The organism is Superficieibacter electus (genome assembly GCF_002915575.1).
Lineage (GTDB): Bacteria > Pseudomonadota > Gammaproteobacteria > Enterobacterales > Enterobacteriaceae > Superficieibacter > Superficieibacter electus.
Window position 1 is genome coordinate 1 of record NZ_PQGD01000020.1, and the last position, 98854, is coordinate 98854.

99 protein-coding genes, 1 tRNA gene and 2 pseudogenes are annotated in these 98854 nt (G+C 52.2%); 61 read left to right on the plus strand and 41 right to left on the minus strand.

All coding sequences use genetic code 11. The features are described from left to right. Positions 1-23 precede the first annotated feature (23 nt). From CHU32_RS21060 to CHU32_RS21080, 5 genes and pseudogenes are all read left to right on the plus strand, one after another. Complete coding sequence (locus CHU32_RS21060) at positions 24-551, plus strand: DUF550 domain-containing protein (RefSeq protein ID WP_245880253.1); 528 nt, start codon at positions 24-26, stop codon at positions 549-551. Between the two features lie 94 nt (positions 552-645). After that, positions 646-900, plus strand: a complete 255-nt coding sequence (locus CHU32_RS21065; protein ID WP_103677859.1) for a hypothetical protein — start codon at positions 646-648, stop codon at positions 898-900. After that, positions 893-1228 (plus strand): annotated as a pseudogene (locus CHU32_RS21070) (hypothetical protein); the annotation flags it as partial. The gene CHU32_RS21065 and the pseudogene CHU32_RS21070, both read left to right, overlap by 8 nt. Positions 1229-1353: 125 nt before the next feature. Next, positions 1354-2026 (plus strand): annotated as a pseudogene (locus CHU32_RS21075) (terminase small subunit). Next, positions 2023-3504: a terminase gene (locus tag CHU32_RS21080; protein WP_103677861.1), complete on the plus strand. Its 1482-nt coding sequence runs from the start codon at positions 2023-2025 to the stop codon at positions 3502-3504. The pseudogene CHU32_RS21075 and the gene CHU32_RS21080 overlap by 4 nt, the downstream one beginning before the upstream one ends. Positions 3505-3547: 43 nt before the next feature. On the opposite strand, the gene CHU32_RS21085 is transcribed toward CHU32_RS21080, so the two are convergent. Further along, positions 3548-3745, minus strand: a complete 198-nt coding sequence (locus CHU32_RS21085) for a hypothetical protein (RefSeq protein WP_103677862.1) — start codon at positions 3743-3745, stop codon at positions 3548-3550. Between the two features lie 938 nt (positions 3746-4683). Between CHU32_RS21085 and CHU32_RS21090 the strand changes: the two genes are divergently transcribed. From CHU32_RS21090 to CHU32_RS21160, 15 genes are read left to right on the plus strand one after another with little or no spacing between them, the layout of a single operon-like run. Then, positions 4684-4890: a hypothetical protein gene (locus CHU32_RS21090; RefSeq protein WP_103677863.1), complete on the plus strand. Its 207-nt coding sequence runs from the start codon at positions 4684-4686 to the stop codon at positions 4888-4890. Between the two features lie 14 nt (positions 4891-4904). After that, entirely contained in the window at positions 4905-6575 is a 1671-nt protein-coding gene (locus tag CHU32_RS21095; protein WP_103677864.1) for a portal protein, read from the plus strand. After that, positions 6572-6889, plus strand: coding sequence for a Bbp19 family protein (locus tag CHU32_RS21100; RefSeq protein ID WP_103677865.1), 318 nt, complete (start codon positions 6572-6574; stop codon positions 6887-6889). Before CHU32_RS21095 ends, CHU32_RS21100 begins: the two co-directional genes overlap by 4 nt. Continuing rightward, a complete protein-coding gene (locus tag CHU32_RS21105) occupies positions 6882-7448 on the plus strand; it encodes a hypothetical protein (RefSeq protein ID WP_103677866.1) in 567 nt (188 codons plus the stop codon). The genes CHU32_RS21100 and CHU32_RS21105 overlap by 8 nt, the downstream gene beginning before the upstream one ends. A 53-nt stretch (positions 7449-7501) precedes the next feature. Next, positions 7502-8212, plus strand: coding sequence for a peptidase (locus tag CHU32_RS21110; protein WP_425444905.1), 711 nt, complete (start codon positions 7502-7504; stop codon positions 8210-8212). A gap of 14 nt (positions 8213-8226) precedes the next feature. Next, on the plus strand, positions 8227-9213 hold the full coding sequence (locus tag CHU32_RS21115) for a major capsid protein (RefSeq protein WP_103677868.1): 987 nt from the start codon (positions 8227-8229) through the stop codon (positions 9211-9213). A 50-nt stretch (positions 9214-9263) separates the two neighbouring features. Further along, positions 9264-9707 (plus strand): Bbp16 family capsid cement protein, encoded by a 444-nt coding sequence (locus CHU32_RS21120; RefSeq protein WP_103677869.1) that lies wholly within the window; start codon positions 9264-9266, stop codon positions 9705-9707. Between the two features lie 9 nt (positions 9708-9716). Beyond that, positions 9717-10097 (plus strand): hypothetical protein, encoded by a 381-nt coding sequence (locus CHU32_RS21125; protein WP_103677870.1) that lies wholly within the window; start codon positions 9717-9719, stop codon positions 10095-10097. A 51-nt stretch (positions 10098-10148) separates the two neighbouring features. Beyond that, positions 10149-10475 carry a capsid staple protein gene (gene gp10, locus CHU32_RS21130; protein WP_103677871.1) on the plus strand — a complete coding sequence of 109 codons (327 nt, stop codon included), beginning with the start codon at positions 10149-10151 and terminating at the stop codon, positions 10473-10475. Next, positions 10475-11080, plus strand: a complete 606-nt coding sequence (locus CHU32_RS21135) for a phage connector family protein (RefSeq protein WP_103677872.1) — start codon at positions 10475-10477, stop codon at positions 11078-11080. Before gp10 ends, CHU32_RS21135 begins: the two co-directional genes overlap by 1 nt. Continuing rightward, on the plus strand, positions 11080-13557 hold the full coding sequence (locus tag CHU32_RS21140) for a phage tail protein (RefSeq protein WP_103677873.1): 2478 nt from the start codon (positions 11080-11082) through the stop codon (positions 13555-13557). The genes CHU32_RS21135 and CHU32_RS21140 overlap by 1 nt, the downstream gene beginning before the upstream one ends. Then, positions 13557-14021 carry a hypothetical protein gene (locus CHU32_RS21145; RefSeq protein WP_103677874.1) on the plus strand — a complete coding sequence of 155 codons (465 nt, stop codon included), beginning with the start codon at positions 13557-13559 and terminating at the stop codon, positions 14019-14021. Before CHU32_RS21140 ends, CHU32_RS21145 begins: the two co-directional genes overlap by 1 nt. Continuing rightward, entirely contained in the window at positions 14021-14560 is a 540-nt protein-coding gene (locus CHU32_RS21150) for a virion core protein, T7 gp14 family (protein WP_103677875.1), read from the plus strand. The genes CHU32_RS21145 and CHU32_RS21150 overlap by 1 nt, the downstream gene beginning before the upstream one ends. An 11-nt stretch (positions 14561-14571) precedes the next feature. After that, the gene (locus CHU32_RS21155) at positions 14572-17265 is read left to right on the plus strand and encodes a lytic transglycosylase domain-containing protein (protein WP_103677876.1); all 2694 of its coding nucleotides are present in this window, start codon (positions 14572-14574) and stop codon (positions 17263-17265) included. Further along, positions 17265-20144, plus strand: a complete 2880-nt coding sequence (locus CHU32_RS21160) for a hypothetical protein (RefSeq protein WP_103677877.1) — start codon at positions 17265-17267, stop codon at positions 20142-20144. The genes CHU32_RS21155 and CHU32_RS21160 overlap by 1 nt, the downstream gene beginning before the upstream one ends. On the opposite strand, the gene CHU32_RS28090 is transcribed toward CHU32_RS21160, so the two are convergent. From CHU32_RS28090 to CHU32_RS21185, 7 genes are all read right to left on the minus strand, one after another. Beyond that, positions 20116-20634, minus strand: a complete 519-nt coding sequence (locus CHU32_RS28090) for a hypothetical protein (protein WP_133159278.1) — start codon at positions 20632-20634, stop codon at positions 20116-20118. The two genes, CHU32_RS21160 and CHU32_RS28090, sit on opposite strands and share 29 nt — an antisense overlap. Before the next feature lie 42 nt (positions 20635-20676). Continuing rightward, positions 20677-21399: a hypothetical protein gene (locus CHU32_RS28305; RefSeq protein WP_176691694.1), complete on the minus strand. Its 723-nt coding sequence runs from the start codon at positions 21397-21399 to the stop codon at positions 20677-20679. A 117-nt stretch (positions 21400-21516) separates the two neighbouring features. After that, entirely contained in the window at positions 21517-21714 is a 198-nt protein-coding gene (locus tag CHU32_RS21170) for a type II toxin-antitoxin system HicA family toxin (protein WP_103677878.1), read from the minus strand. Between the two features lie 3 nt (positions 21715-21717). Continuing rightward, positions 21718-21975, minus strand: a complete 258-nt coding sequence (locus tag CHU32_RS21175; protein ID WP_103677879.1) for a DUF1902 domain-containing protein — start codon at positions 21973-21975, stop codon at positions 21718-21720. Between the two features lie 92 nt (positions 21976-22067). Next, complete coding sequence (locus CHU32_RS21180; RefSeq protein WP_103677880.1) at positions 22068-22763, minus strand: BRO-N domain-containing protein; 696 nt, start codon at positions 22761-22763, stop codon at positions 22068-22070. 22 nt (positions 22764-22785) lie between these two features. Beyond that, positions 22786-22923 carry a hypothetical protein gene (locus CHU32_RS28640; RefSeq protein ID WP_245880250.1) on the minus strand — a complete coding sequence of 46 codons (138 nt, stop codon included), beginning with the start codon at positions 22921-22923 and terminating at the stop codon, positions 22786-22788. Between the two features lie 157 nt (positions 22924-23080). Next, complete coding sequence (locus CHU32_RS21185) at positions 23081-23341, minus strand: hypothetical protein (RefSeq protein ID WP_103677881.1); 261 nt, start codon at positions 23339-23341, stop codon at positions 23081-23083. A 195-nt stretch (positions 23342-23536) separates the two neighbouring features. Between CHU32_RS21185 and CHU32_RS28645 the strand changes: the two genes are divergently transcribed. The 5 genes from CHU32_RS28645 to CHU32_RS21210 all read left to right on the plus strand — a co-directional run bounded on the left by CHU32_RS28645 (position 23537) and on the right by CHU32_RS21210 (position 27769). Beyond that, the gene (locus CHU32_RS28645) at positions 23537-25939 is read left to right on the plus strand and encodes a phage tail protein (RefSeq protein WP_245880251.1); all 2403 of its coding nucleotides are present in this window, start codon (positions 23537-23539) and stop codon (positions 25937-25939) included. Between the two features lie 124 nt (positions 25940-26063). Then, entirely contained in the window at positions 26064-26468 is a 405-nt protein-coding gene (locus CHU32_RS21195) for a putative holin (RefSeq protein WP_103677948.1), read from the plus strand. Then, a complete protein-coding gene (locus CHU32_RS21200) occupies positions 26455-26736 on the plus strand; it encodes a phage holin family protein (RefSeq protein WP_103677882.1) in 282 nt (93 codons plus the stop codon). The genes CHU32_RS21195 and CHU32_RS21200 overlap by 14 nt, the downstream gene beginning before the upstream one ends. Next, positions 26736-27290, plus strand: coding sequence for a lysozyme (locus tag CHU32_RS21205; RefSeq protein WP_245880254.1), 555 nt, complete (start codon positions 26736-26738; stop codon positions 27288-27290). The genes CHU32_RS21200 and CHU32_RS21205 overlap by 1 nt, the downstream gene beginning before the upstream one ends. Beyond that, positions 27287-27769, plus strand: coding sequence for a DUF2514 domain-containing protein (locus CHU32_RS21210; protein WP_103677884.1), 483 nt, complete (start codon positions 27287-27289; stop codon positions 27767-27769). Before CHU32_RS21205 ends, CHU32_RS21210 begins: the two co-directional genes overlap by 4 nt. A 181-nt stretch (positions 27770-27950) precedes the next feature. On the opposite strand, the gene CHU32_RS21215 is transcribed toward CHU32_RS21210, so the two are convergent. Beyond that, a complete protein-coding gene (locus tag CHU32_RS21215; protein WP_103677885.1) occupies positions 27951-28142 on the minus strand; it encodes a YfgG family protein in 192 nt (63 codons plus the stop codon). Positions 28143-28493: 351 nt separating this feature from the next. Here CHU32_RS21215 and CHU32_RS21220 point away from each other — a divergent pair, with 351 nt between their 5' ends. Then, the gene (locus CHU32_RS21220) at positions 28494-30779 is read left to right on the plus strand and encodes a sensor domain-containing phosphodiesterase (protein ID WP_103677886.1); all 2286 of its coding nucleotides are present in this window, start codon (positions 28494-28496) and stop codon (positions 30777-30779) included. Here the strand turns inward: CHU32_RS21220 and ppx are convergent. The 4 genes from ppx to purM all read right to left on the minus strand — a co-directional run bounded on the left by ppx (position 30740) and on the right by purM (position 36339). Next, the gene (gene ppx, locus CHU32_RS21225) at positions 30740-32281 is read right to left on the minus strand and encodes an exopolyphosphatase (RefSeq protein ID WP_103677887.1); all 1542 of its coding nucleotides are present in this window, start codon (positions 32279-32281) and stop codon (positions 30740-30742) included. The two genes, CHU32_RS21220 and ppx, sit on opposite strands and share 40 nt — an antisense overlap. Positions 32282-32285: 4 nt before the next feature. Continuing rightward, positions 32286-34352, minus strand: a complete 2067-nt coding sequence (gene ppk1 / locus CHU32_RS21230) for a polyphosphate kinase 1 (RefSeq protein WP_103677888.1) — start codon at positions 34350-34352, stop codon at positions 32286-32288. A 308-nt stretch (positions 34353-34660) separates the two neighbouring features. After that, the gene (gene purN / locus CHU32_RS21235) at positions 34661-35302 is read right to left on the minus strand and encodes a phosphoribosylglycinamide formyltransferase (protein ID WP_103677889.1); all 642 of its coding nucleotides are present in this window, start codon (positions 35300-35302) and stop codon (positions 34661-34663) included. Then, positions 35302-36339, minus strand: coding sequence for a phosphoribosylformylglycinamidine cyclo-ligase (gene purM, locus CHU32_RS21240; protein ID WP_103677890.1), 1038 nt, complete (start codon positions 36337-36339; stop codon positions 35302-35304). The genes purN and purM overlap by 1 nt, the downstream gene beginning before the upstream one ends. 264 nt (positions 36340-36603) lie before the next feature. On the opposite strand from purM, the gene bglK reads away from it, so the two are divergent. Together bglK and CHU32_RS21255 are read left to right on the plus strand one after the other, a co-directional pair. Beyond that, complete coding sequence (gene bglK, locus CHU32_RS21250; RefSeq protein ID WP_103677892.1) at positions 36604-37497, plus strand: beta-glucoside kinase BglK; 894 nt, start codon at positions 36604-36606, stop codon at positions 37495-37497. 10 nt (positions 37498-37507) lie between these two features. After that, positions 37508-38938 (plus strand): 6-phospho-beta-glucosidase, encoded by a 1431-nt coding sequence (locus tag CHU32_RS21255; protein ID WP_103677893.1) that lies wholly within the window; start codon positions 37508-37510, stop codon positions 38936-38938. 33 nt (positions 38939-38971) lie between these two features. Here the strand turns inward: CHU32_RS21255 and CHU32_RS21260 are convergent, their stop codons facing one another. Then, complete coding sequence (locus CHU32_RS21260; RefSeq protein WP_103677894.1) at positions 38972-39745, minus strand: hypothetical protein; 774 nt, start codon at positions 39743-39745, stop codon at positions 38972-38974. Positions 39746-39914: 169 nt separating this feature from the next. On the opposite strand from CHU32_RS21260, the gene upp reads away from it, so the two are divergent. The 3 genes from upp to CHU32_RS21275 all read left to right on the plus strand — a co-directional run bounded on the left by upp (position 39915) and on the right by CHU32_RS21275 (position 42707). Next, complete coding sequence (upp, locus tag CHU32_RS21265) at positions 39915-40541, plus strand: uracil phosphoribosyltransferase (protein WP_103750926.1); 627 nt, start codon at positions 39915-39917, stop codon at positions 40539-40541. 83 nt (positions 40542-40624) lie between these two features. Beyond that, on the plus strand, positions 40625-41905 hold the full coding sequence (uraA, locus tag CHU32_RS21270; protein WP_103677896.1) for a uracil permease: 1281 nt from the start codon (positions 40625-40627) through the stop codon (positions 41903-41905). 100 nt (positions 41906-42005) lie between these two features. Further along, positions 42006-42707 carry a DnaA inactivator Hda gene (locus CHU32_RS21275; RefSeq protein WP_103677897.1) on the plus strand — a complete coding sequence of 234 codons (702 nt, stop codon included), beginning with the start codon at positions 42006-42008 and terminating at the stop codon, positions 42705-42707. Between the two features lie 15 nt (positions 42708-42722). Here the strand turns inward: CHU32_RS21275 and CHU32_RS21280 are convergent, their stop codons facing one another. The 3 genes from CHU32_RS21280 to bepA form a co-directional block, all read right to left on the minus strand. Continuing rightward, complete coding sequence (locus tag CHU32_RS21280) at positions 42723-42920, minus strand: hypothetical protein (protein WP_133159279.1); 198 nt, start codon at positions 42918-42920, stop codon at positions 42723-42725. Positions 42921-43054: 134 nt separating this feature from the next. Further along, a complete protein-coding gene (gene arsC, locus CHU32_RS21285; protein ID WP_103677899.1) occupies positions 43055-43414 on the minus strand; it encodes an arsenate reductase (glutaredoxin) in 360 nt (119 codons plus the stop codon). Between the two features lie 9 nt (positions 43415-43423). Continuing rightward, positions 43424-44887 carry a beta-barrel assembly-enhancing protease gene (bepA, locus tag CHU32_RS21290; RefSeq protein WP_103677900.1) on the minus strand — a complete coding sequence of 488 codons (1464 nt, stop codon included), beginning with the start codon at positions 44885-44887 and terminating at the stop codon, positions 43424-43426. Positions 44888-45104: 217 nt separating this feature from the next. Between bepA and CHU32_RS21295 the strand changes: the two genes are divergently transcribed. Next, positions 45105-46166 (plus strand): AI-2E family transporter, encoded by a 1062-nt coding sequence (locus CHU32_RS21295; protein WP_103677901.1) that lies wholly within the window; start codon positions 45105-45107, stop codon positions 46164-46166. A 41-nt stretch (positions 46167-46207) separates the two neighbouring features. Here the strand turns inward: CHU32_RS21295 and bcp are convergent, their stop codons facing one another. Then, complete coding sequence (gene bcp / locus CHU32_RS21300) at positions 46208-46678, minus strand: thioredoxin-dependent thiol peroxidase (protein ID WP_103677902.1); 471 nt, start codon at positions 46676-46678, stop codon at positions 46208-46210. 2 nt (positions 46679-46680) lie between these two features. Continuing rightward, positions 46681-47250 carry a glycine cleavage system transcriptional repressor gene (locus tag CHU32_RS21305; protein ID WP_218113784.1) on the minus strand — a complete coding sequence of 190 codons (570 nt, stop codon included), beginning with the start codon at positions 47248-47250 and terminating at the stop codon, positions 46681-46683. Positions 47251-47395: 145 nt separating this feature from the next. Here CHU32_RS21305 and dapA point away from each other — a divergent pair, with 145 nt between their 5' ends. From dapA to ypfH, 6 genes are all read left to right on the plus strand, one after another. Beyond that, on the plus strand, positions 47396-48274 hold the full coding sequence (gene dapA / locus CHU32_RS21310; protein ID WP_103677903.1) for a 4-hydroxy-tetrahydrodipicolinate synthase: 879 nt from the start codon (positions 47396-47398) through the stop codon (positions 48272-48274). Between the two features lie 16 nt (positions 48275-48290). Beyond that, on the plus strand, positions 48291-49325 hold the full coding sequence (bamC, locus tag CHU32_RS21315) for an outer membrane protein assembly factor BamC (RefSeq protein WP_103677904.1): 1035 nt from the start codon (positions 48291-48293) through the stop codon (positions 49323-49325). A gap of 108 nt (positions 49326-49433) precedes the next feature. Then, positions 49434-50147 (plus strand): phosphoribosylaminoimidazolesuccinocarboxamide synthase, encoded by a 714-nt coding sequence (purC, locus tag CHU32_RS21320; protein ID WP_103677905.1) that lies wholly within the window; start codon positions 49434-49436, stop codon positions 50145-50147. A 131-nt stretch (positions 50148-50278) separates the two neighbouring features. Next, on the plus strand, positions 50279-51145 hold the full coding sequence (gene ypfJ, locus CHU32_RS21325) for a KPN_02809 family neutral zinc metallopeptidase (protein ID WP_103677906.1): 867 nt from the start codon (positions 50279-50281) through the stop codon (positions 51143-51145). 5 nt (positions 51146-51150) lie between these two features. Continuing rightward, entirely contained in the window at positions 51151-53163 is a 2013-nt protein-coding gene (locus CHU32_RS21330) for a tRNA(Met) cytidine acetyltransferase TmcA (RefSeq protein ID WP_425444904.1), read from the plus strand. A gap of 76 nt (positions 53164-53239) precedes the next feature. Continuing rightward, complete coding sequence (gene ypfH / locus CHU32_RS21335; protein ID WP_103677908.1) at positions 53240-53938, plus strand: esterase; 699 nt, start codon at positions 53240-53242, stop codon at positions 53936-53938. A gap of 42 nt (positions 53939-53980) precedes the next feature. On the opposite strand, the gene CHU32_RS21340 is transcribed toward ypfH, so the two are convergent. The 3 genes from CHU32_RS21340 to CHU32_RS21350 are packed head-to-tail and all read right to left on the minus strand — an operon-like array spanning position 53981 to position 55685. Next, positions 53981-54169 carry a YpfN family protein gene (locus CHU32_RS21340; RefSeq protein WP_103677909.1) on the minus strand — a complete coding sequence of 63 codons (189 nt, stop codon included), beginning with the start codon at positions 54167-54169 and terminating at the stop codon, positions 53981-53983. 28 nt (positions 54170-54197) lie between these two features. After that, complete coding sequence (dapE, locus tag CHU32_RS21345; protein ID WP_103677910.1) at positions 54198-55325, minus strand: succinyl-diaminopimelate desuccinylase; 1128 nt, start codon at positions 55323-55325, stop codon at positions 54198-54200. A 3-nt stretch (positions 55326-55328) separates the two neighbouring features. Continuing rightward, a complete protein-coding gene (locus tag CHU32_RS21350; protein WP_103677911.1) occupies positions 55329-55685 on the minus strand; it encodes an ArsC family reductase in 357 nt (118 codons plus the stop codon). Between the two features lie 618 nt (positions 55686-56303). Here CHU32_RS21350 and ypfM point away from each other — a divergent pair. Beyond that, on the plus strand, positions 56304-56363 hold the full coding sequence (gene ypfM, locus CHU32_RS21355) for a protein YpfM (RefSeq protein WP_015572204.1): 60 nt from the start codon (positions 56304-56306) through the stop codon (positions 56361-56363). A gap of 75 nt (positions 56364-56438) precedes the next feature. Here the strand turns inward: ypfM and acrD are convergent, their stop codons facing one another. Then, positions 56439-59552: a multidrug efflux RND transporter permease AcrD gene (gene acrD / locus CHU32_RS21360; RefSeq protein ID WP_103677912.1), complete on the minus strand. Its 3114-nt coding sequence runs from the start codon at positions 59550-59552 to the stop codon at positions 56439-56441. A 339-nt stretch (positions 59553-59891) separates the two neighbouring features. On the opposite strand from acrD, the gene aegA reads away from it, so the two are divergent. From aegA to CHU32_RS21375, 3 genes are all read left to right on the plus strand, one after another. Next, entirely contained in the window at positions 59892-61862 is a 1971-nt protein-coding gene (gene aegA / locus CHU32_RS21365; protein ID WP_103677913.1) for a formate-dependent uric acid utilization protein AegA, read from the plus strand. 57 nt (positions 61863-61919) lie between these two features. Continuing rightward, positions 61920-62498, plus strand: a complete 579-nt coding sequence (gene nudK, locus CHU32_RS21370) for a GDP-mannose pyrophosphatase NudK (RefSeq protein ID WP_103677914.1) — start codon at positions 61920-61922, stop codon at positions 62496-62498. A 119-nt stretch (positions 62499-62617) separates the two neighbouring features. After that, on the plus strand, positions 62618-63661 hold the full coding sequence (locus tag CHU32_RS21375; RefSeq protein WP_103677915.1) for a DUF1176 domain-containing protein: 1044 nt from the start codon (positions 62618-62620) through the stop codon (positions 63659-63661). Here CHU32_RS21375 and tkt read toward each other — a convergent pair. Both tkt and tal read right to left on the minus strand, forming a co-directional pair. After that, the gene (gene tkt / locus CHU32_RS21380) at positions 63651-65645 is read right to left on the minus strand and encodes a transketolase (protein ID WP_103677916.1); all 1995 of its coding nucleotides are present in this window, start codon (positions 65643-65645) and stop codon (positions 63651-63653) included. The two genes, CHU32_RS21375 and tkt, sit on opposite strands and share 11 nt — an antisense overlap. Before the next feature lie 21 nt (positions 65646-65666). Next, the gene (tal, locus tag CHU32_RS21385; RefSeq protein ID WP_103677917.1) at positions 65667-66617 is read right to left on the minus strand and encodes a transaldolase; all 951 of its coding nucleotides are present in this window, start codon (positions 66615-66617) and stop codon (positions 65667-65669) included. Between the two features lie 315 nt (positions 66618-66932). Here tal and maeB point away from each other — a divergent pair, with 315 nt between their 5' ends. Further along, positions 66933-69212 carry an NADP-dependent oxaloacetate-decarboxylating malate dehydrogenase gene (maeB, locus tag CHU32_RS21390; RefSeq protein WP_103677918.1) on the plus strand — a complete coding sequence of 760 codons (2280 nt, stop codon included), beginning with the start codon at positions 66933-66935 and terminating at the stop codon, positions 69210-69212. Positions 69213-69247: 35 nt separating this feature from the next. On the opposite strand, the gene CHU32_RS21395 is transcribed toward maeB, so the two are convergent. Both CHU32_RS21395 and CHU32_RS28965 read right to left on the minus strand, forming a co-directional pair. Next, the gene (locus CHU32_RS21395; protein ID WP_103677919.1) at positions 69248-69562 is read right to left on the minus strand and encodes a helix-turn-helix domain-containing protein; all 315 of its coding nucleotides are present in this window, start codon (positions 69560-69562) and stop codon (positions 69248-69250) included. Positions 69563-69661: 99 nt separating this feature from the next. Continuing rightward, positions 69662-69907, minus strand: a complete 246-nt coding sequence (locus CHU32_RS28965) for an AraC family ligand binding domain-containing protein (RefSeq protein ID WP_103677920.1) — start codon at positions 69905-69907, stop codon at positions 69662-69664. 14 nt (positions 69908-69921) lie between these two features. Between CHU32_RS28965 and CHU32_RS28315 the strand changes: the two genes are divergently transcribed. Next, positions 69922-70074: a hypothetical protein gene (locus CHU32_RS28315; RefSeq protein ID WP_176691695.1), complete on the plus strand. Its 153-nt coding sequence runs from the start codon at positions 69922-69924 to the stop codon at positions 70072-70074. 45 nt (positions 70075-70119) lie between these two features. On the opposite strand, the gene CHU32_RS21405 is transcribed toward CHU32_RS28315, so the two are convergent. The 3 genes from CHU32_RS21405 to amiA are packed head-to-tail and all read right to left on the minus strand — an operon-like array spanning position 70120 to position 73200. Continuing rightward, a complete protein-coding gene (locus CHU32_RS21405; protein ID WP_103677921.1) occupies positions 70120-71391 on the minus strand; it encodes a DUF1963 domain-containing protein in 1272 nt (423 codons plus the stop codon). Between the two features lie 40 nt (positions 71392-71431). Next, positions 71432-72331 (minus strand): oxygen-dependent coproporphyrinogen oxidase, encoded by a 900-nt coding sequence (gene hemF / locus CHU32_RS21410; RefSeq protein ID WP_103677922.1) that lies wholly within the window; start codon positions 72329-72331, stop codon positions 71432-71434. Then, a complete protein-coding gene (amiA, locus tag CHU32_RS21415; RefSeq protein ID WP_103677923.1) occupies positions 72331-73200 on the minus strand; it encodes an N-acetylmuramoyl-L-alanine amidase AmiA in 870 nt (289 codons plus the stop codon). Before amiA ends, hemF begins: the two co-directional genes overlap by 1 nt. 211 nt (positions 73201-73411) lie before the next feature. On the opposite strand from amiA, the gene CHU32_RS21420 reads away from it, so the two are divergent. Together CHU32_RS21420 and CHU32_RS21425 are read left to right on the plus strand one after the other, a co-directional pair. Further along, complete coding sequence (locus CHU32_RS21420) at positions 73412-73837, plus strand: GNAT family acetyltransferase (protein ID WP_103677924.1); 426 nt, start codon at positions 73412-73414, stop codon at positions 73835-73837. A 103-nt stretch (positions 73838-73940) separates the two neighbouring features. Then, positions 73941-74303 (plus strand): DUF2919 family protein, encoded by a 363-nt coding sequence (locus CHU32_RS21425; RefSeq protein ID WP_425444906.1) that lies wholly within the window; start codon positions 73941-73943, stop codon positions 74301-74303. A 47-nt stretch (positions 74304-74350) separates the two neighbouring features. Here the strand turns inward: CHU32_RS21425 and CHU32_RS21430 are convergent, their stop codons facing one another. After that, the gene (locus CHU32_RS21430; protein WP_103677926.1) at positions 74351-75346 is read right to left on the minus strand and encodes an alpha/beta hydrolase family protein; all 996 of its coding nucleotides are present in this window, start codon (positions 75344-75346) and stop codon (positions 74351-74353) included. A gap of 147 nt (positions 75347-75493) precedes the next feature. Between CHU32_RS21430 and CHU32_RS21435 the strand changes: the two genes are divergently transcribed. The 10 genes from CHU32_RS21435 to cysM all read left to right on the plus strand — a co-directional run bounded on the left by CHU32_RS21435 (position 75494) and on the right by cysM (position 85600). Continuing rightward, the gene (locus CHU32_RS21435; RefSeq protein WP_103677927.1) at positions 75494-75931 is read left to right on the plus strand and encodes a DUF2919 domain-containing protein; all 438 of its coding nucleotides are present in this window, start codon (positions 75494-75496) and stop codon (positions 75929-75931) included. Positions 75932-75993: 62 nt separating this feature from the next. Continuing rightward, positions 75994-76569, plus strand: coding sequence for an RpoE-regulated lipoprotein (locus CHU32_RS21440; RefSeq protein WP_103677928.1), 576 nt, complete (start codon positions 75994-75996; stop codon positions 76567-76569). 87 nt (positions 76570-76656) lie between these two features. Beyond that, complete coding sequence (locus CHU32_RS21445) at positions 76657-77556, plus strand: Dyp-type peroxidase (protein WP_103677929.1); 900 nt, start codon at positions 76657-76659, stop codon at positions 77554-77556. A gap of 327 nt (positions 77557-77883) precedes the next feature. After that, positions 77884-79305: a PTS N-acetylmuramic acid transporter subunit IIBC gene (murP, locus tag CHU32_RS21450; protein WP_103750927.1), complete on the plus strand. Its 1422-nt coding sequence runs from the start codon at positions 77884-77886 to the stop codon at positions 79303-79305. Positions 79306-79315: 10 nt separating this feature from the next. Next, complete coding sequence (pbp4b, locus tag CHU32_RS21455) at positions 79316-80617, plus strand: penicillin binding protein PBP4B (RefSeq protein WP_176691696.1); 1302 nt, start codon at positions 79316-79318, stop codon at positions 80615-80617. A gap of 152 nt (positions 80618-80769) precedes the next feature. Beyond that, positions 80770-81786 (plus strand): sulfate ABC transporter substrate-binding protein, encoded by a 1017-nt coding sequence (locus CHU32_RS21460; protein ID WP_103677932.1) that lies wholly within the window; start codon positions 80770-80772, stop codon positions 81784-81786. Further along, positions 81786-82619: a sulfate/thiosulfate ABC transporter permease CysT gene (cysT, locus tag CHU32_RS21465; protein WP_103677933.1), complete on the plus strand. Its 834-nt coding sequence runs from the start codon at positions 81786-81788 to the stop codon at positions 82617-82619. Before CHU32_RS21460 ends, cysT begins: the two co-directional genes overlap by 1 nt. Then, on the plus strand, positions 82619-83494 hold the full coding sequence (cysW, locus tag CHU32_RS21470) for a sulfate/thiosulfate ABC transporter permease CysW (protein WP_103677934.1): 876 nt from the start codon (positions 82619-82621) through the stop codon (positions 83492-83494). The genes cysT and cysW overlap by 1 nt, the downstream gene beginning before the upstream one ends. Next, positions 83484-84578 carry a sulfate/thiosulfate ABC transporter ATP-binding protein CysA gene (gene cysA, locus CHU32_RS21475; RefSeq protein ID WP_103677935.1) on the plus strand — a complete coding sequence of 365 codons (1095 nt, stop codon included), beginning with the start codon at positions 83484-83486 and terminating at the stop codon, positions 84576-84578. Before cysW ends, cysA begins: the two co-directional genes overlap by 11 nt. Positions 84579-84688: 110 nt before the next feature. After that, the gene (cysM, locus tag CHU32_RS21480) at positions 84689-85600 is read left to right on the plus strand and encodes a cysteine synthase CysM (protein WP_103677950.1); all 912 of its coding nucleotides are present in this window, start codon (positions 84689-84691) and stop codon (positions 85598-85600) included. On the opposite strand, the gene CHU32_RS21485 is transcribed toward cysM, so the two are convergent. Beyond that, positions 85597-86004, minus strand: coding sequence for a YybH family protein (locus tag CHU32_RS21485; RefSeq protein ID WP_103677936.1), 408 nt, complete (start codon positions 86002-86004; stop codon positions 85597-85599). The two genes, cysM and CHU32_RS21485, sit on opposite strands and share 4 nt — an antisense overlap. Positions 86005-86116: 112 nt before the next feature. After that, positions 86117-86491 (minus strand): YfeK family protein, encoded by a 375-nt coding sequence (locus tag CHU32_RS21490; RefSeq protein WP_176691697.1) that lies wholly within the window; start codon positions 86489-86491, stop codon positions 86117-86119. A 212-nt stretch (positions 86492-86703) separates the two neighbouring features. Between CHU32_RS21490 and pdxK the strand changes: the two genes are divergently transcribed. After that, positions 86704-87570 (plus strand): pyridoxine/pyridoxal/pyridoxamine kinase, encoded by an 867-nt coding sequence (pdxK, locus tag CHU32_RS21495; protein ID WP_103677937.1) that lies wholly within the window; start codon positions 86704-86706, stop codon positions 87568-87570. 41 nt (positions 87571-87611) lie between these two features. On the opposite strand, the gene crr is transcribed toward pdxK, so the two are convergent. The 5 genes from crr to cysZ form a co-directional block, all read right to left on the minus strand. Continuing rightward, entirely contained in the window at positions 87612-88121 is a 510-nt protein-coding gene (gene crr / locus CHU32_RS21500) for a PTS glucose transporter subunit IIA (RefSeq protein WP_103677938.1), read from the minus strand. 40 nt (positions 88122-88161) lie between these two features. After that, positions 88162-89889 (minus strand): phosphoenolpyruvate-protein phosphotransferase PtsI, encoded by a 1728-nt coding sequence (ptsI, locus tag CHU32_RS21505; RefSeq protein WP_103677939.1) that lies wholly within the window; start codon positions 89887-89889, stop codon positions 88162-88164. Positions 89890-89933: 44 nt separating this feature from the next. Further along, on the minus strand, positions 89934-90191 hold the full coding sequence (gene ptsH, locus CHU32_RS21510; RefSeq protein WP_002913505.1) for a phosphocarrier protein Hpr: 258 nt from the start codon (positions 90189-90191) through the stop codon (positions 89934-89936). Positions 90192-90575: 384 nt separating this feature from the next. After that, positions 90576-91547, minus strand: coding sequence for a cysteine synthase A (gene cysK / locus CHU32_RS21515; protein WP_103677940.1), 972 nt, complete (start codon positions 91545-91547; stop codon positions 90576-90578). A 152-nt stretch (positions 91548-91699) separates the two neighbouring features. Next, positions 91700-92461 carry a sulfate transporter CysZ gene (gene cysZ / locus CHU32_RS21520; protein WP_103677941.1) on the minus strand — a complete coding sequence of 254 codons (762 nt, stop codon included), beginning with the start codon at positions 92459-92461 and terminating at the stop codon, positions 91700-91702. A 230-nt stretch (positions 92462-92691) separates the two neighbouring features. Here cysZ and zipA point away from each other — a divergent pair, with 230 nt between their 5' ends. From zipA to CHU32_RS21535, 3 genes are all read left to right on the plus strand, one after another. Beyond that, positions 92692-93699 (plus strand): cell division protein ZipA, encoded by a 1008-nt coding sequence (zipA, locus tag CHU32_RS21525; protein ID WP_103677942.1) that lies wholly within the window; start codon positions 92692-92694, stop codon positions 93697-93699. Between the two features lie 68 nt (positions 93700-93767). Continuing rightward, complete coding sequence (gene ligA / locus CHU32_RS21530; protein ID WP_103677943.1) at positions 93768-95786, plus strand: NAD-dependent DNA ligase LigA; 2019 nt, start codon at positions 93768-93770, stop codon at positions 95784-95786. Then, entirely contained in the window at positions 95787-96005 is a 219-nt protein-coding gene (locus tag CHU32_RS21535) for a DUF3820 family protein (protein WP_103677944.1), read from the plus strand. It begins immediately after the preceding gene. Here the strand turns inward: CHU32_RS21535 and CHU32_RS21540 are convergent. Continuing rightward, entirely contained in the window at positions 96002-97000 is a 999-nt protein-coding gene (locus tag CHU32_RS21540) for a bile acid:sodium symporter family protein (RefSeq protein ID WP_103677945.1), read from the minus strand. The two genes, CHU32_RS21535 and CHU32_RS21540, sit on opposite strands and share 4 nt — an antisense overlap. An 89-nt stretch (positions 97001-97089) precedes the next feature. On the opposite strand from CHU32_RS21540, the gene CHU32_RS21545 reads away from it, so the two are divergent. Then, complete coding sequence (locus CHU32_RS21545; protein ID WP_103677946.1) at positions 97090-98016, plus strand: LysR family transcriptional regulator; 927 nt, start codon at positions 97090-97092, stop codon at positions 98014-98016. Here the strand turns inward: CHU32_RS21545 and CHU32_RS21550 are convergent. Further along, a complete protein-coding gene (locus tag CHU32_RS21550; protein WP_103677947.1) occupies positions 98007-98318 on the minus strand; it encodes a FlxA-like family protein in 312 nt (103 codons plus the stop codon). The two genes, CHU32_RS21545 and CHU32_RS21550, sit on opposite strands and share 10 nt — an antisense overlap. Positions 98319-98700: 382 nt before the next feature. Next, a tRNA-Lys gene (locus CHU32_RS21555) sits at positions 98701-98776 on the minus strand. Positions 98777-98854 lie beyond the last annotated feature (78 nt).

Consider the following 98854-nt stretch of genomic DNA (forward strand, 5'->3'; position numbering starts at 1 on the left):
TTACCGCAGACGGAATTATCGATATGCACGAATGCGGATATGTTGAGGGCTGGAACTCCTTCCGCGCCGCCATGCTCGAACCTGTAAGCAATCGTGATGAGTTGCGCGAACAGGTTCGCCGTGAGCACGCTGAATGGTCTGATAAGACGTTCGGCAAAGTCGGACCGGTTGGACCCCTTAAACATTTATCAAAAGAAGCGCTGGAAGCCGCTGCTAACCCAGAAGATCCGCTTGAGTGGGCTGATATGCAGTTCCTGCTTTGGGACGCACAACGCCGCATGGGAATTTCTGACGACTTCATCACCAGGGCAATGATTGAAAAGCTGGCGATAAACAAAACGCGCCAGTGGCCAGAGTCGAAAGATGGTGAGCCGCGCATGCATGTCAAGGAGGCTGGCAACTCTCCGGCAATACCGGATGGTTGGGTGATGCTGCCTGCTGAGCCAACTCAGGCAATGATGAATGCGTGGCTTTCCGAGGTTGCTAACTGGCGCGGACATGCTGCCGGTTACAGGGCAATGATTGCAGCAGCGCCGGAGGTGAAATCATGACATGGCCTTTAGCAATTCTGGGATGCGTTGTTTTTGTTTCAGGCTGTGCGCTGATTGCCTGGATGGTCTGGCTTGATTACAGGGGGAGCAAGTGATGTCCAGCATAACTTTCGTCGTTGAGTTCGAAGACGGTCAGGAGCCGAAGCTAGACGCAAACATGATGTTCATGGGTGGTAAGGTCGTCTCCATTGCTTTCCGTAATGCTTTGTCGGAGAACGCAGATCACTTTGTCTCTTTCCGGAGTGGAAGTCTTTTTGCTAATGGCCGCTGCCTTGTTTGTGGAAATAAGCATTCACCAGGTATTCCTTGCCCCTTCTATGCTGTCAAATCGGGGGTGATTCGTGGCTAAATCCCCCGCAGAACGTAAAGCAGCACAGCGCGCCCGGCAGCGCGCCACTGGCGATAGAAAGCTGGAAGTGGTACTCGACGAGCAGGAAATGGATATGCTGGCGCGGAACTGCGCCGCCCGGCGACCAGGCCGTGATCCCTACGAGATGTCAGAGTACATAGCGATGCTTATCCGCCAGGATGATGCGCGGGTGCTAGGACGTATCACATCGATCAGCAAACGCCAGTGCGGTAAGTGCGGCGACGCGCTGCCGGTGAACGCCTGCCCGTGCGCCGGTGATTCAGAGTGCTGGGCAACGATGGGCTGGCATGAGCTTAAGCTGAACATCGGCGATAAGTTTGAGGTGGCGCTGAAGAGAGCCAGCGAGAATAACCGAGAAACTCTTCGCGCGCTGGCGGATAAGTAAATGTGACAGGTCACGGTGATTGTAATGACTGATGAATTTGATGGTTTCTGAATGCGGCCGCCGACTATGGCGGCTTTGTTTTGCGTGTTAGTATTACCATAACGGTAATTAATTACTCAGGCGGTAACAATGCCAGCGATCCCGAAAACCCACAAACGCAAATCAACGCAATATAAGCCTCTTACGGCAATTCAGGAGGCGTATTGCCAGGAGTACATTAAGTCGCCGGAAGACCAGCGCGGGTCGGCAATACGCGCCGGTTACTCAGAAAAAACAGCCTCAAAGTTCGCCAGCCAGAATATGCGAGATGAGCGTGTACAGAAACGGATTGCGGAGCTGATGGAAGAGCGCAATAAGCGCACACGCGTCAGTGCGGACTATGTTCTTCTCCGGCTGGTGGAGATCGACCAGATGGACGTGATCGACATACTCAACGACGACGGCGGCCTGAAGCCGATAAGCCAGTGGCCGAAGATATGGCGCACCACGCTAAGCGGTCTGGATATCTCGACGACGATCACCAACTTCGATGAGACAACGCTCGAGAACATGCTCAAGAAAATTAAATGGCCGGACAAGGTTAAGAACCTCGAACTGATCGGTAAGCACGTAGACGTCAACGCGTTTAAAGAGCGCATCGAGGTATCAGGCACAGTGACTATCGCCGATAAGATGGCTAAGGCACGCCAGCGTGTCAAAGAGCGGGGCGGTGATAAATGACCGAAGCCGCCATCCTGTCACCCGAAGAGCAGCTCGTCGAGGATATTGCCGGGTTTACTTACGATCCGCTGGGATACGCACATTACGCTTTTCCGTGGGGTGAAGAGGGCGGCGAACTGGCTCATGCCAGCGGGCCGAGACAGTGGCAGGCTGAGGCATTCCAGGAGATAGGCGAGCATCTACAGAACCCTGCTACCAGATATCAGCCTCTGATGCTGGCGCGCGCCTCCGGTCACGGGATCGGTAAGTCGGCGTTCATATCGATGCTGATTAAGTGGGGGATGGATACCTGCGAGGACTGCAAGGTGGTGGTGACCGCCAACACTGAAAACCAGCTGCGGACGAAGACGTGGCCGGAAATCATCAAATGGTCGAATCTGGCTATTACGAAAGACTGGTTCAGCACCACCGCAACCGCGATGTACAGCAATGATCCGGGCCATGACAAGCGCTGGCGCGCTGATGCTATCCCGTGGTCAGAACACAACACAGAGGCGTTCGCCGGGCTGCACAACGAGCGTAAGCGCATCATCGTTATCTTCGACGAAGCGTCGAATATCGCCGATCTGGTGTGGGAGGTGGCAGAGGGGGCGCTGACCGACGAAGACACCGAGATCGTCTGGGTGGCGTTCGGGAACCCGACGCGTAACACCGGGCGTTTCCGTGAGTGCTTCCGTAAATACCGGCACCGCTGGAAGTGCAAACAGATTGACTCGCGCACCGTCGAGGGCACGAACAAAGAGCAGTTGCAGAAATGGGTTGAGGACTACGGCGAAGACAGCGACTTTGTGAAGGTCCGCGTGCGCGGCATCTTCCCTGATGCGTCTGAAAACCAGTTCATCCCGTCCGGCCTGACCGGTCCGGCGGTGGGCAGGGTGATCACCGAAGCACAGGTGGCGCACGCGGCCACGGTGATTGGCGTCGACCCGTCGCACCAGGGCAAAGACCCGGCGGTTATTTACCTGCGTAAAGGGCTGCACTGCCGCAAACTGGGAGAGTACCCGCGCACTACCGACGATGTATGGTTTGCAAAGGTGATCGCCGACTTCGAAGACCTGCACCAGGCTGACGCGGTATTCATCGACTACGGCTACGGCACGGGACTTAAATCCGTTGGCGATAACTGGGGCCGGGCGTGGACGCTGATACAGTTTGGCGGTGGCACGTCAGACCCTGAAATGGCGAACAAGCGCGGCGAGATGTACAAATCAGCACGCGATGCTCTGAAGCTGGGAGCGCAGCTCGACAGCCAGGACTTAGCCGACGAACTCAGCGCGCCTGAATACAAAGTCAGGCTGAAGGACAGCCGCAAGATTTTGCAGGACAAGGAAGAGGTGAAGGAATTACTGGGCAGGTCGCCGAACAACGCAGACGCCTACGTGCTGACCTATGCTTTCCCGGTGGTGAAACGCCAGCGCATCCCTGGGCAGCGGGAGCAGCAGGGAAAGGCCATTACAGAATATGACCCCTATGCATGAAAAAGCCCGCGCGTCAGCGGGCTGATTGTGACATGTCACGCAATCAATAAGTGATTTTATCAAACGCAGCGTTGATCGCTTCGGCGCTGCGCTCCGCGTCGGCTTTCTCAACGAATAATTGTTTTCCAAGCACTTCAGCCAGGCAATTCAACTTCGTTTGGTAGAGGTTGTCGCGGCGCATTTCTTCATTAGGGTTTGGCTTATGAGAATTTGCTAAGCAACCTGCTAAGTTTTGGCTCATGATTTTCACCTTTAAAAAAATGCCCGGCGAACCGGGCAAACTGGAAGCAATAACGGAGGGTGCCTTCCTTGGCGGGATGTCACGGGTTTACAACAGAAAGCCATCGCAATGACGTTCTGGTGTAAAAAGGGCGGTGACAGTAAGGATTCAAATAACCTGCCACCGCCAAGACTACACACAGCTTATCGGTACTTCGGGTATCACGGTCCTAAGGCGTGATTCGTTTGTGGTGGCTGGTGCTGAACTCCAGCTCAGTGGCGCGGTGTTTCAATATCGTAACCGCCCGTTCCATCCGCGTTCGATCAGTCCCTATGCTCGCTTAGAACGTTTCGCCTGCTTATCTTTTCTCAACCGTTTGACGGTCAGCCCCGCCATTCACCACAACGGAAAGAGCACTGCGTCGCCAAACGGTTAGAGGCCAGTCGCCGCCAATCTCAATGCTCTTACCTGTTGTGTCCCCGTCTGCTCCCGGGGTGCCACACCGTATCGCCGCGATGGTGAATCGCTCAGGGCGTCATGTTTAGCCTGGCTTGCACATTCCGGCTACCCACTGATCAATGCACTTCAAGGGAAAATCAGTGGACCGCTACGGCGCATGTGCCATACACCGTTTGTTGTGGTGGCCGGCGCTGATCTCCGGCTTTGATGGTATTTGCCGCCATACTTTCAGGCGCGTCCCAAGTCTCCAATTCCCATCCGACCTGCCATTAAGGCTGCGCATCAGCCTGCGCATTCACCACAACACGAAGCGCACTCCACCGGTTTGGATTTAACGGCAACACCACAAGTGATGTTCAGGAATGCGCTTCGGGTTATGTACTTCGTCCATAAAAGTTACCTTAAAGGTAATAATTAATGCAATTACTGTCAATATACTACGTAAAATAATCCGTATATGGTTAAATTGGTAATAATTTAATCCATCCGGAGTTAATGCTATGTGTGTCGGAAGTAGTCCATCAGTGCCAGCCGCGCCGGAAATCCAGGCTGCGCCGCAGGAGCAGGACCAGGCAGTAGTTGATGCCCGTGATGAAGAGACCCGCCGCCGCCGCGCTGCTAATGGCCGTGCGTCTACGTTGCTGACCGGCGCACAGGGCGACACCTCCGCAGCTAACACCAGCGGTAAAACGCTGCTCGGACAGTAACGGGAGCGCGGGATATGGCTGAGACACTGAAGGAACGACTGAACAAGCAATACGCTCAGCTCGGAAATGATCGCTCATCTTTCGAGAGCCACTGGCGCGACCTGAGTGATTTCATCAATCCGCGTGGCTCACGCTTTCTCGTCTCTGATGTCAACCGCAACGAACGCCGCAACAATAAAATCGTCGACCCAACCGGCAGCCTGGCAGCCCGCACCTTGTCCAGCGGCATGATGTCCGGCATCACTTCCCCGGCGCGTCCGTGGTTCAGGCTGGCAACGCCAGATCCGGACATGATGGACTACGGCCCGGTTAAGCTTTGGCTCGAAGTCGTGCAGCGCCGCATGAACGAAGTATTCAACAAGTCGAACCTCTACCAGTCTTTGCCGCTGCTCTACAGCAGTCTGGGGATTTACAGCACCGGGGCCATGGCTGTCCTCGAAGATGACGATGACGTGCTGCGCACAATGATGTTCCCTATCGGCAGTTACCACCTGGCTAACTCTGAGCGTGGCAGCGTTGACACCTGTTTCCGCAAATTTTCTATGACGGTTCGCCAGCTCGTTCAGAAGTTCGGCACGAACAGCGTCAGCACCAGCGTTAAATCGATGTGGGAAGGTGGAAACTACGAGCAGTGGATCGAAGTAATCCATTCTGTTTACCCGAACATGAACCGCGAGACGGGCAGCCTGCTGTCGAAAGATAAGCCGTGGAAATCGGTCTACTACGAAGTTGGCGGCGACAGTGACAAGGTGCTGCGCGAGTCTGGTTTCGATGAGTTCCCGATCATGGCTCCACGCTGGGAAGTTAACGGGGAGGACGTGTATGGATCGTCATGTCCGGGAATGCTGGCGCTCGGCCAGGTTAAAGCCCTCCAGCTTGAGCAGAAACGCAAAAGCCAGTTGATCGACAAAGCCACTAACCCGCCGATGGTCGCGCCAACCTCACTCAAGACGCAGCGTGTATCCCTTCTCCCTGGTGATGTGACCTACCTGGACACAGTGACCGGGCAGGACGGTTTCAAACCTGCATACCTGGTTAATCCCAATACCTCCGATCTGCTGGCTGATATCCAGGACACGCGACAGATCATCAACTCATCTTTCTTTGTCGACCTGTTCATGATGTTGCAGAGCATCAATACACGTTCAATGCCGGTTGAGGCAGTGATCGAGATGAAGGAAGAGAAGCTGCTTATGCTTGGCCCCGTGCTGGAGCGCCTGAACGATGAATGCCTTAATCCGCTCATCGATCGCGCTTTCAGCATCATGGTGCGCAAGAACATGCTCCCGCCGCCGCCGGACGTTATGCAGGGTATGCCGCTGCGCATCGAATACATCTCTGTGATGGCACAGGCGCAGAAGTCTATTGGCCTTTCCAGTCTGTCCACAACCGTTGGCTTCATTGGCAACCTTGCCGCAGTTAAACCTGAAGCACTCGACAAGCTCAATGTGGACCAGGCGATTGATGCATTTGCGGAAATGTCCGGCGTATCTCCGACGGTCATCGTTCCGCAGGACCAGGTTAATGACATTCGCCAGCAGCGTGCTCAACAGCAGCAACGCCAGCAGGCAATGGAAATGGGTATGGCTGCCGCCGATGGTGCGAAAACCCTCAGCCAGGCACAGACATCAGATCCTAGCGTTCTTACTGCTATGGCTAACGCAGCAGGGGGCGCGCAGCAATGACGGACATTTGGGAAGAAGAGAAGCTTACAGCCCAGCAGGAACGAGCAATTCAGGAGCGCGAAGAACGTGATGCTGAAGATATTCGTTACGTAATGGCTACTGAGCGTGGCCGCCGCGTCGTCTGGAACTTGCTTGAGCAAGGCAAGGTATTTGCTTCCACGTTTGCTGTTGAACCTCACGTCACATCGTTTAACGAAGGTCAGCGCAATGTGTCGCTGGCCCTTTTCAGCAGAGTGATGGCGGTATGCCCTGAGCTTTACCTGAAGATGGCAGAAGAGCAACGCCAGCAGAATAAGGAGGTTTCCGGTGATTGAGGCTATTCGCTATTTCCATGCATCCAGCCTGATGGAACTTGAGCAGGCGATGGTCCAGCAGATCGCTGATGGCTGGCAGCCATTCGGTGCGATGGTCGTGGATTCATCCCTGGGTGGGTGGGACTTCTATCAGCCGATGATCAAGGGTAGCGCCACAACGCTGCCGTCAAATATGGCTCCTGTAACTGACAGTCTGGGCTATCCGCTTTACGGGTCAGATGGCACTACGGATCAGGCGGTTTCCGTCTCTGCCGTGGTGCAGGCAGGTAAAGCAGATCGCTTTAAGTTACCAGCATCTGCTGCTGTCGTTAAGAACGGCGACACTGTTCAGGTACGTAACAGCGCCGGGGCTAATGGCAAGGGGTCAACCTCAGTCGTCACTGCCGGTAGCGTAGTGACCGGGATTAACCTGGCAGCCACCATCGCTCCGGTAGCAAACGGCACCGTTCTGGCGTCACTTCCTGTAACTAACAACGCGATCCTCGCAATTGGCACGGCAAACCGTCAGGTCACTGTCAATGTGGCTAATGGCGTGATCACCGGCCTGACAATCGTTTAAGGGTAAAAGACATGGGCAACGAACTGTTTAAGAAAATTTTTGGCGTAGTCCTGATGGATGAGGCTACTGACGCTGGCGCTGGTGGTTCATCTGGTGGTGGTGCCGAAGGCGATACTGCAACCGGCGCAGAGCAGGCAGCAGGTGCTGAAGGCGATAAACCTGAAAAAACTGTGGACGATAAGCAGCCTGGCACTCAGGACGACCCGCAGAAAAAGCAGGGTGAAAACGCTGATGAAGCTGATAAGCCGGAAGACAAAAAGCAGGGAGACGGCGAAAAGCCAAAGGAAGAGAAGGATAAAAAACCTGAAGGCGCTCCGGAAAAATATGAGTTTAAGGCCACTGAAGGCGTTGAACTGGATACGGAAGCCCTGAAGGATTTCGAGCCGCTGGCGCGCGAGTTGAACCTCAACCAGGAACAGGCGCAGAAGCTGGTTGATATGTACGGCACTAAGTTGCTTCCGATGGTGCAGAAACAGCAGGCCGAAGCATGGCAGAAGCAAACCGAAGGCTGGGCGGAATCAGTCAAAGCTGACAAAGAGATCGGCGGCGACAAACTCAATTCTAACCTGAGCGCAGCGCAACGCGCTCTGGAACAGTTCGGCACTCCTGAGCTGAAAGAATACCTGAACGGCACCGGACTGGGTAATCACCCTGAACTGGTTAAGACGTTCATCAGGATCGGCAAAGCCATGTCAGAAGACAACATGGTGACCGGTAAAGAAAGCGGTCAGCGTAGCGCTGCCGAAGTGCTTTATGGCAAATAAGAGAGGACACAAATATGGCTGTTAAAGGCTTAACTGCGCTGACGCTGGCAGACTGGGGTAAGCGCGTAGACCCGAACGGCAAGATCGATAAAATCATCGAGCTGCTCGGCCAGACTAACCCGATTCTGGAGGATATGCCGTTTGTAGAAGGCAACCTGCCGACCGGGCACCGTACCACCATCCGCACTGGTCTGCCGGAAGGCACCTGGCGCTTGCTGAACTACGGCGTGAAACAGGGTAAATCCACCACGGCGCAGATCACCGATACCGTCGGTATGCTGGAAGCCTATGCCGAAGTGGACAAGTCGCTGGCCGATCTGAACGGTAACACTGCTGAGTTCCGTCTTTCGGAAGATCGCGCCTTCATCGAAGGTATGAATCAGCAGATGGCGCAGACGCTGTTTTACGGCGATACCAGCGTTAACCCTGAGCGCTTCATGGGTCTGGCACCGCGCTATTCCAGCAAGTCCGCTGGTAATGCTCAGAACATCATCGACGCAGGCGGTACCGGTACCGATAACACATCTATCTGGCTGATTGTGTGGGGCGAGAATACCGTTCACGGTATCTTCCCGAAAGACCAGAAAGCCGGTCTTCAGCATGACGATCTGGGAGAGCATACGCTCTACGACCAGAACGGCGGCCAATATCAGGGCTATCGCTCCCACTACAAGTGGGATAACGGCCTGACCGTTCGTGACTGGCGCTATGTTGTCCGTGTGGCAAACATCGATGTCAGCGATCTGTCCAGCCCGACCGCCGCTGCAAACATCGTCCGTCTGATGATTCAGGCACTGCATCGCATCCCGAACCGTGGCATGGGCAAAGCTGTGTTCTATATGAACCGCTCTGTTGCTCAGGCTCTCGACCTTCAGTCTCTCGACAAAGCGTCTCTGGCGTTGACCGTTAAAGAGACAGAAGGCGAGTGGTGGACTGCATTCCGTGGTATTCCGATCCGCGAAACCGATGCGATTCTGGAAACTGAATCCCGCGTTGTGTAACGCCTGTCATTAACTGATGGGCCTGCTGGCCCATACATGGAGAAAAAGAGATGATCCTCGACAAATTGTTGATGTTCTCTGAAGGTCAGGCGGTTACGGCTTCTGCACCTTCGACTGATGTGGTCGACCTCGGCCCGATTGACGGCACCCGCCGTGATATCGGCGTGGGTTATCCGCTGGAATGGTTCGTTAACGCGACTACTGCTGCCGCTGCTGCTGGCGCTGCTACGGTGAATATTCAGTTCCAGACCAGCTCTGATAATTCCACCTGGCGCACGCTTGCCAGCAGTGGTGATCTGGCTCTGGCTGACCTTACCGCCGGTAAGCGTGTTGTTGCACAGAAAGTTCCGCAGGGTGTTCTGCGTTATCTGCGTGTGAACTATTCCGTGGGTACCGGGCCGCTGACCGCCGGCGCTTTCACTTCAGGCATCAACCTGGATGTAGACGGTAACAACACGTCCTACTATCCGATCCGTTCACGTATCACTGGTTAAGAGGCGAATATGTCTGAAGAAAAAGCGAAGTACCGCGTTACGCGCCTCTCTTTCATCGTCAATCAACTGGTACATGAAGGTGAAGAGGTTGAGTACGACGGCGAGCCGGGCAGCGCTCTGGAGCCTCTGAACGATGCGGCTAAGTCCGCGAAGAAGAAGGCCGAGAAAAAGCACGGTAAGACCGAAGAGGTTAAGCCTCCTCAGGTGAGCGTTGTTTCTGACAGCAACCCTGACGACGGCGAGCCGGGCAGCGGTGACGGTGCGGTGAGCGAAGACCTCGCATCTTTACGCCAGCAGTATGAAGAACTCTTCGACAAGAAGCCGGGCAATAAGTCGGCTGAAACAATGAAGAGCGAAATCGCTGCGAAGCGGAAAGAATTAGGGGTTTAAGCCTCTTGAGTTAAACAGGGGGCTTCGGCCCCCTTCTTGCAGGAGTGGATTATGGAACTGGTAAATCTAAAAATCGGCACCGACACATTTCAGGATGAGAACGGCGAAACCAAAACCCGTGATGATTATCCGTGGGGGTTGTGCATTGAGCTGAACAACGAGACGCTGACCAAACTGAAGGCGACGCCGCAGCCAGCAGGGACTGAAGTAATGATCACTGCTAAGGCAATTATTCGCTCTACGTCAACCCGTGACACTGAAGAAGGCATGCAGCATAACGCCAGCCTTCAGATCACTGACATGGCTATTTCTCCGGCCACTCCGCAGGCTCCGGAGCGCAGCACCGCTGAAGTGATGTATGGTTCCGGGGGTGAGTGATGGCTTCCGTTATCGAGATCTGCAACCGTGCTCTGGGGAATCTCGGAAACAACCGGAGCATTAACAGCCTGGAAGAAGCCAGCAAAGAAGCCGGTCAGTGCTCACTGTATTACGAATCAATGCGTGATGCGGTGCTGGCAGACTTCGACTGGAACTTTGCCACCAAGCGTGTAGCACTGGCTGACACCAACAATCCGCCGCCTGACTGGCAATATGCTTACACCTACCCAACAGACTGCCTGCGCATTATTGAGATCCCCACTGCCGGGATCCCTAACCCTGCCTCGCGTATGCGTGTTGAGTATTTTGTTGGCGCTGACTTTGACGGCACCGGAAAGCTGATCTACACGAATGAGGCGCAGGCCTGGCTGAAGTACGTAGCGCGGATCACCGACGTCAACATGTTTGATTCTATTTTTCAGGAAGCGCTGACGTGGAAACTGGCTGCGTCGATCAACATGTCACTGACCGGCAATGCAGATCTCGGAAATAACGCTCTCAGTATGTACAAACAAATCATTCTTAACGCTGGTTCACACAGCATGAATGAGTCGCAGGAGCCGGTAGCACCTGAAAGCGAATTCACTGTTGCGAGGTTATGCTGATGGCATTTAGCTGGATACAACCGAGCTTTGCTGGTGGTGAGATCGGGCCTTCTCTGTATGGTCGCATCGACATGGCTAAGTATCAGGTGGCGCTGCGCAAGTGCGATAACTTCATTGTCCGGCAATATGGTGGCGTGGAAAACCGTCCGGGCACGCGGTTTGTTGCCGCGGCAAAATACCCTGACCGCAAATGCCGCCTGATCCCCTTCCAGTTCTCTACGGTACAGACATATGCGCTTGAGTTCGGTCACAACTACATGCGCGTCATTAAAGATGGTGCGCTGGTGCTGACCAGCAGCAACGCCATTTATGAACTGGCAATGCCATACGCTGAAGACGATCTCTTCCGTATCAAATTCACGCAAAGCGCTGACGTTCTGACGCTTGTTCATCCGAACTATCCGCCTAAAGAGTTGCGCCGGTACGCGCATGACAACTGGCAGATCGTTGATGTTGAGACGAATAACGGACCGTTTGAAGATATCAACGTTACCGAGACGAGCACTGTTTACGCCAGCGCGCCCACCGGCATCATCACGCTGACTGCGAGTCAGGAAATTTTCGGATCTGAACAGGTCGGCAAGTTATTCTACCTTGAGCAACCAGCGGTTGATTCTGTCCCCGTCTGGGAGACTAGCAAAGAAACAGTGATTAACGATATCCGGCGGGCGGAAAGCAACTACTACCGGGCCAACACTGCCGGGAAGACCGGGACGCTGCGTCCGTCACATACCGAAGGCATGGCCTGGGACGGATGGGGCGGCACTGGAGATGATGATACAGGCATACAGTGGGAATACCTGCACAGTGGCTTCGGCATTGTCCGTATCACCGCCGTCGCCAGTGATGGAAAAAGCGCAACGGCTACGGTTATTTCTCGCATCCCTGAAAACGTTGTGGGCAGCACAAAGGCGAGCTATAAGTGGGCGCGGTTTGCCTGGAACAGTGTTAACGGTTATCCCGGCACTGTCGTTTATTATCAGCAACGCCTTTATTTCGCTGCGTCTACTGCTTATCCGCAGACGATCTGGGCAAGCCGCACCGGCGATTACAAGGACTTCGGGAAGAATAACCCGATTCAGGACGATGATCGCATTATCTACACCTACGCCGGGCGTCAGGTTAACGAGATCCGCCACCTGATCGACGTTGGATCTCTGGTTGTTCTGACGTCTGGTGGTGAATTTGTTGTGACCGGAGACCAGAATAAGGTTCTGACTCCCAGCGCTTTCTCTCTCAGTTCGCAGGGATCCAATGGTTGCAGCAATATTCCGCCAATAGCCGTGGCAAACATTGCTTTATTCGTCCAGGAGAAGGGCAGCGTCGTGCGGGATCTGGCTTATTCCTTTGACGTCGACGGTTACCAGGGCAATGACCTTACCATCCTGGCTAACCACCTTTTCCAGAAACGCAGCATTGTGGACTGGTGTTTCTCCATTGTCCCTTATTCCTGCGCGTTCTGTGTTCGTGATGACGGCAAGCTGCTGGCGCTCACATATCTGCGTGATCAACAGGTGTTTGCATGGTCCCCGCAATCCGGCCCGGGCAAATACGAAAGCACATGCAGTATCAGCGAAGCGAATGAGGACGCCGTGTACTTCATCGTCAACCGCACTATAAACGGCCAGGTTGTGCGTTACATTGAGCGCCTTTCAAGCCGCCTGTTTACTGATGATATCGACGCTTTTTTTGTCGACAGCGGCCTGAGTTATGACGGACGTAACAGCGGAAGCCGGACGGCGACCATCAGCGGCGGCAGCGGAGACTGGAGTTATCAGCAGGATTATACCCTGACGATCAGCGGAACGGCATATTTCGGCTCCGGCGACGTCGGCGCACAAATTCAGTTTCCGTATTCAGAATACGATTCCGATGCCGGTGAAGTGGTAGATAAGCAACTGCGCTGCGACATCATTTCTGTGATCGGTAGTAATGCCGTGACCATCTCCGCTAACCGAAATATCCCCGCCGCGCTACGCAATACGGCAACAACCAACTGGCTTATGGCTCGCCGCACGTTTGCCGGGCTGAACCATCTTGAAGGCCAGACGGTTAACATTCTCTCTGACGCCAGCGTTGAGCCGCAGAAGGTTGTATCTGGTGGCGCTGTCACGCTGGAGAAGCCGGGCGGCGTTGTGCATATCGGGCTTCCCATTGATGCGCAGTTTGAAACGCTGGACGTCAATATTAATGGTCAGGAAACGTTGCTCGATAAGAAGCAGCTTATCAACACTGTCACGCTGGTGGTGAATGCCAGTCGCGGTATATGGGCCTCCACTCCTGGCGGGAAGTGGTACGAGTATCCGCAGCGCGAATTTGAGTTTTACGACGATCCTGTTGATGACGCAACCGGTAAGGTTGAAATCAAGCTCGACAGTAACTGGGATAAAAATGGCCGCGTCAAAATAAAACAGACTGACCCGCTGCCGCTTTCTGTGCTGGCGGTTATTCCTCGTCTGACGGTGGGAGGTTTCTGATGATTAACGCTCAGATAGTGCCTGCCACCGCCTCGCATATTGAAGAAATTCTGCCCCGCGTCCGCGCTGCTGATGCTGAAGAGTTTGCAGCCACAAACGGATGGAGTGTCAGGCGTGTACTCGAAACCGGGTTGCGTACGTCAACTTTCTGCTGCGCCGGACTGGTAAACGGTCGCGTGGTAACTGTGTTCGGAGTGGCACCAGGTTCAATGATTGGCGGCTACGGGATCCCCTGGCTGGTGGGCACCGATGAGCTGGAAAAATATCAGCGCACTTTCCTGCGCCGCTGCGGGAAAGTGGTCAATGCAATGCTGACCGTTTACCCGTATCTTGAAAATTATGTTGATGCGCGAAACCACGTTGCTAAATCCTGGCTTCACTGGCTCGGGTTCAACATCGAGGATGCCGCGCCATATGGTGTTAACGGGCTGCCGTTCCATCGCTTTCATATGAGGAAAAAATAATGTGTGGACCAGTCGCGGTTGGTGCTGCCGTACTTGTTTCCGCTGCTATGCAGGCGTACAGCCAGCGACAGCAGGGTAAATATCAGTCGGCTGTTGCAAATCAGAATGCTGATATCGCTGAGGCTCAGGCTGAAGACTCTGTGAACAGGGGTAATATTGCCGCGGCAGAACGCCGCCGCCAGACTAACCAGGCTCTTGGCACACAAAACGCCACAATGGGTGCGCTTGGAACAGATCTTTCAACCGGCAACGCCTTAGATATCTTCGGTGACACGGCTCAGTTTGGGCAACTCGATGCGCTGACCACCGTTAATAATGCGCAGCGTGAGGCTTACGGCTACCAGGTTCAAAGCGTTAACTCAATTGCTGAGGGGCGGGCGGCAAGAAGCGCGGCAAATTCCGCAGCGACACAAACACTTCTGACCGCTCCAATCAAGGCATATGGCGCATACCAGATGGCTGGCGGTACGTGGAGTCCATTCACGCAAAGCAATGCAGCACCGATCAGCTCAGCCGTTGGCACTAAAACAGGTCGATAAGGAGATAAATCATGCCAGTAGTACCAACAACAACCGGGCGTCAAGTTGAAAGCCGAGGGGTGCAGACTGGAGGATTCTCCACGGTTGATTCCCCTCAGGCTGGGCAGGTTCTCTCTGACGTAACAGGTCAATATGCAGGTGCTTTCGCAGAGGCCAAAAAGAGAGCTAATGTGGCACTTTCTCAACAGGCTGGCTTACAACTAAGCCAGTTTGAAGAGGATATGAAAACGGATCTTTTCAGTCTTAAAGGTCAGAACGCCATCGGAAAGGGACAGGAGTTTACTCAAAAATACGATGAGAAAATACAGGAGCTTTCCAGTAACCTGCCAGATGACGCTTCAAAACAGATGTTTATGCAGCAGGCCCAGCAGCAGCGAATCAGCTTCAATGGGATAGCCGGGAGATATGAGCTTGGCGAAGTGAATGCATTTGAGGATGATCAGCTAAATGCTACCAGGCAACTTCAGTTACAAAAGGAAGGCGAGGCGTGGAATAACCCTCAGGAAGCAAACCTTGCAAGGAATACTCGCATGGTTGCGCTTGCTCGTTTTGGCGCGGCCCGAGGGTGGTCTCAGGAACGTATCTTGTCTGAAATTGAAAAAGATAACGCGTCCGCTACTGAAACCAGAGCTAAAAATTATGCAGTTGCAAATCCCCTTGGCTGGATGAATGGTGATTTCTCTGTCATTGATAGTAACGGAGACCTGGACTTACGAGCCGTGGGCATGGTGGAGTCAGGCGGGAAGCACCGTAATTCCGACGGTAGTCTGGTAACTTCCCCCGCCGGGGCACAGGGACAATTTCAGTTAATGCCAGACACGGGAAAAGAGCTTGCTGCAAAGCGAGGCGTTCAATATAACCCAGACGATCCAGAGCAACACGCTCAACTGGCGCGTGATTACGCTGGGCAATTAAGTAAAAAATATCAATCTGAACCGCTGGCAGGTGCCGCATACAACTGGGGAATGGGAAACGTCGATAAACTGATAGCCAAAGTGGGTGATCCACGTAAAGGCGAAATATCGATGGAAGATTTTGTTAAAAATCTACCCGCCGAAACTCGCGGATGGCTCTCCCGTTACAACAAAAATAAAACAGGGATGGACCCACTTACTATCTATCAGGTTGATAATCTGGCAAACGCTCAGATTGAAAAACAGAGAAAGCTTGTTCTGCAATCTCTTGAGCCTGTTTTAAGCAACACTATGGCTCAACTCAATAACGGAGAGGTGCCGGATACGATCCCTTCTATTCCATCCATCATGTTTGGATATGGTGACCAGGGACGTAAAATGGTTTCCCAGCTTGATATCGCAATGGACAATGCAAAAACATTTCAGGCTATTCAGTATCTGCCACCTGAACAGCAAAAAGCTGAGCTTGAAAGAGTTAAGCCTACCGCTAACGATCCTAATTATGCTTTAAAAATCGATGCCTTCGGTAAGTTAAAAACTTTGGTTTCTAACTCAAATACTGTTATTCAGGAACAGCGTGATTCAAGGCGTTTCAATGAAGCATTAGCGATAGGGGAAAAGCTTGATCCCAGCAATGAAGCTATGCAGAAGGCTGCTGATAACACAGAATCAGCGATTAATTTCAGGGTGAACGACCAAAACACGCACGATGATATCGTGCAGCAGGTTCGACAGACCGGCATTATTCCATCACAGGTTACTTCTCAGCTTAATGCCATTTCCCGGGCCAGCAGCCCTGACGTTGTCCTTCAGGGCGCGCGCTTATTTAATGCTCTCTACGCGACTGATTCCGCATCTGTTGGTGATCTCCCAAAAGATATGCAGGGTTTTTATCTGACCGTTAAGCAGCTCAGCGATGCCGGTATGGCTCCCGAGGCCGCAGTTAATCAGGCGCAAAACTTAACATATAACCAGACTGATGCCTTAAAAGCGCAACTCGCTTCTACTCAAAGCACGAAGGAGTACAAAAAAGAAAGAGCAAGCGCTATGGACTCTGCCCGGGGGAACATGGCGCAGTGGTTCAGAATTGATCCTGAAGCTGATGATACCTCTACAGATGCTGCTATGTTCAGAAACGACTACCAGTCTCTTTACGATATAAATTATCGCACATCAGGCGGAAATTCTGAGGCGGCCAAGAAAATGACCAACCAGCAGATCGCGCGCACATGGAGCATTAGTACTGTGAACGGCAATGCCAGGTTTATGAAATATGCACCAGAAGCTCTTTATAATTATGGGCCTTCTGACTGGCAGGTAGAACAATGGAAAGCTGAAAAAGAGCAATTAATGTATGGAGACCGGAAAGAAAATATTTCCGTCAGCCCGACGCAGATCGGCATAACCTCAGGTAATGCGCCAGTTATTGAAACAAATACTCCAGAGTCTCGCGTCGGAGGTGATCTGGAAATAACGCCTGATGCTTTGACACCAAGAAACGGTGACTACGCAATCATGATCCGCACGAAAGATAAGGATGGGATTGAGACAGTTCAGCCTTATTTTGACAAACATTATCGCCAGGTGCGCTGGAAACCGTCTCTGGAAGACTGGAAACCTTACCAGGATTCCCAGAAAGAGCGTGAGCAAAGAGAGCAGGAAGAGGTCATTAGAGGGCAGGAGAAGCGCGGTTTCATCGATAAACATCGCGCCCTTGATGAGCAGTACCAAAAATTCCACGGCGACCGTGTTAATCGCTTCAAAAACTATTTTTCATGGGATGACGAATAATGCCTATCTATCCACAGCCTGAAACATCTCCTTCCGTTATGGATAACGCATTACCAGCGCCTGCTGGTTTCGATGTTCCATTGCCTGACGGCGTTAATCCGGAACCTGCTCAGCCTGAGCCATCAGTATGGGATGCAGCTTTTCGTCAAAACAACTTGCTGGCTGGCATGTTCAGACCAACCAAACAGTTTGAACCTGCTGATGGTTATAATCCCTACTCCGACAAGAACGAGATCCAGGGATATGAACAATGGGCGACCTCGTTTGCGGATGCCAGATCCCCGGAAGAAACCGCCTGGATAAAGCAGCAGATTGATGATGAGAATGAAGATCGAAAGGTTTTGTCAGAGGCTGGTGGCGAAGGCGTGCTCGCGAGTATAGCTGCTGGGGTTGTTGATCCCGTTACAGTTGCCTCAATGTTTATTCCTGGTGCTCAGGGAGGACTGCTGGCTCGGGTTGGTTCCCAAATGGCAATAGGTGCCGCAGGTACAGCAATCAGTGAAGTGGCATTAAATAGTCAACAATTTACCAGAACTGCTGGCGAAAGCGCTGCGCATATTACCGCCGGCGCGTTATTCAGCGGTGTTTTTGCAACCGCTGGATCAATGATCTCATCTGGGATAAGGGACGCTGCAACACGAGAGTTGGGTGACGCACTGGAAAATTCTGGCATTAATGCAGCTCTTAATCGGGGTATGGACAGTCTTCCTGACGGTGGTAGTGTCGGCGCAATGCGAATCAGACAGGCAACTTTAGACGATCTTACTCTGGATGGTGGGAAAGCTGCTGATACCGCTTTAAAGGCTGGCGGATATATGACACCTATATCCCGTGTAATTTCCTCTCCTTCCCGCAGTGCCCGGATCACCGGGCTTGAGTTGGCAGAAAACAATTTTGCGTTACGTGGAAATAAGCGGGGTTTTGAAACACCGGTTGCGGCAGAAACCCGGGTTCTTGGCTGGCGTCGTGAAGAGGCGGCGGTTGTCGTTACCAATAAACAGGCGTATGCAAAATATAAAGCGGACGGAGGGGATCTAAATTATACCCGCTTCCGTGAGGAAGTAGGCGATGCCATGCGCAATGGTGATGTTCACGGTAATGCCTCTATTCAGGATGCTGCGCGCGCATTGCGTCAGGTGGTTGACAGGGTGAAAGTTGCACAGCAGGACCTCGGCCTGCTTCCTCCAGATGCTGAACTAAAAGCGCTGGGTCAGACCAGTTATTTTCCTCGTGTCTACAGGGTGGGGAAGATAGTCGAGGAGCGTGATAAGTTTCGTGACATTCTGGTTAACTGGTGGTCAAGAGGGGCGCAGGCTATGTCACGCGATGATGCTGAGATAGCTGCCGATGCCACGATAAATAAAATTGTTGGTGCGAAAATACCTCAGGATTTCGAAAACATTTTCACTGTAAAGGTGCCAGGCAGTTCACGGCAGCGTACTTTAAACCTTCCTGATAACCTGATGAGAGATTATCTGGAAAGTGATGCCAACTATGTATTGCAGCGGCATATCAGGGAGGCTTCACCAGACATTGAATTAACCAAGACATTTGGCAATCGCAATCTAGAATCGCAGCTTAAAGCGATTCATGACGAGTATGACGAGCTTATGCGCGCCCGTCCCCAGGAACAGGCAAAACTGGCAAAAGCCCGTGAGAATGATATTCGAGACATAACCGCTATGCGTGATCGCCTGGTAGGGACATATAAAATGCCTGACGATCCATCATCATTTTTTGTTCGCGCCGGCAGGGCGATGAGAAATGTGAACTTTGTTTCAAAACTTGGTGGCATGACTGTTTCCGCTATCCCGGATCTGGCCCGAGGCGTAATGGTTAACGGTTTCAAAAACACCATGCGTGGTTATGGATCTCTTATTTCAAGATCTCCGGCGTTCACAGCCAGTAAAAGTGAAATGAAAAAAATGGGGATAATGGTAGAGGCAGTGCTTAATTCCCGGTCCAGGTTGATGGCTGACCTAGTCGATAGCTCTACACGCACAAATGCAGCAGAAGCAGGTCTCGATCGCGTAACCGATGTCTTTGGTAAGCTCACAATGATGGGGCAGTTTAACGATATCAACAAAGCTATTAATGGCATGGTTACTGCCGACAGTATCCTTTCTGGTGCGGCATCTGCATCAAGGATTGCTAAACTGGGCATCAGCCCTGCGACGGCCACGCGAATAAACGCTCAGTTCCGCAAATATGGTGAAGTTCTTGACGGCTGGCACATCGGCAATTTTGATAAATGGGATGATGATTATGCTTCCGGGGTGTTTCAGTCGGCAGTCATGAAAGACACCAATAACATCATTATCACGCCCGGGGTCGGAGACACTCCTTTATGGGCCAGCTCACCTATTGGTCGTACCGTATTCCAGTTCCGTTCGTTCACAACGGCGTCATATAACAGAGCAACAATCGGCGGCCTGTCAGAAGGCTCGGCCCAGTTTTATTACGGTACAGCATTTCAAATCGCTCTTGGTGCGCTTACCTATGCATTAAAACAGGCGTCAAATGGCAGGGAAGTGGACTGGTCACCACAAAAATTAGCGCTTGAGGGTATCGACAGATCGGGTATTCTTGGTCCACTTATGGAATACAACAACATGGCGGAAAAGGCTACTGGTGGCGCGTTTGGCCTTGGTTCGGTTTTTGGCACTAGCACTCAGTCACGTTACGCCAGCAGAGGTTTCATCGGCTCTGTTATAGGTCCAACATTCGGTCTGATGGACACCGTTACTGATGTGACGGCAGGCGTGTTAAATGGCGATGCTGGCGACCGGGTTCTGCATAATGTCAGGACCATCTTACCCGGAAACAACCTATTCTGGATCGCACCGATACTCAACCAGGTTGATCCGGGTATGCGTTGACATGAGAGCATGATTCTGGTGACACTCCGATGCTGAAAAGTAGGGACTGCTTTTCAGCATCATAATAACTAATCATAATTGTTTTCTCCTCCATTCTGGCTTGGCGGAAAATCCCCTCAATTGAGCTTGGAAGCACGAATTCACGCTTATCAGGAGCGCAATATACTTTCTCCAGTCGGTTCTTTGTCAGTTCAGGTATTTCAGGAGAGGACGTATTATTGTAAAAATGATCGTGCGTAATGAACGAGCTTTCTGTGTAAACAGTAATGGTCTTCCCGTCATCTTTACCATAGAAGGCGTGATAACTTGATCGATTAACATCATCAAATCCCGCCATTGGAACAATATAATTTAAGAAAAAATCAGCCGCGATACCAGATAGCTCTAATGGAGTGCGTTCTGTAACAACTGACTTGGCATAAATAATAGTTGGCTGGAAAAGTATGCCAGCCAGTAAACATAAATTTATAAAATTGAATTTCTTACGCATATCAATAGACTCTCTCAAGCTTTTATTCTGAATCGCCCCGATCTATCTTCTCGCTTTATGCCCGTCCCAGCATGTCTTGCACCAGGCCATCAATCCATCGGCGTTCTGCTTGTTAGGGTAGAAACTGGTGCGCTTTCTTCTGACGTTACACATAGGGCACCATTTCATGTGCCTGGTGTTTCTCGGCCCATCAAGACAGCTCGCACACCATATGGTCAGACCATCAGCATTTTTCGACGATTTCCGAAATTTATCATATGGAAGATTTATTCGACATCTTGTGCATTGCTTCAGCCCTTCAATAACTTTAACTTCTGCTGGTGCTGGTGCTGGTGCTGGTACTGGTGCTGGTGCTGGTGCTGGTGCTGGTACTGGTACTGTCTTGAGTTTGATAACCTCATCACCCGGAAATTTACCATGGTAGGCAGGTCTTTGTGATACACCATTCGGTAGCCTGGCTGAAAATGGTTTGGGTTGAGGAGGGTTAATTTCTTTTGTGGTGGTTATATTTTTATTATGTGAGGGTTCGATCACCGGGTGGTCATACTTTGATGGTGAAGATACGTCTGGTGCATTTCCTGACGGATGATACTTAGTCGTTGCGCTATCAACTACTTGCACTCGCTCAATGCTTATTTCTCCGTCTTCAGTCTTTATTGTCCTGTGCTGTCTGACAACAGTGCGATCAGAAGTCTTGGTCCGGTTCTGATTAATGATAAAAAGAATCACGGCCACTACACCAACGACGATCCAGAAAACTTGCATATAAGACCTGCAAAATGTTACCTAAAAGGTAATGTTAACCAGGATAGCATTGCATATCTATAGTGACATGTCACAACGTTAACTTCGCCCACAAAAAAGCCCGCTATGCGGGCTTATTCAGAAGTATTTTGGTAGTCCTGCCAGCTTCAGTATTCCGTTAGCCGTATGGCTCGATACTACAGTGTACGGAACGCTAAACTTTTTCCTTGTGATAGGGCTGGACCATATCTCATGGCTTCCCTTTCCCTGCCTTTCAAACTGGCATCCGGCTGCTAAAAGCAATTCCGTTAGTTTTGGATATAGTCCGGTTCCCATTTATCAGAGCGCGATCCTGTCCTGATAGGATTGCTCCTGAGTGAAGGAAAGGCGGATGCGCGCCGGATTACCAATAAAGCCGTTCATCTCGAACAGATCCGGAGCGATTTCCCAAACACGCTCAGTAAGCTCTTCATACGTTTCAGCTTCAGTCACAAGCCCGAGATCATCGCACTGGGCAACCCAGACGTTCTCTTCCTGATCATGACATACTTCCACATTGAATGGATTAGCAAATTTTAACACTGAAGGTTTAAACATAAACACCTCCTGTTTACCTTTAGGGTAATTTTGGACGCAGTTGACGACACCGTCAATGATTATTTTGTGCGCGCTTCCCTGCGCATTTTCCCTCAGAAGTCTGACGCGTTACTGCTGATGTACTGGGCGTGACTGCGGATATTGCTCAGGCATTTGCTGACGCCGGTGATGTAGTTAACCATCGTTGTGAACTCGGCGGCCGCGCCGTCCACGTCGTGCCCGTCCTCTCCAAGCTGGCGTAACAGGTCCATCAACATAGAACTTTCCGCCAGGCCGTTGACGCCTTCAGGCGAATGAATGAACTCACGGTATCCCGGCTTGAGCGGGTAGCTGTATTGGTTCTTACCTTCGGACTTCATCGCTTCGAGTATCGCGGGCATGAAGCTGGCGACAACCTTCTGGGCTTTATCCGCCGGTGATAACTCTTCACGAACGTAGCGCCCGGTCCGGCGGATCTGCGGCAACACCTCGCCGGTTACCCATTTGCGGAAACGGTAGGGGATGGTGCCGGGTGTCACCGCGTCGCGACAGCGGAGGATCAGAGTGTAGAGGCCGGACTCGTTAATGACGTTTACAGTCTGGCTTCCACCAGGGGTGTAAGTTGAACTTACACCCTTCTCATCATCATCAAGCGCTTTAAGTGACATTCGGGAATTAGTAAGGCCAAGCGCTTTGCAAATGTCAGAAGCTGCGAACCATGGGTTACCGTCGATTTGGAACATACGTACTTTGATAGCAGATTCAAAGTTAAATACTGCATCTGGGGTTGGTTTTCTCTGAGCAGTCATAGTGATCACCTTTGTAGTCTGGTTAATCACCACCGCAGGTCTCAATCTGGCAGGTGGTGAACTGAACAGGGTTGAGACTACCGGCTACAAAGGACCCGGCCAGCCTTTCGGCTGCCCTGCCCAGCCCACCATAATTCTGGTATAGCTGTGCGTTACGCATAAAAAAACCGCCTGCGCGGTGTGTGCGCCTCTGTAGTATCGGGGTCTCAATCCCGGCATCGGATTTTGCCGATGCATGATTACTATGGCACAAGATTTAAGCGTTGTAAATTTACCTATTAGGTAATAATTTCATATTTATCAGGTAATTTCAATTCTTATTTGGTTTGTTCGTTCAGCTTCTGGGCGCAATAATCCAGGTGCGTTTGCAAATCTCGCATCGACATTTGCGAACTCGTCACGTAATTGACCAGCGCAACCAGCTCAGCCATCGGCCCATCCACATTAAAACCGTCCTTATCGAGTTCCCTTAGCAGCGTCATGAGGTGGGATTCCTCTACCAGGGATCTGACGCCTCCTGGCGTGTGAATGGTGTCATAGAAATTATCTTTCATCGGGTAATGGTACTGCTGCGGCATCTACTCTCTCCATAAACAACTGTATGCATATACATATATCAAAGGTTAGGTCTTACTTCCAGTGACAATTAAAATTACCTGTAAGGTAATAATTTGGTTAATGCATCACCATTTAATTCATATATGGTTTGGTGGGTAATAGAATGACAGATGTGTAAGCGCGCCGGGCGCATCAGCCATCTGGAGAAAATCAAAATGACGGTCTCTACCGAAATCGACCATAACGAATACACGGGTAACGGGGCGACAACATCCTTCCCGTACACCTTCCGCATCATGAAAAATTCTGATCTGGTCGTTCAGGTAGTCGACCTTAATGAAAATATTACTCAGCTACTGCTCGACACTGACTACAGCGTTACCGGGGCAAAAGGATATTCCGGCGGCAGCGTGGTGCTCAACTCTCCCCTGGCGAATGGTTGGCAGATTTCGATCAACCGTTCACTCCCGGTGACGCAGGACACAGATCTGCGCAACCAGGGTAAGTTCTTTGCTGAAGTTCATGAAGATGCCTTCGACAAGCTGACGATGCTTATCCAGCAGTGCTTTAGTCGTCTGAGACTGTCGTTAAGACGCCCTTCTTTTGTGGCAAATTATTATGATGCGCTGGGATACTACATAAGAAACCTTCGTGACCCGTCACGCGCACAGGATGCGGCCACAAAGAACTATGTTGATGTGCTTGCTCAAAATAACCTCAACCGTAGCCTGCGAGTTCCTGAAGGTTATGTGGCACCTCTTCCTTCAGTAGAGCAGCGTAAAAATAAAATTCTTGCGATGGATAGTTCAGGTAACCCTCTCATGGTTCTTCCTGAAAGTGGGAGTGCTGCAGACGTTTTAATAGAACTGGCAAAGCCTACAGGAGCATCATATATTGGTGTCCAGCCTAAGGGTTATCTATCAGAAATGCAGTATTACGTAACCCCTGAGCAATTTTCTGACTTAACCTCTCCGGGGATATATGTTGATGAAGACACTGACTTTACGATTGCAATTCAAGCCGCAGTGAATTACGCAGCAGAACACCCTGGATTTATAGTTAAAGGAACTGATAAAAGATATGGTTGCGGTGCAATCATTGTAACTGTTGGATGTAAAGCAATCGAGGGCCTAAAGTTAAAATGTTTGATACCTGGAACAGACACTGTCATAAGGTCTTTTGTTGACACTGGGCATGATGGATTAAGAATATCTCAGTGTGATATTGATATAAATCAAAACGCCACAAAAGGAATTGTTGTGTCTGGCGTAATAAATTCAACATTAGAAAGCAATAAAGTATACAATTTCTCCGCTGGTGGAGAGCGGTATGGAATAAGAATTGGTACGTTAAGTTTGAATTCTGTTAACTATAACAACAAAATAATAAATAACGTTGTTACAATGCCTGTAGATCCAGATGAAGGTATCGGAAGTATTACTTTAACTGGCATAGGATTGATTGCGGTAAGTAGTGGTACATATGGTGGTATTGATAGTGGCGGGGTACCTATTTACCCATCAGTGATTACACTTCGTGACACATTAGTATACGGTAATATTGTCAATGGGGGAACACACGGCCTACAGGGAGGGGGTATTTTTAGGGCTAACATTACACATAACATATTCAGTAATCAATCCCACAGGAATATAAATATTTCTTCAAATTGCCAGAGAGTTCAAGTAGTTAATAACTATTTACTTGAGGGGGGATCATCAGGCATCAACATAGCTTGGGGGTGTCGTTGGATCGATATTATTGGTAACTATATTCAATCTAATAGCTCATCGCTAAAATCAACTGATGATACTGCAATCCAGTGTTACAAGGGGGTTACTGGTGTAAACATATCCAATAATCAAGTATTGGGTGATTGGAAATATTCTGTATATCTCGTCGCAAACGTTTCATTTGTAAATGTGACTGGTAATATACTTAGTGCTGGTTCTGTGGCTAGTATTTGTGTTGAGTCGGATTGGGCGGGTTCTCCAAAGCCATCTGGCGCAATCTATAGCAGGGGTTACGATCCTTCCATTGTTCCTGTTTCAGGTGCTACTAATGAAATTAGCATATCTGGGAACGTACATTCAGGCCCAGGTTGCGCATATGCTTTGGGAGGATTCAACAACAAAGTTCTAACAGGAATTATTATAAGCGATGAGATTGTTGGTAATGCCACTTCACGCCCCCACATTCTTTATGTTTTTGACACCAATCTTCTTATAGAAGAAGTTAACTTCAAAGACATCAAAGCCAGGGGGGCATCAGCTAATCAGTATTTCAGCACTAATAACAGAGCTCCCTTCACTGTAATTAGTAATGTAACAATATTGGATGACGCATCTAATAACGAAATATCTATTACAACTTCCACGCCTTCAGCATGGATTGGACCTAACATAATAATTAATGCTCCTATCTCTGTAACAAATTTTTTAGGGGGGAAGAATGGGCAAAAGCTTAGGGTGAGAATGATTGTAGGGGCTGGAATAACATATAACTCTTCGCTTATAAGGCTAAAAGGAAATGTAAGCGTAACCAGCAATGATGCTAATTCTATTTTATATTTGGAAAGAATTGCAGGCATCTGGTTTGAAACTTCAAGAAATTTTTAGAGGCATAACTTAAAGGTAACCCTGTTAAGAAAATTCTCACATAGTATTATCCATATATGGTTTATTGTGTATGATGAACTTACCAACAAAGGGGGTTCATCATGCAGAAAAAACGGTGGCTACTATGTCCGCGTCACTAACAGTATCAAGTATAAATCAGGGGCTTAGCGCGAGCGCGCTTGCTGCATGGGTAATGGGCGTCCCCATAGAGGCAGTATTAGGTGCACTCGCTGGTGCGGTAATATTTGTTACCTTCGCGCTTGAATATCCGATACGCCGTCGCCTTCTTCTTTCCGTGTTAAGCTTCTTCTGCGGCATCCTTTTTTACAAACCCATCTCTTCTATCCTGGTTGGCCTGGCCTCCATGATCCCCGGTGTTTCTTCTTCTGGCTTTGAGCGTGGCATTGTCGATTCCTCGGCGGCGTTCGTGTCTGCAATCGTCGCTGTCGGGGTGGGGTCATGGTTACACCGGGGATCGAACAATCCAGGAAAACTAATCCCGTGGGGCAAAGACAATGACAAGTCATGAGATTTTGCTCATAGCAAAATGCATCATCTGCGGCGCTATCGCGCTGCGGGTGCTTCTCTTCCGGCGCGAAGGGTCACGCCACCGCTGGTGGGGTGGGTGGCTGGCATACCTGCTTATCGTTGTGGCGGCCAGCATTCCGTTGCGTGTGTTCTATGGCTATTACGTTTCAACCGACTGGGGCGATCTGATACTGAATGCCGTCATGCTGGCGGCGGTTCTGAAGACGCGCGGTAACGTGGTGCAAATTTTTAAGATATCGAGGTCATGATGAAGATTTCCGCAAACGGCCTGGCCGTGATGAAGTATTTCGAAACCTGCGAGCTGAATGCATACCCTGATCCCGGCAGCGACCTCGGCAAAGCCTGCACCGCCAGAAAGCTGGCAATGCGAGATTACCGCCTGGTTCCTGACTGGCAGAAGCTCAGCGGTTCACCCTGGACTATCGGGTGGGGTCATACCGGGCGCGAAGTTAAACCGGGTCTGGTGTGGACGCAAAAGCAGGCGGATGACGGCCTGCTGGCAGACCTGAAACGCTTCGAAGATGGCGTGTCTTCTCTGGTCAGCGTCGAACTTAAGCAGGGTCAGTTTGACGCACTGGTCAGCTTTGCCTACAACGTCGGCTTGACCGCGCTGAAGAACTCCACGTTGCTGGAGATGGTCAACAACAAACGATTTGATCTGGCGCTGTCGCAATTTGCGCGCTGGAACAAATCAGGTGGTCGGGTGATGAAAGGTCTTGTCCGCCGCCGGGCCGCCGAAAGCTGGTTATGGCGTGATGCATCAGGTAAGGAAGCCATAGCCAAGGGGATCGCAGCAGCATGATCGCCGCAATCCTGAGGGCATGGTGGAAACCTATTATCGGTGCCGCTGCTGCCGTTGTTGTCGTGGTCTGCATCATCGTTGCCTGGAATGTCCACGGCTCCAGGCAATACGATGCTGGTTACGCAATGGCGCAGGCTGACCAGAAAGCGGCAGAGGATAAAGCGAAAGCACAGCGTGAGCAGGAGAAAGCACTCAATGAAATTGAAGCTCAGCAGAGGATTGACCAGGCGCGCAATGATGCTCTTGATGCCGCTGATCGTGCTGGCCGGTTGCAGCAGCAAATCGTTGCCATACGAAAGCAGCTCGGGCAGTATAACGCCACTGTCGGCGCTGGGCCGTCAGCCGCAGACACCGGAGTTTTGCTTGCCGACGTGCTCGCGCAATCTCTCGAACGAAACCGACAGCTGGCAGAGTACGCTGACCGGGCAGCCGAAGCCGGACGAGTCTGTGAAAGACAGTACGATTCGCTGATGCGATGACATGGTATTTTTCATGTTACAGTCTGGCGTTGACGGTATATAAAACGGTACGGCAACTTTGGATAGCCAGTTTTAATATTTAAAATCAATCAATTACGATGGTTGCAAACAATTGAGTGGGAATAACGGTTTATAAATGCATTAGGGCGACCACTGGTCGCCTTTTTTGTCTCTTAAAGGGCTAACGTTGACCAGGCGTTTCTACGATCAGGCTGGACTGTTGAGTCTGTTTTTTATCTTGATGATGATGCCATGCACCAATGGAGGAGTAGACTAAGCGTCCGAAAAGAAAGAAGAAACTGATAAGCAGTACGATACGGGTCATGCGACTGTTAAATCGATGTCGGTTTCGCATACTGGTAACCTGACTCACAAAAGGTCCTTTAAGGCATACCCACAGATTGGGGCGATGTGCACATTAAGACACAGTGTAGCGCAAGGGTCAATTGAATGTGATGTAAAATTCTGTCAGTTGATTCATTATGAATTGTTATAGAACATAATTAATGTATTTCCGTTATAAATTAATAAATGCTACCAGCGCTGAGTAAACGTAATAATTAGTTAATGAGGGCGCTATAATTGACTTATATCAATTATTACCTGGCGTTAATAATTAGAATCCATAGGTTGTATTATGACTGATAACCTTTTGCAGCTTGCTGCCGGGTGGGATACCTGTTTAAAAATGCCCGCGGGATGCCGGGTTTTCTGCTGAGCATTTATGAAACTAAGTAAAGCCTACATTAAATACAGAGACAGATGGTGGGGACTACCGCTTTTTTTACCTTCCTTACTGCTTCCCGTGTTAAGTAATGCCAATACTTTCGCCCATATCAGTACGGGAACGGTGGTACTTTTTTTTCTGCCATTAGCGCTAATGATCAGTCTTATGCTCTTTTTTGGCTGGGCAGCATTGCCGGGTATGATTCTTTCCATGTTCGTGTATAAATTTGAGCAGGAAGATCTGGCAAAAAATGCGCTGGTTGCGTTCCATTTTATCGTTCCCGTTGTGCTGAGCTGGGGAGGGTATCGGGCCTTTACCTCTAATCGACGCAATGTCTCTCATGGTAATGCTAAGCTGATGTTTCATCGGATCTTCTGGCAGGCATTTTGTCCGGCAACGCTTTTTCTGGCCCTCTATCAAATTGTCGCTTTTTTTGACATTTATCACTTACGGCAAAATTTTAATGGTGCCGGGATTTTTACTATCAATATTGTCATTAATTACCAGGCATTGTTGGTAGGGAATCTTATTGGCGTGCCACTGTGTTATTATATTATTCGTATAATAAGGCATCCGCTATATATCCGCGCTTATTTTTCTCAGTTGCGTTTACAGTTTGACCCAAAAGTTAAGAAAAAAGAAGTGGCAATTTGGATGCTGATATTTAGTAGTTTAATGATAATGCTCTGCATGCCTCTTAACCAAAATAGTTCAATATTCAGCACGAATTATACTCTATCATTACTATTGCCCGTTATGTTATGGGGGGCGATACGTTATGGTTACCGCTTTATGTCGATGGTGTGGACGCCAGTGCTGATTATCTCTATCCACTATTTTCACGGATATATCCCTTTATTTATGGGATATGAAACACAACTGGCAATTACGTCGTCAAGCTATCTGGTGTATTCATTTATTATTGTTTTTATTTCTATTCTGGCAATGCAGCAACGACTGATTACCCGCCGGGCGCGAATGCTGGCGTTTCTTGATCCCGTGGTCCATCTACCGAATTTACGTGCGCTAAACCGTTCATTACATCATTTTCCCTGGTCGGTGCTCTGTTTTATCCGTATTCCTGAGCTGGAAATGTTAGGGCGAAATTATGGCGTGATGCTCCGCATCCAGTATAAACAGCAGCTGGCAAGCTGGATTAACTCACAGCTACAGGCGGATGAAGGCGTTTATCAGTTATCAGGCCACGATTTGATATTTCGCCTGAATACGGAGGCGTATCAACAACGTATCGAAGATATCGATTGCCATATCAAAAAGTTTCGTTTTGTCTGGGACGGGATGCCGCTACAACCGCAGGTGGGCATGAGCTATTGCTATGTCCGTGCACCGGTCACGCATATTTACTTGTTACTGGGAGAATTAAGCACTATTGCCGATCTTTCTCTGGCGACAAATCATCCTGAAAATTTGCAAAAACGGGTTGCTCTGTATCTCCAGCAGGATCTCAAAGACAAGGTTGCGTTAATGAATCGTCTACAGCAGGCGCTGGAACATGATCAATTTAGTTTAATGGCGCAGCAGATCTCTGGCATTCGCGGTGATACTTATCATGAAATCTTGCTCAGGTTAATTGGTGCAAACGGGGAACTGATTAATCCTGTCGATTTTTTGCCCGTTGCACAGGAATTTGGTTTATCGTCACGTATTGATTTATGGGTGCTCGAAAATACATTGCGCTTTATGGCGGAACAACGTGAAATCTTGCCTGCGTGCCGTTTTTCGATAAACCTGTCACCTTCATCCGTGTGCCGTGCACATTTTCATCTGGAAGTGCAGTATCTTCTGAACCAGTATCAGGTTGAAGCATGGCAGCTTATTTTTGAAGTGACAGAAAGTGATAGCCTGGCAAACGTTGAGCAGGCTAATGAGACGCTGGCAAAACTACAAAAAATGGGATGTTTAATTGCCATTGATGATTTCGGTACCGGCTATGCAAGTTATGCGCGCTTAAAAAGCGTGAATGCGGACATTCTTAAAATCGACGGGAGTTTTATCCGCAGTATTGTTTCAAATAGCCTGGATTATCAAATCGTCGCGTCCATATGCCATTTGGCGCGGATGAAAAAAATGCAGGTAGTTGCGGAATATGTGGAGAGCGAAGAAATACGTAGCGCCGCTATCTCGCTGGGTATTGATCATCTGCAAGGTTTTTTAATTGGCGAGCCACAACCGCTGGATACTCTGGTGACAGTAAGGCACCAGAACGGTGCCTTACTGCTCCCTCAGGCCGCAACGTCCGGCGAAGCCTCTTCTTCAATCTGAAGATGCCAGCCGGTGACGGCTTCCCAGTACTGCTGCTCTTTTTCCAGATCCAGCAGTACCAGCGCATTCTGACTAAACCAGCCGTGCGGAAAACGTAACGTCCAGTGATTATCGTCAGTTTCAAGCGTCAGAGTCGGTGGGGTGGTGGTGGCCTGGCGCTGGTTGTTCAGCAGCACGCCCAGACGTAAAAGCTGGATAAGCGGCAAGAACTGCTTTTTCTTAAACAGGGTAAAGCGGGGCAGGTCATCAAGCTTAATGGCCTTACGATGATAGCGTACCAGAGTCGCCATCAGCGTTTGCTGCTCCTGGTTGAAACCTGGTAAGTCGCTGTTTTGCAGGATATAAGCAGAATGACGATGCAGCCCGCTATGGTTGATATTTAACCCAACCTCATGCAGCATAGCGGCCCATTCGAGCAACGCCTCCAGCTGTGGATGCGCCAGTTTTGGCTGCTGGGTCTGCCATTGGGCATACATCTGCATCGTGGTGTCCAGTACGCGTCTGGCCTGATCCCTGTCGATGTTGTACTGATTAGCAAGGCTTTTTGCGGTGCGACTACGTACATCCTGATGGCGGAAACGTCCTTCCATTTCATACAGCACGCCTTCACGCAGTGCACCATCGGAAAGGCGGAGTTCACGGATAGCCAGCGCGTCAAAAACCCCGCACAAAATTGCCAGCCCCGGTACAAATACCGCCTTGCGCTCCTCAGACAGTCCCGGCAGGCTGAGGGCCTCAAAACTCCGGTACTGCAACAGTTCCGCTACCAGTTTGTCGAGTCGTTCAGGCGTAATAAAGCCGTCCTTCTCTCCCATCTCCAGCAACACTTCGTGGGCAGCTTTGATCGTCCCGGAAGCCCCCAGCGCAACGTTCCAGCCCTGAATACGAAATTGCCAGGTTAAGGTTTCCAGCTTCTGGGCGGCCGCCATTCGGGCACGCTGAAAGTGTTCTTTACTGATGACCCCACCGGGGAAATAAAGCTGCGCGAAGCTGACACAGCCCATACGACGGCTTTCCACCAGTTTTGGCTCAAAATCCTCACCAATCACCAACTCGGTTGAACCACCGCCGATGTCGACCACCAGCTTGCGACCTTTTTCCGGCTGGGTATGTTCCACGCCCATAAAAATCAGTCGTGCTTCTTCATTCCCGGAAATGATTTCAATCGGATAAGGAATGACCTTTTCCGCACGTTTAAGAAAGTCAGTGGCGTTCAATGCCTGGCGCAGGGTGTGCGTCCCGACGATACATACACTGGAGGGTGAAAAACCTTGCAGACGTTCGGCAAACAGCGACAGGCAGCTTAAGCCTCGTTCCATTGCCTCTTCACTGAGCATATTATCTTCGCCGAGCCCATCAGCCAGATGGACTCGCTGTTTCAGGCGACCAATAATTTGCATTGCGCCATCAACCACACGGGCGATGACCATATGGAAACTGTTTGAACCGAGATCGACCGCCGCAAACTCTTGCGGTCGTGGTGACGTGTCATGTATTGGCATAGCGTTAGTCAGGTTGCTCAAGTGATTTGATGTAGTCGTAAATCGCCAGTTGCGATTGTACTTTACGGCGGTTACCGCGCGGTACATAGCGATTGCTCAGTTCTTTATCGATGTAACGGGCTTTTACTGTATCGCTAAACAGGATGTCAATAATATCCAGCACCCGTTGTTTAAGCCGTGGGTCGAGCAGCGGCGTCGCGACCTCAATGCGGTAGTCGATATTGCGTGTCATCCAGTCCGCAGAGGAAAGATAGACCTGCTTATCGCCACCGTTTTCGAAAATATAGATTCGGTCATGTTCAAGATAGCGATCGACAATACTGATAACGCGGATGTTGTCACTTATGCCCTCCAGATGCGGGATAAGCGAACACATACCGCGGATCAGCAGATTTACCGGTACGCCGGAACTTGACGCAGCGTAGAGCCGATCAACCAGGCCTTTATCGACCAGATTATTCAGCTTAAGGGTAATGCCACAAGGCAGTCCCTGCTGGGCGTTAGCAATTTCCCGGTCGATCATCTCATACAGCAAACGCCGCGAGTTCTGCGGGGAAACCAGCAGGTAATCAAACGTCACCGGGCGATAGGGATTTTCAATAAAGTTGAATACGCGACGCACTTCGTTGGTAATACGCGCATCGGCGGTTAACAGCGAATAGTCAGTGTACAGCCGCGCCGTTTTTTCATTGAAGTTACCGGTACCGATATGGGCATAGCGCACCACATCGTCACCTTCTTTGCGCGAAATCAGGAACAGCTTGGCGTGGATTTTCAGGCCTGGCGCGGAGAAAATAACATGCACGCCCGCTTCCGTCAGGCGTTTCGCCCAGTGAATATTCGCTTCTTCATCAAAACGCGCCTGTAGCTCTACCACCACGGTGACTTTTTTACCGTTGTGGGCGGCGTGGATCATCGCATCAATGATGCGCGAGTCTTTTGCCACGCGGTAGATATTGATTTTGATTGCCAGTACGCTCGGGTCAAAGGAGGCCTGACGCAAAAGTTCGAGTACGTGTTCAAACGTGTGGTACGGATAATAAAGTAAAACATCGCGCTCGCGGATAGCGTCAAAACCGTTGCGGAACTGGGCTTTATCAAACCAGATATGACGCAGGCGCGGTAGGGGCTTGTTCACCAGGTTGGCTTTGCCAACGTTAGGAAAACTGATGAAATCCTTGAAGTTGTGGTAGCGTCCGCCGGGAACGATAGAATCGTAGCGGGAAATGCTTAATTTTTCCCGCAGCACTTCCACCAGTGCATTCGGCATATCGCGCTGATAGACAAAGCGTACCGGCTCGGCGGTCAGACGCTGTTTCAGGCTGGAGGACATCAGCTCCATCAGGCTGGATTCCATTTCATGTACCAGATCATACTCGGCGTCGCGTGTCATCTTCATCGAATAGGCATTGAGCGCGTCGTAATCAAAAAAGCCATGAAAAATATCATCCAGGCAATAGCGCAAAATGTTGTCGAGTAAGATCATGGGCTTGCGTCGGCGCGGCGCTTCCGGCGGCAGATTGACAAAGCGCGGCACTTTATCCGAAGGAATTTCTAATAGCGCATAGCGTGTATCGTCACCACGAATAATTTCAACCGCCAGATAGGTGTAATCATCTTTCAGGAAGTTAACCAGGTTCGTTTCACGATTGATAAGCGTCGGAATAATGTGCTGACGCAGGTGCTGTTTGAAATAAAGGCGCAGCCAGTTTTGTTGGTTAACAGAAAGCTGACGTTCATTGATGAGGAAGATCTGGTTGCGCGCCATCTCCAGCAACAGCTCGTTATACAGGCTGTCGAACTCTTGATCGGCCTTCAGCACCCGCGACTGGATTTTACCCAACAAATGCCGCGAACTGGTCGGTATTCCTTGTTCTTCACTGATAATGATGCGCCGTTTTAACTCGGCAAACCGCACCTTGTAAAATTCATCAAGGTTGTTCGAATAGATCCCCAAAAACCGCATGCGCTCAATCAGCGGGTTGCTTTTATCAGCCGCTTCCTGAAGCACGCGTTCGTTGAAGGATAACCAGCTTAACTCTTTTTCGATGTATAACTTTTCCTGACCCATTACCACTCACACTCCGGTTCTATCACTGGACGTGTCAAATCCGTCTCAATGTCATTATGGCGAGCTTTGCCATGTAATGTCCAACTGTGCCAGAAAAGTATGACAGCAAACTGAACGGCGGGGCGGTTTGGGAGATAAAATTGACAAAAAGCGCGGTGTTATAGCCAAAGACCACTGTGTCGACATTGCCGGAAGACGCTGCGCGCGCCCGGCCTGCGGAACGCCACGGCGAAGGCGCTGCAATTTACTGGGGTGATATCACTACGTTTGGTTGGCCCGTGCCAGCGAATGCGCCGCCAGCCAAAGCTTTACTCTTCGGCGGCATAACCTTGTGCAGGCAGTTTGACGTTATCCAGCCAGGCCGCGTTATCATGCATTTCCAGCCGTCCATCAACAAACCAGCTTATCACCAGAGGATAAATATCGTGCTCCTGGGCTTGTACCCGGGCGGTGATATCGGCTTCGTCGTCACCAGAAAATACCGGCACGTTGGCCTGCAAAATGACTGGTCCGCCATCCAGCTCGTCGGTAACAAAATGCACCGATGTGCCGTGCACGTCATCGCCGTTTGCCAGCACCTGCTGATGGGTATTCAACCCCGGATATTTTGGCAGCAGCGAGGGATGAATGTTCAGCAGACGTCCTTGATAATGCGCGACGAACGCCGGGCTTAAAATGCGCATATAGCCTGCCAGCACTACTACATCCGGGGCATAGGCGTCAATTTCCAGCATCAGTTCACGATCGAACGCTTCACGGCTGGCAAACTGGCTGGCCGTTAACGCGTGCGCAGGAATGCCCGCCTGACGGGCGCGCTCAAGGCCGAACGCGTCGGCCTTGTTGCTGAATACCGCACGCAGCGTGCCGCCGATCTTCTTCTGTTCGCAGGCGTCGATAATCGCCTGTAAATTACTGCCGTTGCCGGAGATCAGCACCACGATGTTTTTCATTATTCAATGACCACGCGCTCGTCGGAATCAGACGATTTGATGATACCGATTTTCCAGGCTTTTTCACCCATCTCATTGAGTAATGTAATGGCTTTATCGGCATTTGCTGCCGGCAGGGCGACAAGCATACCCACGCCGCAGTTAAAGGTGCGGTACATTTCATGGCGGCTGACATTGCCGCTGCGCTGCATCCAGTCAAAAATGGCGGGCCACTGCCAGGAGGATTCGTCAATCACCGCCTGGGTATGGTCGGGCAGCACGCGCGGAATATTCTCCCAGAAACCGCCGCCGGTGAGGTGAGCAATGGCGTGAACGTCAACGTTTTCAATTAGCGACAGAATAGATTTAACGTAGATCCGGGTGGGGGCCAGCAGATGATCCGCCAGCGATTTACCTTCCAGATCGGTAGTCAGCGGATCGCAGCCGCTTACCTCTACAATTTTGCGTACCAGCGAATAGCCGTTGGAGTGCGGGCCGCTTGAGGCGAGGGCAACCAGAACGTCGCCATCGGTGACCTTCGAGCCGTCGATGATTTCAGATTTTTCAACCACGCCAACGCAGAATCCAGCCACGTCATAATCATCACCGTGATACATCCCCGGCATTTCGGCAGTTTCGCCCCCGACCAGCGCACAGCCGGATTGCAGGCAGCCTTCAGCGATACCGTTAATCACGCTGGCGGCGGTATCCACATCCAGTTTGCCGGTCGCATAATAATCGAGGAAAAACAGCGGCTCAGCACCCTGAACAATCAGATCGTTCACGCACATTGCTACCAGATCGATGCCGATCGTATCGTGGCGTTTAAGATCCATTGCCAGACGCAGTTTAGTCCCTACGCCATCGGTGCCGGAGACCAGAATGGGCTCACGATATTTTTGCGGCAGGGCGCACAGTGCACCAAAGCCGCCCAGACCACCCATCACTTCCGGGCGACGGGTTTTCTTAACCACGCCTTTGATTCGGTCGACCAGAGCGTTACCCGCATCAATATCAACACCGGCATCTTTATAGCTGAGAGAGGTTTTATCGGTCACTGCTGAGTCCCCACGCGTTTGCGGTAGAAATAAAATCGGCGCAATTCTAACAGGGAAAGCAAACGTTTGCGAGTGTGCTTTACGTATGCTGTCAATCCGCAGCGAAGAAGACAAATTTGATACTGTTCACGAAAATGAAACCGGGTACAGTCTTGCGCTTGCCTCTGTAGCCGGGAGCAATCATCATGTTACTGAAACCGGTTTCTGTTTTTGTTACAGACCTCAGGAACCGGGGGCTGACGGGATTCAGGAGGATGAAACAGGATGAAACTTGCCGCATTTGATATCGGTGGGACCGCCTTAAAAATGGGCGTGGTGACAGACGGCGGAGAACTGCTGGAGAAAGGGAAGCAGGTCATTAATCATAGCGATGGCGACCAGATCCTTGAAGCCATGCTTGCCTGGATTACTGCACATCCCGCGTGTGAAGGCGTTGCCATTAGCGCTCCGGGGTATATCAATCCGCACAGTGGATATATTGAAATGGGCGGAGCCATCCGCAAGTTCAATCATTTTGCCATTAAAGACTGGCTTGAAGAGCGAATCCGGCTTCCTGTCGCCATCGAAAATGATGCTAACTGTGTGCTGCTGGCCGAACGCTGGCAGGGTAAGGGTGCTAACCTCTCCGATTTTCTGGTTATGACCATCGGTACCGGTATCGGTGGCGCGGTTTTCTGCAATAACAAACTCCTTCACGGGGCGCATTTTCGCGGCGGTGAGTTTGGTTATATGTTGACCGAGCGCGCGGGACCCCGCGATGTTCCTCGCTATACCATGAATTCTACCTGCACATTGCGTGTACTACGCAATTACTATGCTGAACACATCGGAAAACCGCTGGAAGAGGTCAGCGGCGAAGACATTTTCGACCGTTTTGATGCGGGCGATGTTGTTTGTCAGCGGCTGGTCACTGATTTCTTCAATGGCCTGGGTACGGGCCTTTACAACCTCGTCAATATATTCGATCCGCAGGCGATTTTGCTCGGCGGCGGCATTGTCGAGCGTCCAGGTTTTCTGACGCTGCTGCGTGAGCATCTGGCCTGGTTTGGTATTGCAGACACCATCGATACCGTCAGCCAGGGCAACGATGCCGGGCTGATTGGCGCAGTCTACCATTTTAATCAGCAACACCGGTCGCCAGACGGCGACCGTTTATGAGGGAGAGAACATGTCCGGACTTAAAGAAGGTTTTCTGTGGGGCGGTGCGGTTGCCGCGCACCAGCTGGAAGGTGGCTGGCAGGAGGGGGGCAAAGGCGCAAGCGTGGCCGATGTCATGACCGCTGGCGCGCACGGTGTGGCACGTGAAATTACCGATGGTGTGCTGCCGGGTAAAAACTACCCTAACCACGAAGCCATTGATTTTTATCATCGCTACAAAGACGATATCAAATTGTTCGCTGAGATGGGCTATAAGTGCTTCCGTACGTCTATCGCCTGGACGCGTATTTTCCCACTGGGTGATGAACTGGAACCGAACGAAGCGGGTCTGCAATTCTATGATGACCTGTTTGACGAATGCCTGAAATATGGCATCGAACCAGTAATTACGCTTTCTCACTTCGAGATGCCTTATCATCTGGTGACCGAGTACGGCGGCTGGCGCAACCGTAAGCTGATCGATTTCTTTGTGCGTTTCGCGAAGGTCGTCTTCACCCGCTATCAGCATAAAGTGAAGTACTGGATGACCTTCAACGAGATCAATAACCAGGCGAACTATCACGAAGATTTTGCCCCCTTCACCAACTCTGGACTGAAATACGCGCCGGGTGAAGATCGCGAGCCGGTGATGTATCAGGCGGCGCACTACGAGCTGGTAGCCAGTGCGCTGGCAGTGAAAGCAGCAAAAGAGATCAATCCTTCGCTGCTGGTTGGCTGCATGATCGCTATGTGTCCGATATACCCACTGAGCTGTGCGCCAAACGATATGATGATGGCCATGAACGCCATGCATCGTCGCTACTGGTTTACCGATGTCCACGTTCGCGGCACTTATCCGCAGCATCTGCTGAAGTATTTTGAGCGTCGCGGTTTTAAACTGGATATCACTGATGAAGATCGCGCCGCGCTGAAGCAGGGCTGCGTTGATTACATCGGCTTTAGTTACTACATGTCGTTTGCGACGAAAGCCACGGCGGATAATCCGCAGCTTGATTATGATGAAACGAAGAGCCTGGTCTCCAACCCGCATGTGCAGAAATCCGACTGGGGCTGGCAGATTGACCCGGTGGGCTTGCGTTACTCGTTGAACTGGTTCTGGGACCATTATCAACTGCCGCTGTTTATTGTCGAAAACGGCTTTGGTGCCATTGATGTGCTGGAGAAAGACGGTTCAGTGGATGACCAGTACCGTATTGATTATCTCTCCGCTCACATTGCTGAAATGAAAAAAGCGGTAGTGGAAGATGGCGTAGATCTGATGGGCTACACGCCGTGGGGCTGTATCGACCTGGTTTCCGCCGGTACTGGCGAGATGAAAAAACGCTACGGCTTTATCTACGTTGATAAAGACAACGAGGGTAACGGTACGCTGGCACGCAGCCGCAAAAAATCGTTTAACTGGTATAAGCAGGTGATTGCCTCTAACGGCGAACAGCTGTAATCACGGTATTTAGCGGCCAGTATTCGCTGGCCGCTAAATACTGCTTTTCTTTTTTTTGTGCCGACGCCGACGATCCTCAACGGTATAAATAATCCAGGAACGCTGCGTTTTTCTGCCGTGTACCACAACAACCTCGCTTTTGCCTGCGCGACAGCTAATCACTCGCTTTTGATTAAGCAGCGTGAAGGCGTCCTTTTCACATGCGGTATCCAGCAGTAACTGCCCCGTCTGGTCGTCGTAAATATGATACCAGCACTCTTTCAATACTGGCGGTGGGGGCCGTTGGAATCTGCGTTTTACTTTTTCGGCTGCAAGGATAAGTGAGATGCCAAATGCGCCGAGGAGCGTTAATGACCAGAACGCGAAAGGAAAGAAAAAAAAGTCTTTGTGATAATCGAACCAGGGATCGCGGCAGAGCTTAATCATGGCTGGATTGCTTTTCACGTAATCGAGGCAAATGGTTTTGTTTTCGCCCGGATTATAGACAATATCCTGAAATTGCGCCGTTCGTTTACGGCCATTTACCTGATATTCCACGGTAAACGAGTAGTGATTGCTACAATTAGCCGAGCGACCTCGCAGTTGACACAACCCTTTCTCTGCGGCTTGTTCCGGCGTGATGTAGTCCAGGTGGTAAATCTGCGCACTGGTCGGCACTGCGTGGCGTTGCATCTGTACTTCGTCGTAAATCACCCAACCGAGCCAAAGGCTAAAAATCACCAAAGCGACCTGATAACCTCTGACTAATACCTTCTCAAAGAGGGGCGTCGATGCCTGAATATCGTCTTTCGTTTTCCATTTTCTCATGATGTGCGCATCCTGGCGCTAAAGCAGGCCAATGCTGAGAATCGTTAATCTATTCCCGCTAACCACTTCTATGCTTGATCAATATCAAACAAAAAAATATTGTCGATCAAAAGAAAGGCGGTATAATCCGTCGATTTTTTTTGTGGCTGCCCCTCAAAGGAGAAAGAGAATGAAGATCGTTGAAGTGAAACACCCACTCGTCAAACACAAGCTGGGTCTGATGCGTGAGCAGGATGTCAGCACTAAACGCTTTCGCGAACTTGCCTCTGAAGTGGGTAGCCTGTTGACCTATGAAGCAACCGCCGATCTGGAAACCGAGAAAGTCACTATCGAAGGCTGGAACGGCCCGGTAGAAATCGACCAGATCAAAGGTAAGAAAATCACTGTTGTGCCTATCCTGCGCGCCGGTCTCGGCATGATGGAAGGCGTACTGGAGAACGTGCCGAGCGCGCGTATCAGCGTTGTCGGCATGTACCGTAACGAAGAAACCCTTGAGCCAGTACCGTATTTTCAGAAGCTGGTGTCCAACATTGATGAGCGTATGGCGCTGATTGTTGACCCGATGCTGGCGACCGGCGGTTCGGTAATTGCCACTATCGACCTGCTGAAAAACGCAGGCTGCACCAGTATTAAAGTGCTGGTTCTGGTCGCTGCGCCGGAAGGCATTGCCGCGCTGGAGAAAGCGCACCCCGACGTTGAACTGTATACCGCGTCCATTGACCAGGGGCTTAACGAGCACGGATACATTATTCCGGGCCTCGGCGATGCCGGCGACAAGCTCTTTGGTACGAAATAAATGAATAAATAAAAAAAGCCGACTTTAAGAGTCGGCTTTTTTTTGAGTAAAACAATCCACATACAACATTCAGAGGTAATACTATGACGCGCCGTGCTATCGGGGTGAGTGAAAGACCGCCGCTTTTACAGACAATCCCGCTTAGTTTGCAGCACCTGTTTGCGATGTTTGGCGCAACAGTGCTGGTGCCTGTTTTATTTCATATTAACCCGGCTACCGTGCTGCTGTTTAATGGCGTCGGTACGCTGCTTTATCTCTTTATTTGTAAAGGCAAAATTCCGGCTTATCTCGGATCGAGTTTTGCGTTTATCTCGCCGGTGATGCTGCTTTTGCCGCTGGGCTATGAAGTGGCGCTTGGCGGCTTCATTATGTGCGGCGTGCTGTTTTGTCTGGTGTCATTTATTGTCAAAAAAGCCGGTTCTGGCTGGCTGGACGTGATGTTCCCACCTGCGGCGATGGGGGCCATTGTTGCAGTCATCGGTCTGGAACTCGCCGGTGTAGCGGCGAATATGGCGGGCTTGCTGCCGCCGGAAGGGCAATCTGCCGATAGCAAAACCATTATTATCTCGCTGGTCACGCTGGCGGTGACGGTGTTTGGCTCCGTACTGTTTCGCGGTTTCCTGGCGATTATCCCGATCCTGATTGGGGTACTGGTGGGCTATGCGCTTTCCTTCGTGATGGGCATTGTCGATACCACGCCGATTGCTCAGGCCCACTGGTTTGCGCTGCCAACGTTCTATACGCCGCGCTTTGAGTGGTTTGCCATCTTTACTATTCTGCCAGCTGCGCTGGTGGTGATTGCCGAACACGTCGGGCATCTGGTGGTGACGGCTAACATTGTTAAAAAAGACCTGATTCGCGATCCGGGCCTGCACCGTTCGATGTTTGCCAACGGCCTGTCGACCATCGTTTCCGGTTTCTTTGGCTCCACGCCAAATACCACTTACGGTGAAAACATCGGGGTTATGGCCATTACCCTCGTCTACAGCACCTGGGTTATCGGCGGCGCGGCGATTATTGCCATTCTGCTTTCCTGCGTGGGTAAACTGGCGGCGGCGATCCAGATTATCCCGCTGCCGGTGATGGGTGGCGTTTCGTTGCTGCTCTACGGCGTGATCGGCGCATCCGGTATCCGCGTGCTTATCGAATCAAAAGTGGATTACAGTAAAGCGCAAAACCTGATCCTGACCTCGGTTATTCTGATCATCGGCGTCAGCGGTGCGAAGGTGCATATCGGTGCTGCTGAACTGAAAGGCATGGCGCTGGCAACCGTCGTTGGGGTTGCCCTGAGCCTGATCTTCAAGCTTATCAGCGTACTACGTCCGGAAGAAGTTGTGCTGGATGCTGTGGATAAAGACGCCTAATCCGCGCGATCGTACTGCCGGGTGGCGATCCACCCGGTTCTCAGACCGCTATTTTGTGATAAACTCAGGGCGATTTTTGTAAGCTCAGACCGAGGTCCATCTGAACACACCGGCGCAGCTCTCACTGCCACTCTATCTTCCTGACGACGAAACCTTTGCCAGTTTCTGGCCGGGTGATAACCCCTCTTTGCTGGCCGCATTGCAAAATGTGCTGCGCCAGGAGCACAGCGGCTATATCTATATCTGGTCCCGGGAAGGGGCGGGGCGCAGTCATTTGTTGCATGCAGCCTGCGCCGAACTGTCCCAGCGTGGTGATGCGGTAGGTTATGTGCCGCTGGATAAACGCACCTGGTTTGTGCCGGAAGTGCTCGAAGGGATGGAGCAGCTTTCGCTGGTATGCATCGATAATATCGAATGCATTGCCGGGGATGAGCCGTGGGAAATGGCAATGTTTAATCTCTATAATCGCATCCTGGAATCGGGTAAAACCCGGCTGCTAATCACCGGCGATCGCCCACCGCGTCAGCTTAACCTGGGTCTTCCGGACCTGGCGTCACGTCTCGACTGGGGGCAAATTTATAAACTTCAGCCGTTGTCGGACGAAGACAAGCTGCAGGCGCTGCAACTGCGCGCGCGCCAGCGAGGGTTTGAGATGCCGGAAGACGTGTGCCGTTTCCTGTTAAAACGGCTGGACCGGGAAATGCGCACGTTGTTCATGACGCTCGATCAGCTTGATCGCGCGTCGATTACCGCGCAGCGCAAGCTGACTATCCCGTTTGTAAAAGATATTCTCGGCCTGTAACCCGGCCCCGGCCAATTAATGCTGGCAGTGCGAAAGCTGCGCGTCAGTCAGGCCGGTCATGTCCATCACCAGCGAGCGGCTAAGCCCTTTTTGCAGCATTAATTGCGCGATCCGTAGGGCCTCTTCCTGCTTCCCTTCAATTTTTCCTTCCAGATGCCCTTCATAATGCCCGCGTTCACGCCCCTTCTGCTCCAGATATTCTGCAATGGTCATTAGCGTCTCCTTATGTTCCGCCGAGCGATGAGCCAGTTGACGAATAAACGTTTCTGGATCGCGGCTATTACCGGCTTGCACCATATAATTCAGCAGCGTTTTCAATGGATTATTGAATAATTCTGCAGAAAATCTCAGTTTACGATTTCCAGCACCTGCTCCGGCGGTCGGCCAATCCGCGCCTGACCGTTCTTAACCACAATCGGACGTTCAATCAGTGCGGGATTTTCCACCATCGCCTGGATCAGTTCCTGCTGGCTGAGGTGCGCGTCGGCCAGATTTAACGAGCGGTAGAGATCATCTTTCTGGCGCATCAGTTCGCGTGCGTCGGTCATTCCCAGCATCTGCAATAACTCGCTAAGCGTGGCGGCGTCTGGCGGCATGTCCAGATAAAGCACAACCTCTGGATCAATACCGTTAGATTTCAGCAGGCTCAGGGTGTCGCGGCTTTTGGAGCAGCGAGGGTTATGATAAATCGTTACCGTGTCGGACATGACAACTCCTTACATTTTTTCATACGGGCGGAAGCGTTGTTGCAGCGTGCGTAGCTGGTCGATACGCGCATCATAACGCGACTGTTCCTGACTACCGAGTTTAACCTGGGCGCTGGCGCTGCTGAGCAGCGTAATGGCCTGGTCGAGACGACCCAGCAGCGCCTGGCCTTCTGCCCGCGCGGCCAGTTCACGATCGCGATGGCCGTTAGCGGCTTCTGCCTGTGCCAGAAGGTCCCAGCCGTTAGGATCGTCTTTGTAGGTAAACGTATAACGATTCAGAATGGTCGCAGCTTCATTCGTCTGGCCTGCCTGCACGTACGCGTTGGCGAGGTTAAGCTGTAACACCGGATTAGTGCGGATTTCGCGCGCAGCCTTCAGGCGAGCGATGGCGTCAGCGTTCTTCTTCTGACCCAAATCAATATCGGTGGCAAGATCAAGGTACCAGGCGTTATTCGGTTCGGCTTTCAGCAGCGGCTGTAGGGTCTGGCTGGCTTCAGCAAAGCGGCCAGCCTCCATTGCCTGTAGCGCGCGGCCATACTGCGCGGCGTGCTGCTCACGAATATTGCCCTTCGCCCAGCTATCAAGCATATCGCTGGTGAGCTGGTTACGTCCGGAATTGTACATTCCCAGCGCACGCACCTTCGCCAGATAAAAAGCGGCTGAAGACTGAACGACCACGACAGGCATCTGATTGGCGCGGTTGCGGGCATCTGACAGACGGCTTTCCGGCAGGGGGTGGGTAAGCAAAATTTCCGGCGGGCGGGAGGAGTAGCGAGCTTGATCCAGCAATTTCTCGAGAAAACCGGGCATCGCCTGCGGATCAAATCCGGAGCGTTGCAGCACCTGAATGCCGATGCGGTCGGCTTCCTGCTCGTTTTGCTGGGTGAAGGTAATGATGCCCTGACGTGAGCCAGCCAGCGTCCCGGTCAGCGCGGCCATCCCCGCCTGCGGACTGGCCATCGCCAGCAGGATAGACCCCAGCGTCCCCGCCCAGGTCAGCGGCGCGCTGTTTTTTTGATCTTCCATCGCGCGCGCCAGGTGGCGCTGGGTGACGTGGGAGATTTCGTGCGCCATGACTGACGCCAGTTGACTTTCGTTGTCAGCATAGCGGAAGAGGGCGGAATGGAGCACCACGTTGCCGCCAAAGAAGGCGAAGGCGTTAATTTCGTCGTTATTAATCAGATAAAAGTGGAACGGCGTACGCACGGAGTTGGCGTGGGCCACCAGTCGCATACCCAGAGAATTAATATACTGGACCAGCAATGGGTCGTTGATAAGCGGTGCGCTGCCACGCAGCTGGCGAACATAATAATCCCCCATTTGCATTTCCTGCGCAATGGAGAGCGTGCTTCCTGCCGAGGTGCCCATATCTGGCAGTGTATCTGCCGGATCGGCCCAGGCTGGCAGCGTTTGTCCCAGTGCCAGCGTTACGATAAGGGTTGCCATCAGCGTTTTCTTCAACTGCCTGAACATAACCTCATTCCTGTTATCTGAATTTGCCAGTTTGACCCGCAATGTCGCCTAATGTTCCACCGCCAGGTGAGCTGCGAGTGTAGCCGCCTGCCAGCGTAAAGAAAAGGTGATTGCAGTATGTTAATGTTTCCCTGATAGCACCTAAAAAGCGAAGTCTTTTTTGTGACAGTTAGATACAATTCCCGTTATTGCTCCGGTCACACGCAGGGAAGGTTTTATGCTTGAAATGTTAATGCAGTGGTATCGCCGTCGTTTTAGCGATCCGGAGGCGATTGCGCTGCTGGTCATTCTGCTGGCCGGTTTCTGTATCCTTTTTTTCTTCAGCGGCTTGCTGGCACCATTACTGGTTGCCATTGTGCTGGCTTATCTGCTCGAATGGCCTACCGCCCGATTGCAGCGCATCGGCTGCTCCCGAAGCTGGGCCGCCTCCGTTGTGCTGGTGCTGTTTGTTAGTATTCTTATGCTGATGGCGCTGGTGGTCTTTCCCGTTGCCTGGCAGCAGGGCATTTACCTCATCCGCGATATGCCAGGCATGCTAAACAAGCTGTCGGATTATGCCGCGACCCTGCCGCGGCGCTACCCGGCGTTAATGGATGCCGGCATCATTGATGCAATGGCGGAAAACATGCGTACACGGATGCTGTCGCTTGGCGACTCGGTGGTGAAGTATTCACTCGCGTCGCTGGTGGGTTTGCTGACCATCGCCGTGTACCTGGTGCTGGTGCCGCTGATGGTCTTTTTCCTTGTCAAAGACAAAGAGCAAATGCTTAACGCGGTACGGCGTATACTGCCGCGCAACCGCGGACTGGCAGGGCAGGTCTGGAAAGAAATGAATCAGCAGATCACCAATTATATTCGCGGCAAAGTGGTAGAGATGATCGTGGTCGGCGTGGCGACCTGGATTGGTTTTATTCTGTTTGGCCTCAATTACTCGCTGCTGCTGGCGGTACTGGTAGGATTCTCGGTACTCATCCCCTATATCGGCGCGTTTGTTGTTACCATTCCCGTCGTCTGCGTGGCGCTTTTTCAGTTTGGCCTCGGCACCGAGTTCTGGAGCTGTTTTGTTGTTTATTTGGTGATTCAGGGACTGGATGGCAACTTACTGGTACCCGTGCTGTTCTCGGAAGCCGTGAACCTGCATCCGCTGGTCATTATTTTGTCAGTGGTGATTTTCGGCGGGCTGTGGGGATTTTGGGGCGTCTTCTTTGCTATTCCGCTGGCCACGCTGATTAAAGCCGTAATGCATGCCTGGCCTGATGGGCTATCGCTTGAAGAGTAAATGAAGCGGCCTGTGCAGATGCAAGGCCGCATAATGCAGGATCAGGCGTTGGCTTTCACCCACGCCAGGACGATGTCATGGTGATTGCTGGTTTTGAAATCATCAAAAACATGCTCAATTTTACCGTCAGCATCAACCAAAAAGCTGATACGGTGAATGCCGTCATAGGTTTTACCCATAAACGATTTTTCTCCCCAGACCCCGAATTGTTCGCATACCTGGTGGTCTTCATCGGAAAGTAGCGTAAAGTTCAGCAACTCTTTTTCGGCAAAACGTGACAGCTTTTCTGGTTTATCCGTGCTGATGCCCAGCACATCCACACCCGCATTCTTCAAATCATCCATATTATCGCGCAAACCGCAGGCCTGTACGGTGCAGCCTGGGGTCATGGCTTTCGGGTAAAAATAAACCAACACTCGCTGCCCCTGGAAGTCGGCCAAATTTACTTGTTCACCGTCTTGATCGGGCAAGCTAAATTTCGGTGCAATATCACCGGCTTTCAGTGGATTCATCACTACACTCCATTCTGTTCATCATGCTGTGAATAATTGACGATGTTTATACTGCCTTGTGCATTCAATTCTGTACATAGTGCTTTAAACGCCTGCTCAAAAAGTGATGCGTCCTGTGAGGCGGGACTATGGGCTGTGATCTGAATAAACAACTGCGGAACAACGTTCTCATTACCGGGCTGAGTACGCGATACCAGTTCGGCAATATTCATCTCGTGAGTATAAAACAGGGTGGTGAAGCGCTCAATGAGATGCGGAGAATCGGCAACTTCTACCTGAACCCAAACCATAGACGGCGTTGCCGGGCGCAGATGAGCCTTGGTGCGCTTCATGACGATCAATAAATCCAGCTCAGCGCCTTTCAGCGGCAGCGTCGATTCGATAAGCGTTATGGCGTTCCAGCTGCCGGAAAGCAGCATAATAAAAGTGAATTCATCGCCGAGCATGGCCAGGCGACTGTCTTCGATATTACAACCGCAACTACTGACGTGACGGGTGATCGTATTCACGATTCCTGGGCGGTCAGCCCCCAGCGCTGTGATAACCAGATAGTGTTGAGATGACGCTGTCAAACCTGTTCTTCCTGTCAGAGGTAGGGTAATCATTAGGAAAGCACAAAAAAAACCGTCATACAACAGCCTCAAAGGCCTGAGTCTCTTGCTTTTATTGCGTTACCAAACGTACCATTAAGGTTCTTGTCAGCACAGAGGATGACCCATGTTCACGGGAAGTATTGTAGCGCTTGTCACACCGATGGATGAAAAAGGTAAAGTCTGCCGGTCAAGCCTGAAAAAACTGATTGATTATCATGTGGATAACGGAACGTCAGCAATAGTTTCCGTCGGCACCACGGGTGAGTCAGCCACGCTGAGCCACGATGAGCATGGCGATGTAGTGATGATGACGCTGGAGCTTGCCGATGGGCGCATCCCTGTTATCGCCGGAACGGGAGCCAATGCAACCGCAGAGGCGATTAGCCTGACCCAGCGCTTTAATAACAGCGGCATCGTGGGTTGCTTAACCGTCACGCCGTACTATAACCGTCCTACGCAGGAAGGTCTGTTCCAGCATTTCAAAGCCATTGCGGAACATACTGACCTGCCGCAAATCCTGTATAATGTGCCTTCCCGTACCGGGTGCGATATGCTGCCCGAAACCGTAGGCCGGCTGTCAAAAATAAAAAATATTGTCGGTATTAAGGAAGCGACAGGGAACTTAAGTCGTGTTCATCAGATCAAAGAGCTGGTTTCAGATGACTTTGTGCTGCTGAGCGGCGATGATGCGACTGCCATGGATTTCATGCAGCTTGGCGGGCATGGTGTTATTTCGGTGACGACTAACGTTGCAGCACGTGATATGGCTGAAATGTGCAAACTGGCGGCAGAAGGGCAGTTTGCTGAGGCTCGCGTCATTAATCAGCGCCTGATGCCGTTACACACTAAATTATTTGTCGAACCCAATCCGATCCCAGTGAAATGGGCCTGTAAGGAATTGGGACTTGTAGCGACCGATACGATGCGCCTGCCAATGACGCCGATTACCGACCATGGTCGTGACATCGTCAGGGCAGCGCTGAAGCATGCCGGATTGCTGTAAAGTTTAGGGAGATTTGATGGCTTACTCAGTACAGAAGTCGCGCCTGGCGAAGGTAGCGGGTGTTTCGCTTGTGATGCTTCTCGCCGCCTGTAATTCTGACTCGCGCTACAAGCGTCAGGTCAGTGGCGACGAGTCATACCTGGATGCGGCACCGCTTGCCGAATTACATGCGCCAGCAGGCATGATTCTGCCGGTTCAAAATGGCGACTATAATGTTCCGGTTACCAACGGTAGCGGGGCAGTAGGTAAAGCGCTGGATATTCGTCCGCCGGCTCAGCCGCTGGCGCTGGTTTCAGGTGCGCGTACCCAGTTTAACGGTGATACTTCCACCCTGCTGGTTGAAGGCAGCCGCAGCACTTCGCTGTGGCCGCAGGTGGTCAGCGTCATTCAGGCGCAGAACTACACCATCGAGAAACGTGACGATGCCAGCCAGACCCTGACAACAGATTGGGTAAACTGGAACCGTCTGGATGAAGATGAGCAGTATCGCGGTCGTTATCAAATCAGCGTGAAGACGCAAGGTTATCAGCAGGCGGTTACCGTCAAGTTGGTCAATCTTGAGCAGGCTGGCAAGCCGGTTGCCGATGTCTCTTCACTGCAGCGTTACAGTGCGCAGATGTTGAACGTGATTTCTGCAGGCCTGGATAAGAACGCCACCGATGCGCAAAATGCGGCGCAAAGCCGTACCACTGCCACGCTTGACGTGCAGAGCGCCGCCGATGATACCGGTTTACCGATGCTGGTCGTTCGTGGGCCGTTTAACACCGTCTGGCAGCGACTGCCGGCCGCGCTGGAAAAAGTGGGCATGAAAGTGACCGACAGCACCCGTTCTGAGGGAAGCCTGGAAGTTACCTACAAGCCGCTGTCTGACAGTGACTGGCAGGAACTGGGCGCGCGCGATCCGGGTCTGGTTTCCGGTGACTATAAACTGCAGGTCGGCGATCTTGATAACCGCAGCAGCTTGCAGTTCATCGACCCGAAAGGGCACACGCTGACGCAGTCGCAGAATGACGCACTGGTAGCCGTATTCCAGGCCGCATTCAGCAAGTAATTATAAGGGCTGGAGCAATCCGGCCTTTTTTTCTGCCAGCTACGCAAACGTGTGCGTAGGCAGAAAAGCTCAAATTTTAAACGTTAAATCATAGCTGGAGTAATAAAGATGCAAAAGCAAGCTGAGTTGTATCGTGGTAAGGCGAAAACCGTATACAGCACGGAAAACCCGGATCTGTTGGTGCTCGAATTCCGCAATGATACGTCAGCAGGGGATGGCGCACGCATTGAGCAATTCGATCGTAAGGGCATGGTGAATAATAAATTCAACTATTTCATTATGAGCAAGTTGCAGGAAGCGGGCATCCCTACTCAAATGGAAGCGTTGCTTTCTGACACAGAATGCCTGGTAAAAAAACTTGAGATGGTCCCGGTAGAATGCGTGGTGCGTAACCGTGCTGCCGGTTCACTGGTCAAACGCTTAGGGGTAGAAGAAGGCATCGAGCTGAATCCGCCGCTGTTCGATCTGTTCCTGAAAAACGATGCTATGCATGACCCGATGGTCAATGACTCGTATTGCGAAACTTTCGGCTGGGTAAGCAAAGAAAACCTGGCGCGCATGAAAGAGCTGACTTACAAAGCCAACGACGTGCTGAAAAAGCTGTTTGATGATGCCGGGTTGATTCTCGTTGACTTTAAACTTGAGTTTGGTCTGTATAAAGGCGAAGTGGTGCTTGGCGATGAGTTCTCTCCGGATGGCAGCCGTCTGTGGGACAAAGAAACGCTGGATAAAATGGACAAAGACCGTTTCCGCCAGAGCCTCGGCGGCGTGATAGAAGCCTATGAAGCGGTGGCTCATCGTTTGGGTGTGAAGCTGGACTAATTGGCTTTCGTTATCACTCCCGGGGGATGCCTGGCATCCTCTGGTTTTTTACGCCCGCTTTTCAGTGGTAATCCTGCGTTATACCGCCTACGATCATAATTAACATCAATAACTAAGTGACAGAGGTCGTTATGCGCTGGCAAGGGCGTCGGGAAAGTGACAACGTAGAGGACAGGCGGAACGATTCTGGTTCGCCAATGATGGGCGGCGGTCGTGGCTTTCGTATTCCCACGGGGAAAGGCGGGATCGTGATCCTGCTGGTGGTGGTAGTTGCGGGTTATTACGGTGTGGATCTCACTGGCCTGCTCACCGGCGAACCCGTCTCGCAGCAACAGACACAACGCTCGGTCAGTCCGCAGGATGAAGAGTCAGCGAAATTCACCAAAGTGATCCTCGCCACCACGGAAGACACATGGACAAAACAGTTCAATGCCATGGGCCGCCAGTATCAGCCACCCCGGCTGGTTATGTATCGTGGCGCAACCCGTACCGGCTGTGGTACCGGGCAGTCAGTGATGGGGCCCTTTTACTGCCCGGCAGACAGCACGGTTTATGTCGATCTCTCCTTTTACGATGACATGAAAAACAAGCTCGGCGCGGACGGTGATTTTGCCCAGGGCTACGTGATTGCGCATGAAGTCGGGCACCACGTGCAAAAACTATTGGGCATTGAAGCGAAAGTACGCCAGCAGCAGCAAAATGCGTCGCAGGCGCAGGTAAATCGCCTGTCAGTACGTATGGAACTTCAGGCCGACTGCTTTGCCGGAGTCTGGGGTAATGCCATGCAAAAAGAAGATGTGCTGGAAACCGGGGATTTACAGGAGGCGCTTAACGCCGCTGAAGCCATCGGTGACGATCGTCTGCAACAGCAAAGTCAGGGGCGGGTGGTGCCGGACAGCTTTACACACGGCACGTCTGAGCAGCGTTATAGCTGGTTTAAACGCGGCTTTGACAGTGGCGATCCGGCGCAGTGTAATACCTTCGGTACATCACTTTAATTTGAATGAAGGCTGTCATGGACGAACTGAATGCGCTGACGGCAGCGATGGCGCAGGAGGGCATTCGCCGTCTGCTGGTGATAAGTGGCTCCCCGGCATGGAGTCTGGCGCAGGCGATGTCACTACGTGAAACGCTGCCTGGCGACTGGCTGGCAGTCAGCCCGCAGGCCATGCCCGGTGCGCACTGTCTTCCGGGGGCGCTGGTCACCCTGCTGGGCCGTGAATTTCACCACGCCATTTTCGATGCGCGGCGGGGTTTTGACGTGGCAGCCTTTGCGGCACTGGGCGGAACGCTGCGTGCCGGTAGCTGGCTGGTCCTCCTTGTGCCGCCACTGGTGGACTGGCCGGGCCTGCCCGATGACGATTCCATGCGCTGGAGCGACACCCCCGAACCGATTGCAACGCCGCATTTTGTGCAGCATTTCTGCCGTGTTATCTACCAGCATCCGCAGACGCTGGTCTGGCAGCAGGGACAGCCGTTGCGCATTCCGGTTTTCTCTCCCGGACCCGCGTGGCATCCCGCGACCGGCGAACCTGACGCTGAGCAGTCGCAGGTACTTTCACAGCTTATGCCATTATCTGAAGGGATCGCGGTGCTCACCGCAGGGCGCGGCCGGGGAAAATCGGCGCTGGCAGGAATGCTTATCCGCCAGTGTAGTACAACAGCCATTGTCACCGCTCCTGCAAAAGCGGCGACCGACGTGCTGGCAGCCTTTGCGGGCGATAAATTTCAGTTTATCGCTCCCGACGCGCTGCTGGCCTCAGACAACACCGCCGACTGGTTGATCGTCGACGAAGCGGCGGCCATCCCCGGTCCACTTTTACACAAGCTGACCGCGCGGTTTAAGCGAGTGCTTCTTTGCACCACGGTACAGGGTTATGAAGGTACCGGCCGGGGGTTTTTACTCAAGTTCTGCGCTCGCTTCCACGACCTCAGGATATTCACGCTTGAACAGCCTTTGCGCTGGGCGCGAGATTGTCCGCTCGAGCAGGTTATTAGCGCGGCGCTGCTCTTTCACGATGAAACCTTCACTATACGTCCGCAGGGCAGACTCCAGCTTACTGCCGTGGCGCAGTCGGCGTGGCAGCGCCAGCCGTCGTTACCTGCCGCACTCTATCAACTGCTTTCCGGTGCGCATTATCGTACCTCACCGCTGGATCTGCGGCGGATGATGGACGCGCCTGGCCAGCATTTTTTTGCTGCACAAAGTGATACTGTCCCTGCCGGTGCGCTATGGCTGGTAGAGGAGGGCGGTTTGCACGCCGCATTAAGCCAGGCCGTATGGGCCGGATTTCGCCGCCCGCGCGGCAATCTGGTGGCACAGTCGCTGGCGGCACACGGCGGCAGCCGATTTGCCGCCACACTCCATGCCCGGCGGATCACCCGCATTGCCGTGCACCCGCTGCGCCAGCGTGAGGGCATTGGTCATCAGCTGGTTGAACGAGCCTGCCTTGCGGCGAAGGCGTGTGATTATCTTTCGGTGAGCTTCGGTTATACCCCGGAACTGTGGCGTTTCTGGCAGCGTTGTGGCTTCATCCTGGTACGTATCGGCACTCACCGTGAAGCCAGCAGCGGTTGCTATACCGCGATGGCTATTCGACCTTTTAGCGAACGTGGACAGGCAATGGCAGCTCATGAACACCAGCGACTGCGGCGAGACCTGCCCTGGTTACTATCGTGGATTGAGGAAACCTTGTCCCTGTCGCCCTGCAATGACGCTATGCTTAATGAAGACGACTGGTGGGAGCTGGCGGGCTTTGCATTTGCACATCGGCCTCTGCTTGCCTGCATTGGCAGTCTTAATCGCCTGCTCCTGCAGGTCACGCTTGCGCTTCCGGCGCTGCGCGGCAGGCTATCTCAACAGAGTGAGTCCACGCTTTGCGCCGGGCTGGGATTAAGCGGACGTAAGGCACTGCTTACTCGCCTGCGTCAGGAAACGGCAAGTGCGCTGGCCTCAGTTGACCCGGTACGTGCAGATCTACTGCGTCAGCAGGTCACGAAACTGCAATTTTTTTAACTAACTCATTCAGTTAAATGGCATGGTCATTACCCCTGGACGGCGTAAACTGCCTGTCAGTACAAAGGAGATAGCCATGAAACACGATCATTTTATTGTTCAGCGCCCTGATAAACCCGCGCAGCAGCTTTTGCTGCTGTTTCATGGCGTCGGCGATAACCCGGTCTCAATGGGGCAATTAGGTAGCTGGTTTGCGCCCCTTTTCCCCGACGCATTGATTGTCAGTGTCGGTGGCGTCGAACCATGTGGTCCCGCACCTGGCCGTCAGTGGTTTTCCGTCCAGGGTGTGACGGAGGCGAACCGTCAGTCACGGGTTGACGCCATCATGCCAACATTTATTGAAACCGTACGCGGCTGGCAAAAAGAGAGTGGCGTTGGCCCGCTGGCAACGGCGCTGATCGGCTTCTCCCAGGGCGCGATTATGTCCCTGGAAAGCAGTAAAGCTGCGCCGGGGCTCGCTTCACGCGTGATAGCCTTCAACGGGCGCTTCGCGACGCTGCCTGAAACGGCCACTACCGCCACCTCGGTGCATCTGATCCACGGCGGCGACGATCCGGTTATTGATTTGGCATGGGCGGTCGCCGCGCAGGAAGCCCTGATCGCTGCGGGAGGCGACGTGACGCTCGATATCGTTGAGGATTTAGGCCATGCGATAGACGAGCGCAGCATGCAGTTTGCGCTTAATCATCTGCGCTACACCGTGCCAAAGCGCTATTTTGATGAGGCGTTAAGTGGTGGCAAACCCAATGATGACGGGATCGTTGAGCTGTTCTGATAGTGAAAATGGCGGAAAAGGCATGCCTTCTCCGCCACTTTTTTACTTTTTCTTTGGCCAGTCATCTTCGTCGTCCCACTTATCGTTGAAATCACGATGCGGGGGTAATTCTGGCTTGTTGGCGAGAAACTTTTTATGATCGACGCGCTTAAGATCTTTAATTACGTTTAGCAATACGCCTACCAGAAAAACCAGTACCAGAATCCACCAGTATTTTGTCAGCCATTCCATGTGCGAATCCTCTACGTTGTGCGACGCCTCAGGCGACAAGTTGTTCCATAATCCGCTGATACATGCGGGCAAGCAGTTGCAGATCGGCGGCATTAACACATTCATTAATTTTATGAATGGTCGCATTCACCGGACCCAGCTCCACCACCTGCGCTCCCATGCGGGCGATAAAACGGCCGTCTGACGTGCCGCCTGTGGTTAACAGTTGCGGTTTAATTTCATTATAGTGCTCAATAGCATTCACCACCGCTTCAATCAGTTTTCCACGGCCGGTAAGGAAAGGCTGCCCGGAAAGCCACCAGTCTAGTGTATAACGCAGCTGATGTTTTTCCAGCAGGGCAATCACCTGCGCTTTGATCTGCTCATCGGTCAGTTCAGTGCTGAATCGGAAGTTAAACTGAATAAACAGATCGCCCGGAATAACATTGTTGCTGCCGGTACCTGCCTGAATATTGGCGATTTGCATGCTGGTCGGGGGAAAATAGTCATTGCCGCGGTCCCATTCAATATTGACCAGTTCGCTTAGCATCGGCGCTGCCCGGTGGACCGGGTTATCGGCCAGATGCGGATAGGCGACGTGGCCTTGCACGCCGTGGATCGTCAGGTTACAGGTCAGCGAACCGCGACGACCGTTTTTCACCACGTCACCGACTACTTCAGTACTGGAAGGCTCGCCGACCAGACAATAGTCCAGCCTTTCCCGGCGAGCCATCAGTGCCTCAACCACTTTTACCGTGCCGTTTTTAGCGCTGGCTTCTTCATCCGAAGTAATCAGGAATGCCAGCCGGCCGCGATGATGCGGAAACTGCGCCACAAAACGCTCGGCGGCGACCACCATCGCGGCCAGCGAACCTTTCATATCAGCCGCGCCACGACCAAATAACATGCCATCGCGAATGGTGGGTTCAAACGGTGGATTGATCCAGCGATCGGCATCGCCAGCAGGCACCACATCGGTATGCCCGGCAAAGGCCAGCGTTTCTCCCTGCCCACGCCAGGCCCAGAAATTCCGGGTATCGCCTACATCCATAGGCTCAATGGTAAAGCCAATCGCGCGCAGGCGTTCAATCATCAACGCCTGGCATCCCGCATCGTCGGGACTCAGGGAAGGGCGGCGGATAAGCTGCTGTGCCAGCTCAATGACCGGGCAAGACATACACTACACCTCGTCAAAATAGGTCTGGTAACCTGAATCATTAAAACCAAGCAGCATAGGCTTACCGGGCGCACAGAGCAATGGGCGTTTGATCATTGCTGGCATTTCCAGCATCAATGCAATGGCCGATGAAGTATCTTTTACCGACGCTTTTTGCGCCTCATCCAGCTTCCGCCATGTGGTGCCCCGGGTATTCAGAAGCGCCTCCCAGCCGAGCTCATCAATAAACTTTTTCAGTAGGTTCTCGTCGAGCCCATCAATACGGTAATCATGAAATTGGTATGGCTGGTCATGCTCTTCCAGCCAGCGACGTGCTTTTTTGATGGTATCGCAGTTTTTAATCCCGTATAGCGTGATCATGATTAAACCTTTTGCTTCGAGTGGAGGATTTTATTCATATATTTTGAACAAGATTTTTTATTCAATATTATCGCATAAATAGTCGCCTATCAGCGTATGTTATATAAAATGCATTTTATATACTTGTATTATCCTGCTTTCAGCCAAAATCAGATTGCGCTGAATATAAGATAGCGACATAAGCTAAACATATAAATGTGCTGATTTCTTGCACTGAGTTTTATTGTTACAGTCCTTTTTCTTCACTGTCATCATTGTCATAATATCGTCATACATGATCTTGATTGTAACAAAGATAGGACCGAGAGCTAACAATAAAGGTGCGAATGAGTCACGGTGTTAACTTGTTCTGTTACATGACTCGTGGAAATCCCCCCTATCAGGGCTGTACTGGCAGGTCACAGCACCAAAAATTGACGCAGATTATGAATCGTTTTTATTGCTGCAGAATGTTGCAAAATATTGCTGCATGTCACATTTATCATTCTGCTTTACGCGCATATTATTGTTAACCCAACAGCAGTACCCAGGAGGCAACAATCATTGCAGTGGCGTAAATTTCTTCACATAGAATAAAGAATTTTGTAAAATAGCAATAATAAGAAAGAGAGGTTGTATATGATTGAACGTGAACTGGGGAACTGGAAAGATTTTATTGAAGGCATGTTGCGCAAATGAAATCCTGAGCAGTGTAGACAGAACAAAGAAAAGCGACCACTAAGGTCGCTTTTTCATTCATGTCCGTTGAACATCTTACTCCGGACGCGGTTTTAGCGGAAAGCGGCGGCGTACCAGCACAAAGAACAGTGGGACAAAGAAAATTGCCAGTATTGTCGCCGAAAGCATGCCGCCGATAACCCCGGTACCTACCGCATGCTGGCTTCCTGAGCCTGCGCCGGTACTGGTCGCCATCGGCAGTACGCCAAAGATGAAGGCCAGCGAAGTCATCAGAATAGGCCGCAGGCGCTGACGACAGGCATCAAGGGTAGCTTTAATTAAATCCTCACCTTTCTGATTCATTTCATTGGCGAACTCAACGATGAGAATGGCGTTTTTCGCCGACAGGCCGATGACCGTAAGCAGCCCCACCTGAAAATACACATCGTTCTCCAGCCCGCGCAGCCAGGTAGCCAGCAATGCACCCAGAATCCCCAGCGGCACCACCAGGATCACCGAGAACGGGACTGACCAGCTTTCATAGAGTGCGGCCAGGCACAGGAAAATTACCAGCACCGTGAGGGCATAAAGCGCCGGTGCCTGCGCGCCGGAAAGCCGCTCCTGATAAGACATCGCGGTCCACTCAAGGCCGAAGCCACCGGGTAACTGACGAACCAGTTTTTCCATGGTGTCCATCGCACTGCCGGTACTGACGCCCGGTGCAGCTTCCCCGACAATCTCCAGCGCGGAATAGCCATTATAACGCTCCAGGCGTGGCGAGCCGGTTTCCCAGCGCGAGGTCGCAAAGGCGGAGAAGGGCACCATATTGCTGTCCTTATTGCGCACATACCACAGATTGATGTCATCCGGCAGCATGCGGTATTTGGCGGCGGCCTGGACATAGACTTTCTTCACACGCCCGCGATCCATAAAATCGTTAACGTAGCTCGAGCCCCAGGCTGTCTGCAGGGTGTCATTGATATCATCAATGTTGACGCCCAATGCCTGAGCTTTACGCTGATCGATATCCACCTGTAATTGTGCGCTGTCATCAAGCCCATTGTGACGCACCCGGGTCAATGAGGTATCTTTTCCCGCCAGTTCCAGCAGCTGGTCGCGCGCGGCCATCAGCGCGTCATGACCTTTTCCGGCGTGGTCCTGCAACTCCATATCAAAACCCGCCGAGCTGCCAAGACCGCTGATCGCGGGAGGACTGGTGGCAAACACACGCGCTTCATTGATATGAGCAAAGGCTTTCGTTGCACGTTCAATAATGGCGGAGGCCGATCCGCTGTGCATGTCGCGGTCATCCCAGTCCTTAAGACGAATAAACATGCGCGCCACGTTCTGCCCGTTACCGCCGGGGCCGGAACCGATAGTGGCAAAAATAGAGGTAACGTTATCCTTTTCCTTGCTGAAGAAATAATCTTCTACCTTCTGTACGACCTTAAGCGTTTGTTGCTGCGTCGAGCCGCTGGGAAGCTGAACGGAGGTAGTAAACATGCCGCGATCTTCCTGCGGCAAAAAGGAGGACGGCAGGCGAAGAAAAATAAACACCACGCCACCGAGCAACAGAACGTAAATCAAAATCCAGCGCAGACTGCGATGGAGAATTTTCCCTACCCCGGATTCATAATATTGCGCGCTACGGTTGAAGGTGTAGTTAAACCAGCCGAAAAAGCCGCGCTGGCCGTGATGTTCGCCTTTATGTAACGGTTTAAGCAATGTACAGCACAGGGCAGGGGTGAGGATCATCGCCACCAGTACGGACAGGACCATCGCCGAGACGATGGTGATGGAAAATTGACGATAGATTGCACCCGTGGTGCCGCCAAAAAACGCCATGGGGACAAACACGGCAGACAGGACCATGGCAATGCCCACTAGCGCTCCCTGGATCTGCCCCATCGATTTACGCGTGGCCTGCCGCGGCGTCAGCCCTTCTTCGCTCATGATACGCTCAACGTTTTCCACCACCACAATGGCGTCATCGACCAGCAGGCCGATGGCCAGCACCATGGCAAACATTGTCAGGGTATTAATACTGTATCCAAAAGCGTAAAGCACCGCGAAGGTGCCCATCAGTACCACGGGAACGGCAATCGTCGGAATTAAGGTGGCGCGGAAATTTTGTAAGAACAGGAACATCACCAGAAAAACCAGCACAATGGCTTCCAGCAGCGTTTTGACCACATCGGTGATTGAGGCTTTAACGAAAGAGGTGGTCTCGTAAGCCACTTTATATTCCAGACCGTGCGGAAAATACTCTGACAGGGCATCAAGACGCTTTAACACCAGTTCCGCTGTCGCCATTTCATTGGCCCCGGATGCCAGCTTAACGCCAAGACCGGAAGCAGGCTGGCGATTATAGCGGCTGAGATAGTCATATTTCTCAGCCCCCATTTCCACACTCGCCACATCACCAAGCGTCACATCCGAGCCGTCCTGATTGACCCGCAGCGTAATGTCGCGAAACTGCTGCGGTGTCTGTAATAAGGACTGGGAGTTGATTGTTGCGTTCAGCGCCTGCTTATCGACCGACGGCGTACCGCCGAGCTGACCCACTGCGATTTGCGCGTTCTGGGACTCGATAGCGTCAGTGACATCCTTCGCCGTCAGTTGAAAACTATTGAGTTTTGCCGGGTCCAGCCAGATGCGCATGGAGTATTGCGAGCCATACGCATCAATGTCGCCGACGCCGTTGATGCGGCTGAGTGGCTCCTGGATATTACTGGCAACGTAGTCGGCAATATCCTGCTTATCCATGCTGCCGTCGGTGGACACAAAGGCGATGGTCAGAATATTGGTATCGCCGGTTTTACGCACGGTCACGCCCTGATCCTGCACCGCCTGCGGCAATTTACGCATTGCCGACTGGAGCTGGTTTTGTACCTGCTGCACGGCTTCATCAGGATTGGTACCCGCGATAAAACTTAACGTAACGGTAGCCTGGCCAGTGGCGCTGCTTTGTGATGACATGTACATCAAATTATCGAGACCGGTCATATTCTGTTCGATAACCTGCGTAACCGTATTTTCCAGCGTTTGTGCCGATGCGCCGGGGTAATTAGCCGTTATACGCACATTAGGCGGGGCCAGATCGGGGTATTGCTCAACGGGTAACGAAAAAATTGCCAGGGTCCCCATCAGGCACAGCAGAATCGCCAGCACCCAGGCAAAAATGGGGCGATCAATAAAGAAATTCGCCATCGGAATCAGAACCTCATCTTGCTCATTTTTTGTTATTGCATTGCTTGCATCACTGTAGCGGCAAGGCCGGGTGTAATCGTGGAGAAATTAAGGAGATAATGTAAATTATCATGCCGCTTTCCTGTCCTTCTCTACATTCGCTTACTGTCGGGAGGTATTCCATCCAGACCGGGCGGATGAAACGTAATTTCAAACGGCATGAAATAAATTGATCTACTACAGGTTCGCGCAATATAGCGTGAATTTCCAGGCAAATGTCCATTGCCGGGGTGATGGAGTTCGGTTAAGAAAATACACCTATGGAAATTGAGGCTTATTCCGCAACAAGAGAACCCCGCCATGAATCATTTTATTATGGCCGATAGTCAACAATGTATTGCCTGCCATGCCTGCGAAGTGGCCTGTGTAATGGCGCATAATGATGAGCAGCATGTCATCGCAAAATCCCATTTCCGCCCGCGTATTACTGTGGTGAAAAATGGCGAGCAGCGAAATGCCATTACCTGTCATCACTGTGAAGATGCGCCCTGCGCGCGTAGTTGTCCCACAGGCGCTATCCAACTGGAAAATCACGCCCTACAGGTTAACGACGAAAAATGTATCGGCTGCAAATCCTGCGTGGTGGTCTGCCCGTTTGGTACCATGCAAATGGTGATCACTCCTGTCGCCCGAGGAAGAGTGACCGCCACCGCGCATAAATGCGATCTGTGTGCGACGCGGGAGGCCGGGCCTGCCTGCGTACAGAACTGTCCGGCGGATGCGCTGCATATCATGAGTTCAGAGCGGCTAACTGAACTGGCAAAAGCCCGCCGGTTAAAGGCTGCCAGACGTGAAACGCAGCCCTGGCCTGCCGAAACCGCAACGCCGGTTCTCAATAAGCGGGAACAAATGGATGCCACGCCGCCGCGTGGCGAGCCTGACAAGCTGGATCTCGCCGCCCGTAAGACAGGATTTGCGGAAATTTATCTACCGTTCACTCACGCGCAAGCGCAGGATGAAGCCGCGCGCTGCCTGACCTGCGGTGAGCACAGCATTTGTGAATGGAGCTGTCCGTTACATAATCATATTCCCCAGTGGATCGACCGCGTTAAACAGGGCGATATCACTGCGGCGGTTGAACTCTCACATCAGACCAACTGCCTGCCGGAGATTACCGGCCGCGTATGTCCGCAGGATCGATTGTGTGAAGGGGCCTGTACCGTGCGCGATACCCACGGCGCGGTGACGATTGGTAATATTGAACGCTACATTTCCGACCAGGCGCTGGCCGCAGGATGGCGGCCTGATGTAGGGCAGGTGCCCAGCACCGCTAAACGTGTCGCCATTATTGGTGCTGGGCCGGCGGGTCTGGCCTGCGCCGACGTGCTGGTACGTCAGGGCGTACAGCCGGTGGTCTACGATCTCCATCCGGAAATTGGCGGGCTGCTGACCTTTGGCATTCCCGCCTTCAAACTCGATAAATCGCTTCTTGCCCGGCGTCGGGAAATCTTTACCGCGATGGGCGTTCGTTTTGAGCTTAATTGCGAAATCGATAAAGACATTCCGCTGGCTACCTTGCTGGATGAGTACGATGCGATCTTTATTGGCGTTGGTACTTATCGCTCCATGAAAGCCGATCTGCCTAATGAAGATGCACCGGGCGTATATGACGCGCTGCCGTTTTTGATCGCCAACACTAAAAACGTGATGGGACTGGAGGCCTCGCCACAGGCTCCCTGGATCAACACCTGCGGACAAAATGTGGTGGTGCTCGGCGGTGGTGACACGGCGATGGACTGCGTGCGCACCGCGCTACGTCACGGGGCCAGCAATGTAACCTGCGCCTATCGCCGTGATGAAGCAAACATGCCAGGCTCGAAGAAAGAGGTCAAAAATGCCCGCGAAGAGGGGGCACAATTTGAGTTTAACGTCCAGCCAGTAACCATCGAGGTTGACGAAGCCGGGCAGGTTAGCGGCGTGCGTTTTCTGCGCACGCAGCTTGGCGAACCCGATGAGAAGGGGCGTCGTCGTCCAAAACCCATCTCCGGAAGCGAGTTTGTCATGCCAGCCGATGCGGTCATTATGGCCTTCGGTTTTCATCCCCACCGTATGCCGTGGCTGGAAGCGCAGGGTGTTCAGGTCGATAGCTGGGGACGGATTGCCGCCAGCGTCCACAGCCACTATCGTTACCAGACCAGCAACCCGAAAATCTTTGCTGGCGGTGATGCGGTGCGGGGCGCTGATTTAGTAGTCACTGCGATGGCGGAAGGGCGTCACGCGGCGCAGGGCATTCTGGACTGGCTTGGGGTCAGCACGGTCAACGCGCATTAACGACAAAACGGGTTCCGCGGCGTAAGATAGTTATTCTTTCTCACTCGCGGAGCCTGTATGTCGTTCAAGATTGACGTAATAAAAGATAAGATCCTCTCCGAAAACTACTTTGTTCTGCGCAACATTACCTACGATTTAACGCGTAAAAATGGCGAGGTTATCCGCCATAAGCGCGAAGTGTACGATCGGGGTAACGGTGCGACGATCCTGCTTTACAACCGCGACAAACATACCGTGGTGCTGATTCGCCAGTTTCGCGTCGCGACATGGGTAAACGGCAATGCTGACGGGCGACTGATTGAAACCTGCGCAGGACTGCTGGACGACGACGAGCCGGAAGCCTGCATTCGCAAAGAAGCGATTGAAGAAACCGGCTACCGGGTTGGCGAGGTGCGTAAAGTGTTCGAACTTTACATGTCTCCCGGCGGCGTGACCGAAATCGTCCACTTTTTCATTGCTGAATATGATGATTCGCTGCGTGCGAATGCGGGCGGTGGTGTGGAAGATGAAGACATTGAGGTACTGGAAATTCCCTTTAGCTGTGCGCTGGAGATGATCGCGAACGGTGAAATCCGTGATGGTAAGACGGTGATCCTGCTGCAATATCTTCAGGCTTGCGGGCTGATGCAACAATGATTTCAGGCCTGACACTTTTTAATTAGCGCAATCCGATAATTCTGATTGAGCGGCACATTTTTGCCAGTACAGTTACGCCCTGTGTGAAATGACTCTATTCTGCCGGGGCTGTGCCGTTCATGTATTTTCGCGTTTTGCTGTTTTGGTTTATCGGAGGGTGTTGGGCCTCTGCAGCGTGGGCTGCGCCCGCGCAACAGGCATTTACTGACTGGCAGGTTACCTGTAATAACCAAAATTTTTGTGTCGCGCGTAATACCGGCCAGCATTTTGGTTTCGTGATGACACTAAGCCGCAGCGCGGGGGCGCATAACGATGCCGGCCTGCGTATTGAACTTGGTGGACTCACCCCTCCCTCTGCAAAACCTGCTGCCATTGCTCCGCGCCTCCTCTTTGATGGACAACCACTGAAAGTCACGCCGCCACGCTGGCGCATCGATCCGCTTCGCGTTATTACTGGCGACGGCGCGACGGTCGCCGCCTTTTTAGCCCAGATTCAGGACGGGCAGGAAATTACCCTGGCTGGCGGGCAACAAAAAATTTCCCTCAGGGGGCTGAAAGCCGCCCTGCTGTTTATTGACGATCGGCAAAAACGTGTTGGCAGCCAGACGGCGTGGATCAGTAAGGGCAACAAGCCTCCTCTGCGAGTTCCTCCCGCGCCAGCCCTTAAAGAAGTGGTGGCAGTGAATCCAACCCCAACGCCGTTAACTCATGAGGAGCGCAGCGCGCTACTGGACTACGGTAACTGGAAAATGAGTAATATTCAGTGCTCATTAGATCCCAGCCGTCGTGAAGTCCGTATCTGGGCGCTGACTGACAATAAAGCGCTGATGGCGATAAGCTGTGAAGCGGGTGCCTACAATACGGTTGACCTGGCATGGCTGGTGTCACGACGTAAGCCTTTTACCTCCTGGCAGGTACGTTTACGCTTGCCGTTTACTCCGGGAAGCGGTGAAACGGATATGGAACTGATGAACGCTGGCTTCGATGAGAAAAACCGTGAGTTGACAACGCTGGCAAAGGGAAGAGGAATGGCGGATTGCGGTATCCAGACGCGCTGGCGTTTTGACGGCCAGCGCTTCAGTCTGGTGCGATATGCCGAAGAGCCAAGTTGCGATAACTGGCAGGGGCCAGATGCCTGGCCCACCTTATGGATCACCCGTTAAGCACTTTCTTCGCTTTTTCGACGATATTTTCTACGGTGAAGCCGAAGTACGGGAACAGTTTTTCCGCCGGGGCAGATTCACCGTAGCCGGTCATTCCGACAATCGCGCCTTTCAGGCCAACGTACTTATACCAGTAGTCGGCGATCCCGGCTTCCACCGCCACGCGTTTCGCAACGTCTGACGGTAATACCGATTCCCGGTACTCTTCATCCTGGCTGTCAAAAGTATCGGTCGAGGGCAGGGAAACCACCCGCACCGCCACGCCTTCCGCGCGCAGTTTTTCTGCCGCCAGAACGGTAATTTCCAGCTCTGAACCGGTGGCAATCAGGATCAGATCCGGTTTGCCGCCCGCATCTTTCAGCACATAACCGCCGCGAGCAATGTCCGCCACCTGTTCCGGGGTACGTTCCATCTGCGCCAGATTCTGGCGAGAGAGGATCAGCGCCGTCGGCCCGTGATGGCGCTCGATCGCCGCTTTCCATGCCACGGCAGTCTCAACCTGATCGCAGGGACGCCAGGTGCTGAAATTCGGCGTCAGTCGCAGACTGGCGAGCTGCTCCACCGCCTGGTGCGTCGGGCCATCTTCCCCAAGCCCAATGGAGTCGTGGGTATAAACCATGATCTGCCGCGCCTTCATCAGTGCCGCCATACGCGCCGCGTTACGGGCGTATTCAACAAACATCAGGAAGGTGGCGGTATAAGGAATAAACCCGCCGTGATGGGCGATACCGTTGGCAATCGCCGTCATACCGAATTCACGCACGCCGTAGTGAATGTAGTTACCCGCCAGATCTTCTTTTATCGATACCGACGCTTTCCAGATAGTCAGGTTACTCGGCGCAAGGTCAGCCGAGCCGCCGAGCAGTTCCGGCAGGCTCGGGCCATAGACATTAAGCGTATTTTGCGAGGCTTTACGGCTGGCAATTTTCGCCGGTTCCGCCTGCAATTTCGTGATGTAATCCTGCACCGTTTGCTGCCAGTTTTCCGGCATCCCGCCGCTCATCCGGCGGTTGAATTCCGCTGCCAGTTCCGGGTGAGCTTTCTCGTAGGCCGCCATTTTGGCTTTCCACGACTGCTGGCCTTTTTCGCCACGCTCGCGCGCATCCCATGCCCGGTAAATGTCTTTTGGGATCTCAAATGGCGGATGGTTCCAGCCAAGCTGCTTACGCGCCAGCGCAACTTCTTCTTCGCCGAGCGCCGCACCGTGAGATTCCTCTTTACCGGCTTTATTCGGCGAGCCGAAACCGATAATGGTTCGACAAATGATTAAGGACGGTTTGTCTTTAACACTTTGCGCTTCCTGAATCGCTCTTTTGATCGCCTCCGGGTCATGACCGTCAATCTCATGCACTACATGCCAGTGATACGCCTCGAAGCGCTTCGCCGTATCATCGGTAAACCAGCCCTCGGTTTCACCGTCGATGGAAATACCGTTGTGATCGTAGAAGCCAATGAGCTTGCCAAGACCGAGCGTCCCCGCGAGTGAACACACTTCATGAGAAATGCCTTCCATCAGACAGCCGTCACCCATAAAGACATAAGTATAATGGTCAACGATGTCATGATCCGGCTGGTTAAACTGGGCCGCCAGCGTGCGTTCCGCAATCGCCAGACCGACGGCGTTGGCCAGACCCTGACCCAGCGGCCCGGTGGTGGTTTCAATTCCCGGCGTATAACCAATCTCCGGATGCCCCGGCGTTTTGGAATGCAACTGGCGGAAATTTTTCAGTTCCTCAATCGGCAGATCGTAGCCGCTCAGGTGGAGCAGGCTGTACAGCAGCATTGAGGCGTGGCCGTTAGAGAGAATAAAACGGTCACGGTCATACCACGTCGGATCGGTCGGGTTGTGCTTAAGGAAATCATTCCACAGCACTTCAGCGATATCCGCCATGCCCATCGGTGCGCCAGGGTGACCGGAATTGGCCTTCTGGACCGCATCCATACTTAGGGCGCGAATGGCGTTGGCAAGCTCTCTTCGGGACATAATGTTCTCCGTGACAATAAGTTACAGTTTAGCGGCCAGCAAATCTTCGAGTTTGCGCTGATCGACGGCAAATTGACGAATACCGTCCGACAGCTTTTCTACCGCCATAGGGTCCTGGTTATGCTCCCAGCGGAATTCAGCTTCGGTCATCGGTGCCGGACGATGGAAAGTGGTCGAAGGCGGCACCAGTTTGCGTTCAACCGGCTCGTTACTGTCCTGCAATTTTTGCAGCAGGTCCGGGGAAATGGTCAGGCGATCACAGCCAGCCAGCGCCAGGATCTGCTCGGTTTTGCGGAAGCTCGCCCCCATAACGATAGTGGGGTAGCGATGCTGTTTGTAATAATCATAGATGTTGCGTACCGATTTAACGCCCGGATCTTCATCAACGCGATAAGGGTCCATTGGCTTGCGGGTGTTATACCAGTCGTAAATACGGCCCACGAAAGGCGAAATCAGAAATACACCCGCTTCCGCGCACGCCCGCGCCTGGGCAAAAGAGAAAAGCAGCGTCAGATTACAGTTGATGCCTTCTTTCTCCAGCTCCTCTGCGGCGCGAATGCCTTCCCACGTCGAGGCCAGCTTGATCAGAATGCGCGATTTATTAATGCCCTGATCCTGATAGAGCTGGACAAATTTCCGTGCTTTCTCAATGCTTTTTTCTTTGTCATAGGACAGACGCGCATCCACTTCGGTAGAGACGCGGCCCGGCACACTTTTCAGAATTTCCACACCAAAATTGACCGCCAGTTTGTCGCTGGCTTCCGCCACCTGCTGCTCCTGGGTCTTGCCGCGCTGCTTGCCATACTCGATCGCGTCTTTAATCAGATGCGCAAAGTGATCGAGCGCTGCGGCTTTCAAAAGCAGAGAAGGATTGGTGGTGGCGTCTTCCGGCTGGTAGTGGCGAATAGATTCGATATCACCGCTGTCGGCTACAACGGTAGTGAACTGTTTAATTCCGTCTAGCTGGTTCATTAAAGACTCCTTAAAAAGCAAATAGTTATACGAGTGCTTAGGCTCGCACTTCTGGATAAAAAACAACGTACATAACCAAAAAGCATAGCAGAAGCAGGCGGCCTTGCTGCGCTGAGGTGCAACGAGTTGGTGTGTGTTTTGTTAAAAAACTGTATTTTTAGATGGTAAGAGTTTGGTGTCCTTCAAAGTTTAGGAAGCCGTCTGGGGTGATACTAGACGCTATACCACCGGTGAGCCTCTCTTACACCGGGATCTCTGTAGACCTCCAGGTGAACATCAGGATCACCTTTAGTCCGAAATGAAAGGAACAAGAAGATGGATGACCAGTTGAAACAAAGCGCACTTGATTTCCACCAGTACCCTGTTCCGGGGAAAATCCAGGTTTCTCCTACTAAACCGCTCGCCACCCAGCGCGATCTGGCGCTGGCCTACTCGCCGGGCGTGGCGGCACCGTGCCTGGAAATTGAGAAAGACCCGCTGGCAGCGTACAAATACACCGCGCGTGGCAATCTGGTGGCGGTGGTGTCTAACGGTACTGCCGTACTGGGTCTGGGCAATATCGGCGCGCTGGCAGGCAAACCAGTGATGGAAGGCAAGGGCGTTCTGTTTAAAAAATTCGCCGGCATCGACGTGTTTGATATTGAAATTGACGAGCACGACCCGGACAAGCTAATCGACGTCGTTGCAGCGCTGGAACCGACCTTCGGCGGGATTAACCTCGAAGATATCAAAGCACCAGAGTGCTTCTATATTGAGAAAAAACTGCGTGAGCGCATGAATATTCCGGTATTCCATGACGATCAGCACGGCACGGCGATCATCAGCACTGCCGCCATTCTTAACGGTCTGCGGGTAGTGGAGAAAAATCTCTCCGACGTGCGGATGGTGGTTTCCGGCGCGGGCGCGGCGGCCATCGCCTGTATGAACCTGCTGGTGGCGCTGGGGATGCAAAAACACAATATCGTGGTTTGCGACTCCAAAGGCGTTATCTATAAAGGCCGCGAGCCGAATATGGCGGAAACCAAAGCGGCTTATGCGGTGGAGGATGACGGCAAACGCACGCTGGCAGACGTAGTTGAGGGCGCGGACATCTTCCTCGGCTGCTCCGGGCCGAAAGTGCTGACCCCGGAGATGGTGAAAAAAATGGCCCGCGCGCCAATGATCCTCGCGCTGGCGAATCCGGAGCCGGAAATCCTGCCGCCGCTGGCGAAGGAAGTGCGTCCGGACGCCATTCTTTGTACCGGACGCTCAGATTATCCGAACCAGGTAAACAACGTGCTGTGCTTCCCGTTCATCTTCCGCGGTGCGCTGGATGTCGGCGCAACCGCCATTAACGAAGAGATGAAGCTGGCGGCGGTACACGCGATTGCTGAACTGGCGCATGCTGAACAGAGCGAGGTTGTGGCGTCAGCTTATGGCGACCAGGATTTGAGCTTTGGCCCGGAATATATCATTCCTAAGCCGTTCGATCCGCGCCTGATTGTGAAAATCGCCCCGGCAGTGGCAAAAGCGGCGATGGACTCCGGCGTGGCGACCCGTCCTATCGAAGACTTTGATGCCTACGTCGATAAACTCAGCGAGTTCGTCTATAAAACCAACCTGTTTATGAAGCCGATCTTCTCCCAGGCGCGCAGCGAACCGAAGCGTGTCGTGCTGGCGGAAGGGGAAGATAACCGCGTGCTGCATGCCACGCAGGAACTGGTTACCCTGGGTCTGGCAAAACCGATTCTGGTCGGGCGTCCGGGCGTGATTGAAATGCGCATTCAGAAACTGGGCCTGCAAATCAAACCCGGCGTTGACTTTGAGATCGTTAATAACGAATCCGATCCGCGCTTTAAAGAGTACTGGATGGAGTACTACAACATCATGAAGCGCCGTGGTGTCACGCAGGAGCAGGCGCAGCGGGCGGTGATCAGCAATACCACGGTGATCGGCGCGATCATGGTGCAGCGTGGTGAAGCCGATGCCATGATCTGTGGTACCGTTGGTGATTATCATGAGCATTTCGGCGTGATCCAGCAACTCTTCGGCTACCGCGATGGCGTGCATACGGCAGGGGCGATGAATGCGCTGCTGTTGCCGAGCGGCAACACCTTTATTGCTGATACCTACGTCAACGACGATCCAACCCCTGAACAACTGGCAGAAATCACCGTAATGGCAGCGGAAACCGTACGTCGCTTTGGTATTGAGCCGCGTGTGGCACTGTTATCGCATTCCAACTTTGGCTCATCGAACTGCGCCGCCGCGACCAAAATGCGCGAGACGCTGGCGCTGGTTCGCGAGCGTGCGCCGGAACTGATGATCGACGGTGAAATGCACGGTGACGCCGCGCTGGTTGAAAGCATCCGTAACGAGCGTATGCCGGACAGCCCGCTGAAAGGCTCGGCCAATATTCTGGTGATGCCGAATATGGAAGCGGCCCGCATCAGTTACAACCTGTTGCGCGTGTCCAGTTCGGAAGGCGTGACGGTGGGGCCGGTACTGATGGGCGTGGCGAAACCGGTGCATGTATTAACGCCGATCGCTTCTGTGCGTCGTATCGTGAATATGGTGGCGCTGGCAGTGGTGGAAGCGCAGACGCAGCCGCTGTAATTGGTGCAGATAAGGTAATTTGATTGCCGCTCACCCTACCGGTGAGCGGCATTTTTCTGTCGGTTCTTGCGATAATCAGTCGGTGAAATACCGATGTGATGGCGAAATACTTTAGAAAACAGCAGCGCATCCTGATAGCCGACGGACAAGGCAATTGTGGCGATCGCGTAGTGCGTATTGACGAGTAGAGCCTGTGCTTTATCCATTCTGACGCGCGTCAGATACTCTTTTGGGCTTTGCCGAAATTCCTGCGTAAATAACCGGTGTAAATACGTTCTGTCAATGTTCAGATAACACGCAATTTCGTCAATGCGGATATTTCTGTCGTAGTGATTGCGTATGTATTGCATTGCCTGAATGGCAATTTTTTTTGGGTTTTTTGCGCGCGGACTGCTCTTCGCTCGGAAAGGTCTGGCATAAAAGATAAATGATTTCGGTCAATCTGGAGGTTAACAAAATGTCGCTATTCGCGCCCAGGACTGATATTTCAATGATTTCGCTAAACAGATTTTAATAATCCCGGCCTGACTTTCATGAAATACTGGCTCCTGCGGTGACAGTCGACAGCGTTGCAGATAATGTTTGACCAGCGAACCACGAAATCCCATCCAGAAAAATGACCAGGGCGTCGCCTGGCTGGCTTCATATTTAATGATTTCCCCCGGCGCTATTTTGCTACCGCCGGACCCACGCAGAACGCTGCTGGCTGGTGATTGCCAACCTGTCTGACGAGGGAGTGCCTTTCCCGGACGGTATTGAGATCGGCGACAGCCTGCAGGTTGTTATCAATAACTATCCAGGGGAGCAGGTGGAAAAAACGCTGTCTCCCTGGCAGGCGATGATCATTGAGATGGTGTGTTAACGATTACTCCGGGCGGCTTCCGGGCTGCCCTGCCACACTTGCGCCTTACGTTTGCTGAAACGTCGTCGCGGTAGTGCGACATTGCGGGCAGATAAAGCCATAAATGAGTCCTTCGCCATACGGATCAATATCCTGATAATCAATCTGCGCAACAAACATCATGCTCTGAGTACAGGCAGGACATTGCGGATACTCCGCATCCTGAATCCACGTCGGATGACCGCCAAGCTGAGAAAATGTCGTTGGCAGGAACTGATCTGCGGCGAAGAGCGGGGCGCGAGGTTCAGCGAGTTCTACAGCATTCACAGGAAGCAGCAGCCAGTCGTCCGCACGGCGTGTTGCCAGCGTGGTCGACGCGTTTTGGTCAGACCAGTGCGCCTGTCCTTGTGAGTCAATCTTTCCATAAACGGTGCCATAAGCGCTACAGCATTCACAGGTCATAATGCGTATCATCAGGGACCAGTCCCCAATGTTAAGGCCAACGGCAGCGGGGGAAATTTCAAATAAATTGGTAAGTTTTAGCGAGCAGTTAGGGCAGTTGTCGCCGCGCGTTACGGCAACGCGGAGTCTTTCAGGTTGAGGTAGCGCCTGTTTTTGTAGATGAAAACACGCTGAAAAATAGAGGTTACGCCGGTGGCCTTCTTCGGTCAGCTCCCATCCGGCCTCGCGGGCATAGTCCTCAGGCGGCACATAAAGCGAATCACGCCAGGACGGCGGCACTTGTCGCCAGCGGGCGAAGGATTCGACAACGACTTCATCACCGATCCAGGCCAGGCATTGCAGCAGTAAATTGCGATTTTTCGCATCGGTTTCTACCTGCTTTAACAGCCTGTCGCGTACATCCGGCGGGGCGCGGTGAAAGGGCAACGCCGACCAGAAATCGACATCGTCGTCAAACGTCCATTTACGCAAGCTGTCATCAAGATTGGCCCCGGTAAAAGCCGCCAGGCACAGCAGGATTTCCATCGCTTCACTGTGACTTCCTTCATCCAACAATACCGTTGCATACGCCGCCATGTTGCTGGCTTGATCGGCTGTGAGCCGCAGATAGAGTTCATCGGTGGGGGAAGGGCACGGCGTCCAGGAAATGAGTGGGTCATGCTCCCGTGGCTGATGCACCAGTTTAAGCATCTCAACCGGATCGCTGACGCCTGCAAAGGCGTTGATGGTTTTCCTGTTCAACCGAATATAGTCATCATATTCCTGCTTTTTTCGGGCGTTAACACAGGGCATACAAAAGCCCTGCGTGCGGGCCGCCGTTTCGGGCAGGATACGGTTTGTGCATTCGGGATTTTTACAGGGAAGGCGATCGGTCATTTTGCGTAGCTCCTGCTATCAGAAATGTGGATGCCGTTGGTCACACCCAATCCCGCACCTTAATAAACTCGCTTAGCGCCGCTTCCGGGCTACCGTCTTCCGGCTGCCAGTCATACTCCCAGCGTACCAGCGGTGGCATTGACATCAGAATTGACTCCGTGCGCCCACCGGTTTGCAGGCCAAATAAGGTGCCGCGATCCCATACCAGGTTGAATTCCACATAACGGCCGCGACGGTAAAGCTGGAAATTGCGCTCGCGTTCGGTGAATGGTATTCCCCGGCGACGGGCGACAATAGGCATATACGCCGCGGTATAGCCTTTTCCGACCGCCTGCATAAAGGCGAAGCAGGTATCGAAATCCGGCGTATTCAGATCGTCAAAAAACAGGCCGCCGATGCCGCGCTGTTCATTGCGATGTTTGAGAAAGAAATAGTCGTCGCACCACTTTTTATAGCGAGGGTAAACGTCGTCGCCAAACGGCTGACAAAGATCGCGCGCTGTGCGGTGCCAGTGTACTGCGTCCTCTGCAAAACCATAATAAGGCGTTAAATCAAAGCCGCCGCCAAACCACCACACCGGATCGGCACCCGGTTTTTCGGCGATAAAAAAGCGCACGTTGGCATGGCTTGTTGGAACATAGGGATTACGCGGGTGAACCACCAGCGATACACCCATGGCTTCAAAACGACGTCCGGCAAGTTCCGGGCGGTGCGCGGTAGCGGAGGCGGGCATCTGTGCGCCAAAGACGTGTGAAAAATTGACGCCCGCCTGCTCAAAAATACCGCCATCGCGCAGCACCCGGCTGCGCCCGCCGCCGCCTGCTTCGCGTTGCCAGTTATCTTCAGTAAAGGGGTGGCCGTCTTGTGCAGCAAGCTGCTGACAAATGTCATCCTGTAACTGGAGTAAAAAGGCTTTAACCTGCTGCGCATCGGGTTTCATTAACGTTTCTTCGCGTGAGCTTTTTGATTATCGAACCAGTGAAAATAGCTGATGATGCCAGAGGCAATCGCACTGGCAATCTTCTGGCGAAACGCTGTGGTACCGAGCAGCTTTTCTTCTCCCGGATTGGTGATAAACGAGGTTTCCACCAGCACCGAAGGAATGGACGGAGACTTCAGGACCACAAACGCCGCCTGTTCCGTACTCCGGCTATGCAGGCGATGCACTGGCTTAATTTTCTTAAGGATATGTGAGCCAAGCGTCAGGCTGTTTTTAATCGTGTCGGTCTGCACCAAATCAAACAGCACCTGCTGGAGAAGATGATCTTTGTCGGTGGTTTTTTTACCGGCCACTTCATCCGCACGGTTTTCACGATCGGAGAGATATTTCGCCATCGCGCTACTTGCCCCCCGGTTGGAGAGGGCAAAGACCGACGCGCCAGCCGCCGAAGGATTGGTAAATCCGTCCGCATGGATCGACATAAACAGGTCAGCGCCGTGCTGATGGGCGATTTCAACGCGATCGTAAAGCGGAATAAAGGTGTCGCCAGAACGCGTTAGCCGCGCATCAATACCCTGGCTTTGTAAAATGGAACGCACGTTTTTGGCAATCGCCAGTACGACATGTTTTTCTTTGGAACCGTTGCTACCAATCGCGCCGGTATCAATACCGCCATGACCCGGGTCGAGAACCACCACGCGCCTGGCTCCGCTTTTTTTTGCTGCGGGCTTGCTATGACTGTTACTTTTTTTAAGGGGTTCATCCTTCGCCATCGCGTGGGAGATGCCTGACAGTGTCAGGGCGGCCAGCCCGGCTTTAAGTACCTGGCGGCGCGAGGCGAGTTTTTTTAGGGGTTTAAAAGTGCTCATTCGGCCTGGGTTGTAAAGAAAAAGGTGACAGATGTTATATCGTATCGCGAGTGCCGTTACGAACAATCGTGATGAGAATTGTTTTACTTTTCATTTCAATGCATGAACGTTCGACATTATGCCATTTTTTTACAACGGTTTCGCAAGTTATTGGCTAATCGGCATGTTCGCGCCATAATCAGTTTTTTAACCTGAAAAGGCACTCAATACCATGGAGATACGCGTATTTCGCCAGCAGGATTTCGAAGAGGTCATTACGCTTTGGGAGCGCTGCGATCTGCTGCGTCCATGGAATGATCCGGAAATGGACATCGAACGTAAGGTGAACCACGACGTCAGTTTGTTTCTGGTCGCTGAAGTCAATGGCGAAGTGGTGGGCACGGTGATGGGCGGTTATGACGGGCATCGCGGCTCGGCCTATTACCTCGGCGTGCATCCGGAATATCGCGGGCGCGGCATTGCCAATGCGCTGTTGAACCGGCTGGAGAAAAAGCTCATTGCGCGCGGCTGTCCGAAAGTGCAGATCATGGTGCGTGAAGACAATGATGTGGTGCTGGGAATGTATGAGCGGCTGGGCTATGAAACCGCCGACGTACTGACGCTGGGTAAGCGTTTGATTGAAGATGAAGAGTACTAAGCCTTTATTGTTTCCGTCTGATTATGATGACGGGGGGATGCTGAAACTTCCCTGGCTATTCTGGGGCGTATTGTTATTACAGTTACGTACTTTTAGCTCAGTAATGCATGCTATTGCTTTTGACGGCGTTCATTTTTCCGGAGGCGAGCTTTGGATAGCCTTATCGCCTGGCATACCTGCATTGTTGGTTTTTGTGCTGTTTATCAGGCCGAGGCAACCCGGACCTTATCAGTGTTGGGGACTCTGGTGCACCGGACGCTGGCTATTAATCCTCGGCCAATGTTTACATCTATGCTGGCCGCTTTTTAGCTGGACGCAAGGTGAACCCGTCACTGTCCTGTCCGCACTTTTTTTTATTGCTGATGGTGTAGCGTTATGGTGGGTAAAAACCAGTCAACGGCTGTGGGCTTGTTTCACCGCTGAGTATGGTTATCCCATTTATCATTATAAAAAAAGAGATTATTGACTGACGCGTTCTCCCTGCCGCGTCGAACGACAGGGAGCCGGTTGCTTTTATTCGATCTCGCTGGAAATTTGTTTCAGATCGTCTTCACTAAAGACAATATTGCACTTTTCGCCGGTATCCTTGAGGATTTTTTGCGCAATCATTTCGGTGACGGGCGCGATAATGCTGAAGTGGTCGCCGTTGGGGATTTTATTGATGATTAATGGGATTTTTTCTTTTTTAACGACGACGGCAATATTATCAAATGCCTTCCAGTACTCTGCTGCACCTTCAAAATACCACGTCGGTTTTTTTATCGATTTAATAAAGGTCGCCGGCGAACGTAAACGATACTCGTTGTCCGTTTTCTCAAAAGGCACCGGGACCATCATATTTCCGCCTTCAACGCGCGCTTTCAAGTCCGGTACCGCGCCGAGACTGAAATAAGCGCGGAATTTGTTGCTGTATTCGCTGGCAAGTAGCACGCGCGTACCGCCGGTGCTGTGTCCGGCCAGATAAATACGCTCAGGATCGACCCACGGCTGCCTGGCCAGCCAGTCATACGCGGCATCAATATCGTCCAGTTCACCGTAGAACATTTCATAGCTGCCGGGGTTATTATCTTCGCCACGGAAGCTCGGTAGCATTTCCACCAGCCCGGCCTTGCGGAACGCGCTGCCGCTTTGGTCGTTTTCGCGAGGTTGCTGCTGCCAGTGAAACTCGCCGTCGCTTAATCCGCCGTAGCCGCCCGTGATCCAGATCACCGCCGGATGGCGCTTGCCGTCATGAGGGTCGGGTGTGACGTAAGCCGCCATATTGCCGAGTTTCGTCGGATAGCTGGTCAGGACATACACGTCTTTCGGCGGGGTGACCAGATTGCCCGAGTCGGTGAAGCTCTTTTCAATGATGTGGGTAGTGAAACCTTTGCGTGCGTCGCGCAGCGTCTGCTCGCTGACGGTGACCTGATGACCCGTATCCGGGATAGCGATTGTCTCGCCCGCCTCATTGCAGGCGGTAACGGAAAATAATATACCTGCAAGCAGGCCATAACGGAAAAATGACATACACACTCCTTGTTGATGAAATGCCCGATATTATGAGGCGTTGTTACAGAAAAAACAGGATGGAACCGGACCCTGGCGGATTTATTCTGGCGGACAGGACATCACCCCGATGACGTGTATAATGCGCTTTTATTTTCAGGCGGACGCATGGATTTTCCTTCTGATTACGACCGTAACGGGCTGTTAAAACTCCCTTTTTTATTCTGGTGTGTACTGCTTCTTCAGGCACGCACCTGGGTATTATTTATTATGGCTGGGGCGTCGCGTGGACAGGGCGATGCATTGCTAAATCTGTTCTATCCCGATCATGATAATTTCTGGTGGGGGTTACTCCCGGGTGTACCCGCCGTGGTGACCTTTATCTTTTCCGGCCGACGGCAGCGTTTTCCCCGCTTCTGGTCAGCGTTACGCTGGGTGTTGATACTCGCTCAGTTGTGCTTATTGTTCTGGCAGCCTCTGCTATGGTATTTCGGCGAATCCGTGAGCGGGACGGGCCTGGCGCTGGTAGTACTGGATGTCTACGCCCTGATATGGCTGATGACCAACCGACGTTTACGCGCCTGTTTTACTCATCAGACAGATTAAACGGCACTTTTTGCCGTTGCTGTACTCCAACAGGCGTTGAATTGAAAAGAGAGGATGTGTGAATGAAATCGCTGCGTTTATTGATGTGCGTTATGCCTTTGGCACTGGCTGGCTGTTCGACAATGTCCTCGGTTAACTGGTCGGCGGCAAATCCGTGGAACTGGTTTGGTTCATCGGATGAGGTCACCGAGCAAGGCGTTAATGGCATTAGCAGTACAACGCCGCTGGAAGAAGAGGCCATCGGTGAGGCGCTGGGCAGCAGCTACCACCTTCGTAGCGGCATGAAAACCGACAACGGTAACATTGTGCGCTTTTTTGAAGCCGTGAAAGACAACAAAGTGGCGCTGGTGATTAACGGCGACAGCGGCACGGTCAGCCAAATCGATATCCAGGACCCCGATATCAAAACTGCCGACGGCGGAGAAATTGGCAGCGTCTTCAGCGATTTATATAAAAAAGCCTATGGCAACTGTCAGAAAGCATCAGGCGATCATGCCGGTGATGTTGAGTGCAAGGCTGAAGGCAGCCAGCATATCAGCTACCTCTTTACCGGTGAGTGGAGCGGCCCGGCGGATCTGATGCCATCGGACGATGCCTTGAAAAGCTGGAAAGTGAGCAAGATTATCTGGCGTCGTTAATTTGCGCCTGAACAAATTGCCCTGCTGAAAACCCTGTACAATAGCTGCATTTACGCCACCGTAGCGTGGCATTTTTCAGGAGTAGCAATGTCTCAGGTACAGAGTGGCATTTTGCCAGAACATTGTCGCGCGGCAATTTGGATTGAAGCCAATATAAAAGGGGAGACCGATCCCCTGCGCGCAGGCAGTAAACGATTTGCCGATAAGTTGGCCACCTTTCAGGCGCAGTTTCCTGATGCGCAATTGGGTGCCGTGGTGGCCTTTGGGCATAAAACGTGGCGCGAACTGAGCGATGGTGAAGGTGCTGAGGAGTTGAAAGACTTTATCCCTTACGGTAAAGGCCTTGCTCCGGCAACGCAATATGATGTGCTGATCCACATACTTTCTCTGCGTCACGACGTTAACTTTTCCCTCGCTCAGGCTGCACTGGAGGCGTTTGGTGACGCGCTGGACGTTCAGGAAGAAATCCACGGTTTCCGCTGGGTGGAAGACCGCGATCTGAGTGGCTTCGTTGACGGCACCGAAAACCCGGCGGGTGAAGACACGCGCCGCGAGGTGGCGGTGATCAAAGAGGGCATTGATGCGGGTGGCAGTTACGTGTTTGTTCAGCGCTGGGAGCATAACCTTAAACAGCTAAACCGGATGAGCACGCACGATCAGGAGATGATGATCGGCCGCACCAAAGCGGACAATGAAGAGATCGACGGTGACGAGCGTCCGGTAACATCGCATCTCAGCCGGGTCGATCTCAAAGAGAACGGTAAGGGCCTGAAAATTGTCCGCCAGAGCCTGCCTTATGGCACGGCGAGCGGCACCCACGGCCTGTACTTCTGTGCCTACTGCGCGCGCCTGTACAACATCGAACAACAGCTGCTGAGTATGTTTGGCGATACCGACGGCAAACGTGACGCAATGCTGCGTTTTACCCGTCCGGTCACCGGTGGTTATTACTTTGCACCGTCGCTCGACAGATTGCTGGCGCTATAAATAAAGGGAACGGGCAAGCGTCGACGTGCTCCGCGTGCCCGACGGCGCTGCGCTTGCGCGGGCCTGCATTTTAATAATAACTTGTTGATATTTAATATTGGCAGGCCGGGTAAGGCGAAGCCGCCACCCGGCATGATACACACGTGCTCTGGTGGCTCCTCTAACCCGCTAAATAACATGGTTTTGTCATTGCTTTAAAATGCGTTATCCCACTTTCCCTCCCATACTGTGACCTTTCTGGAAAATCTTTTGTTCAACGCTGGGCACGACGCTCTCTGAGCGCATAATGATGTTATTCATTCTTCTGTAGCACGGATGAGAAAAATAATGGCAAAAACAATAGGTAAAGAATTACTGGCGCAAATTATCACGCTGGTGGGTGGCAACGAAAACATTACCTCGTGCGGGAATTGTATGACTCGCCTGCGCCTGCGGGTGCTGGATACCACGCGCATTGATAACACCATTAGCGAAAAACTTGCCGGGCAGGTGAGCGGCGTGGTGATCAACGGCAATGAGGTACAGGTTGTCTTTGGCGTCGGCAAGGCCCAGCGTGCCGCGGAGGCAATGAATGCGCTTCTTGGCAATAAGGATCTTAAATCCATCGCGGCGGAAAATAAAAGCCAGCTAAAAAGTAAGCAGCAATCCTCGGTTCAACAATTTCTGGCTAATTTTGCCACCATTTTTACTCCCCTTATTCCCGGCTTTATTGCAGCGGGGTTGATGCTGGGTATCGCCACGTTAATGGGGACGTTGATGCACGTTGCGCCAGATGCCAAAGGCACTCTGCCGGATGCGCTGAATTTTTTAAAGGTGTTTAGCAAAGGTCTGTTCACCTTCCTGGTGCTGCTGGTCGGTTATAATGCGCAAAAGGCGTTTGGCGGTACCGGCGTCAATGGGGCGATTATTGCCTCGCTCTTTATCCTCGGGTATAACCCGCAGGCGACGGTAGGCTATTACTCCGGGTTGCAGGATTTCTTCGGCATAACTATCGATCCGCGCGGTAATATCATTGGCGTGCTGCTTGCCGCGTGGGCGGGAGCGAAAATCGAACGCTTCATCAGACGCTACGTACCCGATGAACTGGATATGATCCTGACCTCCATGCTGACCTTGCTTATCACAGCGGCGTTAACTTTTATCATCATCATGCCCATCGGCGTCTGGCTATTCCAGGGCATGTCGTGGCTGTTTATGCACCTGAACAGTAATCCACTCGGCTGCGCGGTGCTGGCCGGGGTATTCCTGATTGCGGTGGTTTTTGGGGTGCATCAGGGATTTATTCCGGTTTATCTGGCGCTGATGGATTCCCAGGGGTTTAACTCTTTATTTCCAATCCTCTCCATGGCGGGTGCCGGCCAGGTTGGCGCGGCACTGGCGCTATACTGGCGGTCAGATAAAGCCTCACTCCTTCGCTCACAAATTCGCGGTGCAATTATTCCTGGCCTGCTGGGCGTGGGAGAGCCTCTGATTTATGGCGTGACGTTGCCGCGAATGAAACCCTTTGTTACCGCCTGCCTTGGCGGGGCTGTCGGCGGGCTTTTCATTGGTACTATCGCCTGGTTAGGTTTGCCGGTGGGGCTGAACAGTGCATTTGGTCCGTCCGGACTGGTGGCGTTACCGCTGATGACATCGCACGAAGGGATTTTCCCCGCTATTGCCGTCTACGGCGGTGGCATTCTCGTCGCCTACGTCGCCGGATTTATCATTACCGCACTATTTGGCTGTAAAAATGTCGATTTACGTTAAGGGATTAGCCATGAAATTAACACCACTTCTCGCGGTTTTCTTCGCAGTCGTACTCCCTGCTCAGGCGGCTGACACCGCGCCGTTAACTGTCGCCAGCCCGGAATCTGTCGGTTTTGACAGTCAGAAACTGCATCGGCTGGAGTCATGGATTCAGCAGCAGGTAGACGCAGGGTATCCAGGGATGAATGTCCTCATCCTGAAAGATAACCATATCGTGTTGCAAAAAGCCTGGGGCTACGCCAAAAAATACGAGGGCTCAACACTGCTCTCCACGCCAGTTAAGGCCACGCCGGAGACGTTATATGATTTAGCCTCTAACACCAAAATGTATGCCACCAATTTCGCGCTGCAAAAGCTGGTCTACGAGGGCAAAATTAATATCAACGATACGGTGGCGCATTATCTTCCTGGCTTTGCCGATCGACCGACGGATAAGATAAAGGGTAAAGACACGCTGCGTATTGTCGATATCCTGCATCACACTGCGGGTTTTCCTGCCGACCCGCAGTATCCCAATAAAAAAGTGGCGGGCACGCTGTATTCCCAGAACAAAGCCACCACCCTTGAGATGATCAAACGCACGCCGCTGGAATACGCTCCAGGTAGTCGCCACGTTTATAGCGATGTCGATTATATGATCCTCGGCTTTATTATTGAGTCAGTCACCGGTCAGCCGCTGGACCACTATGTGGAAGAGAATATTTACCGTCCACTGGGGCTGACGCATACGGTATTTAATCCGCTGCAAAAAGGCTTTCAGCCCGCGCAAATAGCCGCGACGGAACTGCACGGTAATACCCGTGACGGGGTGATTGATTTTCCCAACGTGCGTACTTATACCCTGCAGGGGGAAGTCCATGATGAAAAGGCATGGTATTCCATGGGCGGTGTTTCCGGCCATGCCGGGCTGTTTTCGAATACCGGTGATATCGCTATCCTGATGCAGGTCATGCTTAATGGCGGCCATTATAAAAACGTCACGCTGTTCGATCAAAAAACCACCGAGGCGTTTACCCGCAGTTCATCAGCCGACCCGACGTATGGTCTCGGCTGGCGAGTGAATGCCAATGCCTCTATGACCTCAACGTTCGGTATGCTGGCCACACCGCAAACCTACGGACATACCGGGTGGACCGGAACGCTGACGGTCATCGATCCGCAAAAGCACATGGCTATTGTTGTCTTGAGCAATAAGCCGCATTCGCCGGTTGCCGATCCGCATGTCAATCCTAACCTCTTCGTTAGCGGACAACTGCCAGCAGCCACCTATGGCTGGATTGTTGACGGGGTTTACGGCGCGCTCAAACGCTGATAAAAAGGGCTGCGTTTATTCGCAGCCCTGGTTTCTTCTTATTCCCTTTTCGACTGGAAAATCACGAAACGGTATATAAAACCGTTACTCCTTTCACGTCCGTTATAAATATTATGGCTATTAGAAAGTCATCAAATTTATAAGGGTGCGCAATGGTCGCTAAATCACTGAAAAAAAGGTATCTGGTCCTGGCGGCATCCGTGTTGCTGACTGCGCAGGCACAGGCGACCGAACTGCTGAACAGTTCTTATGATGTTTCCCGCGAGCTATTTGCGGCCCTTAATCCGCCTTTTGAACAGCAATGGGCCAACGATAATGGCGGCGATAAGCTGACCATCAAACAATCTCACGCCGGATCATCAAAACAGGCGCTGGCGATTTTACAAGGGCTGAAGGCTGATGTTGTTACCTATAATCAGGTGACCGATGTGCAAATCCTGCACGATAAAGGCAAGCTTATTCCAGCTGACTGGCAGAGCCGCTTGCCCAACAACAGCTCTCCGTTCTACTCAACGATGGCGTTTCTGGTCCGCAAGGGCAACCCAAAAAATATTCATGACTGGAACGATTTGGTGCGTTCTGACGTGAAGCTGATCTTCCCGAATCCGAAAACGTCTGGTAACGCACGCTACACCTATTTAGCCGCCTGGGGCGCGGCGGATAAAGCCGACGGCGGCGATAAGGCCAAAACCGTGCAGTTTATGACTCAGTTTCTCAAGAACGTCGAAGTATTTGATACCGGCGGTCGTGGTGCTACCACCACGTTTGTGGAACGCGGACTGGGCGACGTACTGATAAGCTTTGAATCTGAAGTGAACAACATCCGTAAACAGTATGAGGCGCAGGGCTTTGAGGTTGTGGTGCCGAAAGTCAATATTCTGGCGGAGTTCCCGGTGGCATGGGTGGATAAATACGTTAAAGCTAACGGCACGGAAAAAGCGGCAAAAGCCTACCTGAACTGGCTCTATAGCCCGCAGGCGCAAACCATTATTACCGACTACTACTATCGCGTGAACAACGCTGAAGTGATGGACAAGCTGAAAGATAAATTCCCGCAGACCGACCTGTTCCGCGTGGAAGACCGGTTTGGCTCCTGGCCTGAAGTGATGAAAACCCATTTTGCCAGCGGTGGTGAATTAGACAAACTGTTAGCGGCGGGGCGGAAGTAATGTTTGCAGTTTCCACCCGGCGCGTGCTGCCGGGCTTTACCTTAAGTCTCGGCACCAGCCTGCTGTTTGTATGCCTGATCATGCTGCTGCCGTTAAGCGCGCTGGTGATGCAACTTTCCCAGATGAGCTGGGAACAATACTGGGAGGTGATCACCAATCCCCAGGTGGTTGCGGCCTATAAAGTCACGCTACTGTCGGCTTTTGTGGCCTCGGTATTTAACGGCGTATTTGGTCTGCTGATGGCGTGGATCTTAACCCGTTATCGCTTTCCCGGCCGTACGCTGCTGGATGCCCTGATCGACCTGCCGTTTGCCCTGCCAACCGCGGTGGCCGGTTTGACGCTGGCTTCGCTGTTCTCGGTCAACGGCTTCTACGGTGAGTGGCTGGCTACGTTTGATATCAAAGTGACCTATACATGGCTTGGGATCGCGGTCGCGATGGCCTTTACCAGCATTCCGTTTGTGGTGCGTACCGTTCAGCCGGTGCTTGAGGAATTAGGGCCGGAGTATGAAGAAGCGGCGGAAACCCTCGGTGCGACAAGGCTGCAAAGCTTTCGCAAAGTCGTGCTGCCCGAGCTTTCTCCGGCGCTGATGGCGGGGGTGGCGTTGTCTTTCACCCGCAGTCTGGGGGAGTTTGGCGCGGTGATTTTCATCGCCGGGAATATCGCCTGGAAAACTGAAGTGACTTCGCTGATGATTTTTGTGCGCTTGCAGGAGTTTGATTACCCGGCGGCCAGTGCGATTGCTTCGGTGATCCTCGCCGCCTCGTTATTGCTGCTGTTTTCGATTAACACCCTGCAAAGTCGCTTTGGTCGACGTGTGGTAGGTCATTAATGACAATCGTTGCTCAAGTGAAACGTTTAGACGCGCCCCGTATTAACTGGGGAAAATGGTTTCTGATTGCGGCCGGCGTGCTGCTGTCGGTGTTCATTCTGGTCGTGCCGATGGTGTATATCTTCGTCCAGGCATTCAGTAAGGGATTAGCGCCGGTACTGCAAAACTTAAGCGATCCGGACATGCTGCACGCCATCTGGCTGACGGTGCTGATTGCGCTGATCACCGTACCGGTTAATCTGCTTTTTGGCACGCTGCTGGCGTGGCTGGTCACGCGTTTTAACTTTCCTGGCCGCCAGCTATTGCTGACGCTGCTGGACATCCCGTTTGCTGTCTCGCCAGTGGTGGCGGGGCTGATTTACCTGCTGTTTTACGGCTCTAATGGTCCGCTCGGTGGCTGGCTGGATGAGCATAATCTGCAGGTAATGTTTGCCTGGCCGGGTATGGTGCTGGTGACGATTTTTGTCACCTGTCCGTTTGTGGTGCGTGAACTGGTGCCGGTGATGCTCAGCCAGGGCAGTCACGAAGATGAAGCGGCCATTTTACTGGGTGCCTCTGGCTGGCAAATGTTCCGGCGCGTGACATTGCCAAATATTCGCTGGGCGCTGCTGTACGGTGTGGTGCTGACCAACGCCCGTGCGATTGGTGAGTTTGGTGCGGTGTCGGTGGTTTCCGGCTCCATTCGTGGTGAAACCCTGTCACTGCCGCTACAAATTGAATTGCTTGAGCAGGACTATAATACCGTCGGCTCGTTTACCGCTGCCGCCCTGCTGGCGTTGATGGCGATTTTGACCCTGTTTTTGAAGAGTGCGTTGCAGTGGCGTTTAAGCAATCAGGAGCGCCGCCTGCAACAGGAGGGAAATCATGAGCATTGAGATTGCCAGAATTAAGAAGTCTTTTGGTCGCACCCAGGTGCTGAATGATATCTCGCTGGATATCCCTTCCGGACAAATGGTGGCGTTGCTTGGGCCTTCAGGCTCGGGTAAAACCACGCTGCTGCGGATTATTGCCGGGCTTGAACACCAGACCAGCGGCAATATTCGTTTTCACGGCACCGACGTCAGCCGCCTGCATGCGCGCGATCGTAAGGTAGGGTTTGTATTTCAACACTACGCCCTGTTTCGCCATATGACGGTATTCGACAATATTGCTTTTGGTTTGAGCGTATTGCCACGCCGCGAGCGCCCGAATGCTGCGACCATTAAAGCGAAAGTGACCCGTCTGCTGGAGATGGTCCAGTTGTCGCATCTTGCCGAACGCTTCCCGGCGCAGCTGTCCGGCGGGCAGAAGCAGCGCGTGGCCCTGGCGCGCGCGTTGGCCGTGGAACCGCAAATTTTGCTGCTTGATGAACCCTTTGGTGCGCTGGATGCGCAGGTTCGTAAAGAGCTGCGGCGCTGGCTGCGTCAATTGCATGAAGAGCTGAAGTTTACCAGCGTCTTTGTGACCCACGATCAGGAAGAAGCGATGGAAGTTGCCGATCGCGTGGTGGTGATGAGTCAGGGCAATATTGAACAAGTAGACGTCCCGGATCAGGTCTGGCGGGAACCGGCGACCCGTTTCGTACTGGAATTTATGGGCGAGGTCAATCGCTTGCAGGGCACCGTGCGCGGTGGTCAGTTCCATGTCGGCGCACACCGCTGGCCTCTGGGATATTCACCAGCTCATCAGGGGCCGGTCGAACTTTTCCTGCGCCCGTGGGAAGTGGATATCAGCCGGCGTACCAGCCTTGATGCACCGTTGCCGGTGCAGGTACTGGAAGCCAGCCCGAAAGGCCACTACACCCAATTAGTCGTCCAGCCACTGGGGTGGTATAACGAGCCGTTAAACGTAGTTATGCAGGATGAAAACGCGCCGGTCCGCGGCGAAAGATTATTTGTCGGTCTGCAACACGCACGTTTATATAACGGCAATGAGCGTATAGAATCCCGGCAGCCGCTTGCTCTGGCGAAGTCTGCCTGATAGCTTAACCGCACGTGGTTTGGCCGGGAAGCATGGTGCTTGCTCTGCCTGAATTTGCCTTCCCCAGGCCCGGTAGCGAAACGCCGCCGGGCATTTTGTTGGACAAAAATGTGAACACATTAGAACACACCATCGGTAACACGCCGCTGGTTAAACTTCAGCGTCTGGGCCCGGATAACGGCAGCGAAATCTGGCTCAAGCTGGAAGGTAATAATCCTGCCGGATCGGTTAAAGATCGGGCGGCGCTGTCGATGATCGTTGAAGCGGAAAAACGCGGCGATATTCAACCGGGCGATACGCTAATTGAAGCGACCAGCGGTAACACCGGCATTGCGCTGGCGATGATTGCTGCGCTGAAAGGTTATCGTATGAAACTGCTGATGCCGGACAACATGAGCCAGGAGCGACGCGCCGCGATGCGGGCTTATGGTGCGGAGCTTATTCTTGTCAGCAAAGCGCAGGGGATGGAAGGTGCACGTGATTTGGCCCTGTTAATGGCTGAACGCGGGGAGGGCAAGCTGCTCGATCAATTCAACAACCCGGATAATCCTTACGCGCATTACACCACGACCGGCCCGGAAATCTGGCAGCAAACGGCGGGGCGTATTACGCATTTTGTTTCCAGCATGGGCACTACCGGCACCATCACCGGCGTTTCGCGCTTTATGCGTGAGCAGGCGAAACCGGTCACCATTGTGGGCTTACAGCCGGAGGAGGGCAGCAGCATTCCGGGCATTCGCCGCTGGCCTGCGGAGTATATGCCGGGGATTTATAACGCCTCACTGGTGGATGAAGTCCTGGATATTCATCAGAATGATGCGGAAAACACCATGCGCGAACTGGCGGTGCGCGAAGGGATTTTCTGCGGCGTCAGCTCTGGCGGTGCGGTGGCCGGGGCGCTGCGTGTGGCACAGACGAATCCGGGGGCGGTAGTGGTGGCGATTATTTGCGATCGTGGCGATCGTTATCTTTCTACTGGCGTATTTGGTGAAGAGCACTTTAACCAGGGGGCGGGGATTTAAGCCTCTGCATCGAGTAAATCGGTTCCGTAAGAGTTATCCACGGTGCATAGCCAGCCGCCATCATCTTGTTGGCGGAAAACATAGGTTGCGCGGCGCGTAACCTGGATGGCGTTTCCCGTAGGGGAAGGAATGGCCAGGTGGGTTTCCATTATCACCAGCGCGTTGCCACCGCCTTCGATAATCTCCATCTTTCCCTGACTTACTACCAGTCGGTGCTGAAAATAATCAGCGATGGCGATAAACGCATTTTGGATATTATCCTTTCCGCTTACCACCCTCCCTGGCTTGACGACCAACGTAGCATCTTCAGCGTAATATGCCATTAAGGTGGCATAGTCTTCCTGCGATATGGCGCGATCGCAGGCTGCTATTACCTCTTTTAACGTTAAGGCTGATGATGGCATGTAATCGACTCTCAAGCTGGAATATTATGCTGCTATTATGACAGCAGTGGGAAGGTCAGGCATAGCGAATCTCAGCGTTGGCCAACGTCCTTCCCAAAATGTTCATCGCTAATTATTTGTCCTCATCAGGCACCGTCTTATCAGTTTCTGCAATCAACGCATGCAGATAACTCTTTGCGTTTTCATCGCTTTTGCCAGGAATTTTGACGATATAAGGCTTCCCACTGATAGACGATGAAGAAGCAACTTTATCAATAAACTGCTCGGCAGTATCAATGCGGTTACGGGTATTGCTCAGCTTCAGGCGCAGGTGGGAAACCGCTTCTTCACAATTATGTGCATCACCATTACGTATAAAAGTGAGATCCTGCTTTTGCGCCAGTGCAGTCAGCATGGCGTTGATGCGTGCTTCTTCGTGGGGGCTAAGTTTGGCAAAGGCAGGAAGCGACATGAGAAGCGCAATAATGACACAAAGGCATTTTTTCATTGAATGATCCTTTTCAATTAATCTGTTACCGCTTTCAGACAGCTCAGGGACCGAGAAGTTGCACGTTAGTCTGACAGGACAAGACATTTGCTAACTTTTTCATAAACGCGCAAAATTCTCATGGGCAGAGGATGACAACGCTAAAACATACTCTGAAAAACGATGAAAAACAGGCAAGGTATTAATACGCAATCCAGCGACAGGAGAGGTGTGTGGGTCAGGAGAATGATATACAGTCCGTGCTTTTCGACGATAAACATCGCGCATTACAAACCGATATTGTCGCCGTTCAGTCTCAGGTAGTGTACGGCAGCGTGGGTAACAGCATTGCGGTGCCGGCCATCAAGGCGAATGGGTTACGAGTAACGGCAGTACCGACGGTGCTGTTCAGCAACACACCGCATTATGAAACGTATTATGGCGGTATTATTCCCGCTGAGTGGTTTAGCGGCTACCTTCAAGCGTTAACAGAGCGTGATGCGTTGCGCGAGCTGAAAGCCGTGACGACGGGCTATATGGGTAGCGCAGAGCAAATCGCGCTGCTGGCGCAGTGGCTGAAAACACTGCGCGTCACGCATCCGCAGCTCGCGATTCTGGTCGATCCGGTGATTGGCGATATCGACAGCGGAATGTACGTCAAAGCAGAGATCCCGCAGGCTTACCGTCAACACCTGCTGCCATTGGCTGAAGGGCTGACGCCGAATGTGTTTGAACTGGAAATGTTGAGCGGAAAACCGTGTGCAACGCTGGATCAGGCTGTTGCGGCTGCGAAAACGTTGCTCTCGGATACGTTGAAATGGATTGTCATTACTAGTGCGCCGGGGGAAACCAGAGATACTATGAATGTGGCGGTGGTGACGGCTGAGCATGTAGATGTGATTGCGCACCCGCGGGTGAAAACCGATCTCAAAGGGACAGGGGACTTGTTCTGCGCAGAGCTTATCAGCGGTATTGTTAAGGGTAACCCACTGACCCTGGCAACGCAGCACGCGGCAGAACGCGTTCTGGCAACCATGACCTGGACACAGCAATGCGGCTGTGATGAGTTAATTCTGCCACCAACAGAGCAGCACGTATAAAAAATGGCACCCGGGGGTGCCATTTTTCACTGCGGCAAGAATTACTTCTTGATGCGAATTACCGGGGTTTCACCCACAGTGACGCTACCGGACAGCTTGATCAGTTCTTTGATCTCGTCCATGTTGGAGATAACGACCGGAGTCAGGGTTGACTTGGCTTTCTCTTCCAGCAACGGCAGATCGAATTCAATGACCGGATCGCCAACTTTTACGCGCTGACCTTCTTCAGCGACGCGCTTAAAGCCTTCGCCTTTCAGTTCAACGGTGTCGATACCGAAGTGCACGAACAGCTCAATGCCGCTGTCGGATTCGATTGAGAACGCATGGTTGGTTTCAAAGATTTTGCCGATGGTTCCATCAACCGGTGCAACCATTTTGTTACCGGTTGGTTTGATAGCAATGCCATCTCCAACAATTTTCTCAGCAAAAACAACATCCGGCACATCTTCGATATTCACGATTTCGCCAGACAGCGGAGCAATAATCTCAATAGTTCCGGTGTCTTTCTTATCATCAGAAACCAGAGATTTCAATTTATCAAACAAACCCATGATCTTCTCCTAAGCAGTAAATTGGGCCGCATCTCGTGGATTAGCAGATTGTTTTTTCTTCAATGAACTTGTTAACCAGCGTCATTAACTCGTCCGTTGTCGGTTGAGCAAGAGCCTGCTCTGCTAATACCTTCGCATCTTCGAAATTCGTGTTACGGATAATTTTCTTAATGCGCGGGATAGAAATGGAGCTCATTGAGAACTCGTCCAGACCCATCCCTAACAACAGAAGTGTAGCACGTTCGTCGCCTGCAAGCTCACCACACATGCCTGTCCATTTGCCTTCTGCATGAGACGCATCAATAACTTGCTTGATAAGCGTCAGCACGGACGGGGACATCGGCTGGTAGAGATGCGAAATCATATCATTACCACGGTCAACTGCCAGGGTGTACTGGGTCAAATCATTGGTACCGATACTAAAGAAATCAACTTCTTTGGCCAGATGACGAGCAATGGTTGCCGCAGCCGGTGTTTCCACCATCACGCCAATCTCAATGCTTTCATCAAAGGCTTTACCTTCGTCGCGCAGTTCCTGTTTATAGATTTCGATCTCTTTGCGCAGGGCGCGAACTTCTTCAACAGAGATGATCATCGGGAACATAATGCGCAGCTTACCGAAAGCAGATGCACGCAGGATAGCGCGAACCTGGTCACGCAGAATCTCTTTACGATCCATGGCGATACGCACAGCACGCCAGCCCAGGAATGGGTTTTCTTCTTTCGGGAAGTTCATGTACGGCAGTTCTTTATCGCCACCGATGTCCATGGTACGCACGATGACCGCCTGAGAACCACAGGCTTCAGCAACGGCTTTATACGCTGAGAACTGTTCTTCTTCAGTCGGCAGCGCGTCGCGGTCCATGAACAGGAATTCAGTGCGGTACAAGCCAACACCTTCTGCGCCGTTACGTTCTGCACCATCAACGTCACGCACGGTGCCGATGTTAGCGCAGACTTCAACCTGATGGCCGTCAAGAGTGATAGCCGGCAGATCTTTAAGCTTAGCCAGTTCCGCTTTTTCGCTGGCAACCTGCTCCTGAACGGCGCGCAGTTGCTCAATTTCTTCATTAGTAGGGTTGACGTAAACTTTATTATTTACGGCATCCAGAATCAGATAATCGCCGTTTTTCACCTGTGCGGTTACGCTACCGGTGCCCACGATGGCTGGCAGTTCAAGGGAACGCGCCATGATAGAGGTGTGGGAGGTACGGCCACCAACGTCAGTAATAAAGCCCAGTACCTTTTGCAGGTTAAGCTGTGCTGTTTCGGACGGGGTGAGGTCGGCTGCAACAAGAATGACTTCGTCCTGAATGGAACCGAGGTCGATAATCGGCATGCCAAGGATGTTGCGCATTAAACGCTTACCGATGTCACGTACGTCAGCCGCACGCTCTTTCAGGTATTCATCGTCCAGCTCTTCTAAAGCAGTGGCTTGCCCTTCGATAACTTCATGCGCTGCGGCATCCGCAGTCATGTGTTTATCTTTAATCAGGGCTATGATTTCCTGCTCCAGCTCCTCATCTTCGAGCAGCATAATATGCCCTTCAAAGATGGCCTCTTTTTCTTCACCAAAAGTTTCGCCAGCTTTGGTTTTAATAGCTTCCAGCTGGGCAGACGCTTTGGCGCGACCGCTCAGAAAACGTTCAACTTCCTGATCGACTTTGTCGGCAGAAACTTTTTTCCGGTCGATGACAATCTCATCTTCTTTAAGCAACAACGCGTTGCCAAAAGCGATACCCGGGGATGCTAAAATGCCTGAAATCATAACCCTACCTTACTTGTGACTGATATTTAAAAGAACCCGTGAACTTACTCGAGTTCAGCCATCAGTTTAACCAGATGCTCAACTGCTTTTTGCTCGTCTTCACCTTCAGCGGACAGGGTGACAACGGTACCCTGAGTCAGACCCAGAGTTTGCAGTTTGAACAGGCTTTTTGCGCTGGCGCTTTTGCCATTAGACGTCACAGTAATTTCGGAAGTAAAACCTTTCGCTTCTTTCACAAATTGAGCTGCAGGGCGGGTGTGAAGACCGTTCGGAGCGGTAATAGTCACTTCTTGCTGGAACATTATATTTCCCCAACTTATAGGTTTAGTGTTGTGGATCTAAAGTTTAGCCTGTTGACCAAACTTTAGCCTGGATCAATAAGCGCCTGCGTAAACGGTGACGACGCCGTCACCTGTAAACGAAATCCGGGACAGGAACTACTGGCCGTAGACGTTTAGCGCGTCATTAAACATTATGCCGCGAAAGCGAGAGTTGAACCAAATCATAAAATCGATTCAGCCAGTGGAAAAGCCACTTTTGAATAATTTCGCGGATCAAAATAATTCTGCTGGTTAAATACCAGACCTGACGGGGTGAAGCAATGCCTGCTGGAGCAAAAGTTTGAAGTACGCCACAAAAAAAGCACCCCGCAGGGTGCTTTTTTACGCATTTTTTACAACCTGGCACTACTGTTGCAACTCTTTTTCTGTGAACAGATCGGCAAACAGTGCGGTGCTCAGATAACGCTCACCCGAAGAGGGTAGGATAACCACAATATTCTTATTGGTAAAGGCTTCATCTTGCTGTAATTTCAGCGCTGCTGCGACGGCGGCACCGGACGAGATACCCGCGAGAATTCCTTCTTCTTCCATCAGCTTACGTGCAGTAGAAATGGCTTCCTCATTGGTAATGCCAACGACTTTATCGACCAGTTTAAGATCGAGGTTGCCGGGAATAAAGCCTGCACCAATGCCCTGAATTTTATGGGGGCCTGGTTTGAGCTCCTCGCCTGCCAGCGCCTGAGCGATAACCGGAGAGTCCGTGGGTTCAACCGCAACGGTAATCAGATCGCCTTTCCCTTTGGTGTTTTTAATATAGCGGCTGACGCCGGTCAGCGTACCGCCCGTGCCCACGCCGGAGATAAAGACATCAACCTGACCGTCGGTATCTTCCCAAATTTCAGGACCGGTGGTTTTCTCATGAATTTCCGGGTTTGCCGGATTACTGAACTGCTGAAGCAGAAGATACTTAGACGGATCGCTGGCCACGATTTCTTCCGCTTTCTGGATGGCACCTTTCATCCCCTTTGCACCTTCCGTCAGTACCAGATTTGCCCCCAGCGCTTTGAGCAGCTTGCGGCGCTCAACGCTCATGGTTTCCGGCATGGTCAGCGTTAGCTTGTAGCCACGCGCAGCGGCAACATAGGCCAGCGCAATCCCGGTGTTACCACTGGTGGGCTCAACCAGTTCAATACCTGCTTTTAAAACGCCGCGTTTTTCGGCATCCCAAATCATATTGGCACCGATTCGGCATTTAACGCTAAAGCTCGGGTTACGTGATTCCACCTTCGCCAGAATGCGTCCATTACCGATTCGGTTCAGTCGAACCAGTGGCGTATGACCGATAGTCAGCGAGTTATCTTCAAAAATCTTACTCATGGCCTGTCCTTAACTGTTTGAAATTTGGGATGACGCTACCAGCATACCTGCTCAGACAATATGCGGAAGTAAGGATTTCGCATATCTATATGCCCCCTGGAAATAATGATGACCAGTATGGAATAAGACGCGGAATAATCCAGTCACTACGCTTATCGCCATGATGCATGTGCTTGACGAAAGTTATCCACCCACATTGAGGTTGCGCCGCATATCGCGACCGGCATGATAAACAGGTTGATTATTGGGATCATGGTAAAGAGGTTTACCATCATGCCAAATTGCATATTAGTCATCTTGCGACCGCGCAGCGCCTCACGCATGGTACGAAATGGCACTTTATGATTATCAAAAGGGTAGTCGCAGTACTGAATCGCCATCATCCAGGCGCTGAACAGGAACCACAATACCGGAGCCACTGTCTGGCCGATGCCGGGAATAAAATAAAGAATCAGTAACAACACCGCCCGGGGCAAATACCACGCAAGCTTTTGCCACTCGCGCTTCATTACCCGCGGCAAATCTTTCATTATTCCCAGTACACCGCTATCCGGAGGCGTTGCACCGGTCAGGCGAGCTTCAAGTTGCTCTGCCAGCAAACCGTTAAAGGGCGCGGCAATCCAGTTGGTAATGGTGGAAAAAAGATAGCCAAAGACCAGTAATATAGAAAGGACCGCCAGCGGCCAGATCAGATAGCTTAGCCACTGAAGCCAGTCAGGGACATAACTGAGCAGGGCAGGTATCCAACGGTCCAGCCGGGTAAATAACCACCAGAAGGCACCCCCCATCAACAAAATGTTAATAAGCAACGGCATAAAAACGAAACGACGAATACCCGGAAGCGCGATCAGTTTCCATCCCTGGGAAAAGTAAAAAATACCGCTTCGTGAGGGTGTTGAAGAGGACGACGTCATGTTCAGGCAAAGCTCCTTTTACTGCTGGCAGATAAGTTACGCGCCTATATTATCCGGTTGGCTGGCAATGAACAGCTGAGAAATGTTCGAAAAAACAGCAAAAGGCACGATTTAGTTCATCTTTATGCGGGGAAATCCGTGCGCGCACTTGCACTCAGCGTAATCGACAAATACTCTTAAGGTGTAAATGTTTGCCGTGGTGGCAAGGTGTTAGAACAACAGAGAATATAATGATGCAGGATTTGCGTCTGATATTAATCATTGTTGGCGCGATCGCCATAATCGCTTTACTGGTTCACGGTTTCTGGACCAGCCGTAAAGAGCGCTCTTCTATGTTCCGCGATCGCCCACTTAAGCGCATGAAGTCGCAGCGTGATGATGACGAGTCTGATAGCCACGATTTCGACGATGAGGTTGAAAGCGTAGGAGAAGTGCGCGTTCATCGGGTGAATAACCCCCATACCGCCGCGCCTGGGGAACATGACGTGCCTCAACAGCCTCAGCACCGTTATCAGCCTCCTTATGAATCGGCACAGCCGCGCCAGGCTCCGCCTGCCGTACATCAGGATGAGCCGGTACGTCAGCCGCCGGTTCAACAGGTACCGCAGCCTCAATCATCGGTTCAGCAACAACAGCCGCCCGTTCAGCAGGCGCAACCACCGGTTCAGCAGCATCAGCCTGCGCAACCGCAGCAACCTGTGCGCCAACCACAGCAGCCACCGGCACCGCAATACGCGCCGCAGCCGACACCTGAGCCTCAGCCGGTGCCTGAACCGCAGCCACAACCCGTTGAGCCAGCACCAGAGAAACCCAAACGTGCTGAAACGGTTATCGTCATGAATGTTTCCGCGCACCAGGGCGCGCAAATCAGCGGCGAGCTGTTGATCAATAGTATTCAGCAGGCCGGTTTTAAATTTGGCGATATGAATATTTTCCATCGTCATCTTAGTACTGACGGTGGTGGTCCGGTGCTATTCAGCCTGGCAAACATGGTCAAACCGGGTTTCTTCGAGTCTGAGTCCATGACAGATTTCGCAACGCCCGGTGTCACCATCTTTATGCAGGTACCTTCCTACGGGGATGAATTGCAAAATTTCAAGCTGATGCTGCAATCGGCGCAATATATTGCCGATGAAGTGGGCGGCGTGGTGCTTGACGATCAGCGCCGGATGATGACCCCGCAGAAACTGCGTGAATATCAGGACCGTATTCGCGAGGTGAAAGAAGCCAACGCGTAACGGCTCGCGGCTTCACTTTTCTTTCTGAACCCCCGCATGTCGGGGGTTTTTTATATTGATGGTGTGATATGGAATCTATTGAACAACAACTGACTGAGCTGCGAACCACGCTTCGCCACCATGAATACCTGTATCACGTAATGGATGCACCGGAAGTGCCCGATGCCGAATATGACAGGCTAATGCGTGAGCTGCGTGAGCTGGAAGCACAACACCCCGATCTGATCACGCCTGACTCTCCCACGCAGCGTGTGGGTGCCGCACCATTGACCTCATTTAGCCAGGTGCGTCATGAAATACCCATGCTCTCTCTGGATAACGTGTTCGATGAAGCGAGTTTCCTGGCCTTTAACAAACGCGTGCAGGACAGACTTAAGAATCCCGACGCGCTGACCTGGTGCTGCGAGCTGAAGCTCGACGGCCTGGCGGTTAGTATCCTCTACGAGAATGGCGTGCTGGTACGCGCGGCAACGCGTGGTGACGGTACGACCGGCGAGGATATTACCAGCAACGTGCGCACCATCCGCGCCATTCCGCTTAAGCTACACGGCAAAGGCATTCCGGCTCGTCTGGAAGTGCGTGGCGAAGTTTTCCTGCCGCAGAGTGGATTTGAGAAAATTAACGAGGATGCACGGAAAAAAGGCGGAAAAGTGTTTGCCAATCCTCGCAACGCGGCAGCAGGCTCGCTGCGCCAGCTGGACCCGCGTATTACGGCGGCGCGCCCGCTAACCTTTTTCTGCTATGGCGTAGGCATTCTGGAAGGCGGTGAACTGCCGGACACCCACCTCGGGCGGCTGCTGCAATTTAAAGCGTGGGGGTTGCCGGTGAGCGATCGGGTGACGCTGTGCGATTCCCCGCAGGCCGTGCTGGCGTTCTATCAAAAGGTGGGTGAGGATCGTCCAACGCTGGGCTTTGATATCGACGGGGTGGTCATTAAGGTTAACGCACTGGCGCTCCAGGAGCAGCTTGGCTACGTTTCCCGCTCCCCGCGCTGGGCGGTGGCGTTTAAGTTTCCGGCCCAGGAACAGATGACGACGGTGCGCGACGTAGAGTTCCAGGTGGGCCGTACCGGTGCGATTACGCCGGTCGCGAGGCTTGAGCCTGTCCATGTTGCCGGTGTGCTGGTCAGTAACGCGACCTTGCATAATGCGGATGAAATTGAGCGTCTGGGGCTGCGAATTGGTGATAAAGTCGTCATCCGCCGCGCCGGAGATGTGATCCCGCAGGTGGTGAATGTGGTCATCTCCGAACGTCCGGATGAGACGCGCCCCATCGTATTCCCGGCGCAGTGTCCGGTATGTGGCTCTGACGTCGAGCGGGTGGAGGGTGAGGCGGTCACCCGCTGTACCGGCGGGCTGATTTGTGGCGCTCAGCGCAAAGAATCGCTCAAACATTTTGTGTCACGCCGTGCGATGGATGTAGATGGTATGGGCGACAAAATTATCGATCAACTGGTCGAGAAAGAATATGTCCATACCCCTGCTGACCTGTTTCGCCTGACGGCCGGAAAACTAACCGGGCTGGATCGGATGGGCCCTAAATCGGCGCAAAACCTCGTTAATGCGCTGGAACACGCCAAAGAAACCACCTTTGCCCGTTTCTTGTATGCGCTGGGTATTCGCGAGGTCGGTGAGTCAACGGCAGCCGGGCTGGCAAGTTACTTTGGTACGCTGGAGGCCTTAGCGGCAGCCACGGTGGAAGACCTGCAAAAGGTGCCTGATGTCGGTGTTGTCGTCGCAAAGCACGTTTTCAACTTCTTTGAAGAAGACAGTAACCGGGATGTTATCCGCCAGTTGGTTGAAGACGTAGGCATCCACTGGCCCGCGCCGGTAATGGTTAAAGCCGAAGAGATCGACAGTCCGTTCGCCGGGAAAACCGTGGTCCTCACCGGTAGTCTGAGCCTGATGTCGCGCGATGATGCCAAAGATCGTCTGACGGCGCTGGGGGCAAAAGTGTCCGGCAGCGTGTCGAAGAAAACCGATCTGGTGATCGCCGGTGAAGCCGCAGGCTCAAAGCTGGCGAAAGCGCAGGAACTGGGGATTGAGGTTATCGATGAAGCGGAGATGATCCGCCTGCTGGGAGAGTAAGTGGAAAAAGAGCAGCTTATCGAGATTGCCAATACCGTGATGCCGTTTGGTAAATACCAGGGCCGCCGGCTGATTGACCTGCCGGAGGAGTATTTACTGTGGTTTGCCCGTAAGGATGAGTTTCCGGCAGGAAAACTGGGCGAGCTGATGCAAATCACGCTACTGATTAAAACCGAGGGGCTGACACAGCTGGTACAGCCCCTGAAACGCCCGCTTTAAACTTTTGCGGCGTGGGCTTGTGCCTGCGCCTGCAATTTCTCGGTCTGGCGTTTATAGCGACGCGCCAGTACCGCGCAAACCATCAGCTGGATCTGGTGGAAGATCATCAGCGGCAGGACCATCATCCCAATCACCGACACCGGGAAGAGAATGTTGGCCATCGGAATGCCGTTCGCCAGGCTTTTCTTCGATCCGCAGAAGACAATGGTAATTTCATCTGCTTTATTGAAGCCGCCTTTGCGGGCAACAAAAATATTCACTGCAATGACAATCGCCAGCAGCACCAGGCTGACCACAACGATAAACAGTAGTGAACCCGGGCCGACTTTATGCCAGATGCCGTTGACCACCGCTTCGCTAAAGGCGGAATACACCACTAACAAAATAGACGTTTGATCGGTTTTGCCAATCCACTTTTTATGCCGCGCTACCCAGTCACCAATAAGTGGTCGGGAAAGATGGCCGAGAACAAACGGCAGCAGCAGTTGCAGCATAATTTTGCCGACCTGCTGTAAGCTTCCCTCCGCGCCGTGCATATTCATCACCAGCCCTACCAGCAACGGTGAAAGGAAGATCCCCAGCAGGCTGGAGGCAGAAGCAGAGCACACCGCCGCCGCTACATTACCACCTGCAAGTGAGGTAAAGGCAATCGCCGACTGGACCGTTGCAGGCAGAATGCACAGATAAAGAAAACCGGTATAGATTTGTGGATCGACATTGACCGGAGCCCACCAGGCAAACAGCACGCCGAGCACCGGGAACAGGACAAACGTGCTGCACATTACCCACAAATGCAACCGCCAGTGGCTACCACCGGCAATAATCGCCTCACGAGACAGCTTGGCACCGTGCATAAAAAATAACAGCGCAATGGCCGCCGTGGTCAGCCACTCGAAGTACTGCACAAAATTACCGCGTGCCGGAAAGAAAGAGGCCAGCAGAACAACGCAAACCAGGGTAAGCGTAAAAGGATCAAGAATACGAAAAAGTTTCATAAATGCTCCTGAATAGCGATAACCCTATTGTGCTTTTTTCCCTTTGAGAAATAAAATTGATTTATTGCATCTATTCATGAATAAAAAAGATGAATTACACACTTCGTCAACTACGTGTTTTTATCACTGTCGCCCGGGTCAAAAGCTTCAGCCGGGCAGGGGAGATTGTTGGCCTAAGCCAGTCGGCAGTCAGTCATAGCGTGAAGGAACTGGAACAGCAAACCGGCGTGCGTTTGCTGGACCGCACCACGCGTGAAGTGGCGTTGACCGAGGCGGGGCAGCAGCTGGCATCACGCCTTGAGCGGATTCTGGATGAACTGCACAGCACGTTGCGCGAAGCAGGGCAAGTAGGTACGCAGTTAACCGGTAAAGTCAGGATCGCCGCCAGCCAGACCATTTCGGCGCATCTTATTCCACAGTGCATCGCCGAAAGTAACCGTTGTTATCCTCAGATTGATTTTATGCTCCATGACCGCCCGCAGCAGTGGGTGCTGGAGAGTATCCGCCAGGGAGAGGTCGATTTCGGTATTGTCATTGATCCTGGCGCGGTGAATGATTTGCAATGTGAAACCATTCTGTCTGAACCGTTTTTATTGTTGTGTCGCCAGGATCATCCCTTTGCGTTACGCGAGCACATCACCTGGCAGGAATTGCAGTCCGAACGGCTGGTGCTTCAGGATTATGCCTCCGGTAGCCGCCCGCTCATTGACGCCGCGCTGGCCAGCCTCGCCGTCAGTGCAAATATTGTGCAGGAAATTGGGCATCCGGCCACGTTATTTCCGATGGTGGAAGCAGGGATTGGCATCAGCGTGCTGCCGGCGTTGGCCCTGCCTTTACCGCAGGGTAGTCATTTGCTGGTGAAGCGATTGACACCGGTAGTAGAGAGACAACTGATGCTGGCCCGGCGCAAAAATCGTTCGCTTTCAACTGCCGCGCAGGCGCTGTGGGAAATTGTCCGCGCGCAGGCGAGCGAACTGGCGGCAGAACGCGTGCATGATTCGCTCTATCAAATATAGATATCGATCTGATTGTCGGTAGAAGGGCGGTTAACGCCTTCCTTTTTTTGCTGCTGCGCCTGTTCCTGCTGCGACTTCTCCAGTTGCTTGCTTTGTAGCATGGCCAACTGTGCCTGAAGCATATCGATTTGTGACTGAATCATCTCCTGCTGTTTTTGTTTCTCTTCCGCGCCGAGGCTCGAATCTGCCAGCTCTTTAAGTTGTTGCGTTAATTTGGTGATTTGTCGGTATATCCCGGCAATTTCTGAAGAAGCGCTACTGCTGGTACTGTGCACCGAGGCGGTGGCCGAAATCGTGGTCATGGCATTTTCCTTGTTAGCCGTAAATAGTGGTTATCGGCTGAAAAGGCGCAGACATGATAGTCAATAGCCATCGCCTGGTACACGATGCGCCCGGGCAATGGCTATCGGGATCAGGCTTTGTGCGTAAAGCGCTGATAAATTTCATCTGCGGCCGCTTTATAAGCCTGCGCTTTTAACCCCTGAATAATACTGCGCTGACAAGAATAATCATCAGCGAGCGGCCATATCCTGAAAGTAAACGCAACATAACAACTATCCTTATCCCTGTAAAAACTATGGGGAAGATATTCGCTATTGCGCACGAAGTCGAGGAGGGAAACGGACCTGAAATGGACGATGCCTGAAAACAACAAAAGCGCCAGAAGGCGCTTTTGTTTAAATTTGGTGGGTCGTGCAGGATTCGAACCTGCGACCAATTGATTAAAAGTCAACTGCTCTACCAACTGAGCTAACGACCCGAAGTGGTGGGTGATGACGGGATCGAACCGCCGACCCCCTCCTTGTAAGGGAGGTGCTCTCCCAGCTGAGCTAATCAC

Excerpts from the sequence above, each read along its gene's own strand:
- CHU32_RS21060 (WP_245880253.1), top strand. The coding sequence starts at position 24 with ATGCACGAATGCGGATATGTTGAGGGCTGGAACTCCTTCCGCGCCGCC.
- CHU32_RS21065 (WP_103677859.1), top strand. The coding sequence starts at position 646 with ATGTCCAGCATAACTTTCGTCGTTGAGTTCGAAGACGGTCAGGAGCCG.
- CHU32_RS21080 (WP_103677861.1), top strand. The coding sequence starts at position 2,023 with ATGACCGAAGCCGCCATCCTGTCACCCGAAGAGCAGCTCGTCGAGGAT.
- CHU32_RS21085 (WP_103677862.1), bottom strand. The coding sequence starts at position 3,745 with ATGAGCCAAAACTTAGCAGGTTGCTTAGCAAATTCTCATAAGCCAAAC.
- CHU32_RS21090 (WP_103677863.1), top strand. The coding sequence starts at position 4,684 with ATGTGTGTCGGAAGTAGTCCATCAGTGCCAGCCGCGCCGGAAATCCAG.
- CHU32_RS21095 (WP_103677864.1), top strand. The coding sequence starts at position 4,905 with ATGGCTGAGACACTGAAGGAACGACTGAACAAGCAATACGCTCAGCTC.
- CHU32_RS21100 (WP_103677865.1), top strand. The coding sequence starts at position 6,572 with ATGACGGACATTTGGGAAGAAGAGAAGCTTACAGCCCAGCAGGAACGA.
- CHU32_RS21110 (WP_425444905.1), top strand. The coding sequence starts at position 7,502 with ATGGATGAGGCTACTGACGCTGGCGCTGGTGGTTCATCTGGTGGTGGT.
- CHU32_RS21115 (WP_103677868.1), top strand. The coding sequence starts at position 8,227 with ATGGCTGTTAAAGGCTTAACTGCGCTGACGCTGGCAGACTGGGGTAAG.
- CHU32_RS21120 (WP_103677869.1), top strand. The coding sequence starts at position 9,264 with ATGATCCTCGACAAATTGTTGATGTTCTCTGAAGGTCAGGCGGTTACG.
- CHU32_RS21125 (WP_103677870.1), top strand. The coding sequence starts at position 9,717 with ATGTCTGAAGAAAAAGCGAAGTACCGCGTTACGCGCCTCTCTTTCATC.
- gp10 (WP_103677871.1), top strand. The coding sequence starts at position 10,149 with ATGGAACTGGTAAATCTAAAAATCGGCACCGACACATTTCAGGATGAG.
- CHU32_RS21135 (WP_103677872.1), top strand. The coding sequence starts at position 10,475 with ATGGCTTCCGTTATCGAGATCTGCAACCGTGCTCTGGGGAATCTCGGA.
- CHU32_RS21140 (WP_103677873.1), top strand. The coding sequence starts at position 11,080 with ATGGCATTTAGCTGGATACAACCGAGCTTTGCTGGTGGTGAGATCGGG.
- CHU32_RS21145 (WP_103677874.1), top strand. The coding sequence starts at position 13,557 with ATGATTAACGCTCAGATAGTGCCTGCCACCGCCTCGCATATTGAAGAA.
- CHU32_RS21150 (WP_103677875.1), top strand. The coding sequence starts at position 14,021 with ATGTGTGGACCAGTCGCGGTTGGTGCTGCCGTACTTGTTTCCGCTGCT.
- CHU32_RS21155 (WP_103677876.1), top strand. The coding sequence starts at position 14,572 with ATGCCAGTAGTACCAACAACAACCGGGCGTCAAGTTGAAAGCCGAGGG.
- CHU32_RS21160 (WP_103677877.1), top strand. The coding sequence starts at position 17,265 with ATGCCTATCTATCCACAGCCTGAAACATCTCCTTCCGTTATGGATAAC.
- CHU32_RS28090 (WP_133159278.1), bottom strand. The coding sequence starts at position 20,634 with ATGCGTAAGAAATTCAATTTTATAAATTTATGTTTACTGGCTGGCATA.
- CHU32_RS28305 (WP_176691694.1), bottom strand. The coding sequence starts at position 21,399 with ATGCAAGTTTTCTGGATCGTCGTTGGTGTAGTGGCCGTGATTCTTTTT.
- CHU32_RS21170 (WP_103677878.1), bottom strand. The coding sequence starts at position 21,714 with ATGGGAACCGGACTATATCCAAAACTAACGGAATTGCTTTTAGCAGCC.
- CHU32_RS21175 (WP_103677879.1), bottom strand. The coding sequence starts at position 21,975 with ATGTTTAAACCTTCAGTGTTAAAATTTGCTAATCCATTCAATGTGGAA.
- CHU32_RS21180 (WP_103677880.1), bottom strand. The coding sequence starts at position 22,763 with ATGACTGCTCAGAGAAAACCAACCCCAGATGCAGTATTTAACTTTGAA.
- CHU32_RS28640 (WP_245880250.1), bottom strand. The coding sequence starts at position 22,923 with ATGCGTAACGCACAGCTATACCAGAATTATGGTGGGCTGGGCAGGGCA.
- CHU32_RS21185 (WP_103677881.1), bottom strand. The coding sequence starts at position 23,341 with ATGCCGCAGCAGTACCATTACCCGATGAAAGATAATTTCTATGACACC.
- CHU32_RS28645 (WP_245880251.1), top strand. The coding sequence starts at position 23,537 with ATGACGGTCTCTACCGAAATCGACCATAACGAATACACGGGTAACGGG.
- CHU32_RS21195 (WP_103677948.1), top strand. The coding sequence starts at position 26,064 with ATGTCCGCGTCACTAACAGTATCAAGTATAAATCAGGGGCTTAGCGCG.
- CHU32_RS21200 (WP_103677882.1), top strand. The coding sequence starts at position 26,455 with ATGACAAGTCATGAGATTTTGCTCATAGCAAAATGCATCATCTGCGGC.
- CHU32_RS21205 (WP_245880254.1), top strand. The coding sequence starts at position 26,736 with ATGAAGATTTCCGCAAACGGCCTGGCCGTGATGAAGTATTTCGAAACC.
- CHU32_RS21210 (WP_103677884.1), top strand. The coding sequence starts at position 27,287 with ATGATCGCCGCAATCCTGAGGGCATGGTGGAAACCTATTATCGGTGCC.
- CHU32_RS21220 (WP_103677886.1), top strand. The coding sequence starts at position 28,494 with ATGAAACTAAGTAAAGCCTACATTAAATACAGAGACAGATGGTGGGGA.
- ppx (WP_103677887.1), bottom strand. The coding sequence starts at position 32,281 with ATGCCAATACATGACACGTCACCACGACCGCAAGAGTTTGCGGCGGTC.
- ppk1 (WP_103677888.1), bottom strand. The coding sequence starts at position 34,352 with ATGGGTCAGGAAAAGTTATACATCGAAAAAGAGTTAAGCTGGTTATCC.
- purN (WP_103677889.1), bottom strand. The coding sequence starts at position 35,302 with ATGAAAAACATCGTGGTGCTGATCTCCGGCAACGGCAGTAATTTACAG.
- bglK (WP_103677892.1), top strand. The coding sequence starts at position 36,604 with ATGAAACTTGCCGCATTTGATATCGGTGGGACCGCCTTAAAAATGGGC.
- CHU32_RS21255 (WP_103677893.1), top strand. The coding sequence starts at position 37,508 with ATGTCCGGACTTAAAGAAGGTTTTCTGTGGGGCGGTGCGGTTGCCGCG.
- CHU32_RS21260 (WP_103677894.1), bottom strand. The coding sequence starts at position 39,745 with ATGAGAAAATGGAAAACGAAAGACGATATTCAGGCATCGACGCCCCTC.
- upp (WP_103750926.1), top strand. The coding sequence starts at position 39,915 with ATGAAGATCGTTGAAGTGAAACACCCACTCGTCAAACACAAGCTGGGT.
- uraA (WP_103677896.1), top strand. The coding sequence starts at position 40,625 with ATGACGCGCCGTGCTATCGGGGTGAGTGAAAGACCGCCGCTTTTACAG.
- CHU32_RS21280 (WP_133159279.1), bottom strand. The coding sequence starts at position 42,920 with ATGACCATTGCAGAATATCTGGAGCAGAAGGGGCGTGAACGCGGGCAT.
- arsC (WP_103677899.1), bottom strand. The coding sequence starts at position 43,414 with ATGTCCGACACGGTAACGATTTATCATAACCCTCGCTGCTCCAAAAGC.
- bepA (WP_103677900.1), bottom strand. The coding sequence starts at position 44,887 with ATGTTCAGGCAGTTGAAGAAAACGCTGATGGCAACCCTTATCGTAACG.
- CHU32_RS21295 (WP_103677901.1), top strand. The coding sequence starts at position 45,105 with ATGCTTGAAATGTTAATGCAGTGGTATCGCCGTCGTTTTAGCGATCCG.
- bcp (WP_103677902.1), bottom strand. The coding sequence starts at position 46,678 with ATGAATCCACTGAAAGCCGGTGATATTGCACCGAAATTTAGCTTGCCC.
- dapA (WP_103677903.1), top strand. The coding sequence starts at position 47,396 with ATGTTCACGGGAAGTATTGTAGCGCTTGTCACACCGATGGATGAAAAA.
- bamC (WP_103677904.1), top strand. The coding sequence starts at position 48,291 with ATGGCTTACTCAGTACAGAAGTCGCGCCTGGCGAAGGTAGCGGGTGTT.
- purC (WP_103677905.1), top strand. The coding sequence starts at position 49,434 with ATGCAAAAGCAAGCTGAGTTGTATCGTGGTAAGGCGAAAACCGTATAC.
- ypfJ (WP_103677906.1), top strand. The coding sequence starts at position 50,279 with ATGCGCTGGCAAGGGCGTCGGGAAAGTGACAACGTAGAGGACAGGCGG.
- CHU32_RS21330 (WP_425444904.1), top strand. The coding sequence starts at position 51,151 with ATGAAGGCTGTCATGGACGAACTGAATGCGCTGACGGCAGCGATGGCG.
- ypfH (WP_103677908.1), top strand. The coding sequence starts at position 53,240 with ATGAAACACGATCATTTTATTGTTCAGCGCCCTGATAAACCCGCGCAG.
- CHU32_RS21340 (WP_103677909.1), bottom strand. The coding sequence starts at position 54,169 with ATGGAATGGCTGACAAAATACTGGTGGATTCTGGTACTGGTTTTTCTG.
- dapE (WP_103677910.1), bottom strand. The coding sequence starts at position 55,325 with ATGTCTTGCCCGGTCATTGAGCTGGCACAGCAGCTTATCCGCCGCCCT.
- CHU32_RS21350 (WP_103677911.1), bottom strand. The coding sequence starts at position 55,685 with ATGATCACGCTATACGGGATTAAAAACTGCGATACCATCAAAAAAGCA.
- acrD (WP_103677912.1), bottom strand. The coding sequence starts at position 59,552 with ATGGCGAATTTCTTTATTGATCGCCCCATTTTTGCCTGGGTGCTGGCG.
- aegA (WP_103677913.1), top strand. The coding sequence starts at position 59,892 with ATGAATCATTTTATTATGGCCGATAGTCAACAATGTATTGCCTGCCAT.
- nudK (WP_103677914.1), top strand. The coding sequence starts at position 61,920 with ATGTCGTTCAAGATTGACGTAATAAAAGATAAGATCCTCTCCGAAAAC.
- CHU32_RS21375 (WP_103677915.1), top strand. The coding sequence starts at position 62,618 with ATGTATTTTCGCGTTTTGCTGTTTTGGTTTATCGGAGGGTGTTGGGCC.
- tkt (WP_103677916.1), bottom strand. The coding sequence starts at position 65,645 with ATGTCCCGAAGAGAGCTTGCCAACGCCATTCGCGCCCTAAGTATGGAT.
- tal (WP_103677917.1), bottom strand. The coding sequence starts at position 66,617 with ATGAACCAGCTAGACGGAATTAAACAGTTCACTACCGTTGTAGCCGAC.
- maeB (WP_103677918.1), top strand. The coding sequence starts at position 66,933 with ATGGATGACCAGTTGAAACAAAGCGCACTTGATTTCCACCAGTACCCT.
- CHU32_RS21395 (WP_103677919.1), bottom strand. The coding sequence starts at position 69,562 with ATGCAATACATACGCAATCACTACGACAGAAATATCCGCATTGACGAA.
- CHU32_RS21405 (WP_103677921.1), bottom strand. The coding sequence starts at position 71,391 with ATGACCGATCGCCTTCCCTGTAAAAATCCCGAATGCACAAACCGTATC.
- hemF (WP_103677922.1), bottom strand. The coding sequence starts at position 72,331 with ATGAAACCCGATGCGCAGCAGGTTAAAGCCTTTTTACTCCAGTTACAG.
- amiA (WP_103677923.1), bottom strand. The coding sequence starts at position 73,200 with ATGAGCACTTTTAAACCCCTAAAAAAACTCGCCTCGCGCCGCCAGGTA.
- CHU32_RS21420 (WP_103677924.1), top strand. The coding sequence starts at position 73,412 with ATGGAGATACGCGTATTTCGCCAGCAGGATTTCGAAGAGGTCATTACG.
- CHU32_RS21425 (WP_425444906.1), top strand. The coding sequence starts at position 73,941 with ATGCATGCTATTGCTTTTGACGGCGTTCATTTTTCCGGAGGCGAGCTT.
- CHU32_RS21430 (WP_103677926.1), bottom strand. The coding sequence starts at position 75,346 with ATGTCATTTTTCCGTTATGGCCTGCTTGCAGGTATATTATTTTCCGTT.
- CHU32_RS21435 (WP_103677927.1), top strand. The coding sequence starts at position 75,494 with ATGGATTTTCCTTCTGATTACGACCGTAACGGGCTGTTAAAACTCCCT.
- CHU32_RS21440 (WP_103677928.1), top strand. The coding sequence starts at position 75,994 with ATGAAATCGCTGCGTTTATTGATGTGCGTTATGCCTTTGGCACTGGCT.
- CHU32_RS21445 (WP_103677929.1), top strand. The coding sequence starts at position 76,657 with ATGTCTCAGGTACAGAGTGGCATTTTGCCAGAACATTGTCGCGCGGCA.
- murP (WP_103750927.1), top strand. The coding sequence starts at position 77,884 with ATGGCAAAAACAATAGGTAAAGAATTACTGGCGCAAATTATCACGCTG.
- pbp4b (WP_176691696.1), top strand. The coding sequence starts at position 79,316 with ATGAAATTAACACCACTTCTCGCGGTTTTCTTCGCAGTCGTACTCCCT.
- CHU32_RS21460 (WP_103677932.1), top strand. The coding sequence starts at position 80,770 with ATGGTCGCTAAATCACTGAAAAAAAGGTATCTGGTCCTGGCGGCATCC.
- cysT (WP_103677933.1), top strand. The coding sequence starts at position 81,786 with ATGTTTGCAGTTTCCACCCGGCGCGTGCTGCCGGGCTTTACCTTAAGT.
- cysW (WP_103677934.1), top strand. The coding sequence starts at position 82,619 with ATGACAATCGTTGCTCAAGTGAAACGTTTAGACGCGCCCCGTATTAAC.
- cysA (WP_103677935.1), top strand. The coding sequence starts at position 83,484 with ATGAGCATTGAGATTGCCAGAATTAAGAAGTCTTTTGGTCGCACCCAG.
- CHU32_RS21485 (WP_103677936.1), bottom strand. The coding sequence starts at position 86,004 with ATGCCATCATCAGCCTTAACGTTAAAAGAGGTAATAGCAGCCTGCGAT.
- CHU32_RS21490 (WP_176691697.1), bottom strand. The coding sequence starts at position 86,491 with ATGAAAAAATGCCTTTGTGTCATTATTGCGCTTCTCATGTCGCTTCCT.
- crr (WP_103677938.1), bottom strand. The coding sequence starts at position 88,121 with ATGGGTTTGTTTGATAAATTGAAATCTCTGGTTTCTGATGATAAGAAA.
- ptsI (WP_103677939.1), bottom strand. The coding sequence starts at position 89,889 with ATGATTTCAGGCATTTTAGCATCCCCGGGTATCGCTTTTGGCAACGCG.
- ptsH (WP_002913505.1), bottom strand. The coding sequence starts at position 90,191 with ATGTTCCAGCAAGAAGTGACTATTACCGCTCCGAACGGTCTTCACACC.
- cysK (WP_103677940.1), bottom strand. The coding sequence starts at position 91,547 with ATGAGTAAGATTTTTGAAGATAACTCGCTGACTATCGGTCATACGCCA.
- cysZ (WP_103677941.1), bottom strand. The coding sequence starts at position 92,461 with ATGACGTCGTCCTCTTCAACACCCTCACGAAGCGGTATTTTTTACTTT.
- zipA (WP_103677942.1), top strand. The coding sequence starts at position 92,692 with ATGATGCAGGATTTGCGTCTGATATTAATCATTGTTGGCGCGATCGCC.
- ligA (WP_103677943.1), top strand. The coding sequence starts at position 93,768 with ATGGAATCTATTGAACAACAACTGACTGAGCTGCGAACCACGCTTCGC.
- CHU32_RS21540 (WP_103677945.1), bottom strand. The coding sequence starts at position 97,000 with ATGAAACTTTTTCGTATTCTTGATCCTTTTACGCTTACCCTGGTTTGC.
- CHU32_RS21545 (WP_103677946.1), top strand. The coding sequence starts at position 97,090 with ATGAATTACACACTTCGTCAACTACGTGTTTTTATCACTGTCGCCCGG.
- CHU32_RS21550 (WP_103677947.1), bottom strand. The coding sequence starts at position 98,318 with ATGACCACGATTTCGGCCACCGCCTCGGTGCACAGTACCAGCAGTAGC.